The sequence below is a fragment of the Buttiauxella sp. S19-1 genome, assembly GCF_022134725.1.
Taxonomy (GTDB): Bacteria; Pseudomonadota; Gammaproteobacteria; order Enterobacterales; family Enterobacteriaceae; genus Buttiauxella; species Buttiauxella ferragutiae.
In genome coordinates this window covers 1-115,343 of record NZ_JAHWLU010000001.1, presented here as the reverse complement: position 1 = coordinate 115,343, position 115,343 = coordinate 1, and the positions used below count along the sequence as shown (strand labels likewise).

Below are 115,343 nucleotides of genomic sequence, written 5' to 3'. Positions count from 1 at the left end.
TGCGTATGATAGCGTCACTGGAATTGGTGCCTAAATCGCCAATTGCGTTCACGCGTCCTTCGCCATTCGACCCAGGAATCTGCAACATGCGTATTGAAGAAGATTTGAAGTTAGGTTTTAAAGACGTTCTTATTCGCCCAAAACGTTCCACTCTTAAAAGCCGCTCTGATGTAGAGCTCGAGCGCCAATTCACTTTCAAACACTCCGGTATTGCATGGTCAGGTGTGCCGATCATTGCTGCTAACATGGACACCGTGGGTACATTCGGTATGGCCGAGGCGTTGGCTTCGTTTGATATCCTTACTGCTGTCCATAAGCACTACTCTGTTGAAGAGTGGAGCAACTTCGTTAAATCTGTTCCAGAAAACATCCTGAAGTTCGTGATGGTTTCCACCGGCACATCTGATGCTGACTTCCAGAAAACCAAACAAATTCTCAACCTGAACCCTGCGCTGCAATTTATCTGCATCGATGTGGCGAATGGTTACTCTGAACACTTCACTCAGTTCGTGTCTAAAGCGCGTGAAGCATGGCCGGATAAAGTGATCTGTGCGGGTAACGTTGTGACTGGCGAAATGTGCGAAGAGCTGATTCTCTCTGGTGCGGATATCGTTAAAGTCGGTATCGGTCCTGGTTCAGTTTGTACTACCCGTGTGAAAACCGGCGTGGGTTACCCACAGCTTTCAGCTGTTATCGAATGTGCCGACGCGGCTCATGGCCTTGGCGGCCAGATTGTTAGCGACGGTGGTTGTACTATGCCGGGCGATGTTGCTAAAGCATTCGGCGGCGGTGCAGATTTCGTGATGCTGGGCGGTATGCTGGCTGGTCATGACGAAAGCGGTGGCACAATCGTTGAAGAAAACGGTGAGAAATTCATGCTGTTCTACGGTATGAGTTCCGAGTCTGCAATGACTCGCCACGTTGGTGGTGTTGCGCAATACCGCGCAGCAGAAGGCAAAACCGTTAAGCTGCCATTGCGCGGCCCGGTTGAAAACACTGCTCGTGACATTATGGGCGGCCTGCGTTCTGCCTGTACTTACGTTGGTGCTTCTCGCCTGAAAGAGTTGACCAAACGTACTACGTTCATTCGTGTGAATGAGCAGGAAAACCGCGTTTTCAATAGCCTCTAAGCGATATAAACGGCGTGGCTTTGGCCGCGCCGTCATCCCGCACTCATCGCATCTCCTAGCTGGAAAATAGGCAGATACATCGCAATCACTAGTGTCCCAATTATAATACCCACGACGATCATCATGATTGGCTCCAGCGCTGCGGCCAGGTTATCCGCCAGTTCCTCAGTATTGTTGTGATGCCAACTCGCCAGTTTCTCCAGCATCAAATCCAAAGAGCCTGACTCTTCACCAACCCGTACCAGCTGACAACACAACGCTGTGAATCGCTCACTCTCATTGAGCGCATGCCAAAACGGAACACCCTGGATCACTTTGGCGCTAATTTGCGAGATCACTTTTTTCCACAGCAGTGGAGTGAGTGTCGTTTCCACCGCCTCAAGTCCTTGTAATAAAGGAATGCCTGCCTGCTGGGAGAGTGACAGTGTGGTATAGATTTGGCTGAGAATTTGCCCTCGCCAAAGTGGGGCAATCAGCGGAATGTGCAGCAAAAGATTTTGCTCATACTCTTGCCAGTGAGGTTTTCGTCGCCGAAGAAAATATCCACAGGCAAACAGAATGACAAACGCCAATAACCATCTCAAACCTTGCGTCGTGACCCAATTTGACACTGCCATTACCATCGCCGTAATGGCAGGCAGTGGGGCGTTAAAAGATCGATAGATATTGGCAAACTCCGGCAGCACAAAACTCATCATTCCGATAGTGACAAGTAAGGCGACAACTATAATAAACAGTGGGTAGCGCAAGGCTTTCATGACCTTTTTACGCAGCTGATACAGTTTTTCTTGTTGGTCAGCTAATCTTTTACAGCACTCGTCCAGCTTCCCCGTTAACTCCCCAATGTGAATAAGGGCAATGAATAGCGCAGGGAAAATCTTCGGCCATTGCCTTAATGCGGCTGAAAATGGTGTACCGTTTGAAACACGTTGCTCAATGTCTTTTAGCAAAGCACGCCATTCCTCAAAGGGATGTTGCTGAGCAATAAGCACTAATCCATCAGATAAGGAAATTCCTGCCTGAAGTAGCGTAGCAAGCTGGCGGAATACTTGAATTTTTTGCTGAATATTCCAGCAGCCACGACGGGTGTGCGAGGTTTTACGTAGATGCAACAGCTGAAGATCGGCATTGAACAATTGATCGGTAACGGATGTGGCATCCTCCGCTAATACCGCTCCTTTCTGTACTTGTCCGAATTGATCGATCGCTTTCCAGCGCCAAAGCAAAAACTTAGCCATGAGGTATACCCAGTACCCGATAACACTCTTCGAGAGTGGTTAGCCCTTGTTCCACTGCTCGACAGCCATTTTCGAATAGCGTCTCCATACCTTGTTGACGAGCCAGAGCTTCGATTTCATTAGCGGGCATGCCTTTGATAATCGCAGCTTGTAGGTGCGGGTCGATAAGTAAAATTTCAAACAAGGCGCTTCGCCCATAAAAGCCGCCGTAGCAGCGTTCACAACCGACTGCCTGCCAGTAGGGTAAAGCTCGATTCCAGAGTGTTGTCGGAAGCGTGATGTCTTCCGCAAGCTGTTGCTTGCAGTGAGGGCAGAGTTTGCGAACCAGTCGCTGTGCGACCACCATGTTCAACGCCGAGGCTAACATCCAGCGCTCCACCCCCATTTGTTGTAGGCGAACCACAGTTTCAGCCGTTGAGTTGGTATGGAGTGTTGAAAGTACAAGGTGCCCAGTTTGCGCTGCTTTAATGGCAATATCAGCGGTATCACCGTCCCGAATCTCACCCACCATGATGATGTCGGGATCCTGGCGCAGTAAGGCGCGTAATACACTCTGGAAACTCAACCCTGCTTTACTGTTTACCTGCGTTTGATTGAGCCCCCGCATCGGAATTTCTATCGGGTCTTCTACGCTACAGAGGTTGCTGGAAATCTGGTTGAGTATCTTTAGTGCGCTGTAAAGTGTGATGGTTTTACCGCTGCCGGTGGGGCCGGTGACCAGAATCATGCCTTGTGGGTTGGCTAAACAACTCTGAAAACGGGTGCAGTCATCCGGTGACATTCCCAAATCTGAAAGCTCAAAAGTTTGTTTGGTTTGGGTCATTAAACGTAGAACGACCTTTTCACCGTGATACACCGGTAGCGTAGCAATGCGAAATGAACATTTGTGCTGTTCGACTTCAATCTCCATTTGCCCATCCTGGGGTAAGCGACGCTCTGCGATATCCAGACTTCCCAGTACTTTTAACCTTGCCGTTAATGGTGCAGCCAGATGAGCGGGTAGAAGGGGTTGCAGTTGTAGTACACCGTCGACGCGAAAACGAATCTGGTAGCCTTGCTCTATCGGCTCAAAGTGAATGTCTGAAGCACGGAGTTGTATTGCTTTATGAAGTGTTTCTTGTAGCAACTTAACCACTGGCGCGAAATTTTCAGCTGTTTCAGCTGTGTTGGCAGAAACACCTGAATGGCGTGCTTTCTCCAACTGCTCGACTGGCCAGTATTCAATGTTTGCTGGTTTATCACAGATAAAACGCAATGCTTCAAAAAACTGCGCGGGCGGATTCGGTGCAATGGCGATATGCAGTGTTGGAGTTTCAGAAAGTAATACTGCTTGATATTGGTTGCACAGGGCGAGGATCTGCCGATTTTCCATGGCTTAGTTTCCCGCCTGGTTATTATCAAAACGGAAAACCTCTTCACAAGTCTGTTTAAGCGAACCGCCATCGGTCGTGGCGCAGGTTCGTGTCCAACCTTCCACACCCTCGGAGTCACTCCAGCTTGGGGTTAACGAAACGGCAAGCCCATTCAGGCTTTCTTGTCCTGTCAGAGTAACCGTGCCATTTTCAACGCTCATGCCACTGACATAACGGGTCGTTTTAGGGGGCGGAATACCGTTAGTTCCGGCATCACACTCGCTAATTCCACCTCGTTCAAGCGCGCAAAGCTCTATAGCGGTACGGTAAGGGACAAAGGTTTGTAGCATGTCTGTCAGTGCCGCTTTTCGCAGGTAGTTTTGGTAAGCCGGTATGCCGATGGCGCTAAGAATCGCAATGATGCCAATGACCACCATTAGCTCAATGAGTGTGAATCCATGTTGTTTGTTCATGTGCCGCTCCTGAATATGATTGCGGGCACTTTGCGCCGTAAAAATGGCTCAGACGAGGGCGAGTCGAAGTATCAGGAAGGCGTCTTCCAGGATTTATTTATGGTTTGCATAGGGAAGCATTGAAAATGCGAGCGGTGACGAAACGAGAAGAAAAAGGCAGATGAATATTACCTCATCTGCCTGGCAGGCATTAGCGGAAGCGCATAGAGAGATCGAGTGCGCGAATATGTTTAGTTAGCGCACCCACAGAGATAAAGTCGACACCTGTTTCGGCAAATTCACGGATGGTGTCTTTCGTCACGTTGCCGGAAACTTCCAGGCGGGCTTTGCCATCGGTGATAGCGACAGCCTGGCGCATATCTTCAACGTTGAAATTATCGAGCATGACAATATCAGCTCCGGCATGCAGCGCCTGTTCCAGTTCTTCAAGCGACTCAACTTCAACTTCTACCGGCACATCCGGATGGTACCAGAAGGCTTTTTCTATCGCCTGGCGAATCGAACCCGAGGAGATGATGTGGTTTTCTTTAATCAGGAAAGCGTCAGACAAGCCTAAGCGGTGGTTGCTGCCGCCACCGCACAATACTGCGTATTTCAGCGCGGTGCGCAGGCCTGGCAGTGTTTTACGCGTATCAAGTAGTTGCGTATTGGTCCCTGCCAGCAGGTCGACGTAAGTGCGAACTTCACTGGCGACGCCAGACAGCGTTTGCACAAAGTTAAGCGCAGTCCGTTCGCCGGTTAACAATACGCGCGAAAGGCCGGCCAGTTCGAACAACGGCTGGTCAGCCACAACAAGATCGCCATCTTCGACATGCCATGTGACTTTGACATCTCCGCCAAGTTGGATGAACACTTCTTCAACCCAGCGTTTACCGCAAAATACGCCGTTTTCACGGGTGATGACCACCGCATGGGAACAATGTTCTTCAGGTAGTAATTGCGCGGTAATATCATTTTGAGGGTTGACGTCACCACCCAGATCTTCACGTAAAGCCTGGGAAACAGCCTGGGGAATATCAAGGTTAATACGTTCGAGAAGCTCGTCACGTCGGCGGTCTGGGTTATAACGGCGAGGCGGCATGATAAAACTCCGAAATGGCTTAGTTAATGTCGAAACATGCTACATTGATGCGACGTCAAGTACCACTACTGAGGAGACTATGGATGCAGCTAAAAGACGGCTGGCTAGTGGGCGTAAAGCAGGTTCCTTCCCCACATTTCGATTGCCGACCGGAGGATGAAACCCCTTCGCTGCTGGTGGTGCATAACATCAGTTTGCCACCAGGAGAATTTGGTGGTCCATGGATTGATGCTTTATTTAGTGGCACGCTTGACGCCACGGCTCACCCATATTTTGCCGGAATCGCCCATTTGCGCGTTTCGGCGCATTGTTTGATTCGCCGTGATGGCAAAATCGTTCAGTATGTTCCTTTTGATAAACGTGCCTGGCATGCGGGTATTTCTTTGTATCAGGGGCGTGAGCGTTGTAACGATTTTTCCATTGGTATAGAGCTGGAGGGTACCGATACGCTGCCTTATACTGATGCGCAATATCAACAGCTTACGGCTATCACTGAAACATTGATTCAGGCGTATCCGTCAATTGCTGACAATATGACGGGGCATTGCGATATTGCACCGGATCGTAAGACAGACCCAGGCCCCGCGTTTGATTGGTCGCGTTTTCGTCAGGCGGTTGAGGTCACGTCAAACAAGGAGAACAAATGACGCTATTTACATTGCTGCTGGTGATGATTTCAGAGCGGCTGTTTAAGCTGGGTGAGCACTGGCAGTTAGATCACCGCCTTGAAGTGCTTTTTCGGCGAGTAAAAAGCTTCTCGCTGATGCGCACTATCCTGATGACCGCCCTGTGCATGCTGGTGGTTTTCCTCTGTATTCGTGCGTTGCATGGTTTGTTCTTCAATGTCCCGTTGCTGGTTTTCTGGATTGCGCTCGGCGTGCTGTGTATTGGCGCAGGCCAGGTTCGATTGCATTATCACGCTTATTTGCAGGCAGCGAGCCACGACGACAGCCACGCGCGTGATGCGATGGCGAGTGAACTGACGCTGATTCATGGCATCCCGCCAGACTGCGATGAACGTGAGTACCTCAAAGAGCTACAAAACGCGCTGTTGTGGATTAACTTTCGTTTTTATATCGCACCGCTTTTTTGGTTTATCGTCGGTGGAGTTTGGGGGCCGGTTACGCTTGCGGGCTATGCTTTTCTGCGCGCGTGGCAGACCTGGCTTGCTCGTCATCACACGCCGCAGCAGCGTCTGCATTCAGGAATTGATGCCATTCTGCATGTGCTGGATTGGGTGCCGGTGCGTCTGGTTGGCGTGGCTTACGCGCTACTGGGGCACGGTGAAAGGGCACTTCCGGCGTGGTTTGCATCCCTGGCCGACCGTCATACTTCGCAGTATCAGGTGCTGACTCAACTCGCCCAGTTTTCACTGGCACGAGAGCCGCATCTCGATAAAATCAAAACGCCGAAAGCCGCCGTTTCTCTGGCGAAGAAAACATCTTTGGTGATTTTGGTGGTAGTGGCGTTGCTGACTATTTACGGCACACTGGTTTAGGCCAGAGCGCCGCTCAGGTTAACGGTTATCCTCAGGCGGTATGCCAAACACTGGCATACCGTTTTCATCCCATTCGAGTGTTTTCAGACGTGTGTGGCGGTTCGGGTCATACAGCGGGTCACCTTCAATTTCCGTATAATTCCGCGCGTGGTACACCAGCACGTCCTCACCGTCTTTGGTTTTGGTAAAGCTGTTATGCCCTGGCCCAAACTGTTTGTTCTCGTAGCTGGTGGTAAACACCGGCTGCGGAGATTTGTACCAGTTAGCCACGTTGGTTGGGTCCGCTTTCAGGTCGATCCACAACAGCCCAATACAGTAATTTTCGTCGGTGGCGCTGGCTGAATAGCTGACAAACAGCTTGTCGCCATGAACCACCACCGCCGGGCCTTCGTTAACCAGAAAACCTCTGCATTCCCAGTCCAGTTCAGGCTTGCTTAACATCACAGGCGTGCCTTTGATGGCCCACGGCGTTTCCAGTTCAGCAAGATAGATATTCGAGTTACCGGCAATATTCGGATCTTTTTGCGCCCATAAATACCATTGCTTGCCCTGATGTTTAAAGGTTGTGGCATCCAGACAGAAGCTGTCGAATTGGGTTTTTACCTGGCCTTTTTCACTCCATTTTCCGCTTAACGGATCGGCGTCTGCGCATTCCAGCGCAAACATCCGATGCTGGAACATATTTAGCTGATCCAGCTCTTGTGTATGGGCGGCGGCGAAGTAGATATACCACTTGCCGTCGATATGATGCAGTTCTGGAGCCCAGATAAGCTCGCTCATCGGGCCGTGGTTCGGTTTGCGCCACACAACGGAAGGCTGTGCATTAGGCAACTCGCTTAAAGTTGCTGCGTGGCGGATCTCCAGTCTGTCGTACTCCGGCACTGACGCAATAAAATAGTAGCCATCGCCATGTTGCAAAATAAACGGGTCAGCGCGTTGCTCTATAAAGGGATTTGGCCATTGCTCCTGGTTCATAACGCTTCCTTAAAGTTTGGCTTCAACAGGTTTGCTGTCGTGATATTCATTCAGTTCGCGGTAGTTGATACGGCGTTTTTCAAGGTCAGCCTGAATGCGCTGCATCAGTTCACGGTCAACTTTCAGCAGACGCACTACGCCTGCGGTAATCAGGTAGCCGACGCCAGGGATAATGGTAAACAGCATCACGATTCCGTTAATTGAGTCAGCGCTTTGTTGTTTTGCGCCCGCATCGTAACCGTACCAGGAAAGCAGGAAACCAACCATCGCACCAGCAATTGCTAACCCCAGTTTCAGGAAGAATAAGTTACCAGAGAAGCTGATACCGGTGATGCGTTTACCGGTTTTCCACTCGCCGTAGTCATCAACGTCAGCCATTAATGACCAGTGCAGCGGTGACGGAATCTGGTGCAGAATGTTGAGCAGGAAGTACATCACTACAATAAGCGTGGTGGCGTGCGGGTCGAGGAAGTAAAAACCACAGGAGAAAATCGCCAGCACGATGTTGGTCCAGAAGAACACTTTCAGTTTGCAAATGCGGTCGGTCAGCACTTTCGCCAGCATACTGCCGCCCATCATGCCTACCACGCCCAGGCTGATGAACAACGTTGCGAAGCTGGTACTTTGCCCCATTACCCAGGTGACGTAGTACATGGTGGCTGCCATGCGGATAAATCCAGGACAGACGTTGCACAGGGTCAGCAGAAGAATGCGCACCCACTGGTCGTTTTTCCACACATCTTTCAGGTCAGCCTTCAGATCGTCGTTGCTTGGTACAGCCGGGCGCACACGTTCTCTAACGGTGGTGAAGCAGAACAGGAACATACACATTCCCAGTACCGCCAACACACCCATCGCCATTTGGTAACCTTTGGCTTTGTCGCCGCCGCCAAACCAGTCAACCATCGGTAGCAGTGAAAGTGACAGGATAAGCGTGGCAATCCCGACCATCACAAAGCGATATGCCTGGCAGGCCACGCGTTCTTTCGGGTCGTTGGTGATAACGCTTCCGAGTGAGCAATAAGGAATGTTGATGGCGGTATAGGTTAAAGACAGCAGGAAGTAAGTGACGAAGGCATAGATTACTTTGCTGCTATAAGCCCAGTCTGGTGTGGTAAACATCAGGTAGCTGAAGAAGGCGAATGGCGCAGCCATCCATAAAATCCATGGACGAAAACGCCCCCAGCGGCTCTGCGTTCTGTCAGCAATTGCGCCCATAATGGGGTCGGTGACGGCATCAATAACGCGGATAGAAAGCAGCATCACGCCGACGAGTGCCGGAGCCAGGCCAAAGATGTCAGTGTAAAAATAGTTAACAAACAACATTATGGCGCCAAAGATAATGTTGCACCCGGCGTCGCCCATTCCGTAGCCAATCTTTTCTTTAATCGATAATTTGCTGCTTTCCATTGGAAATGCTCCTGACCAGTATATGGACAAGAGTATTGAACTATTGGTGAATAATTGCGTGTCAGTAATTCAGCGCAGTGATGGACAATACTGTCATTGTAAAGGAAGTGTGAAGTAGATAACAAAGCGCCCCGGCAAGCGTTGGCTCACCGGGGCGCTTTATTCAAAGAAGAAAGTCTTAAGCTTTAACGCTCTTCAGGTTCTTCTGTTTGATGAAGTAACCGATACCAAGAATCACCACCCACACAGGAATCAACCATACGGAGATCGCCATGCCTGGCGTCATCGCCATGATAACCAGCACCGCCGCCATAAACAGCAGACAGATGTAGTTACCTAATGGATAGAACAGGGCAGGGAAACGGGTTTTCATCCCTTCTTTATCCTTCGCACGACGGAACTTGATGTGTGCAAGGCTGATCATCGCCCAGTTGATTACCAGTGCAGAAACCACCAGAGCCATCAGCAGGCCGAATGCTTCTGCTGGAGCCAAATAGTTAATCAGGACACACAGTGCGGTGAACAGTGCGGAGACCAGAATGGTATTCACCGGCACGCCACGCTTATCCACTTTCTGGAATGCTTTTGGCGCGTTGCCTTGCTGCGCCAGGCCGAACAACATACGGCTGTTGCAGTAAACACAGCTGTTATAAACAGACAGTGCGGCGGTCAGAACCACGATGTTAAGCGCGTTGGCAACAAAGGTGTCACCCAATTCGTGGAAGATAAGCACGAACGGGCTGGTATCAGCAGTAACGCGAGTCCACGGCATCAGAGACAACAAAACTGCCAGTGAGCCCACATAGAAAATCAGAATACGGTAGATAACCTGGTTGGTCGCTTTCGGAATACTGACGTGTGGGTTATCCGCTTCTGCAGCCGTAATACCGACCAGCTCGAGCCCACCGAAGGAGAACATGATAATTGCCATCATCATCACCAGACCAGTGAAGCCGTGTGGCAAGAATCCGCCTTGTTCCCAAAGGTTGCGCACTGTTGCTTGTGGGCCTGCATTGTCGCTGAACAGCAACCAGCCACCAAACAGAATCATCGCGACGACAGCGATGACTTTAATGATAGCGAACCAAAATTCCATTTCACCGAACACTTTCACGTTGGTGAGGTTAATGGCATTGATAACCACAAAGAACACCGCAGCAGATGCCCAGGTTGGGATCTCCGGGTACCAGAACTGAATGTATTTACCGACGGCAGTCAGTTCTGCCATGGCGACCAGCACGTACAGCACCCAGTAGTTCCAGCCAGACGCAAAACCGGCAAAACCACCCCAGTATTTGTAAGCAAAGTGGCTAAATGAACCTGCTACAGGCTCTTCAACCACCATCTCACCCAACTGGCGCATGATCAGAAAGGCAATAAAGCCTGCGATCGCGTAACCAAGAATAATCCCCGGCCCGGCGGATTGAATGACGGATGCACTGCCCAGAAACAGGCCTGTCCCAATAGCTCCGCCCAGCGCGATGAGCTGGATATGGCGGTTTTTAAGGCCGCGTTTAAGCGTGTCGCCTTGTTCCATTGTTAACCCTCGTGTCTTTTCTTATATATGTACTCGTAGCGGCACATGTAAGTTTGTAATTCCGTAATGTGTAGTGTTTGTTTTACGGTTTTTAATTCCAGTATTTTGCGCATTAGACTACCGCAGCGCAAAGAATAGTGGTAAGTGCCAGCATTTGCACCTGCTTTCTATTATTGCCGTGACGAGTTGAATAAAAAGAAACCAGTTGTCATATCGCTCACATTTTCCACTTCGTCAATTATTCATCCAGGTTAAGCGATGTCAGTGAATTAATATTCATATTTTAAACTGATGAATCGCTTCAATTTGCAAGAAAAAGCACTTTTTACTGTTTCGTAAACGTTAAATACGTCTGGGTGTGAGTAAATGTGACATTTGTGCAAAGTTACAGTTATGAAACGTCATTTCTGTAATGTTGTTAAAATGTGCCGGGTTTAATGATTTCAATCAAAACCAATATGGACAGAAGGTGAATACTTTGTTACTTTAGCGTCAAGAATGTGAAATTGGTCATACCAATTGACTTTGCCCCGAATGATTTAAAGTTTGAAGGGCATAAGCGCTAATGGCAGAGACAGGGAATACATGGCCTACAGCAAAATCCGCCAACCAAAATTATCCGATGTGATTGAGCAGCAGTTGGAGTTTCTCATCCTCGAGGGAACCTTGCGTCCCGGCGAAAAACTCCCACCAGAGCGCGAATTGGCAAAACAGTTCGACGTTTCTCGTCCTTCACTGCGCGAGGCTATTCAACGTCTTGAAGCGAAAGGGCTCCTGCTACGTCGTCAGGGCGGTGGTACTTTTGTCCAAAACAGTCTTTGGCAAAGTTTAAGCGACCCACTGGTCGAACTGCTGTCTGACCATCCCGAATCCCAGTTTGATCTGCTCGAAACCCGCCACGCACTTGAAGGTATTGCTGCGTATTACGCTGCCTTACGTGGTACGGACGAAGATCTCAAACGTATTGGCGATTGCCATTTAGCCATTCAAAAAGCGCAAGAGTCCGGCGATCTGGATGCAGAATCCGATGCGGTTATGCAGTATCAAATCGCTGTAACCGAAGCCGCCCACAATGTGGTGCTACTACACTTGTTGCGCTGTATGTCACCGATGCTCGAACAAAACGTTCGTCAGAATTTTGAATTGCTCTATGCGCGCCGTGAAATGCTGGCGCAAGTGAGCAGCCATCGCGCCAGTATTTTTGCGGCGATTATGGCTCGCCAGCCGGAGCAGGCGCGTGAAGCGTCGCACCGTCACCTGGCATTTATCGAAGAAATATTGCTGGATCGCAACCGCGAACAGAGCCGTCGAGAACGTTCTCTGCGGCGCTTGCAGCAACGTAAGGAATAAGAGTCTTCTACCCTTCATCCTTCACGCTGCTGGGGTGTTGGCTACAGGAGTTCACCCGAATCACTTACTTGAGTAAGCTCATCGGGATTCACTCCTTTGCCGCCTACCAGCAACCTGAATGTTAAAGGGTAAAATATAAGCGCCAATTTTTAGAGCGCGGCAACTAAACGCAGAACCTGTCTTATTGTGCTTTGTGTTGTCCAAATAGTTCGGGGTGTATCGCGGCGGCAAGCGCGCGAATCCCCAGGAGCATAGCCTAACTATGTGACTGGGGTGAGGAAGTGCTGCCAACAAAGAGACAACCCGAAATATGAAGGGCAAAAAGCACAATGGGACAGGTTCCAGATAATCAACGTATTAGACACAGATAAGGAATACCACCCATGTCAGAACGTTTCCCAAATGACGTGGATCCGATCGAAACTCGCGACTGGCAACAGGCGATCGAATCGGTCATCCGTGAAGAAGGTGTTGAGCGCGCACAGTACCTGATCGATCAGTTACTGAGCGAAGCCCGTAAAGGTGGAGTAAAAATCGCAGCAGGTTCTGCTGCCCGCCAGTACGTAAACTCCATCGCCGTTGAAGATGAACCGGAATACCCGGGGAATCTGGAGCTGGAACGCCGTATTCGTTCTGCTATCCGTTGGAACGCCATCATGACCGTCCTGCGTGCGTCTAAAAAAGACCTCGATCTGGGCGGCCATATGTCTTCTTTCCAGTCCTCTGCAACCGTGTATGACGTGTGTTTCAACCACTTCTTCCGCGCACGCAATGCGAAAGATGGCGGCGATCTGGTGTACTTCCAGGGCCACATCTCCCCAGGCGTCTATGCACGTGCTTTCCTTGAAGGCCGTCTGACTGAAGACCAGATGAACAATTTCCGTCAGGAAGTTCACGGTAATGGTCTGTCCTCTTATCCGCACCCGAAATTGATGCCTGAATTCTGGCAGTTCCCGACCGTATCTATGGGTCTGGGTCCAATCGGTGCTATCTATCAGGCTAAATTCCAGAAATACCTGGAACACCGTGGTCTGAAAGACACTTCCGCACAGCGCGTTTACGCGTTCCTGGGCGATGGTGAAATGGATGAGCCAGAATCCAAAGGTGCGATCACTATCGCAACCCGTGAGAAGCTGGACAACCTGTGCTTCATCATCAACTGTAACCTCCAGCGTCTGGATGGCCCAGTAACCGGTAACGGCAAAATCATTAACGAACTGGAAGGTATCTTCGCGGGTGCTGGCTGGAACGTGATTAAAGTGATTTGGGGTTCTCGTTGGGATGCGCTGCTGCGTAAAGATACCAGCGGTAAACTGCTGCAGCTGATGGGCGAAACCGTTGACGGTGACTACCAGACCTTCAAATCCAAAAACGGCGCTTACGTACGTGAGCACTTCTTCGGTCGTTATCCTGAAACTGCTGCACTGGTTAAAGATATGTCCGACGATGAGATTTGGGCACTGAACCGTGGCGGCCACGATCCTAAGAAAATCTACGCTGCACTGAAAAATGCACAAGAAACCAAAGGCAAAGCAACTGTCATCCTGGCTCATACCGTTAAAGGTTATGGCATGGGTGAAACTGCCGAAGGTAAAAACATCGCTCACCAGGTTAAGAAAATGAACATGGACGGCGTGCGTTATGTTCGCGACCGTTTCAATGTGCCAGTGACCGATGCCGAAATTGAAAAACTGCCATACATCAAGTTCGAAGAAGGCAGCGAAGAGTACAAATATCTGCATGGCCAGCGTGAAAAACTGAACGGCTACCTGCCGACTCGTCTGCCAAAATTCACCGAGAAACTGGAACTGCCTACCCTGGCTGACTTCAGCTCTCTGTTAGAAGAGCAGAACAAAGAAATCTCCACCACTATCGCTTTCGTTCGTGCCCTGAACGTAATGCTGAAGAACCCGTCTATCAAAGACCGTCTGGTTCCAATCATTGCCGATGAAGCGCGTACTTTCGGTATGGAAGGTCTGTTCCGTCAGATTGGTATTTACAGCCCGAACGGCCAGCAGTACACCCCGCAGGACCGTGAGCAGGTTGCATACTACAAAGAAGACGAGAAAGGCCAGATCCTGCAAGAAGGTATCAACGAGCTGGGCGCAGGTTCTTCCTGGCTGGCTGCTGCGACTTCTTACAGCACCAACGATCTGCCAATGATCCCGTTCTACATCTACTACTCCATGTTCGGTTTCCAACGTATTGGCGACCTGTGCTGGGCAGCGGGTGACCAACAGGCGCGTGGCTTCCTGGTCGGTGGTACTTCTGGTCGTACGACGCTGAACGGTGAAGGTCTGCAGCACGAAGATGGCCACAGCCATATTCAGTCTCTGACTATCCCTAACTGTATCTCTTACGATCCATCTTACGCATACGAAGTTGCAGTCATCATGCATGACGGCCTGGTGCGTATGTACGGTGAAGCGCAAGAGAACATTTACTACTACATCACTACGCTGAACGAAAACTACCACATGCCAGCCATGCCAGAAGGCGCGGAAGAAGGCATCCGTAAAGGTATCTACAAACTGGAAACAGTTGAAGGTAGCAAAGGTAAAGTTCAGCTGATGGGCTCGGGTTCCATCCTGCGTCACGTACGTGAAGCGGCACAGATCCTGGCTAAAGATTACGGCGTTGGCTCTGATGTATTCAGCGTAACTTCCTTCACTGAACTGGCTCGTGATGGCCAGGATTGTGAGCGCTGGAACATGCTGCACCCAACTGCTGAACCACGTGTACCGTACGTTGCTCAGGTAATGAGCGATGCACCAGCAGTGGCATCTACTGACTATATGAAACTGTTCGCTGAACAGATCCGTAACTTCATCCCGGCAAGCGATTACCGCGTACTGGGTACTGATGGCTTCGGTCGCTCAGACAGCCGCGAAAACCTGCGTCACCACTTCGAAGTGGACGCATCTTATGTGGTTGTTGCAGCACTTGGCGAACTGGCTAAACGTGGCGAAATCGATAAGAAAGTGGTGGCTGACGCTATCACCAAATTCAACATCGATGCAGATAAAGTCAACCCGCGTCTGGCATAAGAGGTAAAGAATAAAATGGCTATCGAAATCAAGGTACCGGACATCGGTGCAGACGAAGTTGAAGTTACCGAAATCATGGTGAAAGTGGGCGACAAGGTTGAAGTTGACCAGTCCATCATCTCCGTGGAAGGTGACAAGGCTTCAATGGAAGTCCCTTCTCCGCAAGCAGGCGTGGTCAAAGAGATCAAAGTTGCGGTGGGTGACAAAGTTGAAACCGGCAAACTGGTTATGATTTTCGAATCCGCCGAAGGTGCAGCGCCAGCTGCACCAGCTCCGGCTGAAGAGAAGAAAGAAGCAGCGCCAGCAGCCGCTCCGGCAGCAGCTGCAGCTAAAGAAGTGAACGTGCCAGACATCGGCGGTGACGAAGTAGAAGTTACCGAGATCATGGTTAAAGTGGGCGACAAAGTAGAAGCAGAGCAATCTCTTATCACCGTTGAAGGTGACAAAGCTTCTATGGAAGTCCCGGCTCCGTTCGCAGGCGTTGTCAAAGAAATCAAAATCAACACTGGCGACAAAGTGTCTACCGGTTCTCTGATTATGGTCTTCGAAGTAGCGGGTGCTGCACCTGCTGCCACAGAAACCAAAGCTGAAGCGGCTCCGGCAGCAGCACCAGCGGCATCTGGCTCGAAAGAAGTGAACGTGCCAGACATCGGCGGTGACGAAGTTGAAGTGACTGAAGTGATGGTTAAAGTGGGCGATAAAGTTGCCGCTGAACAATCACTGATCACCGTAGAAGGCGACAAAGCCTCTATGGAAGTCCCGGCTCCGTTCGCAGGCGTTGTCAAAGAAATCAAAATCAAAACTGGCGACAAAGTGTCTACCGGTTCTCTGATTATGGTCTTTGAAGTGGAAGGCGCTGCACCAGCTCCTGCCGCTAAGCAAGAAGCAGCTGCTCCGGCTCCTGCGGCTCAGAAACCGGCTGCTGCACCAGCTCAGGCTTCCGGCAAAACTGAATTCGCTGAAAACGACGCATACATTCACGCCACCCCACTGATTCGCCGTCTGGCGCGTGAGTTTGGTGTGAACCTGGCGAAAGTGAAAGGGACTGGCCGTAAAGGTCGTATCCTGCGCGAAGACGTTCAGGCTTACGTGAAAGACGCGGTTAAACGTGCTGAAACAGCACCAGCAGCTGCAACTGGCGGCGGTCTGCCAGGCATGCTGCCATGGCCGAAAATTGATTTCAGCAAGTTCGGCGAAATCGAAGAAGTTGAACTGGGCCGTATCCAGAAAATCTCTGGTGCGAACCTGAGCCGTAACTGGGTAATGATCCCGCATGTTACGCACTTCGACAAAACCGACATCACTGACCTTGAAGCGTTCCGCAAACAGCAGAACGATGAAGCGGCTAAGCGCAAGCTGGACGTGAAGTTCACACCTGTTGTGTTCATCATGAAAGCCGTGGCTGCCGCTCTTGAGCAAATGCCTCGCTTCAACAGCTCCCTGTCCGAAGACGGTCAGAAGCTGACGCTGAAAAAATACATCAACGTCGGTGTTGCGGTTGATACGCCAAACGGCCTGGTTGTTCCAGTCTTCAAAGACGTGAACAAGAAGAGCATCAGCGAGCTGTCTCGCGAACTGATGGCTATCTCTAAGAAAGCTCGCGATGGCAAGCTGACTGCTGGCGAAATGCAGGGCGGTTGCTTCACTATCTCAAGCCTGGGTGGTATCGGGACGACTCACTTCGCGCCAATCGTTAATGCGCCAGAAGTGGCAATCCTCGGTGTCTCCAAGTCTGCTATCGAGCCGGTCTGGAATGGTAAAGAGTTCACGCCGCGTCTGATGATGCCGATGTCTCTTTCCTTCGACCACCGCGTGATTGACGGTGCTGATGGTGCGCGCTTTATCACCATCATCAACAATATGCTGGCCGACATTCGCCGTCTGGTGATGTAAGCCAAAAAGCCGGCCTTGCGGTCGGCTTTTTTCTGGTAATCTCGTGATGCAGTTCGAGATTATCTGATGCAAAGGACAATTCGTTTGCCGTTTGTTGTTTCAAAATTGTTAACAATTTTGTAAACTGCGTGCGGATAGAACGTCCCGGTGGCGATGGGCGTTAAAGACCAGGGACCGCCGGAAATAAATTAAGAGGTCATGATGAGTACTGAAATCAAAACTCAGGTCGTCGTACTTGGGGCAGGCCCGGCAGGTTATTCTGCTGCATTCCGTTGCGCTGATTTAGGTCTGGAGACCGTCATTGTAGAGCGTTACAGCACCCTCGGTGGTGTTTGTCTGAACGTTGGCTGTATCCCTTCTAAAGCCCTGCTGCACGTTGCTAAAGTTATCGAAGAAGCAAAAGCTTTGGCTGAGCACGGCATTGTTTTCGGTGAGCCGAAAACTGACATCGACAAAATTCGTACCTGGAAAGAAAAGGTTATCAACCAGTTGACTGGTGGCCTGTCCGGTATGGCAAAAGGTCGTAAAGTTAAAGTGGTGAATGGCCTGGGTAAATTTACCGGCGCTAACACCCTGGTTGTTGAAGGTGAGAATGGTCCAACAACTATCACTTTTGATAACGCAATTATCGCGGCGGGTTCTCGTCCGATTCAATTGCCATTCATTCCGCATGAAGATCCACGCGTATGGGATTCTACCGACGCACTGGAACTGAAATCCGTACCAAAACGCATGCTGGTTATGGGTGGCGGTATCATCGGTCTGGAAATGGGTACTGTGTACCATGCGCTGGGCTCAGAGATTGACGTGGTTGAAATGTTCGACCAGGTTATCCCTGCTGCCGACAAAGACGTGGTTAAAGTCTTCACCAAGCGTATCAGCAAGCAATTCAACCTGATGCTGGAAACCAAAGTGACTGCGGTTGAAGCCAAAGAAGATGGCATCTACGTCACCATGGAAGGCAAAAAAGCCCCAGCTGAACCACAGCGTTACGATGCGGTTCTGGTGGCAATCGGCCGCGTACCTAACGGTAAGCTGCTGGATGCAGGTGCTGCTGGCGTTGAAGTTGATGAGCGTGGCTTCATCCGCACTGACAAGCAAATGCGCACTAACGTGCCGCACATCTACGCTATCGGCGACATCGTCGGCCAGCCAATGCTTGCGCACAAAGGTGTTCACGAAGGTCACGTTGCCGCTGAAGTTATCGCTGGTATGAAGCACTACTTCGACCCGAAAGTGATTCCTTCAATCGCTTATACCGAACCAGAAGTTGCATGGGTTGGTCTGACCGAGAAAGAAGCGAAAGAAAAAGGCATCAGCTACGAAACCGCCACCTTCCCGTGGGCTGCTTCTGGCCGTGCTATCGCTTCCGATTGCGCAGACGGTATGACCAAACTGATTTTCGACAAAGAAACTCACCGTGTTATCGGTGGTGCGATTGTCGGGACTAACGGCGGCGAGCTGTTGGGCGAAATTGGTTTGGCTATCGAAATGGGTTGTGACGCAGAAGACATCGCGCTCACTATCCACGCGCACCCGACTCTACACGAGTCTGTAGGTCTGGCTGCCGAGATCTTCGAAGGTAGCATTACCGACCTGCCAAACCCGAAAGCGAAGAAAAAGAAGTAAGCGCTTGATGGTAATAAAAAAGCGGCCTTGGCCGCTTTTTTATTGGGTTACTATTGGTCTTCTTCCCAGCTTTTATCCGGGTTGAACTGTTTTATCTCTTTCACTTTTTCAGCCGTTTGCTCACCGAGATCCTTCTGATAAATCACCCCCTGGTTATCGACCATAAAGGTGGTGATACCGGTTTCCCCATACTCCACAGGCCAGGCAATTAACGCAAAGCCAGCTGCCATTTTCCCGTCTGAAATATAGTTTTTCTCACCACCCGCAGCGTCTGCCCCTTGAGCTGTAAGAATGCGGAAGTGATATCCGTGATAGCCCATGCCAGGATGCTCAGGACTGAAGCTTGGGCCGAGAGGGCTGGGAGATTCACCCGGTGTGAGTGGCCAGTACAATCCATCCTTCTTACCTTCGCTGCTGACAAATTTCTGGGCATATTGCTGATTGAGCTGATAATAATCTTCCTGTGCCGCGACATAGGCGTCTATCGCCTGAATTGCGGAAAGCTCGTTAAGGCCAATAGTGCGCGTGAGAATTTCATCCGCCGCCTGCTGCATATCGAAGTGCCAGCCCGCATCGGTTTTTACTATCGGGATAGGCAATTGCCAGTTTTCATGCCCAACATTCAGATGCGCAGTTTCACCTTTCTGCTCAATGTTATGGCTCACTTTCCAGTCACGAACAAAACGAGCCACTGCTTCAGGATCGGCTTTGTCATCGGGAAGATACTGCCGCCAGTTATCACCCAGCACCTTGGTCAGTGCGGCTTCATCCTGACTAATGACAGCGTCGGCAAATGAGGTGGCTGCCAGTTCAGGTGTAGTGAACAACTGCTGTGCCTGAACAAAGGCAGGCAGCATAAGCATTACTAATGCACATAACTTCATACGATTTTTCATGATGCCTCCTTTTAACGGCGATTAACTTCACGATGCCCAGAACTACGTTCTCTGGAAGGGCTCCGTTGCTCACGGTTAGCTGATGAGCGGTTAAGACTTTGCTGGCCACGCTGGTTCTGCGCCTGCCAGGAAGGGGAACGGCTGTCGTTACCGCTTAAGGCAGACCTCGTTTGTTGCTGACGTGGCCTGGTATTGGTCGTGGCCCGATTCTGGGTTTCTCGCGTCTGGGTTCTGGCTGCTTCCTGACGACGCTGTGTTTGTTGATTCGTTGAACGGTTGGCCTGAGTCTTCGCGGCGTTACGGCGTGCGTCAGTGTTAGGGCTGTCGTAACCCCGATAATTATTGCGCTGAGCAATTTTGTTCACTTGTTGGGAAGATGCCTGACGCTGAGCGTCGCGGGTAGTGCGCTGTGCTGCTGTGCCTGCGTCTTTCCGTTGAGTCTGCTGCATTTGCGTCCTGGCCGCTTGCCGCTGGGCATCACGGTTGACTGTTGCGGCATTAGGCGTTGCGCTCAGCCCACCTGCAGTATTAGTCCGGTTATATCGTTGAGATACTGCGTTGGACTGATAGCCAACCCCATCCCTGTAGGCTGGGTTATGCTGGAAGCGCACATTGCTGCCCTTGGCCAGTTGCTGCCCGGAAACGCGGTTGTAACGGTCAACGTCAATATTAATGTTGTTGTCCCCATTACGGTTATAGCCACCACCACCACCATGATAACCATCGTAATCGTCATCATCCCAGTCGATGCTGCCAAATAAAGCCGCAGTGGTCACGATACCAAGGCCAAATCCGAGCCCATCAACAAAGTTGTCACCGAACTGATCTTCGGGAGGTGGAAGATAGACAGGCGGATAAGCGGTATTTGGCCAGGTACCGTACGCGGTCGTTGGGTTGTAAGTAGGAACATAAACGACCTCCGGATTAGTGGGTTCGATTTTTATAACCTGAGCCGGAGCTGCGCTGGTAGTGGATGGCTCTTGAACCGTCGTATTCTGGTTTACCGTAACAGGGGTAGTGGTCACCGTTTGTTGCGGAGTGGTTTTCAGAGTACCCGTCTGTTCCGCCATCAAACGCAATTTCTGCACGGAATCCATGACATCTTTAGGTTGTGCGAGGAACGCATCACCCAGATTTTGCACCCATTGCGGATTTTCACCCATCAGCGCTGTTAATTGCGGGAAAGCGACCAGAGATTTTACACTCGGATCCCAGGGTTGATTTGAGACAGCCTGAACGGCGGCATCACCTTGTAGCTTCGGGTTGTCATGGGACCATTGCACCGCCTGAACGACGTTCGCCGGATAGGTTGACGCCATTAGCACTTGCGATAGAAGCGGGTCAGGGAATAGCGCAACAGGCGCAACCCATTGGTCGATTTGGGCAGTAGTAAATGTAGGTGCATTGGTTAGCGGTGCTGTCGCCCCTGCTACGGGTGCTGCGGGTGCCGCCACAGGAGCAGGCGTTGCAGGTTGTGCAACCGGAGCTGGCGGAGATGATGCCGCCTCCGTGGATTGGCTTTTCACAAATAGCATGCCGGATGCCGCTAAAATGACAGCACTCCCTACAAGGGCAAAAATATGAGGCTTGAATGGCAACTTCATTTAACTTCTCCTGGTATTCAGAAGGATACCCGTGAATTAGAGAGCTATGCCGGGAGGCGGCTGTGTCTGGGTGAGTATATGGAGCTGATAGTTTAATTTTTGTCTTAAACGGTGATTCTTGCCGTAAATGTAGTACGAAACCGTGAAATATTATTTCTGGCTATACAAATTCTGTACAAAACAGGTATCCAAAGGCGGTTTTTTTGTGCCCGAAGGTCATATCGAAAAGTAATATTTTGCCCTTAACGATTCAGCAAGTATTTAATGTTGCTTTTTTGTAAACGGATTAACACCCCCTGAAAATCCTGCTATGCTGCCCGTCGCGGTACCGGGCATTTACCCTACAAACTGCTGTCTCACAGGAGCGTGAAGAGAATAGCCGGAACCGAAATGACAATGAGAGCGAGGAGAACCGTCGTGCTAGAAGAATACCGTAAGCACGTAGCCGAACGTGCTGCAGATGGGATTGTTCCAAAACCTTTAGAAGCATCCCAAATGGCCGCACTGGTCGAGCTGCTGAAAACCCCGCCAGCGGGTGAAGAAGAATTCCTTTTAGATCTTATTACTAATCGTGTTCCGCCAGGCGTTGATGAAGCCGCCTATGTTAAAGCTGGTTTTCTGGCTGCCCTGACTAAAGGCGAAGCCACTTCCCCGCTAATCTCTCCTGAAAAAGCTGTAGAACTGCTTGGCACCATGCAAGGCGGCTACAACATTCATCCGCTGATTGACGCGCTGGATAACGAAAAGCTGGCCGCGATTGCAGCCAAAGCGCTGTCCCACACGCTGCTGATGTTTGATAACTTCTACGATGTAGAAGAGAAAGCAAAAGCCGGTAACACCCATGCACAACAAGTACTGAAATCCTGGGCTGATGCCGAGTGGTTCTTGTCTCGTCCTAAACTGGCTGAGAAAATCACCGTTACCGTATTTAAAGTCACTGGTGAAACCAACACCGATGACCTGTCACCGGCACCTGATGCCTGGTCACGCCCGGATATCCCTCTGCACGCGTTAGCGATGCTGAAAAACGCCCGTGAAGGTATCGAGCCGGATCAACCTGGTAGCGTTGGCCCGATCAAACAGATCGAAGCGTTAAACAAAAAAGGTTTCCCGCTGGCCTATGTGGGCGACGTTGTGGGCACGGGTTCTTCGCGTAAATCTGCAACCAACTCCGTGCTGTGGTTTATGGGCGACGATATCCCGAACGTGCCGAACAAGCGCGGCGGCGGTGTGGTGCTGGGTGGCAAAATCGCGCCAATTTTCTTCAACACTATGGAAGATGCTGGTGCGCTGCCAATCGAAGTTGACGTCAACGACCTGAACATGGGCGATGTTATCGACATCTATCCATACAAAGGCGAAGTGCGTAACCACGAAACCAACGATGTTATCGCTAATTTCGAGCTGAAAACTGACGTGCTGCTGGACGAAGTTCGTGCTGGTGGACGTATTCCGTTGATCATCGGTCGCGGTCTGACAACTAAAGCACGTGAAGCGTTGGATCTGCCACGCAGCGAAGTGTTCGTGCAGGCGAAAGACGTCGTAGCAAGCACGCGCGGCTTCTCGCTGGCGCAGAAAATGGTTGGCCGCGCCTGTGGCGTGGAAGGTATTCGCCCGAATCAGTACTGCGAACCAAAAATGACTTCTGTAGGTTCTCAGGACACCACCGGTCCAATGACCCGTGATGAACTCAAAGACCTCGCATGCCTGGGCTTCTCTGCTGATTTGGTGATGCAGTCTTTCTGCCACACTGCTGCTTATCCTAAGCCGGTGGATGTGAACACTCACCACACGCTGCCGGACTTCATCATGAACCGTGGCGGCGTGTCGCTGCGCCCTGGCGATGGTGTTATCCACTCCTGGCTGAACCGTATGCTGCTGCCGGATACCGTCGGGACTGGCGGTGACTCCCATACTCGTTTCCCAATTGGTATTTCCTTCCCTGCGGGTTCTGGTCTGGTGGCGTTTGCTGCGGCAACCGGCGTGATGCCACTCGATATGCCTGAGTCGGTGCTGGTGCGCTTCAAAGGCAAAATGCAGCCGGGGATCACTCTGCGGGACCTGGTTCACGCGATCCCGCTGTATGCGATTAAACAAGGTCTGCTGACCGTTGAGAAGAAAGGTAAGAAAAACATCTTCTCTGGTCGCATCCTGGAAATCGAAGGCCTGCCTACGCTTAAAGTTGAACAAGCGTTTGAGCTGACCGATGCTTCCGCTGAACGTTCTGCTGCCGGCTGTACCATCAAGCTTGATCGCGAGCCGATCGAAGAGTATCTGAGCTCAAACATCGTGCTGCTGAAGTGGATGATCGCCGAAGGTTACGGCGATCGTCGTACGCTTGAGCGCCGTATCCAGGGCATGGAAAAATGGCTGGCAGATCCTCAGTTGCTCGAAGCCGATGCTGATGCGGAATACGCAGAGATCATCGAAATCGATCTGAACGATATCAAAGAGCCAATTCTTTGTGCGCCAAACGATCCTGACGATGCACGTCTGCTGTCTGATGTGGCTGGCGAGAAAATCGATGAAGTATTCATCGGTTCTTGCATGACCAACATTGGCCACTTCCGTGCGGCAGGTAAACTGCTGGATAGCCACAAAGGCCAGTTGCCAACTCGCCTGTGGGTTGCGCCACCAACGCGTATGGATGCCGCTCAGTTAACTGAGGAAGGCTACTACAGCGTGTTTGGTAAGAGCGGTGCGCGTATTGAAATCCCTGGCTGTTCACTGTGCATGGGTAACCAGGCGCGTGTGGCGGACGGTTCAACCGTGGTTTCAACATCGACCCGTAACTTCCCGAACCGTTTGGGTACTGGTGCGAATGTATTCCTGGCTTCCGCAGAACTTGCCGCAGTGGCTTCACTGCTTGGCAAACTGCCAACGCCTGACGAGTACCAGACCTTCATGGCACAAGTCGATAAGACCGCTGTGGATACCTACCGTTACCTGAACTTCGACAAACTTTCTCAGTACACCGAGAAGGCAGACGGCGTGATTTTCCAGACTGCTGTTTAAATGCCACATACCCTCACTTTGTGTTCACCCTCTCCCTCAGGGGGAGGGCTGGGGTGAGGGTCTCCCTTTTCTGTTACCAGGACAGTTCTGAATAGAACGTCATTTCCAGATCTTGTGCCGGTTTGAAGTCTTTTTGGTGGAATTCAAAGGTTGTGTCATCAATCTGCGTCAGCGGGTATTTAAAGCAGGGTACGACAACATCTTGCGGCGCATCTTTATGAATACGTAGCGTGAAATCACCGATCACACCATCTTTCCAGTTCGCCCCTGTCGTCAGGACATATTGAAGCTCTTGCCAGCTGATTTGGCCTTCTTCTTCACCTTTTTGTGAATGTTTATTCAGTTGCTGCACCTGCTTACGGCTGGCATCAGTCAGGCATTCGTTGCCTGGATTATCTTTTGTCCCGTCGCCCAAAATCCAGCCGAGGGTTGTTGGCACGCCACCGGAGAGGCTGGGAGTATAGGAATGATGGATAACCACTTCTTTCTGCGCCGGGAAGCGCTGCTGCCAGACAAAATGCTGTTGAATAGTAAACTGTGGCATCCCATCTTTTACCCATTGCGCAGGTAAAGGTGGTAGCTCCTCAGGGAGTGAGTCAACCGGAGAGTCGGTATTGAAAACCTTAATTAAGTCCTCCACGCTCCAGCCCGCCTGAGTGACTTTCTCGGTGATGTCTTCTTTTATATTTCCCTTTTCATCAATGAGCGTGACCACCCAGCGGGACTCCGTCGCCACGGGTTTGCCGTCTACACTCAACTTAAAATTCAGAATGCCAGCAGAATGGTCAGAGGGTTCAAACAGCACCACCCTCGGCATTGGGAAGCTCACCGGGACAGTAATGTCTTGCGTACTGTGGTTGATAAAAACGTAATCGACATTAATACGGTCGGTTCCGATAAGCAGGCGTTCTTTCGCCATACTGATATCATTTTGTTTTAACAATTGGATAGAACCATTGATATCTCCAAAGGCGCTATCATTAGCAAAGACGTTAGCGGAAGTTGCCAGTAGTAGGGTAAGCATGATGATTAAACGCGGCATTAAAATGAGATTCCCTGTGGGCGGAATAGTACCTATTATAATCTTCATCTCTTTTTTATCGATGGAATGATAATGCGACTTTATTTATTTTTTATATTTATGATTGTTGGTAATTCATTTGCTGATGATATGAAATCGGAACTAAAAGACGATATTAACCGTCAACAAATTGCTGGGGATCTACATCGGGAGAACATCTGCCAGCCGGTGGAAAAATCCGCCCCGCTCAGAAAGGAAATTCTGGATGGGTTACGTGAAAGCTACATCGGCGACAGCAATCAACGCGTATTAAATGGTGATATTCCCGCGGTAAAATTTGTTGTGAAGCGCCTGTGTGCCACCAATGACTATGCTTACTTTTGTGGAGATGCCAGCGGTGAAGCCCGCAGCTCCTACGATTATGATGAGAGTCACCTGGAAACACTCCTCAAGAAAGGCGCTGGAGAAAAATGGGTTGCCGAGCCTGCGGTATTGAGCCAGCAAACAACCCTGTCATGGTGCGAAAATGCCAATAACGCTCTTACTAACGACTTCCTCGCCGCTCAGATCAAGAAAAGCCAGCAACGATGCGTGCTGGAAGGCGATTCGGTGTCACTAACCGGTACTCTTGAGGAAAAAAATAATAGTGGTGAGGTGTTCTGGGTCCTTAAACCCGATAGCCCATTTACCTGTGTGAGAGATGCGGATAGCCATAACCCAGACTGGAATCAGCATTTGCAGTTGGTTTTAACGGCTGAAGAGCGGGAATCATTAAAAAGTCTGATCGGCAAAAAAGTCACTGTCGGCGGTGATATATTTCTGGCATTAAGCCAACAACATCGCACTCCATTGTTATTGGATAATCTTTTTCGTTTAAAGGAAATAAAATAAATGTTGAAAGGAATTTTCATTTTTTGCCTCTCTTTATTGGTGAGTTTCAGCGCAAGTGCTGAATCCATAAATCTGCGTTATCTCTATGCTTCTAATGGCGGATTAATAGGTTTTTACGACGATGGTCAGGTTCGTGGTTGCGCACAATGTGATTTCATTGCGAGTAATGTGGCGACGATGCAGGAGAGCAAACCTTATGCCAAATGGCATAACACAGACATGGAAATTGTCTGGGGTGATGGGGAAATTATCCCGCTGTATAAAGAAGGCGGAATTGCTGACGAATGGAAAATATTTGAATCTCAGCCGGTGATCTCTACGTCGATGGTCACAAAATATGAACCATTTACCCAGTCCACCTTACCTCCGGATGCCCTGGAATTAAAAGAAACGACAGCCGTCATGATTATCCCGCCATTGAAAACATTTACTGATGAAAACTCAACAGAAGCGCAAGATTACAGCACGACAATGGAAGACTGGGCGTTTTATGCCTCGCAAGCCCGCAGCTTTTTTGAATCATTACATGTCCCCGTTATAGAGAGCGATCGCCACCGCTTTGTTATTGCTTTAGCCGATAATCGCAAAGTCATTTTCGATGCCAATCATTCGCAGCCGCAAAATGAATCTGACTGGCAGCTTGTGCTTTATCGTAAAGGTCAATTGCCCATAATGCTTGACCTTACCGAGACTGAGTCAGATGTGGTTAATAAATACCTTGCTCAACCTTAACGACCAAAAGAAAGTCCCTGTTTGACGCCCACCACGCTGTTTTTCGCCGGTTTTGCTGCGATAATTACCTTATACGCTAAGGGGTACTGCATTTCCCCAGGCTGGGTAGAGGAAAACACCATGGAATATGAATTTTTGCGTGATGTCACCGGGTTGGTGAAAGTGCGTATGTCGATGGGTCACGAAGTGGTGGGTCATTGGTTTAATGAAGAAGTAAAAGATAATCTCGCCCTGCTCGATGAAGTCGAAGAGGCAGCAAACTCAGTTAAAGGCAGTGAGCGTCAGTGGCAACGCACCGGGCACGAATACACGTTGTGGCTCGACGGTGAAGAGGTGATTATCCGGGCCAATCAGCTGGAAATTACTGGTGATGAAATGGAAGACGGGATGAACTACTACGACGAAGAAAGTTTGTCTTTTTGCGGTGTTGAGGACTTTATGCAGGTGGTTAACGCTTATCGGGAATTTATCTCTCACAAGCGCTAAACCTGTTTTTCAATACGGTGTCCCAAAAGTTTGCTGAACGACTTTTGGGAGCACTCGATTCAAAGTAGCCAGAATGAGAAGGGCGGGTTACTTCACGTAGGCGAGCAAGCTCAATGAATCCCGGGCAAGGGATTTGCATTTGTTTGCTGTCGGAATGGCGATACCGCTGAGATCGCGATAACTATCTTCCCCCAATGCTTTCATATTGAAGGTATCGTAATTACTCAAATCCCACTGGTTTTGCTGGGCAAAAAAGACCAATGCGCGACGAATTTGTCCATTAGGCAGGTTTTGGTAGCCACAATCATTTTTCAGGAACACAAATACCGCAGTAAGATCGGCCATATCTTCTGCTTCAGACTCGCTAAGTGCCTGACTGCTGGTGGAAAAAGCCAGCAATAACCCCAGCATTAATGCCCTAACACCCATCTTCATCACTTCTACCACTTTTTATTAGATACGAAACGTTAACACAGTTAATTGAGGCACGACGAGAATTATTCATCGCTTTAAATTTGACCTTACCCTTGGGGTAAGGTTTATGCTCAATCCCAAGCCTGCTAATAGAAAGGAATTGAATATGCATCGCCGTGATTTTCTGAAATATTCTGCAGCCATCAGTGCATTCAGTGCACTGCCGCTCTGGAGTAAAGCTGCGCTGGCGGCTGACAGACCCGTATTACCGATCCCGCAAATTCTCACCCCTGATGCAAAGAATAGCATCCGTTTAACGGTGCAAGCGGGTAAAAGTACTTTCAACGGAAAAACCGCTACCACCTGGGGTTATAACGGTAACTTGTTGGGGCCAGCATTGCAGTTAAATGAGGGCGAAGAAGTCACTGTTGAGATTAATAATAACCTCGCAGAAGAAACCACGCTGCACTGGCATGGATTAGAAGTGCCTGGCGATGTCGACGGTGGGCCGCAAGGAGTGATTGCCGCAGGTGGCAAGCGCACTGTGAAATTTACTCCGCAACAACGCGCTGCAACATGTTGGTTCCATCCTCATCAGCATGGCAAAACCGGCCATCAAGTGGCGATGGGGTTGGCGGGGCTGGTGTTAATCGACGATGCCGAAAGCCGTGCGTTGCGTTTACCGAAACAGTGGGGCATCGACGACGTGCCGCTGATCATTCAGGACAAGCGTTTCGCTGCTGACGGGCAAATCGACTATCAACTGGACGTGATGAGTGCGGCAGTAGGCTGGTTTGGCGATACATTATTGTGTAATGGCGCGATGTATCCGCAACACGCAAACCCGCGTGGCTGGTTGCGTTTACGCCTGTTGAACGGCTGTAACGCGCGTTCGCTCAATATTGCCGCTAGTGATAACCGTCCGCTTTACGTGATAGCTAGCGACGGCGGCTTATTAGCGGAGCCTGTGAAAGTCACTGAACTTTCTATGCTGATGGGCGAGCGTTTCGAAGTACTGATCGATACCCGCGACGGCAAAGCGTTTGATATTGTCACGCTGCCTGTTAAACAAATGGGCATGACGGTTGCCCCGTTCGATAAACCGCAGCCGATAGTGCACATCCAGCCTTTAATTATTGCGGCTTCTGGCGAAATGCCAGACAAGCTAGCAGATGTTCCGCCGTTGCCGAAAATTGAAGGTATTACCGAGCGTTGGCTACAGCTGATGATGGACCCGATGCTGGACATGATGGGTATGCAGGCGTTGATGGAAAAATATGGTCCGCAGGCAATGGCGGGCATGAGCATGTCCGGACACGGCGATATGGGTAATATGGGCAACATGAGCCATATGAAGGATGGAATGATGAACCATGGTGGCATGAATCACGGAAAACAGGGTTCAGGATTCGACTTCCATAATGCCAACAAGATTAACGGCAAAGCATTTGATATGAACACCCCAGCGTTTGCCGCCGAGAAAGGCAAATTCGAGAAATGGACGATTTCTGGTGAAGGCGACATGATGCTGCATCCGTTCCACATTCATGGCACGCAGTTCCGCATCCTGAGTGAAAACGGTCAGCCCGTTGCTCCACATCGTCAGGGCTGGAAAGATACGGTTCGTGTCGAAGGCGGGCGTAGTGAAGTATTAGTACGTTTTGAACATGCCGCCTCTCAGGAACATGCCTATATGGCGCACTGCCATCTGCTGGAACATGAAGATACTGGCATGATGTTAGGATTTACTGTTAAGTAAATTCTCATATTCTCTAAATAAACTCTGCCTCATAAAAGCTTGCATGAAAAAATGCAGGCTTTTTATTTTTCATTAAAGATAAAACTTCATTACCCGACACCTGCTATTCATCTTGTTGTGCTCTGGATGGTGTGTTAACGATTACTTAATATATTATTTCAATAATGAGGTGTTGTGTATACCCTCCCTTGACTACATACTCCATCTTTCTACTGGCATTTGCAGATTTTCAATAAAATATCTAATGATCGCTTGTGTTAAATGTATTTAACGCATATTGCGATTATTAGTTCATGCCTATGTCACTGGAATTATTAATAGATAATTAATTTTAAATTAAAGGGATGTTTATATGAAATTTAAAGTTTCTGCGTTGCTATTGGCAATGGGGGTATTTTCTGCCCATGCAACAGATCTTGGTCTGATTACTCTCGATGGTGCAGTTACAGGTACCACTTGTAAAATTACGACCAACAACGGAATTGATGCTAGTAACGTAACTATTTCAATGCCGGTAGTCACTAAAGCGGCTGTAGAAGGCTCAACTCTTGTTGCGGGTGGTGTGGGTTCGAAGGAATTTGAACTGATGCTAAACGAATGTGAAGAGTCTTTGACTAAAGCAACAATTTCATTCTCTTCACAGCAATTTGCTGAGCTATCAAATGGTACTCTGAAGCCTGATTCCACTGTTTCTGGCGCTGCTCAAAACGTGAGTGTGGCGCTGTTTAATAACGCCTCAGGTAATGTCACTCAGGTTAAGATTGGTGACCCAACTGATGTTTCTCAGGTGGTCACCCTGGATGCTGGTAGAGGTGTATTTGCTTATCGTGCCGCTTATGTACCCAGTGCTGACTGGAACGTAGCCAGCAATCCCGTTGTGCCAGGTAAAGTCAATACCAACGTTACTTTCACGATGGCTTATGAATAAAATTTTATTCTAAAGTGTTATTTATTAAACCTGCCATTAAGGCAGGTTCATTATTCTTTATTTTACCGGTATATCATTATGAGCTTCATTAATTACAAGAGAGTATATTCTTTAGTCGTCTTCTTGAGCGCTTGGTTTGTGGCTTCTAACTGTTATGCCGATATTGTTATTTCGGGTACCCGGATTATCTATCAGCAATCTGCGAAAGATGTTTCGGTTAAACTCGATAATCGTGGGCAAAAGCCTTTGCTTGTCCAGTCATGGCTGGATGATGGGCGTGATTCTGTGAATCCGCAGGAGTTAAAGCTTCCTTTTTTAGTCACCCCACCAGTTTCACGTATTGATCCAAATAAAGGGCAGACAATCAGGATTACTTCTCTTGGGGCTGAGTTACCGAAGGATAAAGAAAGTCTCTTTTGGTTTAACGTACTGGAAGTACCGCCTAAAGCTAAAAATACAGATGGTGAGAATATTGTCCAACTTGCTTTCCGTACACGGATAAAAATGTTCTATCGTCCTGATGGTTTACAAGGTACTCCTGAAGAAGCGGCCACGAAATTACAATGGTCATTAAGAAAAGATGCGCAGGGAGTATATGCAGAAGTAAAAAATAGCTCTCAATATTATGTGTCATTCAGTGATGCTACATATTTAAATAACAATAAAAAATATAGCATTGATACCAGTGCTATAGCACCAGGTAGCAGTGCTTCCTTTAAGATAAAGGATCTTAGTAATACCGCCTCTGGTGGGAAAATAAAATATAGCGCAATAAATGACTATGGCGGAAGCATTGAGCGTGAAGTGAATATCTAACTTTTCAGGTGGACCTGGTTTATCATAATATGGATGTGTGCTATCGTGCGTGGCTTAACGAGATACTATAGTCCGTTATTTTTAATAGGTACTTTATTATCAGTACCTATTTATGCGGAAGAGAATCACGAACAAATATCTTCTTCAGAAGACGGTGTTGAGTTCAACGATCAATTTCTCTTTAACACAGACAGCAGTGGCAAGGTGGATGTCAGCCGTTTCTCTCACGGGAACCCGGTATTACCTGGCGTTTACAGTGTTGTCGTATATGTTAATAACGCTGCAAAATATAATGGGAAAATCACATTCAAAGCCAATGGTACTGATATTGCTTCACCCTGTATTACTCAGTTGCTATTGTCTCAGTTAGGAATAGACACCTCTACTATTAAGTTTGTTGCGGAAGAAGAGGATGCTTCCTCCGAGCAGGCGACCTGTTACGACTTAAGTGCAATTTATTCTGGTTCTCATGTCAGCTTTGCCAGCGAAGAGCAACGACTGGATATTTCGTTGCCACAAATATATGTTCTTAAGCGCCCAAAAGGGTATATCGATCCTTCTTTGTGGGATAGCGGCGTCAACGCGGCCATGCTCTCTTACGATCTGAATGCATATACCTCCAACAATGATGGCGACATGGCTCAAAGCGCTTATATGGGGCTTAATTATGGTGTGAACCTGGGGGCATGGCGTTTTCGATCTCGTGGTTCGGCTAATTGGTCGAAAGATAATGGCAGCGGATATGAAAGCCAGGATATTTATGTCCAGCGTGATATTCCGTCACTGAAATCTCAGTTTGTTATCGGTGATACCTTTACCAGCGGGGATACTTTCGATTCAGTGAGTTTGCGAGGGATCCGTTTATACAGCGATACCCGTATGCAACCTGGTGGGGAAGAAAGCTATGTACCAGTAGTACGCGGGGTGGCTAACAGCAATGCCAAGGTTACCGTGCGCCAGAGTGGCAATACCATTTACGAAACCACTGTACCGCCAGGCCCCTTCGCTATCGATGACCTGAATCCATCGGGTTCTGGTAGCGATCTTGATGTAACAGTTGAAGAGGCCGATGGTAGCAAACGTAGCTTTTCTATCCCCTTCTCTTCGGTTACTCAAATGTTGCGTCCGGGTACTGCGCGTTGGGATTTTGGCCTGGGTGAACTCAATGATGAGACTCCCGGTAACAAACCTAAAGTCGTTGTGGCTTCCGGATATTATGGGATCAATAATCTTTTAACCGGCTATACCGGTATTGAATTCACGGATACTGATTATTTCGCTGCTTTACTCGGTGTGGCGGTAAATACTTCTTTCGGCGCAATAGCATTAGATGTAACACAGTCGCAGGCGGATATCGAAACTGTTGGAACACTGCAGGGGCAGAGCTATCGTCTTACATTTAGTAAACTGCTGGAAATGACCGATACCTCGTTCAACGTTACCGCATATCGGTTCTCAACGACGGACTACCTTAGTTTAAGTGATGCAAGTAGTTTAAATAATGATATCGATAGTACTAATAATGCTGATGGAAATGAAAACAGCTGGAACAATTTTGATCGACAGAAAAACCAAGTCCAGGTGAGTATCAACCAACTGCTGCAAGCCGGAGATAATAACTACGGTTCCGTTTATTTAACCGGGAGTTGGGAAGATTACTGGAATAATAGTAAAACAACGTCACAGTATTCATTTGGTTATAGCAATTCATTTAGCTGGGTGAGCTATAATCTCTCGTTGCAGCGTGCTTATAACGTCAATGGTGAAGAAGATGACCGTGCGTATATAGGTTTAAGTATTCCGTTTGGTAATCTACCCGGACATGATATTCGCAAAGGAGGGTTCAATAACATGAATGCTTCCATCAGCAGTGATTTTAAAGGGAATTCTCAGGCTGATGTTTCTGCATCGGGTAATTCTGCAGACAACCGCTATAACTATAGTGTGAATGCATCTTCAACATTGTCGGAGTCTCAGGATTTAACTCAGATTGGTGGTTATGGCAGTTACAATAGTGCCTATGGACCTATAAGCGTGTCTGCTTCTATAAATGATCACAGTGGACAACAAGCTTCATTTGGCAATAGCGGTGGTGTCGTTATTCATTCAGGTGGAATAACCTTTTCACCCGGAAACATAGGCACAACAAGTACGATCGCTTTGGTAAAAGCCAAAGGGGCGAAAGGCGCAAAAATGACCAACGGTGATGGAGAAATCGATGGGCATGGTTACGCGGTGGTGCCTTATCTTTCGCCATATCGTGAAAATACCATTGGGTTGAATATTGATACTCTGGAAAATGATGTGGCAATTATGAACACCAGTACCACTGCTATTCCGCGTGATGGTGCTGTCGTGCGTGTTGATTTTGCCACTGAAGAGGGGCGCTCGGTACTTCTTGAACTCATTCGTAATGATAAAGGTTTTATTCCGTTGGGGGCTGATGTCTATGATGAAAATAATAATGTTGTAGGTAGCGTGGGCCAGGCGGGACGTGCGTTTGTCAGGGGTATTAATGACGCAGGACGATTAACGATTCGCTGGGGAAACAAGTCTGAAGAACAATGCACAGTAAATTATCAGATCCCTGCGAATGCGCAAACAATCGGTTTAACCACGGTATTAACTAACCAAAGTTGTCATGTGAATTAATAATAGGTAGTTATTTATTATAATCAAGGAGGAGTTCAATGAGGTCAAATTCATCGATAGCAAAATTACTATGTGTTTCATGTGGAATATTATCCAGTAACATTTATGCTACAGATCTGACTGTCAATTTTACTGCGAATATTCGGGAAACTACGTGTGATATGCGCATTACCGGTGGCACGGGAAATAATCAAAATAATACTATTGCCATTGGTAATTCAGGGAAAACATCTTTAGATAAGATATTATCCGGTGACGCCAGCGTTTCGGTTCCCTTTTCACTGGATATCGTGACATGCCCATCGAGCCTGGCAGTAATAAAAACCACTATAACTGGCACTCAATCTGGAATTGTCCCTACATTAATCATCAATGGTATTACAAGTACTGACAAGGCAGATTATCTTGGGGTTTCAGTAGCGAGAGCTTCAGGTGGCGAGGCATTCACTATTAACTCAACGGTAGATGCTAAGCGTTTGGTTTGGACTACCAGTGAAATAGCTGCTAAGAAAGTTAATTTGTTAGCAAAGCTTGTGCCTACGGATGCCACGAAGGTCACAACGGGTGCTTTTAATGCCACTGCAATATTTAACTTCACTTATGAATAATTTTTCTCGCTCAGATCAAGGAGTGCGATCATGAAGAATATAAATCTAAAAATCTATTTCTTATCTCTGTTTGCAAGTCTATTTTCCATATCATCCGCTTACGCTATTACGGGTACGGATAGTGTGACTGCAACATTTACCTCGACTGTAGAAGCGGGGACTTGCAATGCTCAAATAAAGGATAGTGCAGGAGCGGCTACGTCAACTATTTCTTTCGGCGATGTATTTAAATCTGATTTACAGACGAAGGCTCGTGTCGAGAATTTTAAGTTAGCGTTTAGCGGCTGTTCTGGGGTCAAGAGTGCCATGGTGAGCACACAAATTAGCGGCGGGGGGTGCTCTGGCCTAAATGGCGATGGAACCTCATATCCAAATTATACGGGCACTGCGGCAGCAACTGCCGTTGAGATATGGCGCGGTCTGCCGGACAGCGGTACAGAATTTAGCTGTAAAGATCGTTCCATCCCTCAGGAACTTGCTATTTCTGGAAGTACGCTTGATGTTGCTATGAATGCCAGAATGGTGATTGGGAATGAGCGCTCAATTGACGAGGTTACTGCCGGTACCTTCCAAGTCCCGATTACTTTTGTTATCACTTACAAATAAGGTTTGGTTATGATATCCCACCGGTCTCGTGGAGCTATTTTTAGGTACCTGGCACTATTCATTTTAGCAAGTGGCACCTCTTTAGCGTGCGAGGCTGGTGTGGATATGAATATCAACGCCAACATAATTAATAATACCTGTAATGTGACGGTAGAAAATAATGGCAGTGTGCATTTGCCGACGGTGAGTCGGGATTATTTTTCACCACGCGGCAATCCTCCAGCACCGTTGTCTCCTACAGATGCTGCAGGCGGGCAACCTTTTAAAATTACAGTTGATGACTGCGTTGACTGGGTTCAGGGTGAGGCAAACCGCCTTCATTTTCAGTTTAAACCCGTTTCGGAACAATTTCCTGCGCAGTCAAAACAAGTCTTTATTAATGAAGCTTCCCCTTCGTCAGGCGGTGCGGAGAACGTTGGTGTTGTCATTTTCTCTGCGCTGACAAATACCAATGTCTTGAAGAGTGATGGTAGTTCCGATGTTATTTATGACGTGCAGGATCAAACATCTTCAGAGTATTTAACAGATTATCTCTTTTATGCCCGTTACCAGAATACGGGAGTCGTTTCAGCTGGAAGAGTGGCTTCGAATATTATGGTGAGTGTAATTTATGATTAACCTGCAATGTCTGAAAATTCTACCCGTGGGTAGAATGTTACTGCTGATAATGTCTTCATTTTATATCTTATGCAGTACGCCAGTTATCGCTGCAACATTTTGTCAATTTGAATCGCCTTATTCAGTGACAATACCTTCGAACACCATTTCTGTATATCAGTTTACAGGTGTCAATAATGCGCCCTATGTGAGACTGACGCCAAGTTGGATATCACTTACTGAGACTAGTGCTATTAATACTGACTGCTATAATGGCAGGGGGTATCTGTATTTTAATCAAATATCAGGCAATGCGCAGAATGTTGTCATTAAAGATACCAATACCGGTGACTCAGGTGGTAGTAATAATTATTCAACTTTCTTTAGAACCACTATTCCAGGTATCGTCTATGAGGTGGCCATAATATGTCGCGCCCACAAAAGTAATGGATGCGATGGCGGTATAAGAAACAACCAGACTTTGCCACTTGGAGCAACTAATAACTGGGGGCATCTCGGCAGCGAATCGTACCCATGGGATAGAGATAGTCAAACCTATGGAATTTACATGAGGATTTATCAAACTCCTGACTACAAATGGGCTCCAGGCCAGACGGTTGCGCATCCAATAGCAGGAAGATTAACGACGTTACAAATGAGTGATTTTAATACGGACGTGCTTACTAATAGTGCAATTAGTATTAATCTTCTAAACAGTTTTCCTACCTGTAGCACTGCGGTTGTCGCAGGTACCAACGTTAGCGGAAATACACTAGCGCTTGGTGAATATGATATGGATGACTTGAATAGAAAGGACCCCGTACCTTTTTCACTTAAAATGACTCAGTGCGTGGGTACAAAAGTTAAGGTCAAACTTAATACTAATTCCAGGGAAGATAGCAGCCAGTTATTAAAAAATACCACGACGACTTCCAGTGGTAGCACCGGCGTAGCATTACGAATTAAGAACGGCAGTTCAACGGTCGTCCCGGATGGCTCTTCTACCTTTAGTGTATCAATGACTGGCTCAACGACTATAAATCTGACCGCACAATTAGAGAAAAATGGTAAATCTACCCGACCGGGTTCTTTTACCTCGCAGGCTGTTTTTACTATCTCCTATGAATAAAATTATCTCCCGGCAGGTTGCCTGCCGGGAGATAATGGTTTATTTAACGTCCGGCAAAGCGTAAGCGACGATGTAATCGCCCATCTTCGTCCCGAAGGATCCGTGGCCACCTGCAGAAATCACCACGTACTGCTTGCCATTCACTTCATAGGTCATCGGCGTTGCCTGGCCACCGGCTGGCAGACGCGCTTCCCACAGTTTTTCACCGTTGCTCATGTTATAAGCACGCAGGTAGTTATCTGCGGTTGCGCCAATGAACAACACATTCCCGGCGGTAGAAATTGGGCCGCCCAGCATTGGCATCCCCATTTTAAACGGCAGCGGAAGCGGCGAACTGTCGCGCACTGTCCCGATACGTTTTTTCCACACCACTTCGTTGGTTTTCAAATCTACCGCAGAGATGTAACCCCAGGCCGGTTGCTTACACGGCAAGCCGAACGGAGAAAGGAACGGGTTCAGCGTCACGCCAAATGGTACGCCGTACTGCGGCTGAATGCCGGATTCAGAACCACTGCCTTTAGCATCTTTTGGCGGCTCCATCGGGTTACCTGGCCCGCGTGGCATCAGTTTAGAAACAAACGGCAGTGCCATTGGGTTGGCAATCGCCACCTGACGGTTAGGGTCGACTGAAATCCCACCCCATTCGAACATCCCCAGGTTCCCCGGGAACACCAGCGTGCCTTGCTCAGAAGGCGGCGTGAAGATGCCTTCATAACGTAGGTTGTGGAAGATAATGCGGCAGACCATTTGATCGTAAAGGGTCGCACCCCACATATCGGCACCGCTCAGGTCTTTCTTCGGACGGAAACTCAAATCCGAGAATGGCTGAGTTGGCGTCACGTAGTCACCTTTCGCCGCACCTTGTGGAACTGGTTTTTCCGGAGCCGGAACAACCAGTTTACCGTCACGACGGTCGAGCACAAAGATGTTGCCGGTTTTCGCAGGCGCGTAGATAACCGGAACGGTTTCGCCTTTAACGGTAATATCGGCAAGCGTTGGCTGCGACGGCATGTCCATATCCCACAGGTCGTGGTGCACCGTTTGATAAGACCACACCAGTTTGCCGGTGGTCGCGTTCAGCGCCACGATGCTGCTGGCAAAACGCTCTTGTTCCGGTGTGCGGTTGCCACCCCAAATATCTGGCGTGGTGACACCCATCGGCAGATACACTAAATCCAGCTTCGCGTCATAGGCCGCAGGTGCCCAGGAGTTCGGCGAGTTAAGGCTGAAATGGTGCTCGTCGCCTGGAATTGTATTCGGGTCTTTGGCTCCCGGGTCGAATGCCCACAGCAGTTTGCCGCTGTTGACATCAAAACCACGGATCACGCCAGACGGCTCGCGAGTGGAGTAGTTATCGGTCACTGCACCGGCAATCACGATCACTTTATCGGTGATAATCGGTGGTGATGTCGGTTCATACATCCCTGGAGTGGTCACCGGCATGTTGGTTTGCAGGTTCAGAATGCCTTTGTTAGCAAAGCTTTCGCAAAGCTGGCCGTTATCGGCATTAATCGCAAACAGACGGCCATCATTCACTGGAAGAATGATTCGACGAGGGCAGTCAGAAACCACATCCGCACTCGCGTTATCAGCCGTTGCTTCGTGGTAAGAAACACCACGGCAGGTCACATGCTGGAACGAAGGATTGGTATCCAGACGCGGATCGAATTTCCACTTCTGCTTACCGGTTGCCGCATCCAGCGCGAACAGTTGCTGGTGAGCGGTACACAGGTACAGCGTATCGCGGACTTTAATCGGGGTGACTTCGTTAGTGATTTCACCCGGATCGGTTGGGCGCTTCACATCGCCAGTCTGGAAAGTCCACGCTTCTTTAAGCTGACCGACATTTTTATCGTTGATCTGTTTTAGAGGAGAGTAGCGCTGTCCTTCCTGATTGCGGCCATATGCAGGCCAGTCGGCATCAGGAATTGCGGAACTTGCTGCCACAGGAGCCTGCGCATCCGCACTGAGCGTACCGTTGATTTCTTGGGGATCGTTAAACACGGCCCAGGCCAATACCACCACGGTAATTGCCAGCACCGCGCCAAGTGCTGCTGCGGCACCCGAAGAAGGCAGAGTCAGATGACGATAAACGAATGGCAGCAGCAGCCATACGCCGAAGAAGAACAGTACGTCTAAACGTGGTGTTAATGCCCAGAAGTCGAAACCTACTTCCCAGACACCCCACGCCGCGGTGCAAAGCAGTAATGCGGCGTAAATCCCCAGCGCCAGCGCTTTACGTTGCCAAAGTAACACTGCGGTGATTAACATCACCACCCCGGCAATCGGGTAATACCATGACCCACCAATTGCCACTAACCATATCCCGCCAATGAGTAAATACAGCCCAGTTAATACCGCAAACAGGACTGTTAAGGTTGCGATGACTCGCGAACCGGAGTTATTTGTTTTCACAATTATCACGCTCTTAAAAATTTGATAGCAATTCATTATAGTTATTAACAAACGTGATATTCATCACATAAATGGCTTTTTTACTGATAGCGCATGCGAATGTGTTTTGCTGGTATACTGCTGGCCTGAATATTTTATGTTGGTTGAAATTTAATCGACATCGAATGATTTATTTTTAAATCATATGGTTATAACTATGAAACATACTGTTGAAGTGATGATCCCCGAAGCGGAGATCAAAGCCCGTATCGCTGAATTGGGTCGTGAGATCACTGAACATTATCGTGATAGCGGTAGTGATATGGTGCTGGTTGGCTTGCTGCGTGGCTCATTTATGTTTATGGCTGACTTGTGCCGTGAAGTTCAAGTGCCCCACGAAGTCGATTTTATGACCGCATCCAGTTATGGCAGTGGCATGTCTACCACCCGCGATGTGAAAATCCTCAAAGACCTCGATGAAGATATTCGCGGCAAAGACGTGCTGATCGTCGAAGATATTATCGATTCTGGTAATACGCTGAGCAAAGTGCGCGAAATTCTGAGCCTGCGTGAGCCAAAATCACTGGCCATTTGTACGCTGCTGGATAAACCAGAGCGCCGCGAAGTGGACGTGAACGTGGAGTGGGTTGGTTTCGCCATTCCTGACGAGTTCGTGGTGGGTTATGGCATTGACTACGCTCAGCGTTATCGCCATCTGCCATACGTCGGTAAAGTGGTTTTGTTAGACGAATAAGTTGAGCAAACGCCCAATCACCGATAAATAAAAAGGGCCTTTAAGGCCCTTTTTGCTATCTGAGTTACTGCGAAGGTGTTCTATTCTTGTGGCTGCGATGGGAGTTTTGCAGATTCGAAATCCCGCTGCGGTAACCTTTTTCCAGCGATTCACGGCTAGTGGCGGTGACTTCTAAATCGCGCAGGCGACCATCATGAATCCCGTAAGCCCAGCCATGTACTGTGACTTTCTGCCCGCGTTTCCATGCTGATTGCATAATGGTGGAATGGCCGAGGTTATAAACCTGTTCCATGACATTCAGCTCGCAAAGCGTATCCAGACGTTGCTCTGGTGGGAGTTCTCCCAACAGCGAACTATGCTTGAACCAGATATCGCGGATGTGCAGCAGCCAGTTGTTGATAAGCCCTAAATCTGGGTTCTCAACCGCTGCTTGTACGCCGCCGCATCCGTAGTGGCCGCAAATGATAATGTGTTCAACTTCAAGAACATCAACGGCGTACTGCACTACAGAAAGGCAATTTAGATCCGTATGAATGACCAGGTTTGCCACGTTACGGTGAACAAATAATTCGCCAGGCTCAAGGCCGGTCAGACGTTCAGCGGGTACGCGACTATCAGAACAGCCGATCCACAAGAAGCGCGGTTTTTGGGCCTGAGACAAACGTTCAAAAAAGCCCGGGTCTTCGTCCTCCATCAGTTTTGACCAGACCTGGTTATTGCTGATGAGGGTATCAATGTCTTTCATGGAGGTTAACAACCTGTAACGGAAGAAGTGCGTTGAGGTAATATAGGGCAACTGAAATAATTTTTAAACGGCATAATTTTTTTTGTACCGGACAAGGTAACCGTATATCCATGACTATTGCATTAGAGCTGGAACAGTTAACGAAAACCTATCCCGGCGGTGTTCAGGCGCTGCGCGGCATAGATCTTCGTGTTGAAGCAGGGGATTTTTATGCTCTGCTGGGGCCGAACGGCGCAGGAAAATCCACCACCATCGGGATTATTAGCTCGCTGGTTAATAAAACCTCTGGCCGGGTGCGTGTGTTTGGATACGACCTGGAAAAAGACGTGGTTAACGCTAAACGTCAGCTCGGGTTGGTGCCGCAGGAATTTAACTTCAACCCGTTTGAAACCGTGCAGCAAATTGTCGTTCATCAGGCGGGCTATTATGGTGTTGAACGAGCTGATGCCATCGCACGTAGCGAAAAGTACCTGAAACAGCTCGATCTGTGGGAAAAACGCAACGAACGTGCGCGTATGTTATCTGGTGGCATGAAGCGCCGTTTAATGATTGCCCGTGCCTTAATGCACGAACCAAAATTGCTGATCCTTGATGAACCCACCGCGGGCGTCGACATCGAGCTGCGCCGTTCTATGTGGGGTTTCCTGAAGGATTTAAACGACAAAGGCACTACTATCATTTTGACCACTCACTATCTTGAAGAAGCAGAAATGCTGTGCCGCAACATCGGTATTATTCAAAATGGCGAGTTGGTTGAAAATACCTCCATGAAATCACTGCTTTCAAAGCTGAAGTCAGAAACGTTTATCCTCGATCTTGCGCCTAAAAGCCCACTTCCGCAGCTGGATGGTTACCAATATCGCCTGGTTGATACTTCCACCCTGGAAGTAGAAGTGCTGCGCGAACAGGGAATCAACAGCGTGTTTAGCCAGTTAAGTTCTCAAGGGGTTCAGGTACTAAGTATGCGTAACAAAGCTAACCGTCTTGAAGAGCTGTTTGTCACGCTGGTTAACGGTCATAAAGGAGACCAGGCATGATGCATCTCTATTGGGTGGCGTTAAAAAGTATCTGGACCAAAGAAGTCCACCGTTTCACGCGTATCTGGATACAAACTCTCGTCCCACCGGTCATCACTATGACCTTGTATTTCATCATTTTTGGTAATTTGATTGGCTCGCAAATCGGCTCAATGCATGGTTTTACCTACATGCAGTTCATCGTGCCGGGTTTGATCATGATGGCGGTGATCACCAACTCTTATGCCAACGTTGCTTCCTCTTTCTTTAGCGCTAAATTCCAGCGCAACATTGAAGAACTACTGGTGGCGCCGGTGCCGACGCATATTATTATCGCCGGTTATGTTGGTGGTGGTGTGGCGCGTGGCTTGTGTGTTGGTATTCTGGTTACCGCTGTGTCGCTGTTCTTTGTGCCGTTCCAGGTGCATTCATGGCTGTTTGTTGCGTTAACTCTGCTGTTGACGGCGATTCTGTTCTCGCTGGCCGGTTTGTTGAACGCGGTGTTTGCTAAAACATTTGACGATATCAGTCTGATCCCAACCTTCGTGCTGACCCCGCTGACCTATTTAGGTGGCGTGTTTTACTCTCTTTCATTGCTGCCTCCATTCTGGAAAGCGCTGTCTCACCTTAACCCGGTGGTGTATATGATCAGCGGCTTCCGTTATGGTTTCCTCGGCATTAACGATGTCCCGTTGCTGTTTACCGTTGCCGTGCTGGTGGGCTTTATTCTGGCCTTCTACATTCTGTGCTGGTATCTGATTCAGCGTGGCCGTGGTCTACGTAGCTAAGAGACTGATGACAAAGCTCTTTCGTAGGTCGGATAAGCGATAGCGTCATCCGACATCACTGGCGTAAATGGTGGATGGCGCTATCGCTTATCCACCCTACAAAACCTGTTCTGTGACCTTTGTCAGCAATCTTACCTCCCCGCAAGGGGAGGTAAACATCCTTCTTTCTTACCCAGTTTTGATTAGCATCAGGGTGCTTATTTTTCGCTCTGGCACACTGTCGCTCCGCAAAAAGGAGAAGGCCATGTTGGGTTGGGTTATTGCCGGTCATGACTATTATGCTCAGGATATGCTCGATGCGATTGAGCGACGTTTTGGCCCACAGCCGCAATGCTGTGCGGTAAATTACTGGCAAGGGCTTAGCACCAATATGCTCAGCCGTATGATGTGTGATGCGTTGTACAATTGTGATTCTGGTGATGGCGTGATCTTTCTGACGGATATTACTGGCGCGGCTCCTTACCGTACTGCGGCACTGATTAGCCACCAGCATCCCCATTGTGAAGTGATTTCAGGCGTCACACTGCCGCTGCTGTTTGCGATGCGTGCGCACCGTGAAACACAAACTGGCGAAGCATTCCGTGAACTTATTGTTGAGCATGGCGGGGGCGACGTCACCAGCCTTTGGCATCAGCAGCAGAAAAACCCACCGTTTGTGTTACTCCACCAATATTGAGCGGAAAGGTTGGTATTGAGTGGACTTTTGTTAGAATAACCGCTTCTTCTCGCCATTGAGACACCCAGTGTTATCAAACTTGTTATGCTAACTCGCCTTTTCTTTACCGTGCTGATGCTGATTGGTGGCAGTAGCGCCAATGCCAGCCTGCTCAGTAGCCATCACACTCCCGCACAATATATGCAAACCACAGAAGATGCTGATATTTGGGCACAGGTGGGGGATAAAGTCATTTCTGTCGGTAATATTCAGGAAGGGCAAATCCTGGCCGTAGTGCCTACTGCGGCAGATTATTACGAGTTCAATTTTGGTTTTGGCACCGGGTTTATTGATAAAACACACCTTGAACCGGTAGCAGGAAAACAACGTGTTGAAGACCGTCTGGGTGATTTGCACAAACCGTTGAGCAACCAAAATCTGGTCACCTTCCGCGATATCACGGTATATAACGCACCGAGCAGCGGTAGTGCTCAGTTCGGTACGCTGGCAGACAATTTGCGTTACCCGATTATTGCCAGCTTAAAAGACCACCTCAATCAAACTTGGTATCAAATCCGCATTGGTAACCGCCTCGGGTATGTCAGCAGCCTTGATGCGCAGCCCGATAACGGCATTCCGGTGCTGACTTATCACCATATTTTGCGTGATGAAGAGAACACTCGCTTCCGTCATACCTCAACCACGACTTCGGTGGTGGCCTTCAACAACCAGATGACCTGGCTGCGCGATATGGGCTATACCACGCTGACGATGTATCAACTTGAAGGTTATGTGCGTAACCGGATGAATATGCCAGCACGTGCGGTGGTGATTACCTTTGATGACGGACTGAAATCGGTTTATCGCTATGCATACCCAATTCTCAAACAGTACGGCTTTAAGGCAACCTCATTTATCATTTCGTCACGTATTAAAGCGCACCCGCAACTCTGGAACCCGAAGGCACTGCAATTTATGAGTATTTCGGAATTGCAGGCCAGCCAGGATGTGTTTGATGTTCAGTCGCATACCCATTTCCTGCATCGCGTTGACGCTAACCGCCAGCCGACACTGTTACGTCGTAGCTATCGTAATATCCTGCTTGATTTTGAACACTCAAGACGCGCCCTGGCGCAGTTTAATCCGCATGTTTTGTACCTCTCGTATCCGTTTGGTGGATATAACGATAAGGCTGTGAAAGCGGCGAACGATGCGGGATTCCATATGGCGGTGACAACGGTGCGTGGGAAGGTGAAGCCGGGGGATAATCCGTTTTTGCTAAAACGGCTATATATTTTGCGGACGGATTCGCTGGAAACAATGTCGCGGTTGATTAGTAACCAGCCGCAGTCTTGAAAGGTATAATGGTTTTGTAGGGTGGATAAGCGAAAGCGTCATCCACCAAATGCGTCAATTATGTCGGGTGACGCTTCGCTTACCCGACCTACAAATCCTTAATGATTACGCTACCTGCACCGGCACAGCTTTCGCGAGGCGCTTCATTTCGTTGTCGCCATCGAAATAAGCTACCTTCGGTTGCCAGCTACGAGCTTGCTCATCTGGCATCGTCACATAAGTGGCGATAATCAGAATGTCGTCAACATCAGCACAGTGCGCGGCGGCACCATTAACGGAAATGATTTTGGAACCCCGTTCGCCAGCAATTGCGTAAGTTGAAAAACGCTTACCGTTGGTGACGTTATAAATATCAATGGCTTCATATTCCAGAATGCCAGCCGCCTCAAGGAAGTCCTGATCGATGGCGCAGGAACCTTCATAGTGCAAATCCGCCTGCGTCACTTTGACACGGTGAAGTTTGCCTTGCAGCATGGTGCGTATCATAGCTTAAACCTTCGTCACTATTGGGTTGCTTAAGCGGCAAACTCAGAGCTTGCCGCCGGAATTGAGTTGGGCAGTATTGCCCGATTTTGCCAGGCTGTCTACTGTGTGAGCTCGACCTGAACATTATCGATTAAACGCGCCTGGCCAAGCCATGCAGCCATTAACACGACAGCACGTTTGCTCTCAGCATCCAGCTCCAGCAAGCTATCCGCATCGCGGATTTGCAGGTCGTCTGAACGGAAACCTTTTTCATTCAGCTCGGTCGCGGCAATCGCTAACATTTCTTCAGTATCACGCTCGCCAGCACGCAGCTTATCGGCCAGAGACTGCATCACTTTATGCAGACCCGGTGCGATTTTGCGTTGTTCTGCACTCAGATAACCATTGCGTGAACTCAGCGCCAGGCCATCTTTCGCACGCACCGTTGGCACGCCAACTATCTCGATGTCGTAACCCATGTCCGCCACCATCTTGCGAATTAACGCCAGCTGCTGGAAGTCTTTCTCACCAAAGCAGGCGATGTCAGGTTGCACCATGTTAAACAGCTTGCTGACGATGGTAGAAACACCACGGAAATGCCCTGGACGGCTGGCACCTTCAAGCATGCTTGACAGCCCAGGCACTTCGACGAAGGTCTGGGAATCCAGGCCTTTCGGGAAAATATCGCCAGGTGCCGGCGCAAATACCAAATCCACTTTGCGGCGGTTTAGCTTCTCGCAATCTTCCTGCAACGTACGTGGATAGCGCGTTAAGTCATCCGGACGGTCAAACTGCATAGGATTAACAAAAATAGTGGTGACCACCACATCGGCGCGGCTTTTGGCATCATCGACCAGCTTCATATGCCCGTCGTGCAGGTTGCCCATGGTCGGCACCAGCGCGATGCGTTTGCCTTCCTGGCGCCAACGGCGAATCTGCTGACGTAACAGCGGTATCGTTTCGATAATCAACACAACCCTTCTCCTGTCAGTGGAAACTATGTTCTTCACCTGGATAGGTGCCGGACTCAACTTCGTTGATGTACAGACGCACCGCAGCACGCATGTCGCCGGTTCCGGTGAGGAAATTTTTAGCGAATTTTGGAATGTGACCGCCGGTAATACCGAAGGCGTCGTGCATCACCAGAATTTGCCCGTCAGTGACATTGCCCGCGCCAATACCAATAACCGGGATCGTCAGCGCGTCGGTAATGCGTTTTGCCAGCACAACCGGTACGCATTCCAGTACTAACAATTGAGCGCCTGCGGCTTCGAGCGCCACGGCATCGTCAAACAACGTTTGTGCGGCAGCTTCATCACGGCCCTGGATTTTATAACCACCAAAGATGTTCACGGATTGCGGCGTCAGGCCCAAATGCCCGCAGACCGGCACGGCACGTTCGGTCAGCATTTTGACGGTTTCGACCAGCCAGCGACCGCCTTCGATTTTGACCATGTTGGCACCAGCGCGCATCACTTCAGCGGAGTTAGCAAAAGCTTGTTCCGGGGTGGCATAAGCCATAAACGGCAGGTCTGCCAGCAACAGGCAATTCGGCGCGCCACGGCGTACTGCGCGAGTGTGGTAGGCAATATCTTCTACGGTGACTGGCAGCGTGGAGTCGTGGCCTTGAACGGTCATCCCTAATGAATCGCCAACCAGCATCACGCCAATGCCTTCTTCGGCAAACAGTTTGGCAAAGCTGAAATCGTAAGCGGTGATGGTGGCGAACTTGCGTTGAGCCTGTTTCCATTGGCGCAACTGAGACATAGTGATTGGTTTCATGGCAGTCCCGGTGAGGAATGATATTGATTAAATGAACGCGTCCGTGGTTACCAAAAAGTAATCCCATCCTGGGAGAGGTTTTCTAAAACTTTCGCGACTGGCAGGCCTTCGGGGAACGCGCAGTCAGGCGCAATTTCCAGCAATGGAACCAACATAAAAGCGCGGTTTTTCATATCGTAATGCGGCACTGTCAGCGTTGAAGTGGCAATAGTCAGATTACCGAACAGCATCATGTCGAGATCAAGCGTGCGTGGCCCCCAGCGTTCAGCTTTGCGCACTCGTCCGTGTTCCAGCTCTATACGTTGAGTATGGGCCAGTAATGTTTCGGGAGACAGTTCAGTTTCCAGTGCGACAGCAGCATTCAGGTAATCGGGTTGGTCTTGCGGGCCGAGCGGCGGGGTGCGATAGAAAGAGGAGATGGCAACCACCCGGCTTTGCGGGATGGCTGCAATGGCGTCGAGCGCATGAGTCACTTGCTCAAGCGGCGACGCCTGGTTGCTGCCTAGCGCGATATACGCAAGCGTCATGCACTTCCACCGCTGCGTGGTGCACGCTTACGCGGGCGACGATGGCGGCGGCGAACCGCAGGCTCATCACCTAACACATCAAGCATATCTTTTTGCGCCGGTGGAGCAGCCACCTGGAATTCACCCCACCATTTGGTCAGGCGTTGTAATTCCTGGTTGTTTTCCACTTCAGCACGCAGTGCCAACAAATCATACGCCGCGCGGAACTTAGGATGCTCCATCAGCTTCCAGGCGCGTTTGCCCTGGCGGCGTGACAGACGAAGCTGCAAGCCCCAGATATCACGAACCAGCGTGGTAATGCGTTTTGGAATCGCCAGCGCACGGCAGGCTTCATCCAGCACTTCGTTCATTGCTAATGCGAAGGCGTCCATATAGGCAAGGCCGCTTTCCTGAGTCAGCTTTTGAGCCATCTCCAGTTGCGGATACCAGAAAATGGCGGAGAACAAGAAGGCCGGATTAACGCGCATATCGTTATGAATGCGGTTATCGGTATTCTTCAGCACCTGAGTGATCATGCGCTCCATCGGGCTGTCACCTTGTTCGGTGAAGTAGCGAGTGATGGTCGGGAATAACGGCTGGAACAGCTGATATTCACGCAGCAATTCGTAAGTGTCATATCCATGGCCGGCTTGCAGAAGTTTCAGCGATTCTTCAAACAAACGGGCTGGAGGGACATCATTAATCAAGGTGGCTAAACGCGGAATAGGCTCGCCAGTTTCCGGGCTAATCGTCATATTCAGTTTGGCAGCAAAGCGCACCGCACGCAGCATGCGCACCGGGTCTTCGCGATAGCGCGTTTCAGGATCGCCGATTAAACGGATAACGCCATTGCGTAAATCACGCAGGCCACCAACATAATCGCGAACTGAGAAATCAGCCACGCTGTAATAGAGGCTGTTGATGGTGAAATCACGGCGCTGAGCATCTTCTTCGATTGAACCAAAGATGTTATCGCGCAACAGCATGCCGTTCTGGCCAGTCTGGGAAGTCTGTTTATCAGACTTTTGCTCTTCGTGGTGACCACGGAAAGTGGCAACTTCGATGATTTCCGGCCCAAACATCACATGAGCCAGGCGGAAGCGACGGCCAACCAGGCGGCAATTGCGGAACAGTTTACGCACTTGATCCGGTGTGGCGCTGGTAGTGACATCAAAGTCTTTCGGCTGTTTGCCGAGCAACAGGTCACGGACACCGCCACCCACGAGGTAAGCCTCGTAGCCTGCTTTGTTCAGACGATAGAGTACCTTGAGGGCATTTTCACTGATATCTTTGCGGGACAGAGCGTGCTGGTCACGCGGAATCACCGTGATTTGCGGGAGATCTTCATTCTCCTCGACCACGACGTCATCGCGGTTAAGCACCTTGCGGCAAAAATTAGCGACTCGGGTAAAAATAGTACACCTCGGCAGTGTCAATCATAGGGACAAAAAAAACAGCGGCTAATCATAGCTCAGTGTGCGGCATTTGAGAATGATGTATTCACGAAGAGCCTGGCACAACAGCCTGCAGCGACCAATTTTGCACCGCCAGACAGAGTAATTCGCTCAGCTTCAAATCTTGCCAGCCAGCAATTACTGGTTGGTTCAAAAACGTCAGCGCGGCATGAATAACCGGACGCGGATCGCCCTGAGCCAGGGCTGGCGCGTGATTTTGCTTCGATAACTTGGCGCCATTTTCGTTGAGTACCAGCGGTAAATGAACGTAATCAGGTACTGTCCAGCCAAACTGTTGATACAGAGAAATTTGTCGCACCGTAGGCTCAATTAAATCTGCACCGCGGACAATTTCGCTTACGCCCTGATAATTATCGTCCACTACTACAGCAAGATTATAGGCAAATAACCCATCGCGGCGGTGAATGATAAAATCTTCTCGCGCCAGATTTTCATCGGCAATTAGCTTCCCGCGTAGCTTATCTTCAAAGCTTAATACCGGATGATGCTGTACAAATCGTAGTGCCGCATTTTCTGGCCCATGATTCAGGGGGCGGCAATGGCCATCGTAGTAACCGCCAATTTGCTGAATACGGCTGCGGGTGCAAGTGCAGTAATAACTCAAACCTTGTTGTTGCAAGAAAGAGAGCGCTTCACGATAGGCTTCGTGCCGTTGGGATTGCCACAAAACCTCACCATCCCAGTGCAAACCGTAATGTTCTAATTGTTGCAATATCGTTGTGGCAGCGCCAGGAACTTCACGAGGCGGGTCGATATCTTCAATACGCACCAGCCAAAGGCCGCGTTGCGCGCGTGCTTGTAGGTAGCTGCCTAGTGCGGCAATCAGCGAACCAAAGTGGAGTTCACCTGAAGGCGAAGGGGCAAAGCGGCCAATGTAGCGAGATGTGGTCATCAGTTTTGTGACAGGCTAGAAATGAATAAGGCGGGAGAGTCTCCCGCCTTTGAAAGTATACCCGTCATACTTCAAGTTGCAGGTGCGTTGGCTGCACCCGTTCGCCCCGGTCACATAGCTATCTATGCTCCTGGGGACTTACGGTCTGGTCGCCTTCCTGCAACGCGAATTATTTTGGGTACGTGCTGAAATTGCGGGCTGTTAGCCAGCCATTTGTTTTTCGCGAATTTCTGCCAACGTTTTACAGTCAATGCACAAATCAGCTGTCGGGCGAGCTTCGAGACGGCGGATGCCGATTTCAACGCCACAAGATTCGCAGTAGCCGAAATCTTCGTCTTCTACTTTCTTAAGGGTCTTCTCGATTTTCTTGATCAGTTTACGTTCCCTGTCACGGTTACGCAGTTCGAGGCTGAATTCTTCTTCCTGGGCTGCACGGTCTACCGGGTCCGGGAAGTTTGCTGCTTCATCCTGCATATGCGTCACCGTGCGATCAACTTCATCCATAAGTTGGCTACGCCAGGCTTCAAGAATTAGCTTGAAGTGCGACAGCTGGGCTTCGTTCATATATTCTTCGCCCGCTTTCTCCTGATATGGCTCCACCCCAGCGATGGCGAGGATACTCAGGGACGATGTTTTACGCTTTTGCCCTTCTTGCATGTTGTTTCTCCTTAACACGCACTATCGGTCCCCTGGTAGGGGGAAAATCAGGCCGCTATAAATAGCAGATGCTTTTCAGGATGGCAATTATATAAATTCCTCTCTTGACAAGCCTGTGAAGAAAAGCGTATTTACGCGAGCCACCAGCATACAAAACAGACAAACGTTAACTGCTCTTTTATTAAGTAAAAATTATAGAAGGACAGGCAACGGCGAGGTTAGAGTCAGGCCTTTGTCCGAAAGTTCGGCCTTCCAGGCAATAATTTCTACTCCACACTGTTGCGCCTCGGATAACAATTGCGCGTATTTTGCATCGATGTGGCGTGCCGGGGAGACTTGAGTAATAGCCGAATGCAACACTGTAAACAGCAGCACCGCGCGTTCGCCCTGCAAAACCACGTTCATCAATTCCCGTAAATGCTTCTGGCCACGCAGGCTTACTGCATCCGGGAAATAGCCACAACCTTGTTGTGATAACGTGACTGATTTCACTTCAATATAGCAGTTAACTTTGCAACCTGCCTGCAACATAAAATCAATACGGCTGCGTTCGGCGCCGTACTTTACTTCGCTTTTAATTGTGCTGTAACCGGTTAATTCCGAAATAATTTCTTTTTCTAACGCTTCTTTAGCCACGGCATTCGCCCGCAGGGTATTTACGCAAATAAACTCCCCGTTCTGCGTCTGCGTCATTTCCCATGTGTGAGGGTATTTGCGCGTCGGGTTATCCGAAGTGGAATACCACACGGTGTCGCCAGGTGTGGCACAACCGGTCATTGCGCCGGTATTTGGGCAATGAAGCGTTAGCTCTTCACCGGAAGGTGTGATGACATCAGCCAGAAAACGTTTGTAGCGTTTGATTAACGTGGCCTGCTGCAACGGCGGAGAAAATTCCATTCACTCTTCCTTATTACTTAATGTCCAGCGTTGTAATTCCAGGTAACGCGTTCGCCCTTGTTTAAAAACAGACTCATACAACACAAATTCTTCAACCGGATATTGCCAGCGGAAATTAGGGGGCGGAATAGAGACTGCACGCGAAGTGTTACGATAAATCGTGATATGTGGATGAAACGGCTGCGGGCTTTGGTAACAGCCGCTGCGCGCTGCCTGGGAGCGTAACATATTTGCCAGTTGAATCAGCCCCAAAGGCGCATGGCGCGGGCCAATCCACACCACATTCGAGCGCAGCCACTGCCCGGCATCATCAATGGTCAGGGTAAAACCGCGCTGGCGAATACGTCCGGCTAACTGGCTGAGTGCTTTTTGCTTTTCAGCGCTGATATCACCCAAAAAGGCCAGCGTCAGGTGCAGGTTTGCCGCAGCAACCGGGCGACCAGCATCTTCAGGAAACTGCGTGGCGCGCCACTGGATAATCTGTTTTTGTACCTCTGCAGGTAATTCGAGGGCAAAGAACAGACGGCGAGTTTCAGCCATTGTGGGTCTCTCGGTAATGGTGGATTCTCGGGTATAGATTCATGTGATGCTACACTAGCGAACTTTGCATCATACCCTTTTGGAGCCGTTTGTGTCGTCATTACCGGTTGCTGCCGTGCTGCCCGATATTCTTAGCGCATTGAAAAACGCGCCGCAGGTTTTACTGAGTGCGCCGACAGGTGCCGGTAAATCGACGTGGCTGCCGTTGCAGATTTTACAGCAGGCCAATTTAGGCGGTCGAATTCTGTTGCTGGAGCCACGCCGCCTGGCGGCACGGAACGTCGCACAGCGCCTTGCAGAATTATTAGGCGAAAAACCGGGTGAAACCGTCGGTTACCGAATGCGTGCCGAAACCTGCGTCGGGCCAAATACCCAACTCGAAGTGGTCACCGAGGGCATTCTGACACGCATGATCCAGCACGATCCTGAGCTGGAAGGCGTGACGCTGGTGATCCTCGATGAATTTCACGAACGCAGCCTGCAAGCCGACCTGGCGCTGGCATTATTACTTGATGTGCAGCAAGGGCTACGCGACGATCTCAAACTGCTGATTATGTCGGCAACGCTGGATAATTCGCGCCTCCAGCAGTGTTTGCCTGACGCGCCGGTTATCAGTTCTCAAGGGCGCGCATTTCCTGTGGAACGCCGTTACAGCCCGCTTTCCACAAACCTTCGTGTTGATGAAGCGGTGGCGATTGCCGTGGCGAATTTGCTGCGTGAAGAATCTGGATCGCTGCTGCTGTTTTTGCCGGGCGTGGGGGAAATCCAGCGAGTTGGGCAGCAACTGCAAGAGCGCGTGGCGAGTGACGTTCAGCTTTGCCCGTTATACGGCGCATTACCGTTGAGCGAACAGCGTAAAGCTATTTTACCGGCGGCAAACGGCATGCGCAAAGTGGTGCTGGCGACCAACATTGCCGAAACCAGTCTCACCATCGAAGGCATTCGCCTGGTGGTGGATACCGCGCAAGAACGGGTGGCGCGCTTTGATGTGCGCACTGGCTTAACGCGGCTTATCACACAGCGCATTAGCCAGGCGTCGATGATCCAACGCGCCGGGCGAGCGGGGCGTCTGGAGGCGGGGATCTGCCTGCATCTGACCAGCGCTGAACAGGCAGAACGCGCAGCTGCACAAAGCGAGCCGGAAATCCTGCAAAGCGACCTCTCCGGTTTGTTACTCGATTTGCTGCAATGGGGATGTCAGGACCCACAGCAACTGAGCTGGCTTGATACGCCGTCTGCTGTCAATCTTGCTGCTGCGCGAACATTGCTACGCCAGCTTAATGCGCTGGATGAACAACACCGGCTCACGCCCATTGGCCAAAAAATGGCGAATCTCGGTAACGATCCACGCCTCGCTGCGGTGTTGGTCAACGCCAAAACGCCTGATGAACAAGCTACGGCGGCACGTATTGTCGCGATTCTGGAAGAGCCGCCACGTGGCCAGGACAGTGATTTACGAAACGCGTTTAGCCGCCGCCAGGATAACTGGCAACAACGCAGCGCTCAGTTGCTCAAACGGCTTAATAGCCGTGGTGGAGAAGTGGATTTCGCTCTTGCCGCCCCGTTACTGGCGCAAGCTTTTCCCGACCGTATTGCTCGCCGTCGTGGTCAGGATGGTCGCTACCAGTTAGCCAACGGTATGGGGGCGATGCTTAATCAGGACGATCCTTTAACGCGTTATGAATGGCTGTTAGCACCGTTGTTATTGCAGGGAAGTAACACGCCTGATGCGCGAATCTTGCAGGCTATTCCGCTGGATATTGACGCACTGACTGCGCAATGCCCGATGTTGCTGACGCAAAGCGACTCCGTGGAATGGGACGAAACGCAAGGTACTTTAAAAGCGTTTCGCCGCAGCCAGATTGGCAAGCTAATTCTGAAAGTTCAGCCGCTGGCGAAACCTTCCGAAGACGAATTGCATCAAGCGATGCTCAATGGCATTCGCGAAAAAGGGCTGTCGGTATTGAACTGGTCAGCGCATGCGCAACAGTTTCGTTTGCGCCTGGCATGTGCGGCAAAATGGTTGCCGGAACTTGCCTGGCCTGATGTTTCGGACGATGCTTTGCTGCGTGATTTAGACAGCTGGTTATTACCTGAACTGCATGGTGTACACTCGCTGCGGGCATTAAAAAACATTGATGTCACACGTGCGTTACACAATTTGCTCGACTGGAACGCGCGTGCACGTCTGGATAGTGCGTTGCCAACTCATTACACTGTGCCGACTGGCAGCCAGATAGCCATTCGCTATGATGATGAAAACCCGCCAGTTCTTGCTGTTCGTATGCAGGAGATGTTTGGCGAAGCGCGGACGCCAGTAATTGCTGAAGGCCGTGTGCCACTGGTTCTGGAACTGCTCTCCCCGGCACAGCGGCCACTACAGATAACGCGTGATTTAACCGCTTTCTGGAACGGAGCCTACCGGGAAGTGCAAAAAGAGATGAAAGGACGTTATCCAAAACACGTCTGGCCGGATTCGCCAGCAGACGCGCAGCCCACGCGGCGCACTAAAAAGTACCAATAACTTTGAGAGATTTCCTCTTCCGACCAGAGCGGAAGAAAGGAGAATCAGGCGATGCGCCTTATTTTTGGTGGAGAAAGCAATGGCGGGGAATGACCGCGAACCGATTGGACGTAAAGGTAAACCTTCACGTCCTGTAAAAGAGAAAGTAAGCCGCCGTCGAGTCCGTGAAGAGGAATACGACGCGGATTACGATGATGATTATGATGACGAGGAGCCGATGCCGCCACGCAAAGGAAAAGGCAGCGGCAATGGCCGTCCGCCACGTAAAAAGCGCCGCTGGTTGTGGTTCTTAGTCAAACTGTTTGTTGTCTTTGTCGTGTTGTTCGTGATCTACGGCGTCTATCTTGACCAGAAGATCCGTGCCCGTATTGATGGCAAGGTCTGGCAACTGCCGGCAGCAGTGTATGGCCGTATGGTGAACCTTGAGCCAGACATGCCGTACAGCAAAAAAGAGATGGTCAACCTGCTGGAAGCCACGCAGTACCGTCAGGTGACGAAGATGACGCGTCCTGGTGAGTTTACAGTGCAGGGTAACAGCATCGAAATGATCCGCCGTCCGTTTGATTTCCCTGACAGTAAAGAAGGGCAGATCCGCGCACGTCTGGTGTTTGATAATGATCATCTGGAATCGATTCAGAACATGGATAGTAACCGCAGCTTCGGTTTCTTCCGTCTGGATCCACGTTTGATCACCATGTTGTCTTCACCGAACGGTGAGCAGCGTCTTTTCGTCCCACGCACCGGCTTCCCGGATTTGTTGGTTGATACGCTGATTGCTACCGAAGACCGCCATTTCTATGAACACGATGGCATCAGTTTGTACTCCATCGGTCGTGCGATGCTGGCGAACTTAACCGCGGGTCGCACCGTGCAGGGCGCAAGTACGCTGACGCAACAGTTGGTGAAAAACCTGTTCCTGTCGAGCGAGCGCTCTTACTGGCGTAAAGCGAACGAAGCGTACATGGCGCTGATCATGGACGCCCGTTACGGCAAAGATCGCATCCTTGAGCTGTATCTGAACGAGGTGTATCTCGGCCAGAGCGGCGATAACGAAATTCGCGGTTTCCCGCTGGCGAGCCTGTACTACTTTGGTCGTCCGGTTGAAGAGCTGAGCCTTGACCAGCAAGCGTTGCTGGTGGGGATGGTGAAAGGGGCGTCGATTTACAACCCGTGGCGTAACCCAAAACTGGCGCTGGAACGTCGTAACCTGGTGTTGCGCTTACTGCAAGAGCAGAAGGTGATCGACCAGGAACTTTACGACATGCTGAGCGCCCGTCCTCTGGGTGTGCAACCGCGCGGTGGCGTGATTTCGCCACAGCCTGCTTTTATGCAGATGGTGCGTAACGAGCTTCAGACTAAGCTTGGTGACAAAGTTAAAGACCTGTCTGGCGTGAAGATCTTCACCACGTTTGATTCCGTTTCCCAGGATGCGGCAGAGAAAGCGGTAAGCGAAGGGGTTCCGGTACTGCGTGCCTCTCGTAAGCTCAAAGATCTCGAAGCGGCTATGGTGATTGTTGACCGTTCGACCGGCGAAGTTCGTGCCATGGTCGGCGGGGCAGAAACGCAATTTGCCGGCTTTAACCGTGCGATGCAGGCTCGTCGTTCCATCGGTTCTCTGGCAAAACCAGCGACTTATCTGACGGCGTTAAGCCAGCCGGATTCGTACCGCCTGAATACCTGGATTACCGATGCGCCAATCGCGCTGAAACAGCCAAACGGACAAGTGTGGTCGCCGCAAAACGATGACCGTCGCTACAGTGAGAGCGGTAAGGTCATGTTAGTGGATGCGCTGACGCGTTCGATGAACGTGCCAACCGTAAATCTGGGGATGGCGTTGGGCTTGCCAGCCGTAACCGACACCTGGGTCAAACTCGGCGTGCCGCAGAACCAATTGCATCCGGTTCCGGCTATGTTGCTGGGCGCGCTGAACCTGACGCCAATCGAAGTAGCGCAGGCATTCCAGACCATCGCCAGCGGCGGTAACCGTGCAACGCTTTCTGCATTGCGTTCGGTGATTGCTGAAGACGGCACCGTGCTATATCAAAGCTTCCCGCAGGCGGAACAGGCAGTTCCTCCGCAGGCAGCCTACATGACGCTGTTTACCATGCAGCAGGTTATGGCTCGTGGTACCGGGCGTGCGTTGGGTGGCAAGTATCCGAACCTGCATCTGGCAGGGAAAACGGGTACCACCAACGATAATGTGGATACCTGGTTTGCCGGTATTGATGGCAAAGAAGTGGCGATTACTTGGGTAGGGCGTGACAACAACCAGCCGACCAAACTATATGGTGCGAGCGGGGCGATGTCGCTGTATCAACGTTATCTGGCTAACCAGACGCCAATTCCGCTGGTGCTGAACCCACCGGAAGACATTGTTGATATGGGTGTTGATAGCGCGGGTTACTTCCAGTGTGGTGGCGGTGGGGATCGCGTCCTTCCTGTCTGGACGACCAATCCGGATGGATTGTGCCAGCAAAGCCAGCAGGCCGAGCAGACCAATAATCCATTTAATCAGTCGCAGCAGCAGCAGCCTCAACAGCAGCCGCAGCAACAGCAGCAACAACCTCAGCAGCAGCCTGAATCCAGTGATGGTGTTGCCGGTTGGATTAAGGATATGTTCGGCGGGAATTAATTGCTGAACGTCCTTGTGTGCCACCTTTTAGAATAATAATCTAACGGGTGGCATATATTTTTCTTAATTATTTATTTCCTGTCTGCCTCTTGTGAAGAATGCTCTAATGTTTTGTTGAATGCTTAAAATTTCACAGTACAAGACAGGAAAGTCAGATGGACAGCAAAACATTTCAAAAAATAGTATTACCACATCTCACCGAAGCCATGCTTTTTACCCGTTCCAGGTTATCTCTAAAATCATCTAATAAGTTTTATCCAGATAAAAATATGATTGAAAAGTGGATGTTGACGAATCCGCAAAAATATCGGCTGCATACCCTTGGCGGGGACAAGATGCGCAGCGCGGCGGTTTCTGCACAGCGCAAACTCAAGCTATCTTCCAGGCAACTGTACCAAAAAGTTGAAAATGATTACCGCAATGGAGTGCAGAACGCAGGCAATTGTGGGGAAAATGCCCGAATCGCTTTTTGCTATCTCACCGATCGTATTAGCAAGCTTGAACGGAAGGTCGGGTGCCCAATCCTTATATTACAAATTTTCCTTCAACATCCCGTGGATCACTGTCTGGTATTAGTCGGCACACTACCTCGTCGCGGCAGTCGGAAATTAATTGAGAACACATTAATATGTGATCCATGGGCGAAAATCGTTTGCCCAATAGCGCATTACTCCCTCGAATGGAAAATGAAAATGAATAAATGGTCCAATCGTGGGCTTATGGGGAAATGTGTCGAAGGTACGTTTGACCCTTTTTACGATGAATGTTCTCGCGAGAGTATTCGCGTGGGTAAATTTATTATTTTTGAGCAAACCGCTGCTGGGAAAACACTCGCTTCAAAAAATAAACAGCATTATTCATTGATAGACAGAAGCGCGATTTCCTGAACCACTCGCATTAGCCATTCGGTCACGTTGCTGACAGCGTGATCGGGATGTGTCATTCATGCCTGGTTTTCTCTGTTTGTGAGTCCTTTTTCACTCCTTGCACTTTGTATGGTTATTTTTTATCCCCCTGGTCCCCCAGGGGGTGTGATCCGCTTGCCATGCACTTTCCGTTTCGTCTATTATTCTGCGGCATAATAATAATTCTCGTTTTCGTTATCATTCGTTACTTCATCAGAGATAATACAATGGCGCGCTTAAGAACTGGACAACCAGTCAATACCTCAATTCGCAAACTTGCATTCTTTGTTGCTGCCGCTGTAAGCGGTGTCAGTGCATCAAGTTTTGCAGCAGACAACACAACAGCTAAAGAAGATACCATCACCGTTTCCGCCAGTGTTGCTGACGAAAGCGCGTGGGGCCCGTCTCCAACGATTGCCGCTAAACGCACGGCAACCGCGACCAAAACTGATACGCCAATTGAAAAGACTCCACAGTCTATTTCGATTGTGACTCGTGAAGAGATGGATACTCACCAGCCAGCTTCCGTGAAAGAAGCGTTGGGCTACACGCCAGGTATCACCGTTTCTACCCGTGGTGCATCCGACACCTATGACGCGGTGAAAATTCGTGGTTTCGGTTCGGTTAACCAGAACAACTATTTAGATGGCCTGAAACTTCAGGGCGACTTCTATAACGAAGTGATCATCGACCCGTACATGCTTGAGCGCGTGGAATTAATGCGTGGCCCAACTTCCGTGCTGTACGGAAAAAGCAGTCCAGGCGGTATTATCACGATGGTAAGCAAGCGTCCAACCACTGAACCGCTGAAAGAAGTTCAGTTCAAGATGGGCACTGACAATCTGTGGCAAACCGGTTTCGACTTCAGTGATTCACTGGATGATGCAGGCGTTTATTCTTATCGTCTGACTGGTGTGGCGCGTTCTAACGACGACCAGCAACAATTCTCCAAACAGAAACGTTATGCGATTGCTCCGTCATTCACCTGGCGTCCTGACGATAAAACTAATTTCACGTTCTTAGCGAACCTGCAAGACACTCCAGAGACGGGTTATTACGGTTGGTTGCCGAAAGAAGGTACCGTTGAGCCGTTGCCAGATGGTTCTTATCTGCCGACTGATTTCAACGAAGGTGTTCCAAATAACACCTACTCGTTGTCCCATAAAATGGTCGGTTATACCTTTGACCATGAGTTCAACGACACTTTCACCGTGCGTCAGAACCTGCGTTATGTTGAGTCTAAAACCAATCAGAAAAGCGTTTACGGCACTGGCGTAGACTCTTCAGGTTATATGCTGACTCGCGGCACTGTTGTGGATAACGAAAAGCTGCACAACTTTGCTGTTGATACTCAAGTGCAAAGTAATTTTGCGACCGGTGACGTGGCACACACCTTGCTGACTGGTGTTGATTTCCAGCAGATGCGTAACGATGTGAACGCCACCTTCGGCAGCGCTCCGCCACTGGATTTGTATAACCCAGTGTACGAAAACTACGATTTTGGCGATGCAGACCCGTATCAGCAAAACAAACAGAAACAGACCGGCATCTACATTCAGGATCAAGCTGAGTGGAACAAGTTTGTTCTGACCGTCGGTGGCCGTTACGACTGGCTGAAACAGTCAACTCTCGCTTACCAGGCGAATAACTACACCGAGCGTGACGATAGCGAATTCACTGGCCGTGCGGGTCTGAACTACCTGTTCGATAACGGTGTGTCTCCGTACATCAGCTACAGCGAATCTTTCGAGCCAAACTCAGGTGCAGATTTCTACGGCAACACCTTCAAACCGTCTAAAGGCCGTCAGTACGAAGCGGGCGTGAAGTATGTGCCGAAGGATATGGCGGTGGTGATTACTGGTGCGATTTATCAGCTGACTAAGTCTGATAACCTGATGTCCGACCCAGATACTTCCCATGGTTTCTCCTCCATTCAGGGCGGTGAAATTCGTTCTCGCGGCGTAGAACTCGAAGCGAAAGCGGCGGTGAATGCCAACATCAACGTGACGGCTTCTTACACCTACACCGATGCGGAATACACCACTGACACCAACTACAAAGGCAACACGCCTGAGCAGGTGCCAGAGCACATGGCTTCACTGTGGGGTGATTATACCTTCAATGAAGGCTCGCTGACCGGTCTGACTATCGGTACCGGTGGTCGCTTCATCGGCTCCAGCTACGGCGACCCGGCTAACAGCTTCAAAGTGGGTAGTGCTGCGGTTCTGGATGCGGTGGTTAAATATGACCTCGGACGTTTCGGTATGAATGGTTCAAGCGTGGCGGTGAATGTGAACAACCTGCTTGATCGTGAATACGTTGCCAGCTGCTTCGCCACTTATGGCTGCTTCTGGGGCGCTGAGCGCCAGGTTGTTGCGACTGCTACATTCCGCTTCTAAGTGTATTCGGGCACGGTTCGCCGTGCCCATCAACAAAGTTGGCTACCATGCAGGACAAACACCTTCATCCCGATACCACGTTTAGCCTCTCAGACGTTACCTTTCGCGTACCCGGCCGCACGCTTCTTCACCCTCTCTCGATAACCTTTCCCGTTGGCAAAGTCACCGGCCTGATTGGGCACAATGGCTCGGGGAAATCGACATTGCTGAAAATGCTTGGCCGTCATCAAAAGCCTTCTGATGGGGAAATTCAGCTCAACAATCAACCGTTAGATAGCTGGAGCAGCAAGGAATTTGCGTGCAAAGTCGCGTATTTACCGCAGCAACTTCCGGCGGCAGAAGGGATGACGGTGCGTGAGTTGGTGGCGATTGGTCGTTATCCGTGGCATGGCGCGCTGGGGCGTTTCGGCGCGGCAGACCGTGAATTGGTTGAAGAGGCAATTACGCTGGTGGGGTTGAAACCTTTTGCGCATCGTCTGGTGGATAGTCTTTCTGGTGGCGAGCGCCAACGGGCGTGGATTGCTATGTTAGTGGCGCAGGACAGCCGCTGTTTGCTGCTTGATGAACCCACGTCGGCACTGGACATTGCCCATCAGGTTGACGTGCTGGCGCTTATCCATCGTCTGAGCCAGGAACGCGGTCTGACGGTGATTGCTGTGCTGCATGATATCAATATGGCCGCTCGCTATTGCGACCACCTGGTGGCACTGCGCGGTGGTGAAATGATTGCCCAGGGTAGCCCGGCTGACCTGATGCAAAGCGCAACGCTGGAGAAGATTTACGGAATTCCAATGGGCATTCTGCCTCATCCTGCGGGTGCCGCTCCGGTGAGCTTTGTTTACTGATGCCTGAACTAATCAATCCTTTGTTGAGTCGTCGTCAGTTGCTCACTGCTCTGGCACTCTCGCCGCTATTGCTCAAAATGGGTAATGCACAGGCGGCAACCATTGACCCTCAGCGTATTGTGGCGCTGGAGTGGTTGCCCGTAGAACTGATGCTGGCGCTGGGAATCAAGCCTTACGCCATGGCGGACATTAAAAATTACCAGGCGTGGGTCGGCGAACCGAAATTGCCGGATGGCATTATTGAAGTCGGCCTGCGCACTGAACCCAATCTTGAACTCCTGACACAGCTGAAACCTTCACTGATTCTCTATTCTGCAGGCTATGGCCCACAGCCTGAAAAAATGGCGCGTATCGCTCCGGGATTAGGTTTTAGCTTTAACGACGGTTCCGGAAAACCGCTGACCGTAGCGCGCCAGTCGCTGATTGAACTGGGCGAGAAACTGGGCATGCAGCAAGCGGCTCGTGACCACTTGCAGAAATTCGACCAATTTATTGAGCAGATGAAACCGCGCTTTGCCGCACGTGGTGAAAAACCTGTGTTGCTGATGACGTTATTAGATTCCCGCCATGCGCTGGTGCTCGGCAAAAACAGCCTGTTCCAGCAAGTGATGGACTTACTCGGTGTGAAAAATGCCTGGTCTGGGGAAACCAATTTCTGGGGCAGCGCGGTGGTGGGGCTTGAACGTCTCGCTGAAGTCAAAGACGCCGACGTTATCTGCTTTGATCACAATAACGACGCTGAAATGGAGCGTGTGATGGCGACACCATTATGGAAGGCGATGCCTTTTGTGCGCCAGCAGCGTTTCCAGCGAGTCCCGCCAGTCTGGCTTTACGGGGCGACACTCTCTGCGATGAGTTTCACCAACACGCTGGCTAAAGCGATAGGGAGCGACGCGTGAAACATCGTTATGCCTTGTTCCCGGCGATACTGTTATCGCTGCTGTTTGTGGTTGCCTGCGCGCTAACACTACACAACCTCAACGCACAACTGCCTGCTGCCCAGTGGAGTGCGGCCTGGTGGCAGCCCAACATTGATAACATCAACCAGATGTTATTCCACTACAGCTCGCTTCCACGCCTTGCTATCTCGCTGTTAGTGGGCGCGGGGCTGGGGTTAGTGGGCGTGCTTTTCCAGCAAGTGCTGCGAAATCCACTTGCCGAACCGACCACCCTGGGCGTGGCCAGTGGTGCACAGTTAGGTGTCACCGTTGCTACGTTGTGGGCGTTGCCGGGTGGGTTTGTTACCCAACAGTTCGCGGCATTAGTCGGGGCAGGCGTTGTTGGTTTGCTGGTGTTTGGTGTCGCCTGGGGCAAGCGGTTATCGCCGGTCACGCTGATCCTCGCCGGTCTGGTGCTGAGCCTGTACTGCGGCGCGGTAAATCAGCTATTAGCGATTTTCCATCACGACCAATTGCAGAACATGTTCCTGTGGAGCACCGGTTCGCTGAACCAGCAAGACTGGGACATCGTCAACGGCCTGTGGCCGCGCCTGGTGGGTGGTTTATTGCTGACATTGCTGTTGTTGCGCCCGCTAACCCTGATGGGGCTTGACGATGGTGTGGCGCGAAATCTTGGTCTGGCACTTTCGATGGTGCGCCTCGCCACACTAGTGCTGGCGATTGCCATCAGTGCGCTGCTGGTGAATGCGGTTGGGATTATTGGCTTTATCGGCCTGTTCGCGCCGTTGCTGGCGAAGATGCTCGGCGCGCGTCGCCTGGTGGCGCGTTTGTTCCTCGCTCCGCTTATTGGCGCGTTGATCTTGTGGTTGTCGGATCAGTCGGTTATCTGGCTGACGAGCGTGTGGCGTGAAATTTCGACCGGTACCGTGACCGCGCTGATTGGTGCACCGTTGCTGCTGTGGTTGCTGCCGCGCCTGCGTACCGTCGGCACGCCTGCGATGAATCAGGGCGACAACGTTCCGGCTGAACGCCAGCATTTGGGCTGGTGGGCGTTAATCGGCAGCGGGGTGTTAGCGCTGGTGATTGTCACTGCGCTGACGCTGGGGCGTGACGTACATGGCTGGAACTGGGTGAGCGGTTCGTTATTCCATGATTTGTTGCAGTGGCGTTGGCCGCGAGTATTAGCCGCGTTGACGGCAGGTATGATGTTGGCGGTTGCCGGTAGCGTTATCCAGCGCCTGACGGGTAATGCGATGGCCAGCCCGGAAGTGTTAGGTATCAGTTCCGGTGCCGCATTTGGCGTAGTGGTGATGCTGTTTATCGTGCCAGGCAATGCTTTCGGTTGGTTATTCCCTGCGGGGAGCCTGGGAGCGGCGGTCACATTACTGGTGATTATGGTCACTGCCAGCCGTGGCGGTTTTTCCCCGCAACGTATGTTGCTGGCCGGGATGGCGCTGAGCACCGCATTTACCATGTTGCTGATGTTACTGATGGCGAGTGGTGACCCGCGCATGGCTGGCATTCTAACCTGGATTTCTGGTTCAACCTATAACGTGACCGGCGATCAGGCGGTCAGAACGTTAATCCTGATGGTGATTTTGTTTGCCCTGACGCCGCTGTGCCGCCGTTGGTTGATGATTCTGCCGCTAGGTGGGGCAACCGCGCGTGCCATTGGTATGGCGTTGACACCATCACGCTTTGCGCTGTTATTACTAGCCGCCACGTTGACGGCAGCAGCAACCATGACCGTCGGCCCGCTGAGTTTTGTTGGCTTAATGGCACCGCATATCGCGCGCATGCTGGGATTCCGCCGTGCGATGCCGCAACTGATCATGTCGGCGTTGTTAGGTGGTATGTTGATGGTGGCAGCGGATTGGTGTGGAAGGATGATTCTGTTCCCCGATCAGGTTCCGGCGGGGTTGTTGGCGACCTTTATCGGCGCGCCTTATTTCGTTTATTTACTGCGTAAGCAGAGCCGTTGATAGGGTCTATAACGGCCCTGTCTGTATCAGCGATTGACGGACCTTGCGATACGCGTGTAGGTATGACGAACACCGCGGATAGCGATGCTGTAGGTGCGAATATTTTCGGGTATGGCTATCCCGGTGTAACCGGTATCTCCAATGTGGTGTAAGTCCGTTCCGGCCATTTTACTCATCAGTGCAATTTGACGTACCGTTTCAGCGTCTGCACCTTCTTGCGAGGTACCAATTGCGGTCATGGTCATCGCGCCCATTTGATGTGCCAGATCGATAAGCTTTTGCGCATACTCGAGCGTTATTCCTGGTACAGTTCCGGGGGCGGGCAACAAAATAATATCGGCACCTTTTTGGATGAATTTCTCTACATCGTCTGGCGTTATCAGCTTTTGAGAGCCAGAGGGTAAGATCCCCGCAGAGTGCATTTTTCCTGCTATCAGCACCATATCCTCACCTAATTCAGCACGTATTTCCTGCAAACTTTCAGCGATCGCTTCATTGCTGATGCCGTTGCCTGGGTTTCCCGTCAGCACAATAAATCCGACGCCCATTTCATGGAGACGGCGTGCATTAGCAGCGGTAGCAAAACGCCCCTGACGCATCATCCAAAGCTCTCCGTGTGTTGCAGAAAAACCCTTATCTACTGCTTCCAGATTAACGCCAATTATCCGCCCGGTTAGATGCTGCAATTTGCGGATGACATCCTCGGGCGGGGTATCGGCAGGCATTCCTGCAATTTTTGGATTTTCAATATCGAACAGGTTGAGCAATAAAAGATCTGCCCCTTGGCTGGCAGCGAGTTCAGCATTGGTGACCGAGGTCAGTAACGGTGCGACGGTGACAATGGTTTCACTCACCAGAATACGGCCTTCGCAGGCCCTGAGAGAAAACAGTAAATCGGTACGGGAAAGATCCATCAAATCTGAGGCATTACAATCCAGATATCTTTTATACATTTTAATTTCCTTCCAAGAGGTGAATTTTTATGACGACCTGGTTCTTATAATGAAGAGTTTATTTACGTTGCAAAATATCATGATTAAAAATGTGGCTGATATCACTACTCTTTAGCATTTGTAGCTAACAGATGAATGCTGCAGCCGCCTAGAATAGATATCAAAGTTAAATTTATTCCATCAATGAATTAAGTTAAACCTATCATTTAGGTCAATGATATTGGTTGGGATTTATATTAAGTGATGTATTAGAAGGGAACTCATGATTACTGCAACTGTAAAAAAATATATAAGCAATCCTTCCGCTAAATTAATTATTGTTAGCTACTCACCAACCGGGGGTGGGCATACTGCACGTTTACTCAATATTATTTCGATGGCGCTAGAAAAAAAATCAATCCCCGAAGATAGCATCGTTATGTTTCATGTCCCCTGTCCCTGGGAAGGTACGCCACGCTCCCCTTTAGTCGCAAATCTTGCAAAGACACTCATCAATCGCCAAATTAATGTCTGGATAGCTGAGTCAGATAAATCTATCTATGGATATCTGAATAAAGAGACGGGGGGATCAGATGATGCCAGCATTCTCCAGCATATCACGCGCTTTCCTCAACGCAATGTCACGCCCCAATCCGCCAGAAAGGATGATAGCCAGAAAACGATCACAGAACTTACGCAATGTGTTTCTTTCCAAACTGATGAAGATTGTAAGAATTTGCCCATTATTTCAGCAAAGAATCTGATGAATAGCATGGCGGCTACATTTGGGCGTGAAATTATGGCGGAGCGTTGTTATGTTTTGACTGATATGGACCCCTATTTGCAGAAAGCGGCACAGGCTGCGGGGGTTCCAGGGAAACGATGCCTGGATCAACAAAATCATGCAATTTTACTGAATCTTAATGATAGCCAGCTCAACATATTGCCTAAATATGCTCTGTTATCAAAAGTATTAGGTGGATACGGTGAGCAAATCTCGCATATTGATTTAGGTGGGCGTAATACGCTGGTGAGTATCAGTAATATTACTGAACGTCTTGGTATATTAAGTGGAACACCCAAATATATTGCCAGGCTAAAAATTGCTGATTTATTATTGTCACATGCGCTTCCTGCAGAAAAAATTAAAGAAAAATTAGCGGATGCTAATCGTCCCTTTTCTGGTGTGATGGCGGGTTCTTTAGTGCAGCATGGTGGCGATGCCCAAAATATTGTTTATGTTTATGCACATAAGAAAACAAATATAGTAGCACGTTGTGTCAATGAACGAATGTGTGCCAATGATCCCCTTTTTCAGAGCATAATATTCTTATTTTGCGGGCCGGGAGCTGCGGGTGATTTTAATGCCATGCATCTGGCTTATATTGCCGATGCTGATGGTATTACTACCGCTGGGGCGGGTACGATTGGCGAATTTGCCTATTTACGGAAACAGGCGGGATGTGGTTCACGCTTGTTGGTCTTACCTATTGAAGGTCACAACGAGCAAGAGAAGAATGCCGATGTGATTTCTGAAGACAACGAAATCAAAGCTTTTGTGGTACGTACACTTGCAACCGAACAGCTTTCTGATTCGCTTCTGCGTTTTGTTAGCGATCAGCCTAAAACGCGTGAAGCACCGTGCACCATGAACGAATTCATTACCGCAATTAGCGATCAAAATAGCTATGTGCGGCAGGCTTATGATCGGTTGTTTAACAATGATATCGCCATCAATTTCAAAAATATTGAGCAAGTTGAGCAGATTATGAATCGAAGCCCATTGCTGAAAGCCACACGTAAATATTTGAAACTCGTCTTCCAGGCACTTAATGCGACCGAGAAAGAAGCCAACAGCAGTATCCAGGTTATGTTACAGCAAGGCATGTCACATACTTTTAGCAATGTGAAAGAACTGAACAACACGCTACTAAGCTCTATGCGTCTGGCGCAAATGATTGGACTGAAGGAGGCAGAAGATGCGGATCGATTGCCGTTACTTAGCGAAGTAAGGAGGCACTTTTCAGCGCTGGCGGGAGGAGGTAAACCTTCAGTCAGTCAATCGACAAAACTTAAGGAAGAATTTGGTGAGTTTATGGTAACTGGGTTCTGATATTGCTGCATTGAAACTACGTGATAACCACTTTCGTAGGGCGATAGCTCGCCCTACGAACCTATTTTGCAATCAGCGTTACAGTTTTGCGAATGCCCGACGCGCAGCGTCGATAGTCTTCTGAATATCTTCTTTCGAATGGGCAACTGACATAAAGCCTGCTTCAAACGCAGACGGTGCCAGGTAAACACCTTCTTCCAGCATTAAGTGGAAGAACTTTTTAAAGCGTTCAACGTCACACGCCATCACATCCTGATAGCACGTTACGCTCTCGGCATCGGTGAAGAACAAACCAAACATCCCCCCAACATTATTCACCACCAGTGGGATATTTTCGGCAATCGCTGCATTCAACAAGCCATCAGCCAGCATTTCGGTCAGTTCGGTCAACGTCTGGTGAATGCCCGGTTGTGCGACTTCTGTCAGGCAAGCGTAGCCTGCAGCCATGGCAATTGGGTTACCGGAAAGTGTTCCCGCTTGATAAACCGGTCCGGTTGGTGCCAGCGCATCCATAATTTCACGACGGCCACCGAATGCTCCGACAGGCATGCCACCACCGATGATTTTGCCCAGACAGGTTAAGTCAGGCTCCACGCCGTAGTAAGACTGTGCGCCAGCCAGCGCGACACGGAAGCCAGTCATCACTTCATCGATAATAAACAGTGCGCCAAACTCATCGCACAACGCGCGCAGGCCTGGCAGGAAATCATCGTTTGGCGGAATGCAGTTCATGTTGCCGGCAACCGGCTCAACGATAATACAAGCGATGTCTTGCGGATATTGCTCGAACGCGGCGCGCACCGAGGCGAGATCGTTATAGGTACAGGTGAGGGTATGTTTGGCGAAATCAGCCGGAACGCCCGGTGAATTTGGCTGGCCAAGGGTCAGGGCGCCAGAACCGGCTTTCACCAGCAGGCAATCGGCGTGACCGTGATAGCAGCCTTCGAATTTGATGATTTTATCGCGCCCGGTGAAACCACGCGCCAGACGAATCGCGCTCATGGTGGCTTCTGTACCGGAGTTCACCATGCGAACCATGTCCATTGTTGGAACCAGTTCGGTGACCAGTTCCGCCATTTTTACTTCCATCTCCGTCGGCGCACCAAAGCTTAACCCACGCTCAACAGCTTCAATAACCGCGTTGCGAATCGCCGGATGGTTATGGCCGAGAACCATTGGCCCCCATGAACCTACGTAATCGATATAGGCTTTGCCGTCTGCGTCAAACAGGTAAGCCCCGTCAGCACGTTCGATAAACAACGGCACACCGCCGACGCCGGTGAAAGCACGAACTGGCGAGTTCACCCCACCCGGGATGACTTTACGTGCGGCAGCGTACAGGTTTTCAGACTTACTCATGGAGCGGCTCCTGGATTCGTATAAAGAATGGCAACGCACTATTCTAAGGGAAACCGCCGACGTTATGAAAGTATTGCCCAAACGCGTCGAGGGAGTAGAATGCCCGCTCGATTTGTATTACCAATAAATGATTAGCCTAATGAATCACTCCCAGCCCTCTTTTGAAGCACAACAGGTTGTGCGCTTACGCCGGGGCGACATGGTGCGTCGCCTGATTCGACAGGATAAAACCCCTGTCGCTATTCTTTTTATGGCCGCGATAGTAGGGACGTTAACCGGTTTAGTGGGGGTCGCGTTTGAAAAATCAGTGACCTGGATTCAACAAAATCGCCTGGCGATGCTGGCGCATGTGGCAGATTACAGCGTGATCGTCTGGCCACTGGCATTCATCAGTTCAATGCTTTTGGCGATGATCGGCTACTATCTGGTGCGTCGTTTTGCGCCGGAAGCAGGCGGTTCAGGCATCCCTGAAATTGAAGGTGCGCTTGAAGAGTTGCGCCCGGTTCGCTGGTGGCGTGTCATACCGGTGAAATTCATCGGCGGTATGGGGACGCTCGGCGCGGGCATGGTGCTGGGCCGCGAAGGGCCAACAGTACAACTTGGCGGGAATATCGGCCGTATGGTGCTGGATATTTTCCGTCTGCGCGGTGCTGAAGCTCGCCATTCACTGTTAGCCACCGGTGCGGCTGCTGGTTTATCCGCGGCGTTTAACGCTCCGCTGGCGGGCATTTTGTTCATCATCGAAGAGATGCGCCCGCAGTTCCGCTACAACCTCATTTCGATCAAAGCCGTGTTTATCGGCGTGATTATGTCGAGCGTCGTGTTCCGTATTTTTAACGGTGAAAATGCGGTTATTGAAGTCGAGAAACTTTCTAACGCGCCGGTTAACACACTGTGGCTTTATCTGGTGCTCGGCATGGTATTTGGCATTGTCGGCGTCATGTTTAATGCGATGGTGTTTCGCACTCAGGATATGTTCCAGCGTATTCATGGCGGCAACCTCAAAAAATGGGTGATCATCGGTGGCCTGTTGGGCGGTGTTTGCGGTGTGTTAGGTCTCATTCAGCCCGCAGCAGCCGGTGGCGGTTTTAACTTGATCCCTATTGCTGCGGCGGGTAACTACACCATCGGCATGCTGCTATTTATTTTTATTGCCCGGGTGATTACCACATTGTTGTGCTTCGCATCTGGTGCGCCGGGTGGGATCTTTGCGCCAATGTTGGCACTGGGCACATTGCTGGGTACGGCTTTCGGTGCCGCTAGTGTCGCCTGGTTCCCGGCCTATCATCTTGAAGTGGGAACATTTGCCATTGCTGGTATGGGCGCATTATTTGCGGCTTCCGTGCGTGCACCACTGACGGGAATTGTGCTGGTTCTGGAAATGACTGACAATTATCAGCTCATTCTGCCAATGATTATTACCTGCCTGGGCGCGACACTATTGGCACAATTCCTGGGTGGAAAACCGCTATACTCCTCGATCCTTGCGCGTACGCTTGCCAAACAAGACGCCGAAAAGCACAGCAAAGAGCAGCAAAACCCGGTCGGGGAGAATACTTGAACGATTTACTCGGGTATTAGATAATGGCGCTAAAGATCGGGTTATTCTTTGCCCGACTTCTTATTTCGTTGGGAGCAAAAAATGAGTGATGACGTAGCAGTGCTGCCGTTGCAGTTTACCGAAGCCGCAGCCAATAAAGTAAAAACCCTGATCGCGGATGAAGAAAACCCGAATCTGAAACTGCGCGTTTACATCACCGGTGGTGGTTGCAGCGGCTTCCAGTATGGTTTTACTTTTGATGACCAGATCAACGACGGCGATATGACTATCGAGAAGCAAGGCGTTGCACTGGTTGTTGACCCGATGAGCCTGCAATATCTGGTAGGTGGCGCGGTGGATTACACCGAAGGTCTGGAAGGTTCCCGCTTTGTGGTGACCAACCCGAACGCCAAGAGCACCTGCGGGTGTGGTTCATCTTTCAGCGTTTAAAGACATCGTTCTTTTGTAGGTCGGATAAGCGAAGCGCCATCCGACAAAAATGGTGGATGACGCTAACGCTTATCCACCCTACAAAACCTGTTTAGCTATCCGAAGCCGTGTTTTCTAACACGGCTTTTTTATGTCTAAATTACCGGTCATCCAGCGCAAACGTCGGCAGTTTTAAGTGCCAGCGAATGGCAGCCAGACGAATCCCTAGCGTGACCACCATGCCAATCATACTGGCCTGGTCTAGCGGGACGTGGAAGGTGTGATAGGCGGTGGCATGAACGATACCGCCTGCAATACAGGCTGTCGCGTAGATTTCGGTGCGCAGAATCATCGGGATTTCACGCGCTAAAACGTCACGAATGATCCCGCCACCAACGCCAGTGAGCACGCCCATGCAGATAGCAATCAGCGGGCTGGCGCCCGCCAGAAATGCTTTATTTACCCCAATCCCGACAAACACTGCAAGACCGACCGCATCCAGTACCGGTAAAATCCATTTTGGCAGGCGACGCGGCTGGCGTATTAACAGGATAGTGAGTAAACAGGTCACCATCGCGACTACTAAGTCGGTCGGGTCTTTAACCCAAAATACCGGGCCGTTATCCAGAGCCATATCGCGTATTGTCCCACCGCCCACAGCTGTCACTACGCCCAGCACCAGTACACCGAACGGGTCCATACGGAGTTTTCCAGCTAACAACACGCCGGATATGGCAAAGACGGCTGTGCCTATGATGTCCAGCCAATAGACAAGCATGTGAGATTACCCTCATTGTTCATTGTTATTCAGCTCCTTACAGAGCTGTTTTGCGGCGAGGATAATACGTGGGCTCGAGCGACTAAACCAGTCATCATTCACTGCGATAACCGGAATTTTTAACTGGGTATTCCAAAATTGTTCAACCGGAGGAATCTGGGTCTCATCGCCGGTAATAATAATAGCCTGGGGACGCCGACTAATCACTTGTTCGCGGCTCACCTGTGGCCAGGGAACCCGGCTGTCCGCAAAGATATTTTGCCCGCCACAGACTTCCAGAATTTCGTTCTGAATCGAACCTTTTCCTGAAGTAAATAACGGTTGCTGACCAAATTGCAGGAATACTTTTTTCTTCGGGTGTTGAGAGTACTGGGCTTTTAACTCAGCAAATTCTTTTGCCAGCCGATCTGCGGCGTCCTGGGCAGTTTGTGGTGTTGGGCTGAATTGGCCAAGTTGACGCAGTGCGGCAACCACACCTTCAACGGTTGTTGGATCAAGCCAAATGACTTTAATCCCCAGTGCCTGCATTTGATTGACTTGCCGTTCGGCATTACCGCCACGCCATGCCAGCACTACATCGGGTTTAAGTGCCACGATACGTTCGAGGTTCATCCCCTGCCAGTTAGAGACTTGCTCAAGTTTTTTGGCCGCATCCGGATAATTCGACCACGCGCTGACCGCCACAGGGGTAATTCCCGCAGCGTACGCCAGCTCAGTATTACTGGGCGACAATGAGATAACCCGCGGCGCTGCAATCAGCAACGCCGGGAGGCAACACAGCAGCGCGGTGAGCCCGCGCCAGATTTTTTTATTATGCACGAGCCAGTTTCTGTACCAGTTTTTCAACCATCAGCGTGGACTGCTTCGCCGCTACGGCAAGGAACTCGTCAAAGCTCAGGTGAGATTGTTGGTCGGCGACGTCGGAAATCGCGCGAACTACCACAAATGGTGTACCGAAATTATGGCAAACGTGCGCAACGGCGGTCGCTTCCATTTCAACGGCTACAGCCTGCGGGAAGTTATGTTGGATCTTTGCCAATGCCACAGAACCATTAATAAAGGCATCACCGCTGACCACCAGGCCACGTACTGCATTCAGGTTCAGCTCGGCAATGCACTCTTCAGCCGCAGCAATCAGTTTGGCGTCGGCGGCGAAACCTGCCGGGCAACCTGGCAATTGACCATATTCATAGCCGAAAGCGGTAACGTCTGCGTCGTGGTAACGTACTTCATCGGAAACCACGATATCGCCTACTTTGAGCGTGGATGCGAGACCACCCGCAGAGCCAGTGTTAATCACAACATCTGGTTTGCAATGCTCAAGCAGAAGCGTTGCGCCCATGGCTGCTGCCACTTTACCGATGCCTGATTTCAACAATGCGACTTCAACGCCGTCCAGTGTGCCGGTGTAGATTTCACACCCAGCCAGCGTCAGAGTTTGACGGTTTTCAATTTTGTCACGCAGCAACGTAACTTCTTCTTCCATTGCACCAATAATGCCTGCTTTCATAGTGATACTCGCTAAAGTAATAAATCAGTCGCATAGTCTACCATGACAAACCGCAGAGAAAACGGCGCAGGAGAGGGCATGAGTGAGATAGATTTCCGCAAGAAAATTAACTGGCACCGCCGTTTCCGCTCGCCAGAAGGGCAGAAAAGCGAGCATGAGATCCTGCGAATTTTTGAAAGCGATCGCGGGCGTATCGTGAATTCCCCGGCGATTCGCCGCTTGCAGCAGAAAACACAAGTCTTCCCCCTGGAGCGTAATGCTTCGGTGCGTACGCGTTTAACGCATTCAATGGAAGTGCAGCAGGTCGGGCGCTATATCGCCAAAGAAGTGTTGAGCCGCTTGAAAGAGCAGCAAGCGCTTGAGCGCTACGGGCTGCATGAACTGACCGGCCCGTTTGAAAGTATTGTCGAAATGGCCTGCCTGATGCACGACATCGGTAACCCGCCGTTTGGTCATTTTGGGGAATCGGCAATAAATGACTGGTTCCGCCAGCGTTTGTTTCCTGCTGATGCCGGGAGCCAGCCACGCAGCGATGATCGTTGCCGTGTGGCGACGTTGCGTCTGCACGAAGGCGAAGATCAACTGAACGGTTTGCGCCGTAAGGTCCGCCAGGATCTCTGCCAGTTTGAGGGCAATGCTCAGGGCATTCGTCTGGTACACAGTCTGCTGCGTATGAATCTGACCTGGGCGCAGGTTGGCTGCATCCTCAAATATACCCGTCCCGCCTGGTTTGTTGGTGAGCCTCCAGAAAGCCATGCCTATCTGATGAAGAAGCCGGGTTTTTATCTTTCCGAAGAATCGTACATTGTGCGTTTGCGTAGCGAACTTGAACTCGGTGAGTACAGCCGTTTTCCACTGACGTGGATAATGGAAGCGGCTGACGACATCTCTTATTGCGTGGCGGATCTCGAAGATGCCGTTGAGAAGCGCATTTTCAGTGTTGATCAACTTTACCAGCACTTATGTGACGCCTGGGGCGAGCATCGCGAGGGGGATCTTTTCGAACGCGTGGTGAATGAAGCCTGGGAGAAATCCCGCTCAAACCAGATGCGCCGCAGCACCGAAGATCAGTTCTTTATGTATCTGCGCGTCAACACGCTAAATCAATTGGTGCCGTATGCCGCCCAGCGTTTTATCGATAACCTGGCTGAGATCTTTCGTGGGGAGTTTAATCACGCGCTTCTTGAAGATGACAGCCCATTTGCGCGCCTGTTGGAGTTATATAAACAAGTGGCGTTCAAACACGTGTTTAGCCACCCGGAGGTTGAGCAGTTAGAGTTACAGGGTTATCGGGTAATAAGCGGCTTACTTGATATTTACAGTCCCTTACTCAATATATCCCTTGAGGATTTTGCTGAGTTGGTGGAAAAGGAAAGTTTACGCCGTTTGCCGATTGAGAGTCGGTTATTCCATAAATTATCGACAAAACATCGGCTTGCTTACATAGAGGCAGTCAATGATTTGACGCCGTCGGCCAGTGATTTTCCGGTATGGGAATATTACTACCGCTGCCGCCTGATTCAGGATTATATCAGTGGAATGACGGACTTATTCGCCTGGGATGAATATCGTCGTCTGATGGCTGTGGAGTAATGGAGTCGCTGAGTTTTGTAAAGACGGACAATAAACTTTTACGTTTTCCAGTGACTTATAGACGGAACTTAGCGTCGCATTAGTCACTCTATATTGGCCTACACAGCAATTTTGCGTGACTTATTAACTTTGGATCGAAATCAATGAAAAAAACAACTTTAGCAATGAGCGCGCTGGCTCTGAGTTTGGGTTTAGCGCTGAGCCCTGTATCTGCAATTGCAGCAGAAACCGCATCTTCCGCATCCGCAGCACAACCGCTTCCAAGCCTTGCGCCGATGCTGGAAAAAGTGATGCCTTCAGTGGTGAGCATCAATGTTGAAGGCAGCACTACCGTTAACACGCCACGCATGGGACGTAACTTCCAGCAATTCTTTGGTGATAACTCACCATTCTGCCAGGAAGGTTCACCGTTCCAGAGCTCTCCATTCTGCCAGGAAGGTGCGCCTGGGAACGGCGGCCAGGGTGGTGGACAGCAACAGAAATTTGCAGCCCTTGGTTCTGGTGTCATTATTGACGCAGCGAAAGGCTATGTCGTGACCAACAACCACGTTGTTGATAATGCAACAAAAATTCAGGTCTCACTGAGTGATGGTCGCAAGTTTGAGGCGAAAGTGGTGGGTAAAGATCCACGATCTGATATCGCACTATTGCAATTACAAGATCCGAAAAATCTGACTGCCATTAAAATGGCTGATTCAGACGCATTGCGCGTTGGTGATTACACCGTGGCAATTGGTAACCCATACGGCCTGGGTGAAACCGTGACTTCCGGTATTGTATCTGCACTGGGTCGTAGTGGTCTTAACATTGAAAACTATGAAAACTTTATCCAGACAGATGCTGCAATCAACCGGGGTAACTCGGGTGGCGCACTGGTTAACCTGAATGGCGAACTGATCGGGATTAACACTGCGATTCTGGCACCGGACGGCGGCAACATCGGTATCGGCTTTGCCATTCCAAGCAACATGGTGAAAAACTTGACTGCTCAGATGGTGGAGTTCGGCCAGGTTAAACGCGGCGAGCTGGGGATTATGGGTACCGAGCTGAACTCTGAGTTGGCGAAAGCGATGAAAGTCGACGCGCAGCGTGGCGCATTTGTCAGCCAGGTGATGCCAAACTCTTCTGCTGCAAAAGCGGGTATTAAAGCCGGTGATGTGGTGGTGTCAATGAACGGTAAAGCAATTACCAGCTTTGCCGCATTGCGTGCTGAAGTCGGTTCTATGCCGGTGGGTAGCAAACTGACTCTTGGCCTGCTGCGTGATGGCAAACCAGTATCGGTAGATCTGGAGTTGCAACAAAGTAGCCAGACTCAGGTTGACTCAGCAACCATCTTTACCGGTATTGAAGGTGCTGAAATGAGCAACCGCAGCGGTAAAGGCGAAAAAGGGGTTATCGTTAACAACGTTAAAGGGAATACCCCAGCGGCACGTATTGGCCTGAAAAAAGGTGACATCATCATTGGTGTGAACCAGCAGGCAGTGAACAACATTGCTGAATTGCGTAAAATTCTTGACGCTAAACCGTCAGTAATGGCGCTGAACATTCAGCGAGGTGATACCACTATCTACCTGCTGATGCAGTAATTGTCACTGAGATACACTCAAAACTATCAGGGCCGCGCTATGCGGCCCTTTTTTGTGAGCCTTTCCACAACTCCATACTCTTCCTTTGTGCTTTGTGCATTTGCACAATGCTGGGGCGATTCATCTCGCCTATGCTAGGCCATTAGCACGATTCAGGAGGAAGCATGGCTGGCTGGCATCTTGATACCAAAATGGCGCAGGACATTGTGGCGCGCACCATGACCATCATTGATACCAACATCAACGTGATGGATGCGCGTGGGCGGATTATTGGTAGCGGTGATAAAGAACGTATTGGTGAACTGCATGAAGGTGCGTTGCTTGTGCTCTCTCAGGGACGTGTTGTCGATATTGATGACGCAGTAGCCCGGCATCTTCACGGCGTGCGTCAGGGCATTAACCTGCCTTTGCGTATCGATGGTGAAATCGTTGGTGTAATTGGTTTGACGGGGGAACCGGGCTCGTTGCGTAAGTACGGCGAGTTGGTGTGTATGACAGCCGAGATGATGCTTGAACAATCTCGTTTGATGCACCTGCTGGCGCAAGACAGCCGTTTACGCGAAGAGTTGGTGATGAATTTGATCCAGGCGGAAGAGCATACGCCCGCGTTGAGTGAATGGGCGCAGCGTTTGGGGATTGACCTGAATCAGCCTCGAGTGGTTGCCGTGGTGGAAGTCGACAGCGGTCAGCTTGGCGTGGACAGTGCCATGGAAGAGTTGCAACAACTGCAAACTGCGCTGACGACACCTGAGAGAAATAACCTGATTGCTATTGTGTCGTTAACCGAAATGGTCGTGCTGAAACCGGCACTCAACCAGTTTGGCCGTTGGGATGCAGAAGATCATCGCAAACGCGTTGAACAGTTGATTAGCCGCATGAAAGAAAACGGTCAGCTGCGTTTTCGCGTTGCATTGGGCAACTATTTTACCGGCCCTGGCAGTATCGCACGTTCGTATCGTACCGCTCGCACCACCATGATAGTTGGTAAACAGCGTATGCCGGAAAGCCGTGGCTATTTTTATCAGGATTTGATGTTGCCGGTGCTGTTGGATAGTTTGCGTGGCGGTTGGCAGGCGAACGAACTGGCTCGTCCGTTGGCTCGTCTGAAATCAATGGATAACAATGGATTATTACGCCGCACGCTTAGCGCATGGTTTCGTCATAATGTGCAGCCGCTGGCGACATCTAAAGCGTTGTTTATTCATCGTAATACGCTTGAATATCGGTTAAATCGCATCTCCGAATTAACGGGTTTGGACTTAGGGAATTTTGACGACCGGTTGTTGCTGTATGTGGCGTTGCAACTGGACGAACAGAGATGAAATAGAGTGGATGACGTTGTGTCATCCACTCGTGGCATACGCAGGACTTTATTTACCGCGGGTTAGCTTATCGAGATCGGATTCAATTTCACTGATCTTATGAGCAACCACAGACTCCAGATGGCGGAGATCGTCGAGAATTTTGCGTTTCAGATCGACTTCTGTGCGATCGCGCTGACACAGTTGATCCAGTTCATCAATCACATAACGCAAGTTCGGGCTGATTTCCTGTACTTCTTTGTAGCCCTGGCCAACGCCATCGGCAACGACAGTTTTACGCTGACGTGGGTATTTAAACTTCACGCTTTTAGCAAAAAACTCGCCTTTATCCTTCTGGAAATAGATTTTCAGGATATCGTTGTTGGCTTCCTGCCGGAGGCTATAACGATCGATTTCATCAGGATTGGTAATACCCAGACTTTTCAAGTTATCGTACATAGTGTTACCTTTTCGATATCATTAACCTATAGATAATCAACGGAAAATTCCCTTTCCGCCAGTCCCGGATGCAAAAAAGGCGAGTCGCCCCGCCTTTTGAACATTTATATTTAGTCGATAGTGCGAAGCAGTTCGTTGATGCCCACTTTACCGCGGGTTTTGGCGTCTACTTTTTTCACGATAACCGCGCAGTACAAGCTGTACTTACCATCTTTGGATGGCAGGTTACCGGAAACAACTACGGAGCCTGCTGGTACGCGGCCATAATGCACTTCACCCGTTTCACGGTCATAAATACGCGTGCTTTGACCGATGTAAACGCCCATGGAAATGACAGAACCTTCTTCAACGATAACGCCTTCCACAACTTCTGAACGCGCGCCGATAAAGCAGTTATCTTCGATAATGGTTGGGTTAGCCTGCAGTGGTTCCAGAACACCACCAATTCCCACGCCACCAGACAGGTGTACGTTTTTACCAATCTGCGCGCAAGAACCTACGGTCGCCCAGGTATCAACCATCGAGCCTTCATCAACGTATGCGCCGATGTTGACGTAAGAAGGCATCAGAACGGTATTGCGCGCGATGAATGCGCCCTGGCGTACTGCCGCTGGTGGCACAACGCGGAAACCTTCTTTCTGGAAGCGTGCTTCGTCATAGTTGGCGAATTTCATCGGCACTTTGTCGAAGTAGCGGCTTTCTGCGCCATCAATAACCTGGTTGTCATTGATACGGAAAGAGAGCAGAACGGCTTTTTTGAGCCACTGGTGGGTAACCCACTGGCCATCAATTTTTTCGGCAACGCGCAGCGCACCGCTGTCGAGCAGGGAGATGACCTGGTTTACCGCTTCACGAGTCACGGTATCTGCATTTGCCGGAGTGATTTCGGCGCGGCGCTCGAAAGCGGTTTCAATGATATTTTGTAGCTGCTGCATTAAAATTTTCCTGATCGTAGCTGAATTAAAAAAGACTGTTATTTATCGTTGGGATTAAGGGCCGCTGTCAACCGTTGCTGTACTTCCTGTTGTAACTCATCATTAAGAGCACGCCGGTCGGCAGTGGCTATTATAAATAAATCTTCTACTCGCTCACCAATTGTCGTGATTCTTGCACCATAAAGCGAGATCCCGAGATCGGCAAATACTTCCCCTACCCTTGCCAACAAACCCGGCTGATCTAAAGCAATCAGCTCGAGGAATGTGCGTCTGTCGGTGTGTGTCGGCAGGAAATTCACCTCAGTATCGACAGTAAAATGGCGCAGTTTTGCCGACTGGCGCCGGGGTTGTGGTGGCTGCCAGCTGGCTTGCGTGATGGCTTGTTCCAGGCTGTGGCAAATAAGCTCGTGCCTGTCGGCGGAAAGCGGGCTGCCGTCTGGCTCCAGAACGATAAAGGTATCCATCGCCATTCCGTCGCGGGTGGTAAAGATTTGCGCGTCGTGAACACTAAGGTTACGCCGGTCTAACTCCGCGCAAACCGCAGCAAACAGGTGAGGGCGGTCAGGGCTCCAGATGAAAATTTCGGTGCCACCGCGAGTTGCCTGCGGGCTGAGTAAAATCATCGGCTTGCTGAGATCGTGTTTCAGTAAATGGCGGGCATGCCAGGCAATTTGGTTTGGTGTATGGCGGACGAAATAGTTTGCCCGGCAACGGCGCCAGATATTATGCAGCGCTTCTTCGTTGATATTGTCCATACGCAACAATGCCAGCGCCTGTAATTGATGATGGCGCACACGTTCGCGCATATCCGGGCTGTTCTGCATCCCGCGGCGTAGCTGTTTTTCGGTTGCGAAGTACAGTTCACGTAGCAAGCTTTGTTTCCAGCTGTTCCACAAAGTTTCGTTAGTCGCGCAAATATCGGCAACGGTCAGGCAAACCAAATAGCGCAGGCGGTTTTCAGTCTGTACCTCTTCAGCGAACTGCTTAATCACTTCTGGATCCTGAATATCGCGGCGTTGTGCCGTTACCGACATCAGCAAATGCTGGCGTACCAGCCATGCGACTAACTGTGTTTCACGCGAGTTCAGCCCGTGAAGTTCCGCAAATTTTACAATGTCCTGTGCGCCGAGGACCGAGTGATCTCCGCCACGGCCTTTGGCGATATCGTGGAACAGGGCTGCGATCAGAATAAGTTCCGGATGCGCCAGGCGTGGCCACAGATCCACACATAAAGGATGTTTCGAGCGAGTCTCTTCTTTGGCGAAACTCTCCAGTTTTAGCAGCACACGAATAGTATGTTCATCAACGGTATAAGCGTGGAATAGGTCAAACTGCATCTGGCCGACGATATGCGACCACTGTGGCATATAAGCCCATAACACGCTGTGGCGGTGCATCGGTAATAATGCACGGCTAACGGCACCAGGGTGGCGCAGGATAACCAGAAACAGTTCACGCGCCTCAGGAATGTAGCAAAGAGGCTGTTTGAGATGGCGACGTGCATGACGTAAATGGCGCAGGGTAGTCGAATAAATTCCGGTGATGTCTCGATTGCGTACCATCGTGTAAAACATGCGCAGAATGGCCTGTGGCTCGCGCATAAACAGTGTTTCGTCACGCAGATCAATCAGTGTTCCGCGCAGCTGGAAGTCATCATCAAGCGGGCGAGGTTTTTCGCTGGCATCCAGGGCAAGAATCGCTTCGTCAAAAAGCTGCAATAGCATCTGGTTAAGCTCACCCACACGTCGGGTCACGCGATAAAAATCTTTCATCATGCGCTCGACTGGCTCATTACCTTCACCGGTGTAATTCAGGCGTTGGGCGACGCTGAGCTGGCGGTCGAACAATAAGCGGTTGTCGTAGCGATTCACTTCAAGATGCAGTGCAAAACGGATGCGCCATAACAGGTGCTGACATTCGTCGAGTTCATTTCGTTCCGCTTCGGTTAAAAAGCCAAAGCCGACCATTTCACTTAATGACGTTGCGCCAAAGTGGCGACGGGCAACCCATTGCAGGGTATGGATGTCGCGCAGGCCACCGGGGCTACTTTTGATATCTGGCTCGAGGTTATAACTGGTACCGTGATAACGTTGATGACGTTCGTTTTGCTCGTCAATTTTGGCGGCAAAGAATTTCGCCGATGGCCAAAAACCATCGCTAAAAATGTGTTTTTGAAGTTCGAGAAACAGAGCGACATCGCCAATCAGCAAGCGCGATTCAATCAAGTTAGTGGCGACGGTTAAATCTGACAAACCTTCGAGTAAACACTCTTCAAGCGTACGCACGCTGTGGCCGACTTCCAGTTTCACATCCCACAATAGCGTTAGCAGCTCGCCGATTTTCTGGGCTTGAGATTCGGTCAGACGCTTACGGCTGAGAATCAGTAAGTCAATGTCGGAAAGAGGATGTAGCTCCCCGCGTCCGTATCCCCCAACCGCGACCAGAGCCGTTTCGGCAACATCGCCAAAGTCATATTTCAGCCACAACCGCTGTAGCAGTTGATCGATAAATTCGGTGCGGGCATCCATTAACTTTTCGGCTGAAATCCCGTCATCAAAAGCGCGCCCCAGCCATTGCTGGAAGAGGTCGATTCGGGCTTTTATCTGGCTGCATTCAAGCTCTGCATCTGGCCAACTGACGGGGTATTCAGGTTGCCCGGAAATCTCAGGAAGCACTGTGGTCGCGTACTGCTCGGGTAAACTCTGGGTCATGTCGCCATCCATAAAAAAAGCCGGCATAAGCCGGCTTCGATCGCTGACTTTCGTCAGGCGAATCACTCGTTATGCGAAATCACACTTGGGATGGTGTCATCTTTACGCAAAGTGAGAATTTCGCAGCCGTTATCTGTCACCACAATAGTATGCTCGTATTGTGCAGACAAGCTGCGATCTTTGGTTTTCACCGTCCAACCGTCTTTCATGGTGCGAATGCGGTAATCACCGGAGTTCACCATCGGCTCGATGGTGAACGTCATACCCGGTTGCAGTACTACGCCGCCGTCGTCAGCATCATAATGCAGCACTTGTGGTTCTTCGTGGAATACGCGACCAATACCGTGTCCACAGTATTCACGTACTACAGAAAAACCTTCTGCTTCAACGAACTTCTGAATTGCCGCACCGAGGGTACGCAGGCGAATGCCTGGTTTTACCATGCGCAGAGACAAATACAGGCTTTCTTGCGTGATACGACACAGACGCTCACCAAGGATGGTTGGTTTGCCCACGAGGAACATTTTTGAGGTATCGCCGTGGTATTCATCTTTGATGACAGTGACGTCGATGTTGACGATGTCGCCATCTTTCAAAATTTTAGTGTCATCAGGGATACCGTGGCATACCACTTCGTTGATGGAGATGCACACGGATTTTGGGAAGCCGTGGTAACCCAAACACGCTGAAATAGCCTGTTGGTTGTTAACGATGTAATCGTTGCAAATACGATCCAACTCACCAGTGCTAACACCAGGCCGCACGTGAGGTTCAATCATTTCCAGCACTTCAGCGGCAAGCCTGCCCGCAACGCGCATTTTTGCAATTTCTTCAGGGGTTTTAATTGAGATAGCCATTAATTCGATCCGCAGGTGTCGTCAATATCGACAATAATTGAGCAAGTGTATAGCAATGTTATCAGGGCAGGCGATCGGTGCCAAATTGAGAATCCTTGCGCGCACTATCTGCCAACAACTATTGGAGTCCTGGTGCGTTTTATGGTATAAAGCGCGCCGGACTTGTATTTCGATTTTTCGGATACAGCCAACACTCTCACTTTGTGTAAATAACACACACGTATCGACACATATTCCGGGGTGCCCTTTGGGGTCGGTAATATGGGATACGTGGAGGCTTAACCCCAATCACTATATAGAGGTTTTAATCATGGCAACTGTTTCCATGCGCGACATGCTCAAGGCTGGTGTTCACTTCGGTCACCAAACCCGTTACTGGAACCCGAAAATGAAGCCTTTCATCTTCGGCGCTCGTAACAAAGTTCACATCATCAACCTTGAAAAAACTGTACCTATGTTCAACGAAGCTTTGGCTGAACTGAGCAAGATTTCTTCTCGTAAAGGCAAAATCCTTTTCGTTGGTACTAAGCGCGCAGCAAGCGAACCAGTAAAAGAAGCTGCTCTGAGCTGCGATCAGTTCTTCGTGAACCATCGCTGGTTGGGCGGTATGCTGACTAACTGGAAAACCGTTCGTCAGTCCATCAAACGTCTGAAAGACCTGGAAATCCAGTCTCAGGACGGTACCTTCGACAAACTGACCAAGAAAGAAGCGCTGATGCGTACCCGTGAGCTGATTAAGTTAGAAAACAGCCTCGGCGGTATCAAAGACATGGGCGGCTTGCCGGATGCACTGTTTGTAATCGACGCCGATCACGAACACATTGCAATCAAAGAAGCGAATAACCTGGGTATCCCAGTATTCTCTATCGTTGATACTAACTCTGATCCAGATGGCGTTGATTTCGTTATCCCTGGTAACGACGATGCAATCCGTGCTGTAACCCTGTACCTGGGTGCTGTAGCTGCTACCGTTCGTGAAGGCCGTTCTCAGGATCTGGCTTCTCAGGCAGAAGAAAGCTTCGTAGAAGCTGAATAATAAGGTTCGCTCTTATTTGAGCTCTTATTAACCAGGTATACCCTTTAGATTTCGAGTTGCAGGTAGACGGCAAACTCAAGAATCCCCAGGAGCTTACTTAGGTAAGTGACTGGGTGAGTGAGTGCAGCCAACGCCCCTGTGGCTTGAAAGATTATGGGTATATTGAATAGTTTGGTTAGGGGGCCTGCACAGGCCCCCTTTTTATTTTGAGCCAGGGTTCGTCTGTTCCGTGGACCAGGGCTTATCTCTCTCTACGAGATAACCGAGGATTTTAGAATGGCTGATATTACTGCTGCTCTGGTAAAAGAACTGCGTGAGCGTACTGGCGCAGGCATGATGGATTGCAAAAAGTCACTGACTGAAGCTAATGGCGACATTGAGCTGGCAATCGAAAACATGCGTAAGTCTGGTGCGATCAAAGCGGCTAAGAAAGCAGGCAACGTTGCTGCTGACGGCGTGATCAAAACTAAGATTGCTGACGGCTATGCTGTGATTCTGGAAGTTAACTGCCAGACTGACTTCGTTGCTAAAGATGGTGGTTTCCAGGCATTTGCTGACAAAGTGCTGGACGCTGCTGCTGCAGGCAAAGTAACTGACATCGAAGTGCTGAAAGCACAATTCGAAGAAGAGCGTGTTGCACTGGTTGCTAAAATCGGTGAGAACATCAACGTTCGTCGTGTTGCTGTTCTGGAAGGCGACGTTCTGGGTAGCTACCTGCACGGTGCTCGCATCGGTGTTGTTGTTGCAGCTAAAGGCGCTGACGAAGAACTGGTTAAGCAAATTGCTATGCACGTTGCTGCAAGCAAGCCAGAATTCGTTAAGCCAGAAGATGTGTCTGCTGACGTGGTTGAGAAAGAGTACCAGGTTCAGCTGGACATCGCTATGCAGTCTGGTAAGCCGAAAGAAATCGCAGAGAAAATGGTTGAAGGCCGCATGAAGAAATTCACCGGCGAAGTTTCTCTGACTGGTCAGCCTTTCGTAATCGACCCAAGCAAAACTGTTGCTCAGTTGCTGAAAGAGCACAATGCTGACGTGACTGGCTTCATCCGCTTTGAAGTGGGCGAAGGCATCCAGAAAGTTGAGACTGACTTCGCAGCAGAAGTTGCTGCAATGTCTAAGCAGTCTTAATTTTTAAAGGAGCCGCCAATTGGCGGCTCCTTTATATCTGCCTTTAAAAATCAGTCTGCTCTGATACAGATCTTACTGATATGCGACATTATGTCGCCTGAATTTACCATCCCCATTCGTTGACTGTTCCCAGGAAAGAATCATGGCTACCAATGCAAAACCTGTCTACAAACGCATTCTGCTCAAGCTAAGCGGCGAAGCGCTGCAAGGTACCGAAGGCTTCGGTATTGATGCAAGCATCCTTGATCGTATGGCTCAGGAAATTAAAGAGCTGGTTGAATTGGGCATTCAGGTCGGGGTGGTGATTGGTGGTGGCAACTTATTCCGCGGTGCGGGCCTGGCAAAAGCCGGTATGAACCGTGTTGTGGGCGACCACATGGGCATGTTGGCCACCGTCATGAACGGCCTGGCAATGCGTGATGCGCTTCATCGCGCCTATGTGAACGCCCGCTTGATGTCCGCTATTCCATTGAATGGCGTGTGTGATAACTACAGCTGGGCAGAAGCCATCAGCCTGCTGCGTAATAACCGCGTAGTTATCCTGGCTGCCGGTACTGGCAACCCGTTCTTTACCACTGACTCTGCAGCGTGTTTACGCGGTATTGAAATTGAAGCTGACGTCGTATTGAAAGCGACAAAAGTTGATGGCGTGTTTACCGCAGATCCGGTTCAAGATCCTACCGCTACGCTTTGTGAGCAATTGACCTATACCGAAGTACTGGAAAAAGAACTGAAAGTGATGGACCTGGCGGCGTTTACCCTCGCACGCGATCACAAAATCCCGATTCGTGTTTTCAACATGAACAAACCTGGTGCGCTTCGCCGTGTTGTGATGGGCGAAAAAGAAGGCACTTTAATCACTGAATAATTTCAGTCGATGATAAATCAGGGTAAGATTCGATTTCACTTACTCTGATTAATTGAGTAGCAGGCAACCCCAACGGGCGCCATGAATAAACAGGGCTATACTTAGCTCGCAGCGTCTGCATCGCAGCGTGAAGTGTGGTCTGCCCTAAACCAGTTTTCAAGGATTCGTAACGTGATAAGTGATATCAGAAAAGATGCCGAAGTGCGTATGGAAAAATGCGTAGAAGCATTCAAAACTCAAATCAGTAAAATCCGCACCGGTCGCGCCTCTCCATCTCTGCTGGACGGTATCATTGTGGAGTATTACGGAACACCAACTCCACTGCGCCAACTGGCAAGTGTAACGGTTGAAGATTCTCGTACACTGAAGATCAACGTGTTTGACCGCTCCCTGAGCCAGGCCGTTGAGAAAGCGATCATGACTTCCGACCTCGGTCTGAACCCAAGCTCTGCCGGTACCGACATTCGTGTTCCACTACCAGCACTGACTGAAGAACGTCGTAAAGACCTGATCAAAATTGTACGTGGCGAAGCTGAAGGCGCGCGCGTTGCGGTTCGTAACGTTCGCCGTGATGCTAACGACAAAGTTAAAGCGCTGCTGAAAGATAAAGAAATCAGTGAAGATGACGATCGTCGTTCACAGGATGACGTTCAGAAAATGACTGATGCTGCTATCAAAAAAGTAGATGCTGCGCTTGCTGAGAAAGAAGCTGAGTTGATGCAGTTCTAATCCGTTGAGATGACGGATCAAACGCCGTATACAGGCTGTGGCTAACGTTGCAGTCATTGTTTACGGCGTTTTGTTTTTCACGCGAAAGTGTCGGCAATCTCTCTGTGTCGCGGCAAACTATTATTAATTCTAAAATTCCAGAGCGTCTTATGAAGCAACTGACCATTCTTGGCTCTACCGGGTCTATCGGTACCAGTACCCTTAGCGTTGTTCGTCATAATCCTGAGAAGTTTTCCGTCACGGCATTAGTTGCCGGGAAAAATGTCGCGCGTATGGCCGAGCAGTGCCTGGAGTTCCAGCCAAAATGGGCAGTGATGGATGATGAGAAGTCTGCCGGTGAGTTACGTCGCCTGTTAAAAGAGCATGGGAGTCGCACCGAAGTCCTGGCAGGGCAGCAAGCGGCTTGCGAAATGGCCGCGCTGGATGAAGTTAATCAGGTTATGGCCGCGATTGTTGGTGCTGCGGGGCTGTTACCAACACTTGCAGCTATCGCTGCAGGCAAGCAAGTTTTACTGGCAAACAAAGAGTCGTTAGTGACTTGTGGTCGTCTATTTATGGACGCCGTTCAACGCAGTAAAGCCCAGTTGCTACCTATCGACAGTGAACACAACGCAATTTTTCAGAGTTTACCGGAACCAATCCAGCAAAACCTCGGGTACGCTGAACTTGAGAGTAATGGCGTTTCGTCCATTATTCTTACTGGGTCAGGTGGCCCGTTCCGTGAGACGCCTTTAGGCGACTTGGCTGCAATGACGCCAGACCAGGCTTGTAGCCATCCGAACTGGTCGATGGGACGTAAAATCTCTGTCGATTCAGCCACCATGATGAATAAAGGTCTCGAATATATTGAAGCTCGCTGGCTATTCAATGCAACAGCGAAGCAAATGGAAGTCCTGATACATCCGCAGTCGGTTATCCATTCGATGGTTCGCTATCGCGATGGCAGTGTATTGGCACAATTGGGCGCGCCAGATATGCGCACACCAATCGCACATGCAATGGCGTTCCCGGAGCGTGTTATATCCGGTGTTGAGCCGCTCGATTTTTGTAAAATTGGCACTTTCACCTTCATGGAACCAGACTATCACCGCTATCCTTGTCTGAAATTGGCGATGGACGCGTTTGAGCAGGGGCAGGCCGCAACGACAGTACTAAATGCGGCTAATGAAGTGGTTGTTGAAGCCTTCTTACGCGAACAACTGCGATTCACCGAGATTGCAGCCCTGAATCGGGCCGTGTTGGAAAGTGTTGATTTGACGGAACCGAAGAGCGTTGAAGATGTGATTACTGTGGACGCAAAAGCGCGTGAAGTTGCCCGAAATTTGGTGACACGTATCGCTTCCCGATGATTATTCATCCGGCTGATGTGCCTCCATTTGTTAGCTCTGTGCTTCAGTGATATAGTCTGCGCCATCTTTCAGTCGATAATTATTGACTGAAAGATAGGTAAGCCGTGTTATAGCACGGCTTTTTTATGTAAAAGCTGAAATCATTCTGAGTACCGCTTAATCCTTATCTGGGAATAATTACGTCTTATGTTGTCTGCAAACCAACAATTAAGCGAATCACAATCTGACCATGGCGCACGTCATGTTGCCATCATTATGGACGGTAATGGACGTTGGGCTAAACGACAGGGGAAGATGAGGATTTCCGGCCATAAAGCGGGTGCGAAATCAGTACGGCGGGCTGTGAGTTTTGCAGCAAACAACGGTATTGATGCGCTAACACTTTATGCCTTCAGTAGTGAAAACTGGAATCGCCCTGCTCAAGAAGTCAGCGCGTTGATGGAATTGTTCGTGTGGGCTTTAGACAGTGAAGTCAAAAGTTTACATCGACACAATGTTCGTCTGCGGATTATTGGTGATACCAGTCGATTCAATGCTCGCCTGCAAGAACGTATTAACAAAGCCGAAGCCCTCACCAGTGCCAATACCGGTTTAACTCTCAACATTGCCGCGAATTATGGCGGACGTTGGGATATTATTCAGGGAGTGCGGCATCTTGCCGAACAGGTACAGGAAGGCTTATTGCGCCCAGACCAGATTGATGAAGAGATGCTGAGTCAGCAAATCTGCATGAATGAACTGGCTCCCGTAGATTTAGTAATTAGGACAGGGGGAGAGCATCGTATCAGTAACTTTCTGATTTGGCAGATTGCCTATGCAGAACTTTATTTCACTGATGTTCTTTGGCCTGATTTCGATGAACAAGACTTTGAAGGTGCACTACATGCTTTTGCAAATCGAGAGCGTCGTTTTGGCGGCACGGCACCTGGTAGTGAGTAAGCCTGTTGGGGGTCACCTTTGCTGAAGTATCGCCTGCTTTCTGCGTTTATTTTAATCCCGGTGGTTATAGCCGCGCTATTTTGGCTCCCACCCGTAGGATTTGCTATTACCACTCTGGTGGTCTGCATGCTCGCCGCCTGGGAATGGGGGCAACTGGCAGGCTTTAAAGCACGCTCTCAACGAGTATGGCTTGCTGTGCTGTGCGGCCTGTTATTGGCGCTGATGTTGTTTGCATTGCCCGAATACCAGCGTACGGTCCATATTCCGCTCATTGAGGCGTCACTTTGGGCATCGCTTGCCTGGTGGTTTGCGGCACTGCTACTGGTGTTGTTCTATCCGGGCTCTGCATCCATTTGGCGTAATTCAAAAACACTGCGTTTGGTATTTGGTGTGCTGACGATCGTGCCGTTTTTCTGGGGCATGATTGTACTGCGTAACTGGCATTACGATATCAACCACTACACCGGTTCAATCTGGCTGTTGTATGTAATGGTACTGGTCTGGGGCGCGGACTCCGGAGCGTATATGTTTGGCAAAATGTTTGGCAAACATAAACTAGCTCCGAAAGTATCGCCTGGCAAAACATGGCAGGGCTTCTTCGGTGGCTTGTTCACTTCTGCGATTATCTCAGTGCTGTTCGGCATGTGGGCGAACCTGGATGTGTCACCGGCTATCCTGTTGACCTGTTCGGTCGTTGCGGCTCTGGCTTCAGTTCTTGGTGACTTAACCGAAAGCATGTTTAAGCGCGAAGCTGGGATTAAAGATAGCGGTCACCTGATCCCCGGTCATGGTGGTATCCTTGACCGCATTGATAGCCTTACAGCAGCAGTACCGGTATTTGCCTGTCTGTTATTGCTGGTATTCAGGACGATTTAACGGAAGGTTATATGTTGAGCTTACTCTGGAATTTGGCTGCATTTATCGTTGCACTGGGTGTGTTAATTACCGTGCATGAGTTCGGCCATTTTTGGGTTGCTCGTCGCTGCGGCGTAAAAGTAGAGCGCTTTTCCATTGGTTTTGGTAAAGCGCTCTGGCGTCGCACTGACCGTCATGGTACCGAATTTGTCATTGCCCTAATCCCTCTTGGCGGCTACGTCAAAATGCTTGATGAACGTGTTGAGCCGGTTAGCCCGGAACTGCGCCATCAGGCTTTCAATAACAAAACTGTTTCTCAACGAGCAGCAATTATTGCTGCCGGTCCGATTGCTAACTTTATCTTCGCTGTGTTTGCTTATTGGCTTGTGTTTATCATTGGTGTGCCCGGTGTTCGTCCGATTGTTGGCGAAGTTATGCCCAACTCGATAGCGGCCGAAGCACAAATTGCACAAGGCACGGAACTTAAAGCGATAGATGGTATCGAAACGCCTGATTGGGAATCAGTTCAACTTGCGTTAATGGGCAAAATTGGCGATGACAGCGTCAAGATGACGACGGCACCGTTGGGCTCGAATCTGAAAAGTGAAAAAACGCTTGATTTGCGCCGCTGGCAATTTGACCCAGAAAAGCAGAATCCGATCACTTCTTTAGGTATCGAACCACGTCGTCCGCAGATTGAGACAGCACTACAGGAAGTACAGCCAAATTCCGCAGCGGAAAAAGCGGGTTTGCAAGCTGGAGACAGGATCGCTAAAGTCAACGGTGCGGCACTGACTCAGTGGACAGAATTTGTTAGTCAGGTGCGTGACAATCCAGGTCAGCCACTGGAGCTAGAAATAGAAAGACAAGGGGCGCTCTTGTCTTTAACGTTGATACCGGATACAAAACCGGGTAAAGCGAAGGCTGAAGGGTTTGCGGGTGTGGTTCCAAAGGTTATCCCGCTACCGGATGAGTATAAAACAGTACGCCAGTATGGGCCGTTTGCGGCTGTTGCGGAAGCCACGGATAAAACCTGGCAACTGATGAAGCTTACGGTCAATATGCTGGGAAAATTAATAACCGGTGACATCAAGCTGAATAACCTCAGTGGGCCAATCTCCATAGCTCAAGGGGCTGGTATGTCAGCGGAATCTGGGTTGATTTACTATCTGATGTTCCTGGCGCTGATTAGCGTCAATCTGGGGATTATCAACCTGTTTCCGTTACCCGTCCTGGACGGGGGGCATCTGCTCTTTTTGGCGATTGAGAAACTGAAAGGTGGGCCGGTTTCCGAGCGAGTTCAAGACTTTAGTTACCGCATTGGCTCTATATTGCTGGTGCTGTTGATGGGGCTTGCACTTTTCAATGATTTCTCTCGGTTTTAGAGAGAATTAGGTTAGGAAGAACGCATAACAACGATGGCGATGAAAAAGTTGCTCATAGCGTCGCTGCTGTTTAGCAGCGCCACCGTATACGGTGCAGACGGGTTCGTGGTGAAGGATATTCATTTCGAAGGCCTGCAGCGAGTCGCCGTCGGTGCGGCCCTCCTCAGCATGCCGGTTCGCGTAGGCGATACTGTCTCTGACGAGGATATCAGTAATACTATCCGTTCACTTTTTGCTACCGGGAACTTCGAAGATGTCCGGGTGCTGCGTGATGGTGAAACGTTGGTTGTACAGGTGAAAGAACGCCCGACAATCGCGAGTATTACTTTCTCTGGTAACAAGTCCGTGAAGGACGACATGCTTAAACAGAACCTCGAGGCTTCTAGCGTGCGTGTCGGTGAGTCACTGGACAGAACAACCCTGGCCGATATTGAAAAAGGGCTGGAAGATTTCTATTACAGCGTTGGTAAATACAGTGCCAGCGTGAAAGCCGTTGTTACGCCACTGCCGCGTAACCGTGTTGACCTGAAACTGGTATTCCAGGAAGGCGTTTCCGCCAAAATTCAACAAATCAACATTGTGGGCAACCATGCGTTTACTACTGACGAGCTCATTTCGCACTTCCAGTTGCGTGATGAGGTGCCGTGGTGGAACGTGGTGGGCGATCGTAAATATCAGAAGCAGAAGCTTGCTGGTGATCTCGAAACACTGCGCAGTTACTACCTGGATCGTGGTTATGCACGCTTTAACATCGATTCTACCCAGGTCAGCCTGACGCCTGATAAGAAAAGCATTTACGTTACCATCAACGTGACAGAAGGTGATCAGTATAAGATTGCTGGCGTGACGGTGAGCGGTAATCTGGCTGGGCACTCAGCAGAAATTGAAACGCTGACTAAGCTCAAGCCGGGCGAGCTTTATAACGGCACTAAAGTGACCAAAATGGAAGACGACATCAAGAAATTGTTGGGTCGTTATGGTTACGCCTATCCGCGCGTGCAAACACAACCTGAAATCAATGATGCAGACAAGACCGTTAAACTGCATGTTAACGTTGATTCAGGTAACCGTTACTACGTACGTAAAATTCGCTTTGAAGGTAACGACACCAGTAAAGATTCTGTCCTGCGTCGCGAAATGCGCCAAATGGAAGGAACGTGGCTGGGTAGTGACCTTGTCGACTCAGGCAAAGAACGTCTGAACCGTCTGGGATACTTCGAAACTGTAGATGTCGACACGCAGCGTGTGTCAGGTAGCCCTGACCAGGTTGATGTGGTTTACAAAGTTAAGGAGCGTAATACCGGTAGCTTCAACTTTGGTATCGGTTACGGTACTGAAAGTGGTATCAGCTTCCAGGTGGGTGTCCAGCAGGATAACTGGCTTGGAACGGGTTACTCTGTCGGTATCAACGGGACCAAAAACGATTATCAGACATATGCGGAATTGTCCTTAACCGACCCGTACTTTACAGTTGATGGTGTGAGCCTTGGCGGTCGTGTCTTCTACAACGACTTTAAAGCAGATGACGCGGACCTTTCTGACTACACCAACAAAAGTTATGGTGTGGATGGAACCCTTGGTTTCCCGGTTAATGAAAACAACACGTTGCGTCTTGGTGTAGGTTATGTCCACAACGACCTGTCCAACATGCAGCCGCAGGTTGCGATGTGGCGTTACCTGGATTCAATGGGTCAATCAGCGGGTACTACGTCGACTGATAATGGTTTTGCGGCAGATGACTTCACGCTGAACTATGGCTGGACGTATAACAAACTTGACCGTGGTTACTTCCCAACGGAAGGTTCACGTGTGAACCTGAACGGTAAAGTGACCGTACCAGGTTCTGACAACGAGTTCTACAAAGTCACGTTTGATACAGCAAGCTACTTCCCAATTGATGATGATCATACCTGGGTAATGTTAGGCCGTGCTCGTATTGGTTACGGTGATGGCTTGGGCGGCAAAGAAATGCCGTTCTATGAAAACTTCTATGCCGGTGGTTCCAGTACAGTCCGTGGCTTCCAGTCCAACAACATTGGTCCGAAAGCGGTCTATATTGGTGGTCCTGGAAATGATAATTGCGACCAGCCTAACGGGTATTGCTCATCCGACGATGCAGTCGGTGGTAACGCAATGGCTGTGGCAAGTTTAGAACTTATCACGCCAACACCATTCCTGAGCGATAAGTACGCGAACTCAGTTCGTACTTCCTTGTTCATGGACATGGGTACCGTTTGGGATACAAACTGGGATAATGAGAAGTATTCTGCTGATGGGATTCCTGATTACAGTGACCCAAGCAATATTCGTATGTCAGCAGGTATAGCATTGCAATGGATGTCACCATTAGGGCCGTTGGTATTCTCTTATGCCCAACCGTTCAAGAAATATGAAGGTGACAAAGCGGAACAATTCCAGTTTAACATTGGTAAAACCTGGTAATTGTTTTGCGCAAAGGAATGCGAGTAAGCAGTGTCGCGTTGATGCCAGTTCGCTAAATGCAGAACTGGCACTCGCAAAAAGAGTGTCTCAGGACACATACGGGATGGTAAGGAGTTAATTGTGAAAAAGTGGTTATTTGCCGCAGGTCTTGGCCTCGCTATGGCTGCATCAGCCAGTGTTCAAGCAGCTGACAGCATTGCTGTAGTGAACATGGGTAATCTGTTCCAACAGGTTGCACAGAGCACCGGTGTGTCCAAAACTTTGGAAAACGAGTTCAAAGGCCGCGCGAGCGAGTTGCAGAATATGGAAGGCGATCTGCAATCCAAAATGCAAAAGCTGCAACGTGATGGTTCTACCATGAAAGCTGCTGACCGTAGCAAAATGGAAAAAGATCTGATGGCTCAGCGCCAGCAGTTCCAGACCAAAGCTCAAGCTTTTGAACAAGACCGTAACCGTCGTTCTAACGAAGAACGTGGTAAACTGGTTACTCGTATTCAGAGCGCAGTGAAGAAAGTTGCTGACGACAAAGGCTACGACGTAGTTCTGGATACTAACACCGTTGCTTATGCAGGCAGCAGTGTAAAAGACATCACTTCAGATGTTCTGAAACAGGTTAAATAAGTAATGTCTTCAATTCGACTGGCTGATTTAGCCCAGCAGTTGGATGCAGAATTGCACGGTGATGGCGAACTCGTCATCACCGGCGTTGCATCTATGCAAACGGCAAAAGCAGGCCAAATTACATTCATGGTAAACCCTCGTTATCGTGAGCAATTGGCTGTTTGCCAGGCTTCTGCCGTCGTGATGACTGAAGCCGATCTTCCTTTCGCACATAGCGCAGCTTTGGTAGTGAAGAACCCCTACCTGACTTATGCTCGTATGGCGCAAATTCTTGATTCCACGCCGCAACCTGCTCAAAATATCGCGCCAGGCGCGGTGGTTGATGCGACTGCGACGTTGGGTAAAAATGTTGCCATTGGCGCTAATGCGGTTATCGAATCTGGCGTAGTGCTGGGCGATAATGTCGTGATTGGCCCTGGCTGTTTCGTGGGCAAAAACACCAATATTGGTGCTGGCACTCGCCTGTGGGCGAATGTGTCGATCTATCACGAAATCCAGATTGGTGAGCAGTGCCTGGTTCAGTCCGGTACTGTCATTGGTTCTGATGGTTTTGGTTATGCTAACGATCGTGGAAACTGGGTGAAGATCCCCCAGCTTGGCCGAGTGATCATTGGCGATCGTGTTGAAATTGGTGCATGTACAACAATCGACCGTGGTGCACTGGACGACACGATTATTGGCAATGGTGTTATCATCGATAATCAATGCCAGATTGCACATAACGTTGTGATTGGCGACAATACTGCCGTTGCTGGTGGTGTCATCATGGCTGGTAGCCTGAAAATTGGGCGCTACTGTATGATTGGCGGTGCCAGTGTTATCAATGGTCATATGGAAATCTGCGATAAAGTCACCGTGACTGGAATGGGCATGGTAATGCGCCCAATCACAGAACCGGGAGTTTACTCCTCAGGTATTCCACTACAGCCAAACAAAGTGTGGCGTAAAACAGCCGCGTTGGTGATGAATATCGACGAAATCAGCAAGCGCTTGAAATCAGTTGAGAAAAAAATCAATCAACAAGACTAAAAGTCACCCGCCCAAGACGCGTTAGTGCTTACTGATTTGCGGCCTGCTAGCTATCCCGAGATAGCCGCAGGCCGTGTTATTATTGTCATTTGGTACATTTAGACAGGAAGAGTATCTTGACTATCGACACTCATACTCTGCACATCGAAGAGATTTTAGAACTTCTGCCGCACCGTTACCCGTTCTTGCTGGTAGATCGCGTGCTGGATTTTGAAGAAGGCCGTTTTTTACGTGCAGTAAAAAATGTCTCAGTAAACGAGCCGTTTTTCCAGGGCCACTTCCCTGGTAAACCGATTTTCCCAGGTGTTTTGATTCTTGAAGCGATGGCGCAAGCCACCGGTATTCTTGCGTTTAAAAGCGTAGGCAAACTGGAACCTGGTGAGCTTTATTACTTTGCTGGTATTGATGAAGCACGTTTCAAGCGCCCAGTCGTGCCTGGTGACCAGATGGTCATGGAAGTTACTTTCGAGAAAACCCGCCGTGGTCTGACGCGCTTCAAAGGCGTGGCAACTGTTGACGGTAAAATTGTCTGCGAAGCAACTATGATGTGTGCCCGCAGCCGGGAGAGTTAATACGTGATTGATAAATCCGCCTTTATTCATCCATCAGCCATTGTGGAAGAAGGTGCCGTCATCGGTGCTAACGTTCATATTGGTCCGTTTTGTATTGTTGGTCCGCATGTTGAGATCGGTGACGGTACCGTTCTGAAGTCTCATGTTGTGGTAAATGGTCATACGACTATTGGTCGCGATAACGAGATATATCAGTTCGCGTCCATTGGTGAAGTGAACCAGGATCTTAAATATGCTGGTGAACCAACCCGAGTGGAAATTGGCGACCGCAACCGCATTCGCGAAAGCGTAACCATCCATCGTGGAACAGAACAGGGCGGTGGCTTGACGAAGGTGGGTAGCGATAACTTACTGATGATTAACGCCCACGTGGCGCATGATTGTACGGTTGGTAATCGTTGTATCCTCGCGAATAACGCAACACTTGCTGGTCACGTTTGCGTTGATGATTTTGCCATCATCGGCGGCATGACCGCGGTGCACCAGTTCTGTATTATCGGTGCGCACGTGATGGTGGGTGGCTGCTCTGGTGTAGCACAAGATGTTCCACCGTATGTTATTGCGCAGGGCAACCACGCGACACCATTTGGCGTCAATATCGAAGGGCTTAAACGCCGCGGTTTCAGTAGAGAAGCAATCCACGCAGTTCGTAATGCGTATAAAATTCTCTACCGCAGCGGGAAAACCTTCGAAGAAGCTAAGCCTGAGATTGCTCAAATTGCCGAGCAACATCCAGAAGTGAACGCATTCGTTGAATTCTTCGCTCGTTCAACTCGTGGTCTGATTCGCTAAATGAAGCCTGGTCGTCCGCTTACGATTGCCCTGGTCGCCGGAGAAACTTCCGGCGATATTCTTGGTGCAGGTCTGATTCGTGCATTAAAAGCTCGTGTTCCTGATGCTCGCTTCGTGGGTGTCGCTGGGCCATTGATGCAGGCTGAAGGTTGTGAAGCCTGGTATGAAATGGAAGAGTTGGCCGTGATGGGCATTGTTGAAGTGCTGGGTCGCCTGCGTCGATTACTTCATATTCGTGCTGATTTGACTCGCCGTTTCACAGAATTACAGCCAGATGTTTTTGTCGGTATCGATGCGCCTGATTTTAACATCACGCTGGAAGGTAATCTCAAAAAGCAGGGTATTCGTACCATTCATTACGTCAGTCCTTCTGTTTGGGCATGGCGTCAAAAACGTGTTTTCAAAATTGGCAGAGCAACGGATTTAGTGCTCGCATTTCTGCCTTTCGAAAAAGCGTTTTACGATAGATTTAATGTGCCGTGTCGGTTTATCGGTCATACCATGGCGGATGCTATGCCGCTTGACCCTGATAAAAATGCCGCACGCGCGACTTTAGGTATTTCCCCTGAGGCTAAATGCCTGGCACTGTTGCCTGGTAGCCGCGGTGCAGAAGTTGAAATGCTCAGCGCAGATTTTCTCAAAACAGCACTTTTGCTGCGTGAACGTTTTCCGAGTCTGGAAATCGTTGTTCCGCTGGTTAATGCCAAACGTCGTGAACAATTCGAACGAATCAAAGCTGAAGTCGCTCCAGACTTGACGATGCACTTGCTCAATGGGCAAGGGCGCGAAGCGATGGTGGCGAGCGATGCCGCATTGCTGGCATCGGGTACCGCTGCACTGGAGTGCATGTTGGCGAAATGCCCGATGGTGGTTGGTTATCGCATGAAGCCGTTCACTTTCTGGCTTGCGAAGCGCCTGGTTAAAACTGATTACGTTTCATTGCCAAATCTGCTGGCTGGCCGTGAACTGGTTAAAGAGTTATTGCAGGATGAGTGTGAGCCCAATGCGCTTGCGAAGGCGCTGGGCCCGTTGCTTGAAGACGGTGCGCAGAGTCACCAAATGCATGACACCTTCCGCGATCTGCATCAGCAAATTCGTTGTAACGCAGATGAACAGGCCGCAGACGCCGTGCTGGAGCTCGCACAATGATTGAATTTATTTACCCTCATACGCACCTGGTAGCAGGTGTTGATGAAGTGGGTCGTGGCCCACTGGTTGGCGCAGTTGTCACTGCGGCGGTGATTCTTGATCCAGCAAAACCTATTATTGGCCTTGCTGATTCGAAGAAACTCTCTGAAAAACGTCGCAACGCGCTTTACGATGAAATCATCGAAAAAGCGCTGTCCTGGAGTCTTGGCCGAGCTGAACCGGAAGAGATCGACCAGTTAAACATTTTGCATGCCACTATGCTGGCGATGCAGCGTGCAGTTGCTGGCCTCAGTGTGGTGCCTGAATATGTGCTGATCGATGGTAACCGCTGCCCAGCGCTACCAATGCCTTCACTGGCGGTAGTAAAAGGCGACAGCCGGGTTGCAGAAATTAGCGCGGCATCGATAATTGCCAAAGTGACGCGCGATCGTGAAATGACAGAGCTAGACCTCTGTTTTCCGCAATACGGTTTTGCCCAACACAAGGGTTACCCTACCGCTTTTCATCTGGAAAAGTTGGCAGAGCATGGTGCGACTGAACATCATCGTCGTAGTTTTGCTCCGGTCAAACGCGCTCTCGGACTGGCGTCCTGATTTGCGGACGTACGTTACACATCTAAACGGAATGAGAAATGGCTGAACCACGTTTCGTACACCTGCGGGTGCACAGCGACTACTCTATGGTTGATGGCCTGGCAAAAACCGCTCCGCTGGTGAAGAAAGCCGCGGCGATGGGGATGCCGGCGATCGCTATCACCGATTTTACTAACCTTTGCGGGTTGGTGAAATTCTATGGTGCAGCTCATGGCGTAGGGCTTAAGCCGATCATCGGTGCTGATTTTAACGTTGCCAATGAGTTGTTGGGGGATGAGCTTAGCCATCTGACGGTTCTCGCCACCAATAATGACGGTTACCAGAACCTTACCCTGTTGATTTCTAAAGCCTACCAACGTGGTTATGGAGCAGCAGGCCCGATTATTGACCGAACCTGGCTTGCCGAGCTCAACGAAGGGCTGATCCTGCTGTCTGGCGGGCGGATGGGGGATATTGGCAAAAACTTGTTGCGTGGCAATACGGCACAGCTTGATCAGTGCCTGGAATTCTACCAGCAGTATTTTGCCGATCGCTTCTATCTGGAGCTGATTCGAACCGGCCGTCCCGATGAAGAAAGCTATTTACACGCCGCTGTGGCTTTGGCCGATGAGCGTGGTTTGCCGGTGGTGGCGACCAACGACGTCAGGTTTATTGAAGCCACAGATTTTGATGCTCACGAAATTCGTGTCGCGATTCACGACGGCTTTACGCTTGATGACCCGAAACGCCCACGCAATTACTCTTCGCAGCAATACTTGCGTACTGAAGAAGAGATGTGTGAGCTGTTTTCAGATATTCCGGAAGCGCTAGAAAATAGCGTAGAAATTGCCAAACGCTGTAATGTCACCGTGCGCCTGGGTGAGTACTTCTTGCCCCAATTCCCAACCGGTGAAATGTCGACCGAAGATTTCCTGGTGATGAAATCCCGGGAAGGGCTAGAAGATCGTCTGGAATTCTTATTCAAAGATCCTGAAGAGCGGGCAGCAAAACGGCCACCGTATGATGAGCGTCTGGAAATTGAACTCAAAGTTATCAACCAGATGGGGTTTCCAGGGTACTTTCTGATCGTAATGGAATTTATCCAGTGGTCCAAAGATAACGGTGTGCCAGTCGGCCCAGGTCGTGGTTCTGGTGCCGGCTCGCTGGTTGCTTACGCTCTGAAAATCACTGACCTCGATCCGCTTGAATTGGATCTGCTGTTCGAACGCTTCCTGAACCCGGAACGTGTTTCGATGCCTGACTTTGATATCGACTTCTGCATGGAGAAACGCGATCGGGTTATTGATCACGTGGCCGAAATGTATGGGCGTGAGGCGGTATCGCAGATCATTACTTTTGGTACCATGGCGGCAAAAGCGGTTATCCGCGATGTGGGCCGCGTACTGGGTCACCCGTACGGCTTTGTCGATCGTATTTCTAAACTGATCCCGCCAGATCCGGGAATGACGCTTGCCAAAGCGTTTGAGGTCGAGCCACAGCTTCCTGAAATCTACGAGGCTGACGAAGAAGTTAAAGCGCTAATCGATATGGCGCGAAAACTTGAAGGTGTGACGCGAAACGCTGGCAAACACGCCGGTGGTGTTGTCATCGCGCCAACCAAAATTACCGACTTTGCTCCGCTGTATTGCGATGACCAGGGGCAGAACCCGGTCACCCAGTTCGATAAAAATGATGTGGAATATGCGGGTCTGGTGAAGTTCGACTTCCTTGGCTTGCGTACGCTGACCATCATCGACTGGGCGTTGAAGATGATTAACCCGCGTCGGGCAAAGCAAGGTTTAGAGCCGATTGATATCGCCGCTATTCCGCTCGAAGACAAGAAAAGCTTCGACATGCTGCAACGCTCGGAAACCACTGCGGTGTTCCAGCTTGAATCCCGCGGCATGAAAGATTTGATTAAGCGTCTACAGCCTGACTGCTTCGAAGATATGATCGCACTGGTGGCGCTTTTCCGCCCTGGCCCGCTGCAATCAGGCATGGTTGATAACTTTATCGACCGTAAGCACGGGCGTGAAGCTATCTCTTATCCGGATATTCAGTGGCAGCATGAAAGCCTGAAACCGGTGCTGGAACCGACCTACGGCATCATCCTGTATCAAGAACAGGTTATGCAAATTGCGCAGGTTCTGGCGGGTTACTCGCTCGGCGGCGCAGATATGTTGCGTCGTGCGATGGGTAAAAAGAACCCAGCCGAGATGGCGAAGCAGCGTGGTGGCTTTGAAGATGGCGCGAAATCTCGCGGTATTGACGGCGAACTGGCGATCAAAATCTTTGACCTGGTAGAGAAATTCGCCGGTTACGGGTTTAACAAATCTCACTCCGCAGCTTACGCGCTGGTTTCCTACCAGACGCTATGGTTAAAAGCGCACTATCCGGCAGAATTTATGGCCGCAGTAATGACTGCGGATATGGATAACACCGAGAAAATCGTTGGCCTGGTCGACGAATGCTGGCGTATGGGTCTGAAAATTCTGCCACCAGATATTAACTCGGGTCTGTACCATTTCCACGTTAATGACGACGGGGAAATTGTTTACGGCATTGGCGCGATTAAAGGTGTTGGTGAAGGCCCAATTGAAGCGATAATTGAGGCGCGTAACGAAGGCGGTTATTTCCGTGAGTTGTTCGACCTCTGTGCGCGTGCTGACGTTAAAAAACTCAATAAACGTATCCTTGAAAAATTAGTGATGTCCGGGGCCTTTGACCGTCTTGGACCGCATCGGGCTGCACTTATGAATGCGCTGCCCGATGCGCTAAAAGCGGCTGATCAGCACGCTAAAGCGGAAGCTATCGGCCAGGTTGATATGTTCGGTGTACTGGCTGATGAACCAGAGCAGGTTGAACAGTCTTATGCCAGCGTGATGCCGTGGCCTGAGCAAGTGGTACTGGACGGCGAGCGTGAAACGCTGGGCTTGTATCTTACTGGCCACCCCATCACACAGTACCTTAAAGAAATTGAGCGCTATGTCGGTGGCATGCGCCTGAAAGAGATGCACCCGACAGAACGTGGTAAAATGACCACGGCTGCGGGTCTGGTGATTGCTTCGCGGGTGATGGTTACCAAGCGCGGCAATCGCATTGGCATCTGTACTCTGGATGACCGTTCTGGTCGCCTGGAAGTGATGCTATTCACAGATGCGTTAGAAAAGTACCAGCATCTGTTGGAAAAAGACCGTATCCTGATCGTCAGCGGACAGGTCAGCTTTGATGACTTCAGCGGTGGCCTTAAAATGACTGCTCGCGAAGTAATGGACATTGACGAGGCCCGCGAAAAGTATGCGCGTGGGCTTGCTATCTCGCTGACGGACAGGCAAATTGATGACCAGCTTTTGAACCGTCTCCGTCAGTCTCTGGAACCCCATCGTTCGGGGACCATTCCAGTACATCTCTACTATCAGAGAGCGGATGCACGAGCGCGTTTGCGTTTTGGCGCAGCATGGCGTGTATCCCCAAGCGATCGTTTGCTCAATGAGCTTCGCACGCTGATAGGCTCGGAGCAGGTGGAACTGGAGTTTGACTAATACAGGAATATTATGAGTCTGAATTTCCTCGATTTTGAACAGCCGATTGCAGAGCTGGAAGCGAAAATTGATTCCCTGACTGCAGTTAGCCGTCAGGACGAAAAGTTAGATATTAATCTCGACGAAGAAGTGCAGCGTCTGCGTGAAAAAAGCGTAGAACTCACACGTAAAATCTTCGCCGATTTAGGGGCATGGCAGATTGCTCAACTGGCGCGTCATCCGCAGCGCCCGTATACGCTTGATTACCTGCGTCTCGCTTTTGATGAGTTTGATGAGCTTGCGGGTGACCGTGCGTATGCTGACGATAAAGCTATTGTTGGCGGGATTGCGCGCTTAGATGGTCGTCCGGTGATGGTTATTGGCCATCAAAAAGGCCGTGAAACCAAAGAGAAGATTCGCCGTAACTTCGGTATGCCAGCACCTGAGGGGTATCGTAAAGCACTGCGTTTGATGGAAATGGCTGAGCGCTTCAAGATGCCAATCATTACCTTCATCGACACTCCAGGCGCATACCCTGGTGTGGGTGCGGAAGAGCGCGGTCAATCCGAAGCTATCGCTCGCAACTTGCGTGAGATGTCTGGCCTGAAAGTGCCCGTCATCTGTACCGTAATTGGTGAGGGTGGTTCTGGTGGTGCGCTGGCGATTGGTGTGGGCGATAAAGTGAATATGCTGCAGTACAGCACCTATTCCGTAATCTCCCCAGAAGGCTGTGCGTCAATTCTGTGGAAAAGTGCTGATAAAGCCCCTATCGCCGCAGAAGCGATGGGCATCATTGCTCCGCGCCTGAAAGAGCTGAAGCTGATTGATTCCGTCATTCCTGAACCACTGGGCGGTGCGCACCGTAACGTGGAAGTAATGGCAGCATCACTGAAAGCGCAGTTACTGGCTGATTTAGCCGATCTGGACGTGCTGAATACCGAAGAGCTGTTGGCTCGTCGTTATCACCGTCTGATGAGCTACGGCTACGCGTGATAGCATGAAGCATTGCCAGGAAAGGTCAGAAGAAATTCTGGCCTTTTTTATTGCCTGAATCCCAGACTTTAAAAAGCTTTACACCACTGAGCTTGTCCTCAGCCTGATTTCAATAAACTATGCTTACTTAAAGGTTTTTTGCCAGGAGGTAAGCGTTGAATATTATTGCAATCATGGGCCCGCATGGTGTTTTCTACAAAGATGAGCCAATTAAAGAGTTACATAAAGCACTGGAAGTGCAAGGTTTCCGGCTCATTTACCCCACCAACAGCACCGACCTGCTTAAACTCATCGAACATAATCCGCGTATTTGTGGTGTCATTTTTGACTGGGACGAGTACAGCATGGACTTATGCAGCGAAATTAATGCGCTGAATGAATATTTGCCGCTGTATGCGTTTATCAATACGCACTCTTCGCTGGATGTCAGCGTCAACGAAATGCGCATGGCGCTGTGGTTTTTTGAATATGCTCTCAGTGCCGCCGACGACATCGCCCTGCGCATCCGTCAGTACACCAACGAGTATCTGGATAACATCACTCCGCCGTTAACTAAAGCGCTGTTTAACTATGTTAACGAAGGAAAATATACCTTCTGCACACCTGGCCACATGGCGGGCACTGCCTACCAGAAAAGCCCGGTCGGCTGCCTGTTCTACGATTTTTTTGGTGCGAATACTCTCAAGGCAGATGTCTCTATTTCGGTGACAGAACTGGGATCGTTACTGGATCACACAGGGCCGCATCTGGAAGCCGAGGAATACATCGCCCGTACTTTCGGTGCTGAACAGAGCTACATGGTGACTAACGGTACATCGACGTCGAATAAAATCGTTGGTATGTACGCAGCTCCTTCTGGCAGCACGGTGTTGATTGACCGTAATTGTCACAAATCGCTGACGCATTTGTTGATGATGACGGATTTGGTTCCCATCTGGCTCAAGCCGACTCGTAACGCGTTGGGGATTTTAGGCGGTATTCCGAAGCGTGAGTTTATGCGCGCGAGCATCGAAGAAAAGGTGGCGAACACTGAAAATGCGCAGTGGCCAGTTCATGCGGTCATTACCAACTCGACATACGACGGCTTGCTGTATAACACCGAATTTATCAAACAAACCCTGGATGTTCCGTCTATCCACTTTGACTCCGCCTGGGTGCCATACACCAATTTCCATCCGATTTATCAGGGGAAAAGTGGCATGAGCGGCGATCGGGTCGTGGGAAAAGTCATTTACGAAACTCAATCCACACACAAGCTACTGGCAGCGTTCTCACAAGCATCTCTGATTCATATTAAAGGGAATTACGACGAGGAGACTTTCAACGAAGCCTACATGATGCACACCACGACCTCGCCAAGTTATCCGTTGGTGGCGTCGATTGAAACGGCTGCAGCGATGCTGCGTGGTAACCCAGGTAAGCGGTTGATCAACCGTTCAGTAGAACGTGCGTTGCATTTTCGTCGTGAAGTTCAGCGTTTACGTGAAGAGACTGAGGATTGGTTCTTCGATATTTGGCAGCCGGAACACATAGACGAAGCGGCTTGTTGGCCTATTTCACCAGGCGAAGAAGACTGGCACGGCTTCAAAGATGCTGATGCCGACCATATGTACCTCGACCCGATTAAAGTCACCATTCTGACGCCGGGCATGGATGAGTTAGGTACGATGGCCGAGCAGGGGATCCCTGCGGCATTGGTGGCGAAGTTCCTTGATGAGCGTGGTGTGGTGGTAGAAAAAACCGGGCCGTATAACTTGCTCTTCCTGTTCAGTATTGGCATCGACAAAACCAAAGCTTTAAGTTTGCTGCGTGGTTTGACGGAGTTTAAACGCTCTTATGACCTCAATCTGCGGGTGAAAAACATGCTGCCAGATTTGTATGCCGAAGACCCAGATTTTTACCGCAATATGCGTATCCAGGATCTGGCGCAAGGCATTCATAAACTGATTAAGCAGCACAACCTTTCCGATCTGATGCTGCGGGCTTTTGATGTGTTACCGGAAATGAAAATGACACCGCACAAAGCCTATCAACAACAAGTGAAAGGCAACGTTGAAACGGTCGAAATTGAACAACTACTAAACCGTGTCTCGGCTAACATGATCCTGCCGTATCCGCCGGGTGTCCCGGTGGTGATGCCTGGTGAGATGATTACCGATGAAAGCCGCGCCGTGCTCGATTTCTTGCTGATGCTGTGCTCGGTTGGAGAACACTATCCCGGCTTTGAAACCGATATTCACGGCGCTAAATTGGGTGACGATGGCATCTACCGTGTACGAGTCTTAAAAACGGTTTAGGGTCTTGATTTAGCAAGGCGCGATAGTTACCGTGCGGAAAAGATAAAGGAGCACTTATGCTGGGTTTAAAACAAGTTCATCACATCGCGATTATTGCTTCGGACTACCCAATCAGTAAGCATTTTTACTGTGACATTCTCGGCTTCACGCTGCAGGCAGAGGCTTATCGTGAAGAGCGAGATTCATGGAAAGGGGATTTGGCGCTGAACGGGCAATATGTCATTGAGTTGTTCTCGTTTCCTTTTCCCCCTGCAAGGCCAAGCCGTCCGGAAGCTTGTGGGCTGCGCCATTTGGCGTTTAGCGTTGATGACATTGATAGCGCGATTGTTCATCTTGAGAAGCATGGCGTGAAGTGCGAACCCGTGCGTATCGATCCTTTCACGGATAAACGTTTTACTTTCTTTAGTGACCCAGATGGCTTACCGCTGGAGCTTTATCAGCAGTAACACTTGCCTCATATCTCGTTGCCCAGTAACGTGCTGGGCAAATCCTTATTCAAACTACTGATTATGCAACTTCGTCCTCTATTCACATTACTGCATCCGCACCAACAATTGCTGGTGGCGTTTAGTGGCGGGCTGGATTCCACGGTTTTACTGCATCAGTTGGTCACACTGCGTGACAGCCAGGCTGCAAATTATAAAATTCGTGCAATGCACATTCATCACGGCTTAAGCCCTTTCGCTGATGATTGGGCTGAGCATTGTCAGAAAGTGTGTTTGCAATGGAACGTGCCATGCGAAGTCAGACGAGTGCAGTTAGCCGACGACGGATTAGGCATTGAAGCTCACGCCCGGGCAGCACGTTATCAGGCGCTGACGGAAGCATTACTTCCTGAAGAGGTGCTACTCACAGCACAACATCTCGACGACCAATGCGAAACGTTTTTGTTGGCCCTAAAGCGTGGAAGTGGCCCTGCGGGATTATCCGCAATGCCAGTGCGCTTGCCTTTGGGCGAGACGGAATTAATCAGGCCGTTGCTCGGGCAAGCGCGTCAGCAGTTGCAAGCATGGGCGGATGAACACCAGCTAACCTGGATAGAAGACGAAAGTAATCAGGACGACAGCTACGACCGTAATTTCTTACGGCTGCGAGTGCTTCCTGAAATCCAACAGCGCTGGCCTCATTTCCCGCAAAGCGTGGCGCGCAGTGCGGAGTTGTGCGCTGAACAAGAACAACTACTTGATGAGTTGCTGGCCGAACAACTCGATGAACTCATTCAGTCTGATGGATCGTTGTTAATTGAGCCTATGCAGCCGTTGAGCGAGGTTCGTCGTGCCGCGCTGTTACGCCGTTGGATTGCCAGACAGAAAGCGGTGATGCCTTCCAGAGCAGCACTTGTGCGTTTATGGGATGAAGTGGCAACCAGCCGTGAGGATGCCAATCCGCGGCTGAAGTTTGGCTGCTATGAAGTCCGTCGTTTTCAGGGCGCGCTGTACTGGTTGCCAATAATCCATGGGTTAGGTGATGAAGTGGTTCGCTGGGCTGCGCCTTTCGAGCCATTAATCTTGCCCGACGGTTTGGGAGTGGTTCAACTTGTGGCAACCGGGCAAGAGATTCGTGCACCGCTGGATAACGAACCGGTGAGTATTCGATTTAAGGCTACCGGGCAGCTCCACATTGTGGGGCGGGATCGTGGCCGTAGCCTGAAAAAAATCTGGCAGGAATTTGGCATTCCGCCATGGCTACGCGAGCGAACACCGCTGTTATATTACGGCGAAAAATTAATTGCCGCTCTGGGCGTTTTTGTCACCCAGGAGGGAAGGGCAACAGAACAATCATGCTGGCATGTCGACTGGCAAAAGGAGAATCAGCAGTGAAGAGAATATTTATTTTGGCCGGTGTGCTGGTGTGCGCTCAGCCTGTATGGGCAAAAGGTGATGCCGCAGCCGGTGAACAGAAAGCCATGATGTGTGTGGCCTGTCATGGCGCAACCGGGAAAGTTTCTGTACCGATGTACCCGAATCTGGCGGGGCAAAACCAGGCGTATCTTGAGCACTCATTGCAAGCGTATAAAAAAGGCGAACGCAGTGGCGGACAAGCGGAAATCATGAAGGCTTACGTCAGTGGTTTGTCTGATGAAGATATTAGCAATCTGGCGGCTTACTACGCGTCCATGAAACCGTAGTAAAAAAAACGGGCAGCCAAGTAAGGCTGCCCGCGCATGCGGATACTTTGCGTATCAGGACTCGCTAACTACGACAGTCCCAATTTCAGGATGGCTGAAACTGGTTATTTTATCGAGACGAACTTCGCGAGCGGCACCGGCATCATCGACAATCAAATATTCGATGTTCTTACGAGATACCAGGTCACTGGCTTTCGCCTTGAAAACTTCTCCGCTCTTTAATTCCAGCGTCAATAATAAGTGATGCTGGCAGGCGAGCTCGAGATTGTCATAATCATCACAATTGATGGGTTGATAGGCATCATTCATTGACATAATCGCTCACCAGTAAGTTCGCGGCAGCATACGCCGCCTGTTCCCTGATAGATTCTGGTTGTGCTTCGTTGGAAGCCACTTCGTTCAGCACCTTCAAGACGCAACCTAGTGCATCCGGAATGTAACCCAAATCTCCGCTGGCTATTTCCGCATAGCGCTTTCGTACTAATTCACAATACTTTTCCACACGCCCTCCTTTCAGAGTCCCGACCTCAGACTTAATCGTGGGATGCAAGTTAAGCCTACGAAGATAAACTCTGTTTAGCAAGGTGACTATACCACAGTGATGAAAGCGATATCAGCAGCGTAACTCTCTACATCAGTGAATACATAACAGCGTTTTAGCGAGGTTTTCGTTACAATGACTGCCTAATTAGTGTGGAGAAGTGTGATGGCGTTAAAAGCGACAATCTATAAAGCGATGGTGAATGTTGCCGATCTCGATCGAAATCAGTTTCTGGATAGCAACCTGACGCTTGCGCGCCATCCTTCGGAAACTCAAGAACGCATGATGCTGCGTTTGCTGGCGTGGATTAAATATGCCAATGAGCGCCTGCAGTTTTCTCGCGGATTAAGCGCTGAAGACGAGCCTGAAATCTGGCAGCGCAACGATCATATGGGCATCGACTTGTGGATTGAACTCGGTCTGCCGGAAGAAAAACGCCTGAAAAAAGCCTGTAGCCAATCTGCAGAAGTGGCGCTGTTTACTTATAACAGCCGTGCCGCAGAAATCTGGTGGCAGCAGCATCAAAATAAACTCAAGCAATACCAAAACTTGTCTATCTGGTACCTGGATGATGAGCAACTGGCGAAGCTGTGTGAGTTCGGCACGCGCTCAATGAACTTGCAGGCCACGATTCAGGATGGTGCGATTTGGCTGTCTGATGCTGAGAATAATCTCGAAATTCACTTCACGGCCTGGCAGCATCATTGATGATTGTCGTCTCTCGTGCGGTAGCCATACCGGACAACGAAGTCACCATTACGGCTATCCGCGCACAAGGAGCGGGTGGCCAGCATGTGAATAAAACCTCAACGGCAATCCATTTGCGTTTTGACATTCGAGCCTCCAGCCTGCCAGAGTATTATAAAGAACGCTTATTGGCGGCCAGCCATCATCTGATTACGCCTGATGGTGTGGTTGTGATTAAAGCGCAGGAATATCGTAGCCAGGAAATGAATCGTGAAGCGGCGGTGGCAAGGCTCGTTTCCTTGATTCAGGAATTAACCGTTGAGCAGAAAAACCGTCGGGCGACCCGGCCTACACGCGCGTCAAAAGAGCGCCGTCTGGCATCGAAATCACAAAAATCTACGACTAAGTCGCTACGAGGAAAAGTCCGTCGCCCTGAATGACGAACGGCAAAGAAATTGACCAGCAGAAGGAAGAGATGGTGAAAAAAATACTATTGTCAGCTGTGGCTGTGTGCAGTTTGTTCGCTCTTTTTGGCTGTAATAACCGGGCCGAAGTTCAAACGTTGCAGCAGACGCAAGTTGCAGAGCTGCAACCGATGCAGCAAAGCTACCGTGGTGTTTTACCTTGTGCGGATTGCTCAGGAATTGAAACCTCGCTGTTTTTGGAAAAAGATGGCTCGTGGGTCATGAATCAGCGCTACGAGGGCGCGAAAGAGCCAGCGGTATTTGCCTCATATGGCAGTTGGGCGCGTACGGCTGATAAATTAGTGTTGACCGCAAGCGACGGTGAAAAGCTCTACTTCCGTCCTAAAGGTGATAGCCTGGAAATGTTGGATAGGAGTGGCAATCCCATTGAGTCACAGCTCAATTACACGCTACAGCCGATGAAAGACGCTCTGCCTGCGACACCAATGACCATGAAAGGTATGTATAAGTACATGGCTGATGCGGCAATTTTCCAGGATTGTGCGACAGGGAAAACCTTTGACGTTGCCAGCAATGCTGAACTTGAGCGTGGCTATGCGGCCGCACGTGGCGAGGATTTCCAGCCCGTGTTGCTGGTGGTTGAAGCGCACTTTGCCTTACAGGCTTCACCTGATAGCGGCGAATTGAGAAAAACAGTGGTTGCAGACCGGGCCGCTAAGTTCGAGCCGAAGAAAACCTGCCACGACTAATCAAATGAATAAAAAAAGCCCCGCTAAGAAATTAGCGGGGCTTTTTGCTGAACACAATTGTTGTTAGCGTTTAATCTGCGCCAGCAGGAAATCAATGATTTCGCTGGTTTTGATCATCTGCTTCTCGCCTTCACGACGGTTTTTGTATTCGACTTCTTCGCTATCAAGGTTACGATCGCCGATAACGACAGTGTGCGGAATACCAATCAGTTCCATGTCCGCAAACATTACGCCTGGGCGTTCTTTGCGGTCATCCATCAGTACTTCAATGCCTTTGGCACGCAGAGTCGAATACAGCTCTTCTGCCAACTCTTTCACACGGAAAGATTTGTGCATATTCATTGGCAGAATAGCAACCTGGAACGGAGCAATCGCATCTGGCCACAGAATGCCACGGTCGTCATAGTTCTGCTCAATGGCAGCTGCTACTACGCGAGTCACACCGATACCGTAGCAACCCATGGTCAGAGTCTGATTGCGACCATCTTCACCCTGAACAGATGCTTTCATCGCTTCAGAGTATTTGGTGCCGAGCTGGAAGATATGGCCCACTTCGATGCCGCGTTTAATCAGCAAAGTTCCTTTGCCATCAGGGCTTGGGTCGCCTTCAACCACGTTACGAATGTCGGCAACTTCTGGCAGCGCAACATCACGTTCCCAGTTAATACCAACCAAGTGTTTACCGTCGATGTTTGCACCCGCAGCGAAGTCGCTCATCGCCGCAACAGTACGGTCAACAACCACCGGAATAGGCAGATTGACTGGGCCAAGTGAACCAGGGCCTGCTTTAACAACTGCACGAATTTCTTCTTCGGTCGCGAAAGTCAGTGGGCTGGCAACCTGTGGCAGTTTCTCTGCTTTGACTTCGTTCAGTTCGTGATCGCCACGAACCAGCAGAGCAACCAGAGGATAAGCACTCCCTTCGGTGGCTTTGACCATCAAAGTCTTCACTGTTTTTTCAACTGGCAGATTGAACTGCTCAACCAGCTCAGCGATGGTTTTTGCGTTCGGGGTGTCGATCTGCGTCATTTCAACAGTCGGTGCCGCACGGCCGCCAACTGGAGCAACCGCTTCAGCAAATTCGATGTTAGCTGCGTAATCAGACTCGGTTGAGAAGATGACATCATCTTCGCCGCTCTGGGCCAGCACCTGGAATTCGTGAGATGCACTGCCGCCGATAGAACCGGTATCAGCTTCTACTGCGCGGAAATCCAGACCCATACGGCTGAAGATTTTGCTGTAAGCCTGATACATCGCATCGTAAGTTTCCTGCAAGGATTCCTGAGAAGTATGGAAAGAGTAAGCGTCTTTCATCAGGAATTCACGGGAACGCATCACGCCGAAACGTGGGCGAACTTCGTCACGGAACTTAGTCTGAATCTGGAAGAAGTTCAGTGGCAGCTGTTTGTAAGAGCTGAGTTCATTACGAATCAAGTCAGTGATGACTTCTTCGTGAGTTGGGCCGAGGACAAATGGACGATCGCCACGGTCAACAAAACGCAGCAGCTCCGGGCCATACTGTTCCCAACGACCGCTCTCCTGCCACAAATCTGCGGGCTGAACCACGGGCATGCACATCTCGATGGCACCGGCGTTGTTCATCTCTTCACGCACGATGTTTTCGACTTTTTTCAGGACACGCAGACCGGTCGGCAACCAGGTATACAAACCTGAAGCGAGTTTACGGATCATCCCGGCGCGCAGCATCAGTTGATGGCTGATGACCTCGGCGTCGGCTGGTGTCTCCTTCAATGTGGAGAGCAGATATTGGCTAGTACGCATGTTGTTACGGTTCCATTTGAACGGCAGATAACTGGCTACCTGAGTAGCCTGATGCAAAATAAGTGTTTTAGTTTACCAGTGTGGCAGGAATGTCAAAAGAGAAGGGCGATAAATTAACGGTTCTCAACAGCAAACACTTCTGAACCTAGCTCGGTAACACGCCAGCGGACGTTAAAATCCAGCAATAAAACGGCGTAGCTTTTACCTGGCTCTTCAGCTTTGCGATAAGCCGGGCGAGGGTCCTGAGCCAGTACCTGACGGATGAAACGCTCAATGTGGGGAAAACGTTTCTCAAGCAGCAATAACTGCTGCTGTACTTCAGGTGTGAAATAAACCGGCATATCGGCTGCGGGGGCGTTTTGCGCGTATCCCGCAATGGCTTCTGGTACAGCTTCAGCAAATGGCAAATAAGGTTTGATATCAACCACCGGTGTGCCATCGACCAAATCGAGACTCCCCAATTGCAAAATGACCTGATCTTTTTGGCAGCGAATGCCTTTCAGTTCAACTAATGACATTCCAATGGGATTTGGTCGGAATGTCGAACGCGTAGCGAAAACACCCATTCGGGCATTGCCACCCAGACGAGGTGGGCGCACCGTGGGCCGCCAGCCGCCAGCCATCGTTTGATGAAAAACAAATAGCAGCCATAAATGACTAAAGCCTTCGAGGCCACGAACCGCATCTGCCACGTTATACGGTGGCAGAAAATGCAGCTCGCCACCGCCATCAGCCACTAAACCGGGCTGACGGGGAACGGCAAACTTCTCTTTATAAGGGGAGCGAATAACGCCAATCTGCTCAAAGCTAAACGCTGTCATTTTGCCGATACGTTCAATGCCGAACCTACACAAACGGCCTGCCGGTAGCAACCTGGTGTGCCGCTGGTAACATCACAGCTATGCAATAACACCGCGTTGGCTTTCATTTTTGAGGCGTTGACTTGCAAGCGTTTGCGGGCAGTTGGGATATTCGGTGGAGAATCTTGATTGCTCACCTGGCATGAATCGCCGCTGACTTCACCGAGATCACGGAAAGGTTTACCCACTAACTCTTCAGCATTGGTATAGATTTTTACGGGGGCAGGGCGCACGACTTTTGGTTTTGCAGGCTCCTGTTTCGGTGGTGTTGCGGTGCTTTTGATGGGCTCAACAGGGGATCTGCTTAGCATCGTACAGCCGCTCAGCATGACTGCTAATAAACAGATCGGTAAAGCACGCATAATTTTTCCTCAATGAATGATAAAACGCGATTATTGAATCAAGCTATTGCACAAATAACAAGACGGGCTTTCGCCCGCCTTAGTATATTTACGCAAAAATAAAAGAATGGAAACTTACCAGCCTTTTACTGCGCCGCCGTTGAAGACTTTGTTTGCTGCTTCGTAAACTTCGTCAGACTGGTAAGCCTGAACGAATTTCTTCACGTTTTCTGCATCTTTATTGTCTTCGCGGGAAACGATCAGGTTCACGTATGGAGAGTCTTTGTCTTCAACGAAGATACCATCTTTCGCTGGAGTCAGGCCAATCTGGCTTGCGTAAGTGGTGTTGATGATAGCCAGCGCAATCTGAGCATCGTCCAGGGAGCGTGGCAGCTGTGGAGCTTCCAGTTCAACCAGCTTCAGATTTTTAGGGTTTTCAGTTACGTCCAGAACGGTTGGCAGCAGACCCACGCCATCTTTCAGTTTAATCAGACCTTGTTTTTGCAGCAGCAGCAAAGAACGGCCAAGGTTAGTTGGGTCGTTTGGCAGAGCGATTTGCGCGCCAGCTTGCAGTTCATCTACAGATTTGATTTTTTTGGAGTAGCCAGCAATCGGGTAAACGAAAGTATTGCCTACACCAACCAGTTTGTAGCCACGGTCTTTGATCTGCTGATCCAGGTATGGTTTGTGTTGGAAAGCGTTAGCATCGATATCGCCCTTGCTCAGTGCTTCGTTAGGCAGAACGTAGTCGTTAAAAGTAACCAGCTCAACATCCAGGCCGTATTTCTCTTTTGCGACTTTCTGCGCAACTTCGGCAACCTGCTGCTCAGCACCAACAATGACGCCTACTTTAATATGGTTTGGATCTTTCTCGTCCTGACCACAACCCACTAGTGCCAGAGAACCAATCAGAGCACCAACTGCCGCAAAGGTTTTAAATTTAAAAGACATATCCTTTCCTTACTATGTGTAAAAAACGATGTTGTGTTGAACGTATTATTTGTGAGTTACAGCCCGGACGATACGATCGCCAGAGAATTGAATTAAATACACTAATACTACCAATAACACTAATACCGTATTCATCACGGTAGCGTTATAACCGATATAACCATACTGATAACCAATCTGACCTAAGCCACCGGCACCAACGGCACCGCCCATCGCGGAATAACCAACGAGAGTAATCAGTGTAATGGTGGCAGCATTTACCAGACCTGGCAGTGCTTCTGGCAGCAGAACTTTGCGGATGATTTGCATTGGAGTTGCACCCATTGCGCGTGAAGCTTCAATCAGACCCGATGGGATTTCTAACAGGGCGTTTTCCACCATACGTGCGATGAACGGTGCTGCACCTACGGTTAATGGAACGATTGCCGCTTGCAGGCCAATTGAAGTGCCGACAATGGTGCGGGTAAACGGAATCATCCATACCAGCAATATAATGAACGGTATAGAACGGAAGATATTCACTAACGCCGAAAGGCTGTTATAAAGCTTGGCGTTCTCGCTGATTTGACCCGGACGTGTAATATAGAGGAGCACACCAACAGGTAGCCCAAGCACGAAGCCAAAGAAGCCAGACACAAAAGTCATTGCCAGCGTCTCATACACTCCTTTAAGGAGTAACCACATCATTGGCTCAGACATAACCCAGCACCTCTACTTTTACATGTTGCTGCTGCAAGTATGCGATCGCAGCGTCCATATCCTGATGTTCTCCATGCAACTCGCACAGCATAATGCCGAACTTCACGCCACCGGCGTAATCCATCTGCGCGCTGATGATATTGCTATTCACATTAAAGCGACGGGCGGTTTCGGAAAGTAACGGCGCATCAACCGATTGGCCGGTAAACTCCAGGCGCAGCAATGGAACAGTATCTCCACTCTTTTCTGTACTTAAGCGTTGCGCGTAATCCTCAGGAATATCCAGATGCAGAGTGGACTGAATAAACTGTTGTGCAAGTGGTGTCTTCGGATGAGAGAACACTTCACTTACCGTATCTTGTTCTATTAATTCACCGTCGCTAATCACCGCGACACAATCACAGATGCGTTTTACAACATCCATTTCATGGGTAATCAATAGAATAGTCAGACCAAGGCGGCGGTTAATATCTTTCAACAGTTCGAGAATGGAACGTGTTGTTGCTGGATCAAGCGCGCTGGTGGCTTCATCGCATAGAAGAACTTTCGGGTTGCTTGCCAGCGCTCGAGCAATCGCAACACGCTGCTTTTGTCCACCAGACAGGTTGGCTGGGTACGCATCGTGCTTTTCGCTCAGACCGACCAAATCGAGTAATTCAGATACGCGGCGTTTGATTTCTTCGCGCGGTGTATTGTCCAACTCTAAAGGCAAAGCGACGTTGCCATACACAGTGCGGGAAGAGAGTAAGTTAAAGTGCTGGAAAATCATGCCAATCTGACGACGTGCTTTGGTTAGTTGGCTTTCAGAAAGAGTCGTCAATTCCTGGCCATCGACCAGAATAGAACCTTGTGTTGGACGCTCAAGCAGGTTCACACAACGGATCAATGTGCTTTTCCCTGCACCAGATGCGCCAATCACGCCATAAATTTGCCCAGCAGGAACATGCAGACTGACGTTATTCAACGCCTGTATGCTGCGGTTACCTTGCTGGAACACTTTGGTGATATTAGAAAGTTTTATCATTAGGTTATTTATTATCGTATGAGTGTAAGCCGTGGCATTTTCTGCTGCCGATAACGGGCGATGACCGTTATCGATATGGATGTTAAGGCATCCAGACGTCTAAATCAATCAGCGAATGATTGTCTGTTCTCGCCCAAATAGTAATTCATGCGATACTACACTAAATCCCCAGTATCAGGAGTTTCCAAGTGGCACAGTCTGTTCCCGCTATTTTTCTCGATCGTGATGGCACCATTAATGTTGATCATGGTTATGTCCATGAAGTTGATCAGTTTGAGTTCATTGATGGTGTGATTGACGCAATGCGTGAGTTAAAAGCAATGGGTTATGCGTTAGTTCTTGTCACTAACCAGTCTGGCATTGCCCGTGGCATGTTTACTGAAGCTGATTTTGAAAATCTGACTGAGTGGATGGATTGGTCCTTAGCTGACCGTGGTGTTGACCTTGATGGTATCTATTATTGCCCACATCACCCTGAGGCAATAGTAGAAGAGTTTCGCCAAACCTGTGATTGTCGTAAACCACAACCGGGGATGCTGCTCTCAGCTCAAGAGTTTCTTCATATAGATATGGCTTCTTCTTATATGGTTGGAGACAAGTTAGAAGACATGCAAGCAGCTTCAGCGGCACAAGTCGGGACAAAAGTATTGGTTCGTACAGGTAAACCGGTCACTGAGCAAAGCGAAGCCGCAGCTGATATTGTTATTAATAGCCTCGCAGACCTACCAAAAGCGATAAAAGCGCGTCAAAAATAGACGTTACGCTCAAAAGTTAAACGGTTGGCAATTATTTTGAAAATAGGGGTTGTCAGCCTCCAGAAAATCCCTATACTGCGCCTCCACTGACACGGCACAACGGCTTACAAACCGGCCCGTCAGCCAGATGAAAAGCGAAAATAAAC

Annotated in this window: 100 protein-coding genes and 1 pseudogene; 62 read left to right on the top strand and 39 right to left on the bottom strand. The window is 49.8% G+C overall.

Going from position 1 to position 115,343, the window contains the following annotated elements:
- Positions 1 to 86 precede the first annotated feature (86 nt).
- Positions 87 to 1,130: a GMP reductase gene (locus tag MES37_RS00505; RefSeq protein WP_064539904.1), complete on the top strand. Its 1,044-nt coding sequence runs from the start codon at positions 87 to 89 to the stop codon at positions 1,128 to 1,130.
- Positions 1,131 to 1,162: 32 nt separating this feature from the next.
- On the opposite strand, the gene hofC is transcribed toward MES37_RS00505, so the two are convergent.
- The 4 genes from hofC to nadC form a co-directional block, all read right to left on the bottom strand.
- Positions 1,163 to 2,368, bottom strand: a complete 1,206-nt coding sequence (gene hofC / locus MES37_RS00500; RefSeq protein ID WP_232886612.1) for a protein transport protein HofC — start codon at positions 2,366 to 2,368, stop codon at positions 1,163 to 1,165.
- On the bottom strand, positions 2,361 to 3,740 hold the full coding sequence (gene gspE / locus MES37_RS00495) for a type II secretion system protein GspE (protein ID WP_064539900.1): 1,380 nt from the start codon (positions 3,738 to 3,740) through the stop codon (positions 2,361 to 2,363). The genes hofC and gspE overlap by 8 nt, the downstream gene beginning before the upstream one ends.
- Positions 3,741 to 3,743: 3 nt before the next feature.
- On the bottom strand, positions 3,744 to 4,193 hold the full coding sequence (ppdD, locus tag MES37_RS00490; RefSeq protein WP_237929898.1) for a prepilin peptidase-dependent pilin: 450 nt from the start codon (positions 4,191 to 4,193) through the stop codon (positions 3,744 to 3,746).
- 190 nt (positions 4,194 to 4,383) lie between these two features.
- Positions 4,384 to 5,274, bottom strand: a complete 891-nt coding sequence (gene nadC / locus MES37_RS00485; protein ID WP_237929897.1) for a carboxylating nicotinate-nucleotide diphosphorylase — start codon at positions 5,272 to 5,274, stop codon at positions 4,384 to 4,386.
- Positions 5,275 to 5,357: 83 nt separating this feature from the next.
- Between nadC and ampD the strand changes: the two genes are divergently transcribed.
- On the top strand, positions 5,358 to 5,921 hold the full coding sequence (gene ampD, locus MES37_RS00480) for a 1,6-anhydro-N-acetylmuramyl-L-alanine amidase AmpD (protein ID WP_064539894.1): 564 nt from the start codon (positions 5,358 to 5,360) through the stop codon (positions 5,919 to 5,921).
- Positions 5,918 to 6,772 carry a beta-lactamase regulator AmpE gene (ampE, locus tag MES37_RS00475; RefSeq protein ID WP_064539892.1) on the top strand — a complete coding sequence of 285 codons (855 nt, stop codon included), beginning with the start codon at positions 5,918 to 5,920 and terminating at the stop codon, positions 6,770 to 6,772. The genes ampD and ampE overlap by 4 nt, the downstream gene beginning before the upstream one ends.
- A gap of 18 nt (positions 6,773 to 6,790) precedes the next feature.
- Here the strand turns inward: ampE and MES37_RS00470 are convergent, their stop codons facing one another.
- The 3 genes from MES37_RS00470 to aroP form a co-directional block, all read right to left on the bottom strand.
- Positions 6,791 to 7,747, bottom strand: a complete 957-nt coding sequence (locus MES37_RS00470) for a glycoside hydrolase family 43 protein (protein WP_237929896.1) — start codon at positions 7,745 to 7,747, stop codon at positions 6,791 to 6,793.
- A 9-nt stretch (positions 7,748 to 7,756) separates the two neighbouring features.
- On the bottom strand, positions 7,757 to 9,157 hold the full coding sequence (locus MES37_RS00465) for a glycoside-pentoside-hexuronide (GPH):cation symporter (protein ID WP_064539888.1): 1,401 nt from the start codon (positions 9,155 to 9,157) through the stop codon (positions 7,757 to 7,759).
- A gap of 178 nt (positions 9,158 to 9,335) precedes the next feature.
- Entirely contained in the window at positions 9,336 to 10,694 is a 1,359-nt protein-coding gene (gene aroP / locus MES37_RS00460; protein WP_064539886.1) for an aromatic amino acid transporter AroP, read from the bottom strand.
- 585 nt (positions 10,695 to 11,279) lie between these two features.
- Between aroP and pdhR the strand changes: the two genes are divergently transcribed.
- The 4 genes from pdhR to lpdA all read left to right on the top strand — a co-directional run bounded on the left by pdhR (position 11,280) and on the right by lpdA (position 18,613).
- Complete coding sequence (gene pdhR, locus MES37_RS00455; protein WP_064539884.1) at positions 11,280 to 12,044, top strand: pyruvate dehydrogenase complex transcriptional repressor PdhR; 765 nt, start codon at positions 11,280 to 11,282, stop codon at positions 12,042 to 12,044.
- Between the two features lie 383 nt (positions 12,045 to 12,427).
- Positions 12,428 to 15,091, top strand: a complete 2,664-nt coding sequence (gene aceE, locus MES37_RS00450) for a pyruvate dehydrogenase (acetyl-transferring), homodimeric type (RefSeq protein ID WP_237929895.1) — start codon at positions 12,428 to 12,430, stop codon at positions 15,089 to 15,091.
- Positions 15,092 to 15,106: 15 nt separating this feature from the next.
- On the top strand, positions 15,107 to 16,984 hold the full coding sequence (aceF, locus tag MES37_RS00445) for a pyruvate dehydrogenase complex dihydrolipoyllysine-residue acetyltransferase (protein ID WP_064539880.1): 1,878 nt from the start codon (positions 15,107 to 15,109) through the stop codon (positions 16,982 to 16,984).
- Positions 16,985 to 17,185: 201 nt separating this feature from the next.
- Entirely contained in the window at positions 17,186 to 18,613 is a 1,428-nt protein-coding gene (lpdA, locus tag MES37_RS00440; protein WP_064540238.1) for a dihydrolipoyl dehydrogenase, read from the top strand.
- Positions 18,614 to 18,663: 50 nt separating this feature from the next.
- Here the strand turns inward: lpdA and MES37_RS00435 are convergent, their stop codons facing one another.
- Positions 18,664 to 19,509: a DUF2950 domain-containing protein gene (locus MES37_RS00435; protein ID WP_121814294.1), complete on the bottom strand. Its 846-nt coding sequence runs from the start codon at positions 19,507 to 19,509 to the stop codon at positions 18,664 to 18,666.
- 11 nt (positions 19,510 to 19,520) lie between these two features.
- Positions 19,521 to 21,113, bottom strand: coding sequence for a DUF3300 domain-containing protein (locus MES37_RS00430; protein WP_064539876.1), 1,593 nt, complete (start codon positions 21,111 to 21,113; stop codon positions 19,521 to 19,523).
- Between the two features lie 417 nt (positions 21,114 to 21,530).
- Between MES37_RS00430 and acnB the strand changes: the two genes are divergently transcribed.
- Positions 21,531 to 24,128: a bifunctional aconitate hydratase 2/2-methylisocitrate dehydratase gene (acnB, locus tag MES37_RS00425; protein ID WP_237929894.1), complete on the top strand. Its 2,598-nt coding sequence runs from the start codon at positions 21,531 to 21,533 to the stop codon at positions 24,126 to 24,128.
- Positions 24,129 to 24,201: 73 nt separating this feature from the next.
- On the opposite strand, the gene MES37_RS00420 is transcribed toward acnB, so the two are convergent.
- The gene (locus MES37_RS00420) at positions 24,202 to 25,170 is read right to left on the bottom strand and encodes a DUF4424 family protein (protein ID WP_237929893.1); all 969 of its coding nucleotides are present in this window, start codon (positions 25,168 to 25,170) and stop codon (positions 24,202 to 24,204) included.
- Between the two features lie 72 nt (positions 25,171 to 25,242).
- Here MES37_RS00420 and MES37_RS00415 point away from each other — a divergent pair, with 72 nt between their 5' ends.
- From MES37_RS00415 to yacL, 3 genes are all read left to right on the top strand, one after another.
- Positions 25,243 to 26,040, top strand: coding sequence for a DUF4431 domain-containing protein (locus MES37_RS00415; protein WP_237929892.1), 798 nt, complete (start codon positions 25,243 to 25,245; stop codon positions 26,038 to 26,040).
- On the top strand, positions 26,041 to 26,772 hold the full coding sequence (locus MES37_RS00410; protein ID WP_237929891.1) for a hypothetical protein: 732 nt from the start codon (positions 26,041 to 26,043) through the stop codon (positions 26,770 to 26,772).
- 120 nt (positions 26,773 to 26,892) lie between these two features.
- A complete protein-coding gene (gene yacL, locus MES37_RS00405; RefSeq protein ID WP_133523128.1) occupies positions 26,893 to 27,258 on the top strand; it encodes a protein YacL in 366 nt (121 codons plus the stop codon).
- Positions 27,259 to 27,345: 87 nt separating this feature from the next.
- Here the strand turns inward: yacL and MES37_RS00400 are convergent, their stop codons facing one another.
- Positions 27,346 to 27,693, bottom strand: coding sequence for a YacC family pilotin-like protein (locus MES37_RS00400; RefSeq protein ID WP_064539870.1), 348 nt, complete (start codon positions 27,691 to 27,693; stop codon positions 27,346 to 27,348).
- Between the two features lie 145 nt (positions 27,694 to 27,838).
- On the opposite strand from MES37_RS00400, the gene cueO reads away from it, so the two are divergent.
- The 8 genes from cueO (at position 27,839) to MES37_RS00360 (ending at position 36,767) form a co-directional block, all read left to right on the top strand.
- Positions 27,839 to 29,431, top strand: a complete 1,593-nt coding sequence (gene cueO / locus MES37_RS00395; protein ID WP_237929890.1) for a multicopper oxidase CueO — start codon at positions 27,839 to 27,841, stop codon at positions 29,429 to 29,431.
- Positions 29,432 to 29,783: 352 nt separating this feature from the next.
- A complete protein-coding gene (locus tag MES37_RS00390; RefSeq protein WP_064539866.1) occupies positions 29,784 to 30,359 on the top strand; it encodes a fimbrial protein in 576 nt (191 codons plus the stop codon).
- A gap of 78 nt (positions 30,360 to 30,437) precedes the next feature.
- Complete coding sequence (locus tag MES37_RS00385) at positions 30,438 to 31,175, top strand: fimbrial chaperone (RefSeq protein ID WP_064539864.1); 738 nt, start codon at positions 30,438 to 30,440, stop codon at positions 31,173 to 31,175.
- Positions 31,176 to 31,220: 45 nt separating this feature from the next.
- Entirely contained in the window at positions 31,221 to 33,827 is a 2,607-nt protein-coding gene (locus MES37_RS00380) for an outer membrane usher protein (protein WP_237929889.1), read from the top strand.
- A gap of 38 nt (positions 33,828 to 33,865) precedes the next feature.
- Entirely contained in the window at positions 33,866 to 34,435 is a 570-nt protein-coding gene (locus tag MES37_RS00375; RefSeq protein WP_273693525.1) for a fimbrial protein, read from the top strand.
- A gap of 30 nt (positions 34,436 to 34,465) precedes the next feature.
- On the top strand, positions 34,466 to 35,041 hold the full coding sequence (locus tag MES37_RS00370; RefSeq protein WP_133523126.1) for a fimbrial protein: 576 nt from the start codon (positions 34,466 to 34,468) through the stop codon (positions 35,039 to 35,041).
- 105 nt (positions 35,042 to 35,146) lie between these two features.
- Entirely contained in the window at positions 35,147 to 35,659 is a 513-nt protein-coding gene (locus tag MES37_RS00365; protein WP_237929867.1) for a fimbrial-like protein, read from the top strand.
- Positions 35,652 to 36,767: a fimbrial protein gene (locus MES37_RS00360; protein WP_083963169.1), complete on the top strand. Its 1,116-nt coding sequence runs from the start codon at positions 35,652 to 35,654 to the stop codon at positions 36,765 to 36,767. Before MES37_RS00365 ends, MES37_RS00360 begins: the two co-directional genes overlap by 8 nt.
- A 39-nt stretch (positions 36,768 to 36,806) precedes the next feature.
- Here the strand turns inward: MES37_RS00360 and MES37_RS00355 are convergent, their stop codons facing one another.
- Entirely contained in the window at positions 36,807 to 39,218 is a 2,412-nt protein-coding gene (locus tag MES37_RS00355) for a glucose/quinate/shikimate family membrane-bound PQQ-dependent dehydrogenase (RefSeq protein WP_269811528.1), read from the bottom strand.
- Between the two features lie 160 nt (positions 39,219 to 39,378).
- On the opposite strand from MES37_RS00355, the gene hpt reads away from it, so the two are divergent.
- Entirely contained in the window at positions 39,379 to 39,915 is a 537-nt protein-coding gene (hpt, locus tag MES37_RS00350; RefSeq protein ID WP_034460899.1) for a hypoxanthine phosphoribosyltransferase, read from the top strand.
- Positions 39,916 to 39,979: 64 nt separating this feature from the next.
- Here hpt and can read toward each other — a convergent pair whose 3' ends face one another.
- On the bottom strand, positions 39,980 to 40,660 hold the full coding sequence (gene can, locus MES37_RS00345; RefSeq protein WP_064539851.1) for a carbonate dehydratase: 681 nt from the start codon (positions 40,658 to 40,660) through the stop codon (positions 39,980 to 39,982).
- A 110-nt stretch (positions 40,661 to 40,770) separates the two neighbouring features.
- Between can and MES37_RS00340 the strand changes: the two genes are divergently transcribed.
- From MES37_RS00340 to MES37_RS00325, 4 genes are all read left to right on the top strand, one after another.
- A complete protein-coding gene (locus MES37_RS00340; RefSeq protein ID WP_121814287.1) occupies positions 40,771 to 41,697 on the top strand; it encodes an ABC transporter ATP-binding protein in 927 nt (308 codons plus the stop codon).
- Complete coding sequence (locus tag MES37_RS00335) at positions 41,694 to 42,464, top strand: ABC transporter permease (protein ID WP_064539845.1); 771 nt, start codon at positions 41,694 to 41,696, stop codon at positions 42,462 to 42,464. The genes MES37_RS00340 and MES37_RS00335 overlap by 4 nt, the downstream gene beginning before the upstream one ends.
- Positions 42,465 to 42,708: 244 nt before the next feature.
- A complete protein-coding gene (locus tag MES37_RS00330; RefSeq protein WP_064539843.1) occupies positions 42,709 to 43,140 on the top strand; it encodes a PTS sugar transporter subunit IIA in 432 nt (143 codons plus the stop codon).
- Between the two features lie 84 nt (positions 43,141 to 43,224).
- Positions 43,225 to 44,475, top strand: a complete 1,251-nt coding sequence (locus MES37_RS00325; RefSeq protein WP_064539841.1) for a polysaccharide deacetylase family protein — start codon at positions 43,225 to 43,227, stop codon at positions 44,473 to 44,475.
- 105 nt (positions 44,476 to 44,580) lie between these two features.
- Here the strand turns inward: MES37_RS00325 and panD are convergent, their stop codons facing one another.
- The 9 genes and pseudogenes from panD to thpR form a co-directional block, all read right to left on the bottom strand.
- Positions 44,581 to 44,961: an aspartate 1-decarboxylase gene (gene panD, locus MES37_RS00320; RefSeq protein WP_232886625.1), complete on the bottom strand. Its 381-nt coding sequence runs from the start codon at positions 44,959 to 44,961 to the stop codon at positions 44,581 to 44,583.
- A 98-nt stretch (positions 44,962 to 45,059) separates the two neighbouring features.
- The gene (gene panC, locus MES37_RS00315; protein WP_237929865.1) at positions 45,060 to 45,914 is read right to left on the bottom strand and encodes a pantoate--beta-alanine ligase; all 855 of its coding nucleotides are present in this window, start codon (positions 45,912 to 45,914) and stop codon (positions 45,060 to 45,062) included.
- A 13-nt stretch (positions 45,915 to 45,927) separates the two neighbouring features.
- Positions 45,928 to 46,722: a 3-methyl-2-oxobutanoate hydroxymethyltransferase gene (gene panB, locus MES37_RS00310; protein WP_064539836.1), complete on the bottom strand. Its 795-nt coding sequence runs from the start codon at positions 46,720 to 46,722 to the stop codon at positions 45,928 to 45,930.
- Positions 46,723 to 46,769: 47 nt separating this feature from the next.
- Positions 46,770 to 47,249 (bottom strand): 2-amino-4-hydroxy-6-hydroxymethyldihydropteridine diphosphokinase, encoded by a 480-nt coding sequence (gene folK / locus MES37_RS00305; protein WP_064539834.1) that lies wholly within the window; start codon positions 47,247 to 47,249, stop codon positions 46,770 to 46,772.
- Positions 47,246 to 48,643, bottom strand: coding sequence for a polynucleotide adenylyltransferase PcnB (gene pcnB, locus MES37_RS00300; protein ID WP_208111337.1), 1,398 nt, complete (start codon positions 48,641 to 48,643; stop codon positions 47,246 to 47,248). The genes folK and pcnB overlap by 4 nt, the downstream gene beginning before the upstream one ends.
- A gap of 56 nt (positions 48,644 to 48,699) precedes the next feature.
- A pseudogene (gene gluQRS, locus MES37_RS00295) lies at positions 48,700 to 49,595 on the bottom strand (tRNA glutamyl-Q(34) synthetase GluQRS).
- A 201-nt stretch (positions 49,596 to 49,796) separates the two neighbouring features.
- Entirely contained in the window at positions 49,797 to 50,252 is a 456-nt protein-coding gene (gene dksA, locus MES37_RS00290; protein ID WP_034493443.1) for an RNA polymerase-binding protein DksA, read from the bottom strand.
- A gap of 192 nt (positions 50,253 to 50,444) precedes the next feature.
- The gene (sfsA, locus tag MES37_RS00285) at positions 50,445 to 51,149 is read right to left on the bottom strand and encodes a DNA/RNA nuclease SfsA (RefSeq protein ID WP_064539827.1); all 705 of its coding nucleotides are present in this window, start codon (positions 51,147 to 51,149) and stop codon (positions 50,445 to 50,447) included.
- Positions 51,150 to 51,689, bottom strand: a complete 540-nt coding sequence (gene thpR, locus MES37_RS00280) for an RNA 2',3'-cyclic phosphodiesterase (protein WP_064539826.1) — start codon at positions 51,687 to 51,689, stop codon at positions 51,150 to 51,152. It lies immediately after the preceding gene.
- Positions 51,690 to 51,780: 91 nt separating this feature from the next.
- On the opposite strand from thpR, the gene hrpB reads away from it, so the two are divergent.
- The 7 genes from hrpB (at position 51,781) to fhuB (ending at position 63,875) form a co-directional block, all read left to right on the top strand.
- A complete protein-coding gene (gene hrpB, locus MES37_RS00275) occupies positions 51,781 to 54,213 on the top strand; it encodes an ATP-dependent helicase HrpB (RefSeq protein ID WP_237929863.1) in 2,433 nt (810 codons plus the stop codon).
- A gap of 79 nt (positions 54,214 to 54,292) precedes the next feature.
- Positions 54,293 to 56,845: a bifunctional glycosyl transferase/transpeptidase gene (gene mrcB / locus MES37_RS00270; protein WP_064539821.1), complete on the top strand. Its 2,553-nt coding sequence runs from the start codon at positions 54,293 to 54,295 to the stop codon at positions 56,843 to 56,845.
- A 155-nt stretch (positions 56,846 to 57,000) separates the two neighbouring features.
- Positions 57,001 to 57,732, top strand: coding sequence for a hypothetical protein (locus MES37_RS00265; RefSeq protein ID WP_064539819.1), 732 nt, complete (start codon positions 57,001 to 57,003; stop codon positions 57,730 to 57,732).
- 245 nt (positions 57,733 to 57,977) lie between these two features.
- Entirely contained in the window at positions 57,978 to 60,149 is a 2,172-nt protein-coding gene (gene fhuA / locus MES37_RS00260; RefSeq protein WP_064539817.1) for a ferrichrome porin FhuA, read from the top strand.
- Positions 60,150 to 60,196: 47 nt separating this feature from the next.
- Complete coding sequence (gene fhuC / locus MES37_RS00255) at positions 60,197 to 60,994, top strand: Fe3+-hydroxamate ABC transporter ATP-binding protein FhuC (protein ID WP_237929860.1); 798 nt, start codon at positions 60,197 to 60,199, stop codon at positions 60,992 to 60,994.
- The gene (fhuD, locus tag MES37_RS00250) at positions 60,994 to 61,893 is read left to right on the top strand and encodes a Fe(3+)-hydroxamate ABC transporter substrate-binding protein FhuD (protein ID WP_237929858.1); all 900 of its coding nucleotides are present in this window, start codon (positions 60,994 to 60,996) and stop codon (positions 61,891 to 61,893) included. Before fhuC ends, fhuD begins: the two co-directional genes overlap by 1 nt.
- Positions 61,890 to 63,875, top strand: a complete 1,986-nt coding sequence (fhuB, locus tag MES37_RS00245; protein WP_133523117.1) for a Fe(3+)-hydroxamate ABC transporter permease FhuB — start codon at positions 61,890 to 61,892, stop codon at positions 63,873 to 63,875. The genes fhuD and fhuB overlap by 4 nt, the downstream gene beginning before the upstream one ends.
- A 26-nt stretch (positions 63,876 to 63,901) precedes the next feature.
- Here fhuB and MES37_RS00240 read toward each other — a convergent pair whose 3' ends face one another.
- Positions 63,902 to 64,828: a DUF7916 family protein gene (locus tag MES37_RS00240; protein ID WP_237929856.1), complete on the bottom strand. Its 927-nt coding sequence runs from the start codon at positions 64,826 to 64,828 to the stop codon at positions 63,902 to 63,904.
- Positions 64,829 to 65,090: 262 nt separating this feature from the next.
- Between MES37_RS00240 and MES37_RS00235 the strand changes: the two genes are divergently transcribed.
- Positions 65,091 to 66,920, top strand: coding sequence for a hypothetical protein (locus MES37_RS00235; protein ID WP_121814281.1), 1,830 nt, complete (start codon positions 65,091 to 65,093; stop codon positions 66,918 to 66,920).
- A 78-nt stretch (positions 66,921 to 66,998) separates the two neighbouring features.
- Here MES37_RS00235 and hemL read toward each other — a convergent pair whose 3' ends face one another.
- The gene (hemL, locus tag MES37_RS00230; protein ID WP_064539804.1) at positions 66,999 to 68,279 is read right to left on the bottom strand and encodes a glutamate-1-semialdehyde 2,1-aminomutase; all 1,281 of its coding nucleotides are present in this window, start codon (positions 68,277 to 68,279) and stop codon (positions 66,999 to 67,001) included.
- Positions 68,280 to 68,418: 139 nt separating this feature from the next.
- Here hemL and clcA point away from each other — a divergent pair, with 139 nt between their 5' ends.
- Together clcA and erpA are read left to right on the top strand one after the other, a co-directional pair.
- Positions 68,419 to 69,840, top strand: coding sequence for a H(+)/Cl(-) exchange transporter ClcA (clcA, locus tag MES37_RS00225; RefSeq protein ID WP_064539802.1), 1,422 nt, complete (start codon positions 68,419 to 68,421; stop codon positions 69,838 to 69,840).
- Between the two features lie 81 nt (positions 69,841 to 69,921).
- The gene (gene erpA / locus MES37_RS00220; protein ID WP_064539800.1) at positions 69,922 to 70,269 is read left to right on the top strand and encodes an iron-sulfur cluster insertion protein ErpA; all 348 of its coding nucleotides are present in this window, start codon (positions 69,922 to 69,924) and stop codon (positions 70,267 to 70,269) included.
- 139 nt (positions 70,270 to 70,408) lie between these two features.
- Here the strand turns inward: erpA and MES37_RS00215 are convergent, their stop codons facing one another.
- Genes MES37_RS00215 through mtnN form a run of 3 tightly spaced genes read right to left on the bottom strand, consistent with a single transcriptional unit; the run spans position 70,409 to position 72,536 of the window.
- Positions 70,409 to 71,026 (bottom strand): TRIC cation channel family protein, encoded by a 618-nt coding sequence (locus MES37_RS00215; protein WP_064539798.1) that lies wholly within the window; start codon positions 71,024 to 71,026, stop codon positions 70,409 to 70,411.
- Between the two features lie 12 nt (positions 71,027 to 71,038).
- On the bottom strand, positions 71,039 to 71,845 hold the full coding sequence (gene btuF / locus MES37_RS00210) for a vitamin B12 ABC transporter substrate-binding protein BtuF (RefSeq protein ID WP_064539796.1): 807 nt from the start codon (positions 71,843 to 71,845) through the stop codon (positions 71,039 to 71,041).
- Positions 71,838 to 72,536: a 5'-methylthioadenosine/S-adenosylhomocysteine nucleosidase gene (mtnN, locus tag MES37_RS00205; protein WP_064539794.1), complete on the bottom strand. Its 699-nt coding sequence runs from the start codon at positions 72,534 to 72,536 to the stop codon at positions 71,838 to 71,840. The genes btuF and mtnN overlap by 8 nt, the downstream gene beginning before the upstream one ends.
- Positions 72,537 to 72,614: 78 nt before the next feature.
- Here mtnN and dgt point away from each other — a divergent pair, with 78 nt between their 5' ends.
- From dgt to cdaR, 3 genes are all read left to right on the top strand, one after another.
- A complete protein-coding gene (dgt, locus tag MES37_RS00200; RefSeq protein ID WP_237929854.1) occupies positions 72,615 to 74,129 on the top strand; it encodes a dGTPase in 1,515 nt (504 codons plus the stop codon).
- A gap of 143 nt (positions 74,130 to 74,272) precedes the next feature.
- Positions 74,273 to 75,715: a serine endoprotease DegP gene (gene degP / locus MES37_RS00195; RefSeq protein ID WP_064539790.1), complete on the top strand. Its 1,443-nt coding sequence runs from the start codon at positions 74,273 to 74,275 to the stop codon at positions 75,713 to 75,715.
- 164 nt (positions 75,716 to 75,879) lie between these two features.
- On the top strand, positions 75,880 to 77,037 hold the full coding sequence (cdaR, locus tag MES37_RS00190; RefSeq protein WP_121814277.1) for a DNA-binding transcriptional regulator CdaR: 1,158 nt from the start codon (positions 75,880 to 75,882) through the stop codon (positions 77,035 to 77,037).
- A 48-nt stretch (positions 77,038 to 77,085) separates the two neighbouring features.
- On the opposite strand, the gene MES37_RS00185 is transcribed toward cdaR, so the two are convergent.
- From MES37_RS00185 to map, 4 genes are all read right to left on the bottom strand, one after another.
- On the bottom strand, positions 77,086 to 77,475 hold the full coding sequence (locus tag MES37_RS00185; protein WP_034493480.1) for a DUF3461 family protein: 390 nt from the start codon (positions 77,473 to 77,475) through the stop codon (positions 77,086 to 77,088).
- 110 nt (positions 77,476 to 77,585) lie between these two features.
- Positions 77,586 to 78,410 carry a 2,3,4,5-tetrahydropyridine-2,6-dicarboxylate N-succinyltransferase gene (gene dapD, locus MES37_RS00180; RefSeq protein WP_064539786.1) on the bottom strand — a complete coding sequence of 275 codons (825 nt, stop codon included), beginning with the start codon at positions 78,408 to 78,410 and terminating at the stop codon, positions 77,586 to 77,588.
- A 38-nt stretch (positions 78,411 to 78,448) separates the two neighbouring features.
- Positions 78,449 to 81,121, bottom strand: coding sequence for a bifunctional uridylyltransferase/uridylyl-removing protein GlnD (gene glnD / locus MES37_RS00175; protein ID WP_064540234.1), 2,673 nt, complete (start codon positions 81,119 to 81,121; stop codon positions 78,449 to 78,451).
- Positions 81,122 to 81,183: 62 nt separating this feature from the next.
- Positions 81,184 to 81,978: a type I methionyl aminopeptidase gene (gene map / locus MES37_RS00170; RefSeq protein ID WP_064539784.1), complete on the bottom strand. Its 795-nt coding sequence runs from the start codon at positions 81,976 to 81,978 to the stop codon at positions 81,184 to 81,186.
- Positions 81,979 to 82,288: 310 nt separating this feature from the next.
- On the opposite strand from map, the gene rpsB reads away from it, so the two are divergent.
- The 21 genes from rpsB (at position 82,289) to MES37_RS00065 (ending at position 106,383) form a co-directional block, all read left to right on the top strand.
- The gene (gene rpsB, locus MES37_RS00165; protein ID WP_064516318.1) at positions 82,289 to 83,014 is read left to right on the top strand and encodes a 30S ribosomal protein S2; all 726 of its coding nucleotides are present in this window, start codon (positions 82,289 to 82,291) and stop codon (positions 83,012 to 83,014) included.
- Positions 83,015 to 83,290: 276 nt separating this feature from the next.
- Positions 83,291 to 84,142: a translation elongation factor Ts gene (tsf, locus tag MES37_RS00160; RefSeq protein WP_064539782.1), complete on the top strand. Its 852-nt coding sequence runs from the start codon at positions 83,291 to 83,293 to the stop codon at positions 84,140 to 84,142.
- A 142-nt stretch (positions 84,143 to 84,284) separates the two neighbouring features.
- Positions 84,285 to 85,010 carry a UMP kinase gene (pyrH, locus tag MES37_RS00155; protein WP_064516322.1) on the top strand — a complete coding sequence of 242 codons (726 nt, stop codon included), beginning with the start codon at positions 84,285 to 84,287 and terminating at the stop codon, positions 85,008 to 85,010.
- Positions 85,011 to 85,181: 171 nt separating this feature from the next.
- On the top strand, positions 85,182 to 85,739 hold the full coding sequence (gene frr, locus MES37_RS00150) for a ribosome recycling factor (protein ID WP_034460857.1): 558 nt from the start codon (positions 85,182 to 85,184) through the stop codon (positions 85,737 to 85,739).
- Between the two features lie 149 nt (positions 85,740 to 85,888).
- Positions 85,889 to 87,088 (top strand): 1-deoxy-D-xylulose-5-phosphate reductoisomerase, encoded by a 1,200-nt coding sequence (gene ispC / locus MES37_RS00145; RefSeq protein ID WP_064540231.1) that lies wholly within the window; start codon positions 85,889 to 85,891, stop codon positions 87,086 to 87,088.
- A gap of 186 nt (positions 87,089 to 87,274) precedes the next feature.
- Positions 87,275 to 88,027: a (2E,6E)-farnesyl-diphosphate-specific ditrans,polycis-undecaprenyl-diphosphate synthase gene (gene ispU, locus MES37_RS00140; RefSeq protein ID WP_064539780.1), complete on the top strand. Its 753-nt coding sequence runs from the start codon at positions 87,275 to 87,277 to the stop codon at positions 88,025 to 88,027.
- Between the two features lie 18 nt (positions 88,028 to 88,045).
- On the top strand, positions 88,046 to 88,903 hold the full coding sequence (cdsA, locus tag MES37_RS00135; RefSeq protein WP_064539778.1) for a phosphatidate cytidylyltransferase: 858 nt from the start codon (positions 88,046 to 88,048) through the stop codon (positions 88,901 to 88,903).
- An 11-nt stretch (positions 88,904 to 88,914) separates the two neighbouring features.
- Positions 88,915 to 90,267 (top strand): sigma E protease regulator RseP, encoded by a 1,353-nt coding sequence (gene rseP, locus MES37_RS00130; RefSeq protein ID WP_237929852.1) that lies wholly within the window; start codon positions 88,915 to 88,917, stop codon positions 90,265 to 90,267.
- Between the two features lie 33 nt (positions 90,268 to 90,300).
- On the top strand, positions 90,301 to 92,709 hold the full coding sequence (bamA, locus tag MES37_RS00125; protein ID WP_064539774.1) for an outer membrane protein assembly factor BamA: 2,409 nt from the start codon (positions 90,301 to 90,303) through the stop codon (positions 92,707 to 92,709).
- A gap of 120 nt (positions 92,710 to 92,829) precedes the next feature.
- The gene (skp, locus tag MES37_RS00120; RefSeq protein WP_064539772.1) at positions 92,830 to 93,330 is read left to right on the top strand and encodes a molecular chaperone Skp; all 501 of its coding nucleotides are present in this window, start codon (positions 92,830 to 92,832) and stop codon (positions 93,328 to 93,330) included.
- Positions 93,331 to 93,333: 3 nt separating this feature from the next.
- A complete protein-coding gene (lpxD, locus tag MES37_RS00115; RefSeq protein WP_064539770.1) occupies positions 93,334 to 94,359 on the top strand; it encodes a UDP-3-O-(3-hydroxymyristoyl)glucosamine N-acyltransferase in 1,026 nt (341 codons plus the stop codon).
- Between the two features lie 116 nt (positions 94,360 to 94,475).
- Positions 94,476 to 94,931, top strand: coding sequence for a 3-hydroxyacyl-ACP dehydratase FabZ (gene fabZ / locus MES37_RS00110; protein ID WP_064539768.1), 456 nt, complete (start codon positions 94,476 to 94,478; stop codon positions 94,929 to 94,931).
- Between the two features lie 3 nt (positions 94,932 to 94,934).
- Complete coding sequence (lpxA, locus tag MES37_RS00105) at positions 94,935 to 95,723, top strand: acyl-ACP--UDP-N-acetylglucosamine O-acyltransferase (protein ID WP_064539766.1); 789 nt, start codon at positions 94,935 to 94,937, stop codon at positions 95,721 to 95,723.
- Positions 95,724 to 96,872 (top strand): lipid-A-disaccharide synthase, encoded by a 1,149-nt coding sequence (gene lpxB / locus MES37_RS00100; RefSeq protein ID WP_064539764.1) that lies wholly within the window; start codon positions 95,724 to 95,726, stop codon positions 96,870 to 96,872. It abuts the gene before it with no gap.
- Positions 96,869 to 97,465 (top strand): ribonuclease HII, encoded by a 597-nt coding sequence (rnhB, locus tag MES37_RS00095; RefSeq protein ID WP_064539762.1) that lies wholly within the window; start codon positions 96,869 to 96,871, stop codon positions 97,463 to 97,465. Before lpxB ends, rnhB begins: the two co-directional genes overlap by 4 nt.
- Before the next feature lie 38 nt (positions 97,466 to 97,503).
- The gene (gene dnaE / locus MES37_RS00090; protein WP_064539760.1) at positions 97,504 to 100,986 is read left to right on the top strand and encodes a DNA polymerase III subunit alpha; all 3,483 of its coding nucleotides are present in this window, start codon (positions 97,504 to 97,506) and stop codon (positions 100,984 to 100,986) included.
- Positions 100,987 to 100,998: 12 nt separating this feature from the next.
- Positions 100,999 to 101,958: an acetyl-CoA carboxylase carboxyl transferase subunit alpha gene (gene accA, locus MES37_RS00085; protein ID WP_064539758.1), complete on the top strand. Its 960-nt coding sequence runs from the start codon at positions 100,999 to 101,001 to the stop codon at positions 101,956 to 101,958.
- Positions 101,959 to 102,113: 155 nt separating this feature from the next.
- The gene (locus MES37_RS00080; RefSeq protein ID WP_064539756.1) at positions 102,114 to 104,255 is read left to right on the top strand and encodes a lysine decarboxylase LdcC; all 2,142 of its coding nucleotides are present in this window, start codon (positions 102,114 to 102,116) and stop codon (positions 104,253 to 104,255) included.
- Between the two features lie 56 nt (positions 104,256 to 104,311).
- The gene (locus MES37_RS00075) at positions 104,312 to 104,701 is read left to right on the top strand and encodes a VOC family protein (protein WP_064539754.1); all 390 of its coding nucleotides are present in this window, start codon (positions 104,312 to 104,314) and stop codon (positions 104,699 to 104,701) included.
- A 63-nt stretch (positions 104,702 to 104,764) separates the two neighbouring features.
- The gene (tilS, locus tag MES37_RS00070) at positions 104,765 to 106,075 is read left to right on the top strand and encodes a tRNA lysidine(34) synthetase TilS (protein WP_064540229.1); all 1,311 of its coding nucleotides are present in this window, start codon (positions 104,765 to 104,767) and stop codon (positions 106,073 to 106,075) included.
- Entirely contained in the window at positions 106,072 to 106,383 is a 312-nt protein-coding gene (locus MES37_RS00065; protein WP_064539752.1) for a c-type cytochrome, read from the top strand. Before tilS ends, MES37_RS00065 begins: the two co-directional genes overlap by 4 nt.
- Before the next feature lie 54 nt (positions 106,384 to 106,437).
- Here the strand turns inward: MES37_RS00065 and rof are convergent, their stop codons facing one another.
- Entirely contained in the window at positions 106,438 to 106,698 is a 261-nt protein-coding gene (gene rof, locus MES37_RS00060; protein WP_064539750.1) for a Rho-binding antiterminator, read from the bottom strand.
- Positions 106,685 to 106,885, bottom strand: a complete 201-nt coding sequence (locus tag MES37_RS00055; protein WP_064540227.1) for a YaeP family protein — start codon at positions 106,883 to 106,885, stop codon at positions 106,685 to 106,687. Before MES37_RS00055 ends, rof begins: the two co-directional genes overlap by 14 nt.
- 204 nt (positions 106,886 to 107,089) lie before the next feature.
- Here MES37_RS00055 and MES37_RS00050 point away from each other — a divergent pair, with 204 nt between their 5' ends.
- Genes MES37_RS00050 through nlpE form a run of 3 tightly spaced genes read left to right on the top strand, consistent with a single transcriptional unit; the run spans position 107,090 to position 108,785 of the window.
- Positions 107,090 to 107,632: a YaeQ family protein gene (locus MES37_RS00050; protein WP_064539748.1), complete on the top strand. Its 543-nt coding sequence runs from the start codon at positions 107,090 to 107,092 to the stop codon at positions 107,630 to 107,632.
- Positions 107,632 to 108,051: an alternative ribosome rescue aminoacyl-tRNA hydrolase ArfB gene (gene arfB, locus MES37_RS00045; protein WP_064539746.1), complete on the top strand. Its 420-nt coding sequence runs from the start codon at positions 107,632 to 107,634 to the stop codon at positions 108,049 to 108,051. Before MES37_RS00050 ends, arfB begins: the two co-directional genes overlap by 1 nt.
- 38 nt (positions 108,052 to 108,089) lie before the next feature.
- The gene (gene nlpE / locus MES37_RS00040) at positions 108,090 to 108,785 is read left to right on the top strand and encodes an envelope stress response activation lipoprotein NlpE (protein ID WP_121815683.1); all 696 of its coding nucleotides are present in this window, start codon (positions 108,090 to 108,092) and stop codon (positions 108,783 to 108,785) included.
- A gap of 63 nt (positions 108,786 to 108,848) precedes the next feature.
- On the opposite strand, the gene proS is transcribed toward nlpE, so the two are convergent.
- The 6 genes from proS to metN form a co-directional block, all read right to left on the bottom strand.
- Positions 108,849 to 110,567: a proline--tRNA ligase gene (proS, locus tag MES37_RS00035; RefSeq protein ID WP_121814267.1), complete on the bottom strand. Its 1,719-nt coding sequence runs from the start codon at positions 110,565 to 110,567 to the stop codon at positions 108,849 to 108,851.
- Between the two features lie 113 nt (positions 110,568 to 110,680).
- On the bottom strand, positions 110,681 to 111,388 hold the full coding sequence (tsaA, locus tag MES37_RS00030; protein WP_237929850.1) for a tRNA (N6-threonylcarbamoyladenosine(37)-N6)-methyltransferase TrmO: 708 nt from the start codon (positions 111,386 to 111,388) through the stop codon (positions 110,681 to 110,683).
- Positions 111,385 to 111,789: an Rcs stress response system protein RcsF gene (gene rcsF / locus MES37_RS00025; RefSeq protein WP_064539739.1), complete on the bottom strand. Its 405-nt coding sequence runs from the start codon at positions 111,787 to 111,789 to the stop codon at positions 111,385 to 111,387. Before rcsF ends, tsaA begins: the two co-directional genes overlap by 4 nt.
- Before the next feature lie 114 nt (positions 111,790 to 111,903).
- Positions 111,904 to 112,719, bottom strand: a complete 816-nt coding sequence (gene metQ, locus MES37_RS00020; protein WP_064539737.1) for a methionine ABC transporter substrate-binding lipoprotein MetQ — start codon at positions 112,717 to 112,719, stop codon at positions 111,904 to 111,906.
- A 45-nt stretch (positions 112,720 to 112,764) separates the two neighbouring features.
- Complete coding sequence (locus MES37_RS00015) at positions 112,765 to 113,418, bottom strand: methionine ABC transporter permease MetI (RefSeq protein ID WP_064539735.1); 654 nt, start codon at positions 113,416 to 113,418, stop codon at positions 112,765 to 112,767.
- Complete coding sequence (gene metN / locus MES37_RS00010; protein ID WP_064539733.1) at positions 113,411 to 114,442, bottom strand: methionine ABC transporter ATP-binding protein MetN; 1,032 nt, start codon at positions 114,440 to 114,442, stop codon at positions 113,411 to 113,413. Before metN ends, MES37_RS00015 begins: the two co-directional genes overlap by 8 nt.
- 188 nt (positions 114,443 to 114,630) lie before the next feature.
- On the opposite strand from metN, the gene gmhB reads away from it, so the two are divergent.
- Entirely contained in the window at positions 114,631 to 115,197 is a 567-nt protein-coding gene (gene gmhB, locus MES37_RS00005; RefSeq protein WP_064539732.1) for a D-glycero-beta-D-manno-heptose 1,7-bisphosphate 7-phosphatase, read from the top strand.
- The last annotated feature ends 146 nt before the right edge of the window (positions 115,198 to 115,343 follow it).

Excerpts from the sequence above, each read along its gene's own strand:
- degP (WP_064539790.1), top strand. The coding sequence starts at position 74,273 with ATGAAAAAAACAACTTTAGCAATGAGCGCGCTGGCTCTGAGTTTGGGT.
- MES37_RS00430 (WP_064539876.1), bottom strand. The coding sequence starts at position 21,113 with ATGAAGTTGCCATTCAAGCCTCATATTTTTGCCCTTGTAGGGAGTGCT.
- lpxD (WP_064539770.1), top strand. The coding sequence starts at position 93,334 with ATGTCTTCAATTCGACTGGCTGATTTAGCCCAGCAGTTGGATGCAGAA.
- aroP (WP_064539886.1), bottom strand. The coding sequence starts at position 10,694 with ATGGAACAAGGCGACACGCTTAAACGCGGCCTTAAAAACCGCCATATC.
- hpt (WP_034460899.1), top strand. The coding sequence starts at position 39,379 with ATGAAACATACTGTTGAAGTGATGATCCCCGAAGCGGAGATCAAAGCC.
- tsaA (WP_237929850.1), bottom strand. The coding sequence starts at position 111,388 with ATGACAGCGTTTAGCTTTGAGCAGATTGGCGTTATTCGCTCCCCTTAT.
- ispU (WP_064539780.1), top strand. The coding sequence starts at position 87,275 with ATGTTGTCTGCAAACCAACAATTAAGCGAATCACAATCTGACCATGGC.
- hemL (WP_064539804.1), bottom strand. The coding sequence starts at position 68,279 with ATGAGTAAGTCTGAAAACCTGTACGCTGCCGCACGTAAAGTCATCCCG.
- can (WP_064539851.1), bottom strand. The coding sequence starts at position 40,660 with ATGAAAGACATTGATACCCTCATCAGCAATAACCAGGTCTGGTCAAAA.
- clcA (WP_064539802.1), top strand. The coding sequence starts at position 68,419 with ATGAATCACTCCCAGCCCTCTTTTGAAGCACAACAGGTTGTGCGCTTA.
- panB (WP_064539836.1), bottom strand. The coding sequence starts at position 46,722 with ATGAAACCAATCACTATGTCTCAGTTGCGCCAATGGAAACAGGCTCAA.
- sfsA (WP_064539827.1), bottom strand. The coding sequence starts at position 51,149 with ATGGAATTTTCTCCGCCGTTGCAGCAGGCCACGTTAATCAAACGCTAC.
- fhuA (WP_064539817.1), top strand. The coding sequence starts at position 57,978 with ATGGCGCGCTTAAGAACTGGACAACCAGTCAATACCTCAATTCGCAAA.
- rcsF (WP_064539739.1), bottom strand. The coding sequence starts at position 111,789 with ATGCGTGCTTTACCGATCTGTTTATTAGCAGTCATGCTGAGCGGCTGT.
- aceF (WP_064539880.1), top strand. The coding sequence starts at position 15,107 with ATGGCTATCGAAATCAAGGTACCGGACATCGGTGCAGACGAAGTTGAA.
- proS (WP_121814267.1), bottom strand. The coding sequence starts at position 110,567 with ATGCGTACTAGCCAATATCTGCTCTCCACATTGAAGGAGACACCAGCC.
- MES37_RS00340 (WP_121814287.1), top strand. The coding sequence starts at position 40,771 with ATGACTATTGCATTAGAGCTGGAACAGTTAACGAAAACCTATCCCGGC.
- MES37_RS00330 (WP_064539843.1), top strand. The coding sequence starts at position 42,709 with ATGTTGGGTTGGGTTATTGCCGGTCATGACTATTATGCTCAGGATATG.
- thpR (WP_064539826.1), bottom strand. The coding sequence starts at position 51,689 with ATGGCTGAAACTCGCCGTCTGTTCTTTGCCCTCGAATTACCTGCAGAG.
- MES37_RS00465 (WP_064539888.1), bottom strand. The coding sequence starts at position 9,157 with ATGGAAAGCAGCAAATTATCGATTAAAGAAAAGATTGGCTACGGAATG.
- MES37_RS00015 (WP_064539735.1), bottom strand. The coding sequence starts at position 113,418 with ATGTCTGAGCCAATGATGTGGTTACTCCTTAAAGGAGTGTATGAGACG.
- MES37_RS00410 (WP_237929891.1), top strand. The coding sequence starts at position 26,041 with ATGTTGAAAGGAATTTTCATTTTTTGCCTCTCTTTATTGGTGAGTTTC.
- MES37_RS00400 (WP_064539870.1), bottom strand. The coding sequence starts at position 27,693 with ATGAAGATGGGTGTTAGGGCATTAATGCTGGGGTTATTGCTGGCTTTT.
- tilS (WP_064540229.1), top strand. The coding sequence starts at position 104,765 with ATGCAACTTCGTCCTCTATTCACATTACTGCATCCGCACCAACAATTG.
- metQ (WP_064539737.1), bottom strand. The coding sequence starts at position 112,719 with ATGTCTTTTAAATTTAAAACCTTTGCGGCAGTTGGTGCTCTGATTGGT.
- pdhR (WP_064539884.1), top strand. The coding sequence starts at position 11,280 with ATGGCCTACAGCAAAATCCGCCAACCAAAATTATCCGATGTGATTGAG.
- rseP (WP_237929852.1), top strand. The coding sequence starts at position 88,915 with ATGTTGAGCTTACTCTGGAATTTGGCTGCATTTATCGTTGCACTGGGT.
- ampD (WP_064539894.1), top strand. The coding sequence starts at position 5,358 with ATGCAGCTAAAAGACGGCTGGCTAGTGGGCGTAAAGCAGGTTCCTTCC.
- MES37_RS00365 (WP_237929867.1), top strand. The coding sequence starts at position 35,147 with ATGAATATCAACGCCAACATAATTAATAATACCTGTAATGTGACGGTA.
- ampE (WP_064539892.1), top strand. The coding sequence starts at position 5,918 with ATGACGCTATTTACATTGCTGCTGGTGATGATTTCAGAGCGGCTGTTT.
- MES37_RS00325 (WP_064539841.1), top strand. The coding sequence starts at position 43,225 with ATGCTAACTCGCCTTTTCTTTACCGTGCTGATGCTGATTGGTGGCAGT.
- MES37_RS00235 (WP_121814281.1), top strand. The coding sequence starts at position 65,091 with ATGATTACTGCAACTGTAAAAAAATATATAAGCAATCCTTCCGCTAAA.
- dapD (WP_064539786.1), bottom strand. The coding sequence starts at position 78,410 with ATGCAGCAGCTACAAAATATCATTGAAACCGCTTTCGAGCGCCGCGCC.
- aceE (WP_237929895.1), top strand. The coding sequence starts at position 12,428 with ATGTCAGAACGTTTCCCAAATGACGTGGATCCGATCGAAACTCGCGAC.
- hofC (WP_232886612.1), bottom strand. The coding sequence starts at position 2,368 with ATGGCTAAGTTTTTGCTTTGGCGCTGGAAAGCGATCGATCAATTCGGA.
- ispC (WP_064540231.1), top strand. The coding sequence starts at position 85,889 with ATGAAGCAACTGACCATTCTTGGCTCTACCGGGTCTATCGGTACCAGT.
- rnhB (WP_064539762.1), top strand. The coding sequence starts at position 96,869 with ATGATTGAATTTATTTACCCTCATACGCACCTGGTAGCAGGTGTTGAT.
- MES37_RS00385 (WP_064539864.1), top strand. The coding sequence starts at position 30,438 with ATGAGCTTCATTAATTACAAGAGAGTATATTCTTTAGTCGTCTTCTTG.
- dnaE (WP_064539760.1), top strand. The coding sequence starts at position 97,504 with ATGGCTGAACCACGTTTCGTACACCTGCGGGTGCACAGCGACTACTCT.
- fhuC (WP_237929860.1), top strand. The coding sequence starts at position 60,197 with ATGCAGGACAAACACCTTCATCCCGATACCACGTTTAGCCTCTCAGAC.
- accA (WP_064539758.1), top strand. The coding sequence starts at position 100,999 with ATGAGTCTGAATTTCCTCGATTTTGAACAGCCGATTGCAGAGCTGGAA.
- gspE (WP_064539900.1), bottom strand. The coding sequence starts at position 3,740 with ATGGAAAATCGGCAGATCCTCGCCCTGTGCAACCAATATCAAGCAGTA.
- cueO (WP_237929890.1), top strand. The coding sequence starts at position 27,839 with ATGCATCGCCGTGATTTTCTGAAATATTCTGCAGCCATCAGTGCATTC.
- pyrH (WP_064516322.1), top strand. The coding sequence starts at position 84,285 with ATGGCTACCAATGCAAAACCTGTCTACAAACGCATTCTGCTCAAGCTA.
- MES37_RS00505 (WP_064539904.1), top strand. The coding sequence starts at position 87 with ATGCGTATTGAAGAAGATTTGAAGTTAGGTTTTAAAGACGTTCTTATT.
- dksA (WP_034493443.1), bottom strand. The coding sequence starts at position 50,252 with ATGCAAGAAGGGCAAAAGCGTAAAACATCGTCCCTGAGTATCCTCGCC.
- lpdA (WP_064540238.1), top strand. The coding sequence starts at position 17,186 with ATGAGTACTGAAATCAAAACTCAGGTCGTCGTACTTGGGGCAGGCCCG.
- MES37_RS00360 (WP_083963169.1), top strand. The coding sequence starts at position 35,652 with ATGATTAACCTGCAATGTCTGAAAATTCTACCCGTGGGTAGAATGTTA.
- mtnN (WP_064539794.1), bottom strand. The coding sequence starts at position 72,536 with ATGAAAGCAGGCATTATTGGTGCAATGGAAGAAGAAGTTACGTTGCTG.
- MES37_RS00215 (WP_064539798.1), bottom strand. The coding sequence starts at position 71,026 with ATGCTTGTCTATTGGCTGGACATCATAGGCACAGCCGTCTTTGCCATA.
- MES37_RS00240 (WP_237929856.1), bottom strand. The coding sequence starts at position 64,828 with ATGTATAAAAGATATCTGGATTGTAATGCCTCAGATTTGATGGATCTT.
- tsf (WP_064539782.1), top strand. The coding sequence starts at position 83,291 with ATGGCTGATATTACTGCTGCTCTGGTAAAAGAACTGCGTGAGCGTACT.
- folK (WP_064539834.1), bottom strand. The coding sequence starts at position 47,249 with ATGACGCTTGCGTATATCGCGCTAGGCAGCAACCAGGCGTCGCCGCTT.
- MES37_RS00335 (WP_064539845.1), top strand. The coding sequence starts at position 41,694 with ATGATGCATCTCTATTGGGTGGCGTTAAAAAGTATCTGGACCAAAGAA.
- MES37_RS00420 (WP_237929893.1), bottom strand. The coding sequence starts at position 25,170 with ATGCCGCGTTTAATCATCATGCTTACCCTACTACTGGCAACTTCCGCT.
- MES37_RS00265 (WP_064539819.1), top strand. The coding sequence starts at position 57,001 with ATGGACAGCAAAACATTTCAAAAAATAGTATTACCACATCTCACCGAA.
- MES37_RS00415 (WP_237929892.1), top strand. The coding sequence starts at position 25,243 with ATGCGACTTTATTTATTTTTTATATTTATGATTGTTGGTAATTCATTT.
- map (WP_064539784.1), bottom strand. The coding sequence starts at position 81,978 with ATGGCTATCTCAATTAAAACCCCTGAAGAAATTGCAAAAATGCGCGTT.
- bamA (WP_064539774.1), top strand. The coding sequence starts at position 90,301 with ATGGCGATGAAAAAGTTGCTCATAGCGTCGCTGCTGTTTAGCAGCGCC.
- MES37_RS00075 (WP_064539754.1), top strand. The coding sequence starts at position 104,312 with ATGCTGGGTTTAAAACAAGTTCATCACATCGCGATTATTGCTTCGGAC.
- MES37_RS00185 (WP_034493480.1), bottom strand. The coding sequence starts at position 77,475 with ATGTACGATAACTTGAAAAGTCTGGGTATTACCAATCCTGATGAAATC.
- yacL (WP_133523128.1), top strand. The coding sequence starts at position 26,893 with ATGGAATATGAATTTTTGCGTGATGTCACCGGGTTGGTGAAAGTGCGT.
- lpxB (WP_064539764.1), top strand. The coding sequence starts at position 95,724 with ATGAAGCCTGGTCGTCCGCTTACGATTGCCCTGGTCGCCGGAGAAACT.
- erpA (WP_064539800.1), top strand. The coding sequence starts at position 69,922 with ATGAGTGATGACGTAGCAGTGCTGCCGTTGCAGTTTACCGAAGCCGCA.
- MES37_RS00355 (WP_269811528.1), bottom strand. The coding sequence starts at position 39,218 with ATGAATTGCTATCAAATTTTTAAGAGCGTGATAATTGTGAAAACAAAT.
- glnD (WP_064540234.1), bottom strand. The coding sequence starts at position 81,121 with ATGACCCAGAGTTTACCCGAGCAGTACGCGACCACAGTGCTTCCTGAG.
- nadC (WP_237929897.1), bottom strand. The coding sequence starts at position 5,274 with ATGCCGCCTCGCCGTTATAACCCAGACCGCCGACGTGACGAGCTTCTC.
- rof (WP_064539750.1), bottom strand. The coding sequence starts at position 106,698 with ATGTCAATGAATGATGCCTATCAACCCATCAATTGTGATGATTATGAC.
- rpsB (WP_064516318.1), top strand. The coding sequence starts at position 82,289 with ATGGCAACTGTTTCCATGCGCGACATGCTCAAGGCTGGTGTTCACTTC.
- mrcB (WP_064539821.1), top strand. The coding sequence starts at position 54,293 with ATGGCGGGGAATGACCGCGAACCGATTGGACGTAAAGGTAAACCTTCA.
- cdaR (WP_121814277.1), top strand. The coding sequence starts at position 75,880 with ATGGCTGGCTGGCATCTTGATACCAAAATGGCGCAGGACATTGTGGCG.
- dgt (WP_237929854.1), top strand. The coding sequence starts at position 72,615 with ATGAGTGAGATAGATTTCCGCAAGAAAATTAACTGGCACCGCCGTTTC.
- MES37_RS00470 (WP_237929896.1), bottom strand. The coding sequence starts at position 7,747 with ATGAACCAGGAGCAATGGCCAAATCCCTTTATAGAGCAACGCGCTGAC.
- MES37_RS00050 (WP_064539748.1), top strand. The coding sequence starts at position 107,090 with ATGGCGTTAAAAGCGACAATCTATAAAGCGATGGTGAATGTTGCCGAT.
- MES37_RS00375 (WP_273693525.1), top strand. The coding sequence starts at position 33,866 with ATGAGGTCAAATTCATCGATAGCAAAATTACTATGTGTTTCATGTGGA.
- MES37_RS00390 (WP_064539866.1), top strand. The coding sequence starts at position 29,784 with ATGAAATTTAAAGTTTCTGCGTTGCTATTGGCAATGGGGGTATTTTCT.
- MES37_RS00435 (WP_121814294.1), bottom strand. The coding sequence starts at position 19,509 with ATGAAAAATCGTATGAAGTTATGTGCATTAGTAATGCTTATGCTGCCT.
- ppdD (WP_237929898.1), bottom strand. The coding sequence starts at position 4,193 with ATGAACAAACAACATGGATTCACACTCATTGAGCTAATGGTGGTCATT.
- MES37_RS00370 (WP_133523126.1), top strand. The coding sequence starts at position 34,466 with ATGAAGAATATAAATCTAAAAATCTATTTCTTATCTCTGTTTGCAAGT.
- arfB (WP_064539746.1), top strand. The coding sequence starts at position 107,632 with ATGATTGTCGTCTCTCGTGCGGTAGCCATACCGGACAACGAAGTCACC.
- fhuD (WP_237929858.1), top strand. The coding sequence starts at position 60,994 with ATGCCTGAACTAATCAATCCTTTGTTGAGTCGTCGTCAGTTGCTCACT.
- panD (WP_232886625.1), bottom strand. The coding sequence starts at position 44,961 with ATGATACGCACCATGCTGCAAGGCAAACTTCACCGTGTCAAAGTGACG.
- metN (WP_064539733.1), bottom strand. The coding sequence starts at position 114,442 with ATGATAAAACTTTCTAATATCACCAAAGTGTTCCAGCAAGGTAACCGC.